A 97,642-nucleotide genomic window follows, 5' to 3' on the forward strand; every position below is an offset into this window, starting at 1 on the left:
GCTGATGACCTGGAAGAGCGGACGCGTCACCATCCTGGACCTTCCTGCTCTCGAAGAAGTCGGGCTGTTCAACCCGAACTACCTTCATCTCGATCGCGAGGGCCAGCAGTTCGACGCCCCCGGCACGTAGCCGAGGTGGAACATACCTCATGTATCCGGTCGTTACCGGGATTGCAGGTCGCCGAGACCGAAGGAGTACGGCGTGAGTGTTGAGCATCGCCAAGGCCGGACCTGGCCTCAGGACGGCGGCGAGACTGGAGCGCTGATCCGGGCACGGGATTGGTCGGCTGAGCCACTCGGCGCTCCGGCCTCGTGGCCGAGTGCCCTTCGGACCACCGTCGACCTGGTCCTGCGCACGCCGGTTCCGATGGTCCTGGGCTGGGGGCCTCGTGGCTTCCTTGTTGGCAACGACGCTGCTGCCGCCTTGACCAGCACGAGGATGTCGGAGTTGGTCGGCACCCGGCTGGAGGAGGTCTGGCCGGAGCTGGCCGGGGATGCAGCTGATCCGCTCAGGGCGGCGCTTGCTGGCAGAGCCACTGAGTTGAGCGGTGTGGCGCTCGGGCCGACACGGGCCCGGCTCGACCTGACCTGCTCCCCGCTCGTCGACGAGAGTGACGAACCCGTCGGCATGCTGATGATCCTGCGCGACGCTAGCCCAGCCTCCGCGCGGACAACGGATCGGGACCGGGCCGGCGTGTCCGAGTTGAGGCGCCAGATCCGCAACACCCTTGGCGTCACCCGCGCGGTGGTAAGACGCAGCATCCAGACGAGCGACACGCTGGAGGAACTCGCCCTCCATCTCGATGGCCGCCTCGACGCGATCGCGCGCGTGCAGTCCATCTTCGGCGGCGAACCGGCGGTCGGTGCCGACGTGTCGTTGGTGGTGGCCGAGGAGCTGCTCGCCAATCGAATCCGCGAGGGCGAGCAGGTGACGCTGACCGGGCCGGACGTGCGCCTGCCGCAGCGGCTGGGCGAGCGACTGGGTCTGGCCATCCATGAGCTGGCCATCAACGCCTTCGAGCACGGCGCGCTCGCCCTGCCGGCCGGGCGGATCGCCATCAGCTGGCAGGTGGACGAAGCGACTCCGCGCCGGCTGGTTCTCACCTGGAAGGAAAGTGGCGGCTTGACCCTCGTGGGAGCGCCTCAGCGCACGGGCTTCGGCGCCGAACTGCTCCTGAAGACGCTGCCCTACGAACTCAAGGCCGAGGTCGCCTGGGAGGTTGAGCCGGGCGGTCTGCGCTGCGTGATCGCCCTGCCTCTTCCGCCACGCGACGCGCCTCAGGCGAGGAGCGCTTCGGCGACCTGACCAGCGACGACGGGCTTGCCGAAGAACCGCGCCCGCGCGTAGCGCTTCGGGATCGTCTCCTGGTCGTAGCCGGTGGCGAACACGAACGGGATCCCGCGGGCTTCCAGCGCGTCGGCAACGACGTAGGCCATCTCACCCTGCAGGTTGATGTCGAGCACGGCGCCGTCGAGGCGTGCCGATGCATCGATCAGGTCGAGAGCCTCCTCCACGCTCGGCACCGGGCCGACCACTTCGGCGCCGCGGCTCTCGAACACCTCCGTGAGCTCCTGAGCCAGGAAGTACTCGTCCTCGACCAGGAGCACGCGGTAGCCGGCTGATGGGTCCGTCGATGTCATGATGAAGGCCTTTCCCGTCTGGGCGGTCGGGTGAGCGGCAGGTCGAGAGAGCAGCGCACCCCATCCTCGCCCAGCTCGTAGTGCGTCCGGGCCTTGAGCGCGTAGGGCAGCGCCCGCTCGATCAGCTCCCGGCCATAGCCGCGTCGGGACGGCTCTGCCTTAACCTGAATTGGCGCGCGCCCGTGCTCGTTCCATTCCACGATCAGGCGCGGCTCCTCGCCATCCGGCTGATGCGTCGACCAGGTCACCTCCAGGCGGCCTTGCTCGGCCGCGAGAGCGCCGTACTTGCGGGCGTTGGTGGCGAGTTCGTGCAGCGCCAGCGCGAGGGTCTGCACGATCGAACTGCGCAGCCTGACGTCCGGTCCGTCGAGCCGGATGCGATCACCCATGGTGCTCCCGCCCAACGCATCGAGCGAGGTCCGAACCAACTCGCCGATGGTGATGCGCGGCTGCCCCGAGCGGGAGAGCAGAGCATTGACCCGCGCGAGCGCGTCCAGGCGTTGGCCGAACTGCTCCTTGAAGGAAGCCAGCGAGCCGCTCCGCTTCAGGGTCTCCTGGAGGAGGGATTTGACCACGCCGAGGAGGTTGCGGGTGCGGTGCTGCAGTTCGACGACCAGAATCTCCTGACGCTCCTGCAACTCCTTCAGCTGCTGCACGTCGGTCGTCGTGCCGAGCCACTCGACGATGCCGCCGCTTTCGTTGCGAACCGGCGCGGAGCGGGTGTGGTGCCAGAGGTACGCGCCGTCCGAAGCTCTCCGAACCCGGTACTCGACGCTGATCGATTCAGTCTGACCGGCCTGCCTCCAGGCCGCCATGGCGGCTTCACGGTCATCACGGTGGACAACCTCAAGCCAACCGAAGCCGAGGCTCGCCTCCAGGCTCTGGCCCGTGAAGGCCTGCCATTGCGGGCTCGACCAAGTCCAGTGGCCCATATCCCCCGACCGCCAGACGAGCTGCGGCATCCCTTCGGCAAGCGTGCGCAGCCTCTTTTCACTGTCAGCCAGGGCCTGCTGCATCCGCCGGGGCCCGGTGACGTCTTGACCGATCTTGATGAACTCGCGTGCCTGACTGTCCACATCGACCAGAGGCTGGGTGGAACCGTTGATGAAGATGCGTGTCCCGTCCTTTCGCAGATGTTCTCGGACGTTCGGAGCCACCCCCTCGCGGACTGCCGTTTCCAGCTCCTTCTGAGGCTGCCTGTTGGCGACGTCTTCCGGCACGAAGGTCAGCTCGACCGACCGGCCCAGGATCTCGGCTTCCGACCAGCCGTAAACAGCGGCAGCGCCGGCCGGCCATGAGGTGATGATGCCATCCCGATCGATGGTGAAGATCGCGTAGTCGCGCACGCTCTCCACCAGGAGCCGGAATCGCGCCTCGCTCTCGCGCAGCGCCCGCTCGTGCCGTTTGCGATCGGTGATGTCGAAGACGAGAGCGTGGAAACCGTCGACCTCGCCGGCTTCATTGCGATGCGGGACGTAGTTTTCCTCCGTCGTGCCCCAGAGCGTCGGGTCGGCAGCTCGCCAACCCTCGTCCTCGAAGCGGACCTGCTCACCAGCCAGCGCCCTCTCCATCCACGGTCGCAGGTTGGCGAAGATCTGGTCACCGGCGACCTCAGCGACGGTGCGGCCGAGGATCTCGTCCTTCGGCTTCCTGAAGAAGCGAACGAACTCCTCGTTGACCACGCGGTAGCGAAACTCGCGGTCGTAGAAGCCGATCATCGCCGGAACGTTGTCGGTGATGATCCGCAGTTCCTCCTCGCGCCGCCGCAGCGCCTCCTCGGCTGCTTTACGCTCGCTGATGTCGAGGTTGATGCCGGACCAGCGGCGGATCGATCCGTCGCTCCCCTTGAGGGGCACAGCGCGCACGTTGGTCCAGCTCCAGCCGCCACCTGCCTGTCTCAAACGGAACTCGGCATCGACGTTCCGACCCGCGGCGACGGCCGCTTGCCACTGCCGCTCGGCGAAGGCGCGATCGTCGGGATGGATCGCGTCCAGCCATCCATACCCCAGCCATTCCTCCAGCGTCTGGCCCGTATAGGCGCGCCAGCTCGGGCTGTCGGCCACGACCACCCCGTCGGCATCCGCGTCCCACACGGCTTGAGCCATGCCCTGCACCAGCCCGCGGAAGCGCTCCTCGCTCTCGTCTATCCGCGCCTGCGCGACCTGCGCCTGGAGGCGAAGCAGTTCCTGCTGCGCCGCCTTCCAGTCGGAGATGTCCTTCGTCGTCGTCGCCACTCCGTCCCCAAGCTTCACGACCGACTGGTAGAACCAGCCGTCGAACTGCTCATGCACGTAATGCCGCTCGTCCTGTTCCGGCCTGCCCGTCTCGGTCACTCGCTTGAAGGCGTCGAAGATACCTTCCACGACCACGCCCGGATTGCGCCGGAGCAGGCTTTCACCATTGACCTTGCCGTACCGGCTCTCCGAGGTGTGGTTGTTCAGCACCCAGCGGAAATCGATGATCTCCCCTTCTTCGTTGCGGATCGCCACAAACACCTGGATCATGTCTGTCGAGGCATCCATCGTCGCCTGAAGCAGGTCGCGGCTCTCGTGAAGCTCCGTTGTGCGCTCACGGACCTGATGTTCCAATTCAGCCCGGTGTTGCTCCTCGACCTGGCGCAGTCTTTGTTGTGCATCGTGTCGCGCGGTGACATCGGTGCCTGTACCGAACCACTCGACGATCTCGCCACCCGCGCCAAGGATCGGGACGGCCCGCGACAGGACCCAGCCGACCCCGCCGTTGGCAAGGCGAACACGGTGCTCCAACTCGAAGAGCGACGTTGTTCGGATCGCCTCGTCGATGGCCGCGAAGATCACCGGCCTGTCTTCGGGCAGGAGGTACATCTCGGCCCAGTGCTCAGCCGACTCGACCGTATCGGCCAACACGCTCCGGCCGGACAGCTCGTACATCTGCCGCCAGTCTGGGCTCATGCGATACAGCATAGTGGCGCCGGCTGTGACGAGCGCGCGGAATCTCTCCTCGCTTCGACGCAACGATGCCTCGATGCGGGAGCGCTCCATGGCCGCCCAGGTTCGCTCGGCGGCTTCCTCGACGAGGGCGATCTCGCCAGGGCTCCAGCGACGCGGACGAGACGAGACCGCCGCCATCGAGCAGAGCGGGCTCTTCTCCCCCCGCCGCACCGTCGAGGCCACCATGGCGCGCATGCCCAGAGCCCTGCTGCTGGCACGCTCGGCCTCCGACAGGCCGCGCCTCTCGAAATCGTCCTCGATCACGAACGTCTTGTCGAGCACCTGCTCGTAGGCGTCGGGAAAGTCCGACAGGCGAACCTTGGCTGGAAGGGGAGGGACGGTGTCGTTACCGACTTGATAGGGAAAGTCCGCCTCGTCGTCGGCCGGCCTGTAGTACGTGATGTAGCAGCGATCGAGCCGCAGATGGTCGAGGAGCATGGTGAGGGCGCTCTTCGCGATCGCATCCGCGTCCGGCTCCGCCCGCAGGGTGTCGGAGAACTTGAGCAGGAATGCCTGTCGCGTCTCGCTCTCGCGCAACACCATTTCCGCAGCGACGCTGGCCGTGATGTCCGCCGAGACCCCGACATGGCCGAGATAGCTGCCATCATCGTCGAAGAGCGGCCGCGCGAAGTTCTCGAACCAGCGCCACTGTCCGTCGTAGCGCCGGAGCCGAGTCCGGTCCCGCCATGCCCGGCGTTCATGCACCGCCGCCAGATACCCGGCGACGTAGTCCTCGACGTCGTCGGGGTGGATGAGCCTGTGCCAGCCCGCGCCGCGGATCGCGTCCGCCGGCTCGCCCGTGAAGTCGAGGAAATGCGCGTTGATGAAGAGGTTCTCGCCCTTCTCGTCGTTGCGCCAGATCAGGGCAGGGGCTGTGTCGGCGAACGCGCGGAACCGCGCCTCGCTGTGTCGAAGCGCCTCCTCCGCGTCCTTGCGCGCGGTCACGTCGCTTGCCGTGCCGAGCCACTCGCGGATGTCGCCCGCGCCGTCTAGCAGCGGCACGGCCCGTGACAATTTCCAGCCGAGGCTCCCGTCCGTGCGCCGGACGCGGTGCTCCAGCTCGAACATGGTTTTGGATCGGATCGCGTCCTGAATGGCCGCCGTCACCTGCGACCGGTCGGCCGGGTGAATGTAGGCTTTCAGCCACTCGGCGCCCAGGCTCGCCGTGTCGGCGAGGAAGCCCCGACCGTCGAGCTGCCGCATCTCGCTCCAGTCCGGGCTCATGCGGTAGATGACGTCGGAGCTTGCGGTCACGAAGGCGCGGAACCGTTCCTCGCTCTCATGAACGCGCTCCTCGGCGCGCTTGCGCGCGAGAATATCCTTGAACAAAACGCCGACCTGCCGCTGCTCGGGCGGCCCGATGCGGAATGCGTAGACGTCGTACCAGCGTCCGAGCGCCTCGGCACGATCCTCGAAGCGTTCCGGCTGTCCGGTGCGTGCGATCCGGCCGTATGTCTCAAACCAATGCGCCTCAAGATCGGGCGCCAGCGCCTTGATGGTTTTTCCGACCGCGTCCGTCAGGCCCGTCTGCTGCTCGAAGGCCGCGTTCACGGACAAGAATCGGTAGTCGACCGGATCTCCCGCATCATCGAACAGGACCTCGATGGTGCAGAAGCCTTCGTCGATGGCGTTGAAAATGTGGCGGTATCGAGCCTCGCTCGCCCGCAGCAGAGCCGCCGAGCGTGCACGCTCCCCGAGTTCGACCCCGGTCATATGGACGTAGGCGACTCCCCCGTCCGCCTCACGCACGGGCATGAGCAGGGCATCGAAGATCTCGGTCGCCTCTCCCTCGCCGCGTGTATCGAGCGGCTGCCCCGCGACCTGCACGGTCTCGCCCGCGAAGGCCCGCTCGTAGAAGGGAGCAACCGTCGCCCAGCCCTCCGGGAAGGTCTGCTGGAGCGGTCGCCCGAGGGCCGCAGGGTGATGGTCGCCGTAGAGCGCGGCGGCGGCATCGTTGTAGACGAGGATGCCGTCCCGACCGCACGACAGGGTCGAGACCAGCGGACAGGCGAGCACCTGCTCGACCATCAGCTTGAGACGGTCCGACCATGTGGCGATGGAGCCGAGCGGCGTGGCGGCCCAGTCGAACGTGCGGATGCGCTCGGCCATCTCACCGGCACCGTAAGGCCAGTCCGTCACCGCATCGTGCTCCTGTCGTGTTCAGCCATGACGGTCAGCGAAGCTACGAGCCTTGGCAGGACCCAAGCCCAGCCGCACCCGGCAGCGTCCCGGACCCATCGACCTTGCCGGCAGCCTCGTTCATGCAGACGCCAGCCATGCCATCGTACAGCGATTGAGCAACCAGTGGGCGATTCAGTCGACGACCCCTCTGACGACCTGTGCGTCCAGCCATGATCAACTTCGTTCGATGTTGATGTATGTTTATATCTGAGGGAAAATATTCAGGAAAGCTCGCGAAGCGGCCGGAGCTGGCCCAAGCAGCGGCCGTTGGCCCGATCGGAGCGGGGCTGAACCGGAATGGTTCATGGCGGAGAATTGTGCGGATCCCTGCTCCCCGTCGTCGGAGGGGGATCGCCGGCTGGGAAGCCGTTCGGCCGTCGCGCATGTCCAGGAGGCACTCCTCGAACCAATGCATGACCCATGCGTTTGCGATCGATCCCCTCCATACTGGCTTGGGGTATAATGAAGGATCAGGGAGGTCTTCCGGAGGTGACGTGTCAGCACGGGCCGCAGGCCGGAGAATTCATCGTTAGAGGCGATCGGTGTGCCGGTTCGGACAGTCGGCCCTGCGTTGGGTGCCCCATCCGCCCGACCGGACAAGCGGATTGCCGATGACGGTGCCAAATCCATTCCTGCTTCCGGGAAACGAGGCGGCGCTCCTCGCCCTCGTCGAGGCCGTGCGGGCGACCGGCTACGCCTTCACCACGGTGACGCCCGCCACGCACGAGATGGTGAATCGCCGATCCGGCAACGCCGAGGCACGCGACCTCCGCGACGTCCTCGGCTGGAGCCGGCCGTTCCGGCCGGATCTGCTGCCGGGACAGATCTTCGGCCTTATGCAGGAGTCCGGCGCAGCCGTACCCGACGGCGCGCTGTGGCGGCCGACGATCCGCCTGTCGAGCCTCGACGGCGAGCTGTTCCTGCACTCGGCCTTCCCGCCGCTCGCCGCCGACGCCGTGTTCTTCGGGCCCGATACCGTCCGGTTCATCCGGGCGGTGACGGCGCATCTGAGGACCCGCACAACACCCCCGCACCGCGTCGTCGATCTCGGTTGCGGTTCGGGCGCGGCCGGGATCGTGGTGGCCAAGCGGGCGCCCGCAGCCGAGGTCACGCTCGTCGACATCAACGAGGCGGCCCTGCGCGCGGCCGCCCTGAACGCCCGCGCGGCCGGAATCGCCTCGGTCGTGCCGCGGGCGAGCGACCTGCTCTCGGACGTCGCGGGCGAGTTCGACCTGATCGTCTCGAACCCTCCCTTCATGATCGACCCCGCCGGGCGCGCCTACCGGGACGGCGGCGGCGAGAACGGGTCGGGCCTGCCCCTAGCGGTGGTCAAAGCGGCGACGCGCCGGCTCGCGCCAGGCGGCGCGCTGGTCCTGTTTAGCGGAACCGCCATCGTCGCGGGCCGGGACGCCTTCCGCGAGGCGGCGGAACGCCTGTGCGCCGAGGCCGGTCTGGCTTGCGCCTACGACGAGGTCGATCCCGACGTCTATGGCGAGGAGCTCGCGGGCCCGGCCTACGCGGCGGCGGACCGTATCGCGCTCGCCGTGCTGACGGCGACGCGGCCGACGACCTGACGATGCGGAGCCTGACCATGCCCAAGACCACCGGGGCCACCGAGACCGCCGCCTTCCTGCGCGATGCCCGCGCCGGCCTGTCGGCGCAGGTCCGGTCCCTGCCGGGCAAGTACCTGTGGGACGTCGAGGGCTCGACGCTGTTCGACCGAATCTGCGGCACGCGCGACTACTACCCGACCGGCCGCGAGATGACGCTCTTGCCTCACGTTGCGGCGGAGGTCGCCGGCCTGATCGGGCCCGGTGCCACGGTCGTCGAGTACGGGAGCGGGGCGAGCCGCAAGATCCGCGTCCTCCTCGATGCGCTCGCGCAGCCCACCCGCTATGTCGCGCTCGACATCTCGTGGGACTTCCTCAAGGCTGCCATCGACCGGCTGAGCCTCGATTATCCCGGCGTCGAGATGATCTCGGTCCATGCCGACTATTCGCAGCCGATTGCGCTCCCGGTCGACCTCGCGGGCGGGCCGGTGCTCGGCTTCTTTCCCGGCACCAGCATCAGCAACTTCTCGCGCCCGCAGGCGGTCGCCTTCATGGAGCGCGCCAGGGTCACGCTCGGGACGGGCTGGTTCCTGATCGGCGTCGATCCGACCCGCGACCGCGACCGGTTGCTGCGGGCCTATGGCGGTGCCGACGGCCTGATGGCGGCGCTCCACCTGAACCTGCTCGCCCGGGCCAACCGTGAGCTCGGTGCCACCTTCAAGCTCGATGCTTTCCGGCACGAGGCGCGCGTCCTGCCCGAGCCGTTCCGGGTCGAGGCGCATCTGGTGGCGACCCGGGACACCGAATGCCACCTCGAGGGCGAGGTCCATCGCTTCGCGGCCGGCGAGAGCATCCACACCGACAATTCCTACAAATACGCGCCCGAGGCGTTTCGCGAGATCGCGCGTGAAAGCGGCTGGATCCCCGAGGCGGTGTGGCTGGACGAGCTCGGCGTGTTCAGCCTGCACCTGCTGCGCAGCTCCTGACGCTGCCGGTGCAAGTGGACCGGTGCAAGTGGACGCCGAACGCGGCGCATAAAGCTGATCTCAAGACCAGCGTCGGGAGACAGGACCCGCGTGAGGGAAGATAGACACGTATGAGGATGCATGTGCAAAGAACGTCGTTCGCCTTGATCGGGCGAGAACCGGCGTCGAGCGAGTGGTCGGATGCCGGGTCCGGCGCAGAATTGTCGCGCAACGATCCTTTACCCCACGGGCCGGCTCACCTGCCGCTGCCCCGAGACGACCGCCACCACCCGCAAGCCGAGGCCTTCAGGGCGTTCATCGACGAGGCGGGCTTCCCGTGCGTTGGGGCCAAGGCGGCCTTGTCCCGAGGCCAGATGCGCATCCTCGTCGCACGCAGCCTGACCTCGGCATGGGATGATATGCGGATCTACCCGGCCCTGCTCGCTTTCGCAGCGCGCTACCGGGCGAAGCCCCACCTGTTCCAGAGTTTCGCCGTCGTGTTCGAAGGGCCGGATGGCGGGGATCCGGGGCGGTTGAGCGAGGAGGCGTTCGAGCGCCACCTCTGGGAGCGCCTGCAATCGCTCGCCGACAAGGATGCCTGGCTCGGCCACCCGTGGGACGAGCGCGTGGCCGCCGATCCGGGCAATCCGCATTTCTCCGTGAGCTTCGCCGGTGAGGCCTTCTTCGTCGTCGGCCTGCATCCCGCGGCCAGCCGCCCAGCGCGGCGCTTCTCCTCGCCCGCCCTGGTGTTCAATCCCCGCCGGCAATTCGAGCAACTGCGCGAGGCCGGGCGCTACGAGAAGCTGCGCGCCGCGATCCTGAAACGGGACGTGGCGCTGGCAGGCTCGGTCAACCCGATGCTGGCGCGCCACGGCGAGGTCTCGGAGGCGCGCCAGTATAGCGGCCGGGCCGTCGAGGAGGGTTGGCGCTGCCCGTTCCAGCCGCCGGGACACGCCGAAGCGCCCCGAACCGACGCCCCTCAAGCAAGTATTCCCCAAGCAGGCCCTCAGAGCCGGAGACCATGATGTGCGCTGACGATCGCGCCCACGAGATCGCGCCGCGATCGGGCGTGGCCTTCACCCTCGACAAAGGCGACCGCCTGACCGTCATCGACCCGCGAGGCGAGCAGGTGGCGGATCTCCTCGCGTTCAACCGACACGACCTCGACGAGGTCGTCTCGTCCGGCCGCACCCTCGATTACGCGAGCCGGATCTATCTGACGACGGGAGATGCCCTCTACTCGAATCGCTCGAACGTGCTCCTGCGTATCGTCGAGGACACGGTGGGCCGGCACGACTTCCTGCTGACGCCCTGCTCGGCCGACACCTTCCGCATCATCTACGGCGACGCGCAACCGCATCGTGGCTGCTTCGGCAACCTCGCCGCAGCGCTGGCGCCGTTCGGGATCGCGCCCGACCGCATACCGGTGGCGTTCAACTGCTTCATGAACGTCGTCATCGATGGCGCGACGGGGACGCTCAGCGTCGAGCCGCCTCTCAGCCGAGCCGGCGACCACATCACCTTCGAGGCCGTGACAGACCTCGTCATCGGCCTGACCGCCTGCTCCGCCCTGCAGTCGAACAACGGCCGCTTCAAGCCGATCCACTATCGCGTCAATCCGTATACGACCGGTGGACAGAAATCTTAGATGTCGGCGGCCCACCAAGTGCTGCTAAATAGCGAGTCTCCGCATGAAGATCGGCCAGGGATATATTTTATGTGCGGAGCGTCGGGTCGATGGACACACAGATTTTTCCGTCAACTTTTTGCACGACCCACGCGGCAACGGCATCAATGCCCTCGAACACACGGTTCAGCGGCAAGTGGCGGCAGGGACCGTAGCCGCTTTCCAGATACCATTGATGCCATAACTCCGCTTCGCAGCGCTTGCGGGTCATTCTCAATAAAATGCAGATAATATTTTTATTGAGTACAACGACGCAGCCGTCTCGATCGAACGTGCCTAGCGGTCCAATATAAGTATGGTAAAGTGCAATATTTTTCCTCATTCAGATATTTTATTGTATCTTACAATGTCTCTCCATAACATAGATTGAATTGGAGAAGGTGCTATGGCTCCTTCGGGGCCACCGTCCGACCGCATTGCAAGCGGACGGTAGTCCAGTCCCATGATTTTGATGTACCTTCCTGACGAAGTGGCGTCTGCTACGCTGAAAAATGGTTCAGGGCCGCTGCTGGTTTGCGGAAGGTCCACGGCTCTACGGAGGAGCGCTCGGCCACCTGTCTCATGCCGCCCAGATCTGGCACAAAGTCGCTTTTGTCTCCTGCATCCCCGTGACGGGATCGAAGCCGTAGGTGGTGACGGTGTTGACGCTCTCGCCGAGGACGACCGGGTCGGTGTCGCGCGGGTAGTATCCCCGCATGTCCCGTCCCTGGTACCAGCCCGAATAGTGGAAGGGCATGAAGGCGACGCCCTTGGCGACCCGGTCGGTGACCAGCGCCTTCACCTTGGTTTTGGCGGCGTTCTCCGGGCCGTAGACCCAGACGAACTGGCCGTCCTTGATGCCGCGCTCCACGGCGTCCTGGGTGTTGACCTCGACGAACATGTCCTGCTGTAGTTCGGCGAGCCACGGGTTCGAGCGGGTCTCCTCGCCGCCGCCCTCGTACTCGACGATCCGGCCCGAGGTCAGAATGATCGGAAACGCCTGAGCGATGCCGCGCTCGACCGCCGCCTGCTGCACCGAGAAGCCGACATTGGGCATGCGGAACTGCCGCTCGTCCGGCCGGGTCGGGTACTTCGCGACGAGGTCGGGCCGGGGCGTATAGATCGGCTCGCGGTGGACCGGCACCGGGTCGGGCAGGTTCCAGGCATTCGCCCGCGCCTTGCCGTTGCCGTAATGCATGACCCCGTGGTCGAGGCAGACGCGCTGGATGCCGCCCGACAGGTCGGTCGACCAGTTCACCGCGTCCGGGTTGCTGCCGCCGATCCGTTGGATCGTGGCGAGCTCCTCCGCCGTCAGGTCTTTGTCCCAGCCGAGCTTGCGCATCACCGCCATGCTGAACTCGGGATACCCGTCGGTGAGGTCGGAGCCGAGCGAGAACGAGTCCTCGGCGAGCAGCGTCTGGCCGTTGCGCTCGGTGCCGAACCGGGCCCGGAAGGTGCCGCCGCCGTCCTTCACGTGGAGCGCCGTGTTGTACAGGATGGCGCTGCCGGGGTGCCGGATCTCGGGCTTGCCCCAGCACGGCCAGGGCAGGCCGTAATAGTCGCCGCCGACCTCGGGCACGTCCTTCGGCGCGCGCAGGGTGACGATGTCGAAGACGTGCTGGTTGCGGATATGGGCCTTCAGCCGTTCCGGGCTCTGGCCGCAATAACCGGTCGACCAGCCGCCGCGGTTGATCTCCCGCAGGATGTCCTCCGCCAGGGGAACGTTGTTCTCGACCTTGATGTTCTTGAACAGAGATTCCGCGAAGCCGAGCTTCTTCGCCAGAAGGTAGAAGAACTCGTAGTCGTTCTTCGACTCGAAGGCCGGCTTCACGATCTGCTCACCCCATTGCAGCGATCGGTTCGAGGCGGTGCGGCAGCCGTCCATCTCGAGCGAGGTGCATATCGGCATCAGGTAGGTGTTGTCGCGCCGGGCATTCAGGGCCGCGAAGGTGGTGGGGTGGGGATCGGCCACCACCAGGAGATCCAGCTTGTTGAGCCCGTCGAGGGCCTCGGGCAGGCGCGTGACGGTGTTGCCGCCGTGGCCTGAGATCATCATCGCGCGCAACCGGCTGCGCTGGTCGACTTGGGTTGCCGGCAGGTTCACGGCGTCGAACCACCGGGTCGAGGTGAGCCCCGGGGTCTCCATGTTCTCCTTGCGCGAGCGCGCCTTGCGGGACCCCGTGGCGGGCACCTCGTCGAAGTGCGACTGCAGCCAGTCGTACTCGACCTCCCAGACCCGGGCCCAGTGCTTCCAGCCGCCCTCGACGAGGCCGTAATAGAGCGGCAGGCTCGTCACATCGAGCCCCATATCGGTGGCGCCCTGGACGTTGGTGTGGCCGCGGAAGATGTTCGCGCCCGTCCCCGGCTTGCCGACATTGCCGGTGGCCAGGCACAGGATGCAGAAGGCCCGCACGTTGGCGGTCCCCACCGTGTGCTGGGTCGCGCCCATGCACCAGATCAGCGTGGCGGGCTTCTCCTTGGCGAAGAGCTCGGCGACGTGGCGCAGCTGTGCTCCCGGCACGCCGGAGACCCGCTCGACCTCGTCGGGCGTCCACTTCGCGACCTCCTTGCGCACATCCTCCATGCCGTAGACACGTTGGGCGATGAAGTCGCGGTCCTCCCAGCCGTTCTGGAAGATGTGCCACAGCATGCCCCAGATCACCGGAATGTCGGTGCCTGAACGGATCCGGACGTACTCGGTCGCATGCGCCGCCGTGCGGGTGAAGCGTGGGTCGATGACAATCAGGTTCGCGCGGTTGATCTCCTTGCCCGAGAGGATGTGCTGCATTGAGATCGGGTGCGCCTCGGCGGGGTTGCCTCCCATGACGATCATCGTCTTGGCGTTGCGGATGTCGTTGTAGGAATTGGTCTGGGCGCCGTAGCCCCAGGTGTTGGCGACGCCCGCTACTGTGGTCGAGTGGCAGATGCGCGCCTGATGGTCGACGTTGTTGGTACCCCAGAACGCCGCGAACTTGCGTAGGAGGTAAGCCGCCTCGTTGGTGTATTTGGCCGAGCCGAGCCAGTAGACCGAATCCGCGCCCGATTTGGCCCGGATGGCGAGGAGCTTGGTTCCGACCTCCTCGATCACCTGATCCCAGGAGATGCGCTGCCACTCGCCGTTCGCGAGCTTCATCGGGTATTTCAGCCGCCGCTCGCTGGTGACGAGCTCACGGATCGCCGCGCCCTTGGCGCAATGGGCGCCGCGATTGATCGGGCTTTCCCAGGACGGCTCCTGGCCGACCCAGACGCCGTGGACCACCTCCGCTGTAACAGTGCAGCCGACCGAGCAGTGGGTGCAGATGTTCTTTCGGATCACCGTCTCGGCAGGGTTCGCCGAGGAGCCAGCGGCCTCGGCCCGGCGCACCGCGCCGAACCTTAAAGCGCCGAGGCCCGCAAGGCCGCCAACGGTCAGGCCGGAACGGCGCAGAAAGCTGCGGCGGTCGAGGGCAGGCGTGCCGTCCTGCACTACGGCACTCGAACGCTCCGGCCCCGATCCTCCGGTCCGGCGGTCCCCTTGGGGGCTTGTTCGGCGTCGTACCAGCATGAGCCTGCTCCCGACGTATCGTTGACGCACATGCGAGGCGGGTCGCGACCGCTCCATCGGCGGCGCGCAGCGTTCGAACCGGACGGGCATGGCCGCACCAGCTTCTCAGATCGCGGAGGCAGCGCGTTCACGCGCGTTAAATCGAACTGGATTTCCCGCGGTGGATTGGGCGAGGGATCCGCCGTCACGGCAGCCAGCGCGTCGGCATCGCCCGCGCGCTTCTCAAGGCCGCGCCGATCCTCATCCTCGACGAGGCGACCTCGGCGCTCGACACCGAGACCGAGATGGCGATCCAAGCCGCGATCGTGCGGCTGATGCGCGACCATACGGTGATCGCGGTGGCGCACCGCCTCTCGACTCTCACCACCTTCGACCGCATCCTCGTCGTCAGCGAGGGACGGGTCGTCGAAGACGGCACCGTAGCCGATCTTCGCGCGGCGGACAGGCTGTTTTCCCGGATGTGGCAGCTCCAGGCGGAGGGGCTGTCGGCCGACGCGGTGGTGGATGCGGCGTGAGGCCGAGGCGACCACGCACGGCCTTCTCTCGCCCCTCGCCGCTACCGGCGGGCGTAGAGATAGGCCGCCACGTCGCGGGCCTGGGCTTCCGAGATTCCGGTGACCGGCATCGCGGTGCGCGGCGAGGCGGCTTTCGGGTCGACGATCCAGCGCACCAGGTTGTCGGGCGTGTTGGGAAGGACGCCGCCGAGATAGACGCGCTCGGCGAGCCCGCGCAGCGGCGGGCCGATCCGCCCACGGGGACCGGCGAGGTCCGGGATCTCGTGGCAGCCGGCGCAGCCATAGGCGATCATCGGGCCGGCGGCGCGGTCGGGCTCGCCCCCGGTGAGGCGCCGCGCCAGATCGGTGCGCTGCCGCGCCTGTGCCCCGCGATGGAGGACCCCGCCGCCCGCGGCCGTGAGGGCGGCAACCGCAGCGAGGAGCAGGATGGCTTTACGCCGCATGGGCTCGCCCCACCGTCCGGGAGCCTGAGCGCCGGATCCACAGGCCGGCCAGCGCCAGGGCCGCCGCGGCGTAGATGAGCCCCGCCGGCACCCACATCATGAGCCCGGCGAGCTGCTGGTCCTCCACAGGCGTGAGGCCCCACTCGGCCGCGGCAAGCGCTTGGCGCGGGTACCAGAGCCGCGGTGAGATCGTCAGCAGCACGCCGAGCAGGCCGGTGTGGAGGCTCGTCACGAATAGGGCGAGGAAGGCGACGCCGTAGCCGCGCCAGCGAGCAGGGCCGAGCAGCGCCCACCAGAATAACAGTGCCGAGACGAGGAAGCTCAGGTGCTGGAGCCAGTGGGCGAGGGCGCTCACCAGCACCCGGTCGTAGAGGCCCGGCATGTGCCAGGCCCACAACGCCGCGCCGTGCAGCAGCGTCGCGGCAAACGGCGTGCTGAGCGTCCGCCAGGCCGGGCTGAGGAGGGGCAGGTGGCCGATGCCCCCGACGAATCCGCGCCAGGCGGCCGGCAGTGCCCAGAGCATCGTGCTGCCCGGGCGAGCGAGGACGAGGAGTGGGGCGGCGACCGCCATGATGAGTTCGTGCTCGATCATGTGGGCGGTGAATAAACGCTCGCCGAGCCAGTGCAGGGGCGAGAGCAGCGCCAGGGCAAGCACCGTCCAGCCGCCCCAGAAGCAGGCAACCTGCCAGCGCCGCACCCCGCGCCCATGCCCTGCCCGCCGCCACAGCCGATGCGTGCCGGTGAGGAACAGGATGGCCGTGGCGTAGAGCGGGACGATCACCCGCAGGTCGGCGGTCCAGGCCGGCCCGGCGAGCAGCAACTCGCCGATGTCACCCCCGTGCGCGTGGGCCGCGGCCGGCCACAGCAGGAGGGGGAGAGCAGGGGTCAGGCGCCGTCTGCTCATCGCTCGCACCCGCTGAAGACGAGTCCCGCCGCTCCGTGGACCATTATGGCGAGGGCGAAGAGCAGCGCCAGCAGCACGCCCATCGCGGCGACGAGGCGGTGGGGACGCCCGCCGTCCGGCGCGTCTAGGGAGCCGGCCCGCTGGCCCGGGACAGTCGCCGCTTCGGGCGGCCGGCGATAGGAGCGCCACGACAGCAGGCCGCCGAACAGGCTGACCAGGATGAGCAGAGCTGCCAGAGCCGTGACGGCGGGCAGCCGGTGAGCGCAGTCCCACGAGACCAGGGCGTAGTTGCCTTGCGTGCTCGCCAGCCACGCGACTGGGCCGGCATAGAGTCCGGCGGAGGGCCATCCTCGGACGAGCAGGCGGCGCATCGTCGGCCCTCACCAGCGCGGGAGCCAGTAGACCGCCAGGTAGATCGGCAGCCAGGACAGCACGACGAAGTACCAGTAGAAGGCGTTGTCGCCGACATCGCTGAAGCGTTTGCCGGTCGCGTGGCGAGTGAACATCAGGGCGGCGAGCACCAGCGTGTCGCCGACATCCGTGACGAGGTGGGTGAGGTGCAGGGCGAGCAGCACCCAGGTGATCGAGCCGTAGGCGTTCTGGTCCCAGCTTACCCCGAGGCCGGTGAACTCATAGAGGCGCAAGGTCACGCTCGCGAGGCCGACGAGGGACATGACGATCAGGTCGCGCCGCACGCGGCCGAGATCCTGCCGACGGGCGTTCCGGTCGGCGACTCGGTTCGGCCACAGGCTGGCGAGGAGCAGCACGGTGTTGAGGGTCCCCGCCCAGTGGTCGGGCGGTGCCGGTGCGAGGGGCCAGGACGGGTTGAGCTGGAGGAGGTACAGGTAGGTGCCGAGCGCCAGCGCGAAGCCCATGCCCTCAATGGCGAAGAACCCGAGCGTGCCCCACCACATCGGGCTTTTCGCCCCGAAGCCGTAGGTCGGCAGCCTGGACAGGTCGTAGGCGTTGCGCTGCTCGTCGGCCCCGCTCGGTCGCGTTTCGGTGACGGGCGCGTTCATGCCTCGTCCTCCGGGGTCCCTTTCGGCCAGAACCAGCCGGTGAGCGCCGCCGCGATCGGGGGTAAGCCCCAGAGCACCGCGTGGGGCGTGAAGATCGAGCCGATGAAGGTCGCCCCGACCGCCAAAGCCGCGACGAGGGGCCAGATCGAGGGTTCCGGCGAGGCCTCGCGCAATTGCGGCTCGGCCTCCGCCACGCTGGTGACCACCAGTTCCCGGTAGGCGGCGCTGAGACCCGTCGCGACCGGCAGGCCGGCCCGTTCGGCCCAGAGCGGTTCGCGATGGGTAACGAGGGGAATGCGGTCGAAGTTCTGCGGAGCCGGCGGCGAGGCGGCCGCCCATTCGAGGGTGCCGGCACCCCAGGGGTTCGGGCCGGCGATGTCGCCCCGGCGCAGGCTCGCCGCGACGTTCCAGAAGAAGACGAGGAAACCGGAGAACAGCACCAGGGCGCCCGCGGTCGACAGCATCTGCAGGTCGCCCCAGCCCATTTCGGGCCCGTAGGTGTAGACCCGCCGCGGCATCCCCATCAGCCCGCTGATATGCATGGGGAAGAACGCGACGTTGAAGCCGACGAAGACGAGCCAGAAGTTCCATCGGCCGAGCCGCTCACTCATGAGCCGCCCGGTGAATTTCGGGAACCAATAGTAGATCGCCCCGAGCAACGGGAAGACGTTGCCACCGATCAGGACATAGTGGAAATGGGCCACTACGAAGTAGGTGTCGTGAACTTGCGTGTCGATCGGCACCGAGGCGAGCATGATGCCGGACAGGCCGCCGGCCACGAAGACGAAGAAGAAGCCGCAGACGAACAGCAGAGGCGTGCGCCAGACCGGCCGGCCGTCCCACAGGGTCGCGATCCAGCAGAAGATCTGCAAGCCGTTCGGGATTGCGATCAGCATGCTGGAGGCGGTGAAGAAGGCGGCGCCGAGCTGCGGCAGCCCGGTCGTGAACATGTGGTGGACCCACAGGCCGAAGGACAGGAACCCGGTGGCGATCAGCGACAGGACGAGGGCGAGGTAGCCGAAGATCTCGCGCCGGGCGAAGGTCGGAATGATCGCCGACACGAAGGCCGTGCCGGGCAGGAAGATGATGTAGACCTCCGGGTGGCCGAAGAACCAGAACAGGTGCTGGAACAGCAGCGCGTCGCCGCCCTCGGCCGGGTTGAACAGCTGGGTGCCGATGAGTCGATCGAGGATCAGGAAGGTCGAGGCGAGCATCACCGCCGGCAGGGCGAACACGATGATGAAGGAATTGACGAACAAAGCCCAGACGAAGAGCGGGATGCGGTCGAGGGTCATGCCCGGGGCGCGCTGCTTGAGCACCGTCACGATGATCTCGACGGCGACGGCGAGGCCGGAAAGCTCCGTGAAGGTGATCATCTGAGCCCAGACGTCGGCGCGCTTGCCGGGCGAATACTCCGGGCCGGAGAGCGGCACGTAGGCGAACCAGCCGACATCCGGCCCGATATTGAGCAGGAACGAGATCCAGAGAAACAGCCCACCCGAGAGGTAGACCCAGTACGAGAAGGCGTTGAGGCGCGGGAAGGCGATGTTGCGGGTGCCGACCATCAGCGGCACGAGGTAGACGGCCATGGCCTCTCCGATCGGCACACCGAACAGGAACATCATGGTCGAGCCGTGCATCGTGAAGAGCTGGTTGTAGGTGTCGGGCCCGACGAGGCCGTTCTCCGGCCGCGCCAGCTGCAGGCGCATCACGATCGCGGTGAGCCCGCCGAGGAACAGGAACAGGAACGCCGTTGCGATGTAGCGCCGGCCGATCACCTTGTGGTCGACGCTCGACAGCCGGGCGATCACGCCCCGCCCGGTGCCCCAGATCCGGGCGAGCCGTTCGCTCAGCGCGGGCCCGTCGAGATCCGTGTCACGCAAATCGCGGGGCAAGTCGCGGGGGAGGGGAGCCGCGTCGCTCATTCGAGCCCCGCGAGATAGGCCGAGATGGTGTTGAGCCGGTCGGGTTCGAGCGGGATCAGCGGCATGTTCACCCCCGGCTTGATCCCGTGCGGATCGACGATCCAGGCGGCGAGGCTGCCGCGGGTGAGCGGCAGGCTGCCGGCGGCGAGCGTGCGGCGCGAGGCGAGGTGGGTCAGTTCCGGGCCGTTGCGGCCGGCTGCCGCGGTACCGCGGACCTGGTGGCAGAGCGCGCAAGGGGCGGCGACGAAGGCCGCCTCGCCCGCCCGCGCCTCCTCGCTCGCCGGCTCGCGCCGGGGCGCCACCTGTCCGTCCCGCCAGCGGGCGAAGGCCGCCGGCTCGTCGGCGATCACCAGGAGGCTCATCCGGGCGTGCTGCATCCCGCAGAACTCGGCGCACTGGCCGCGATAGACGCCCGGCCGCTCGGCGGTGAAGCGGATCGCATTGCTGCGCCCCGGGATCAGGTCCTGCTTGCCCATCAGGCTCGGGACCCAGAACGAGTGGATCACGTCGGTCGAGTCGAGGCTGATCGCGACCGGTACGCCGACCGGCACGTGGATCTCGTTGGCGGTGGTGAAGACGCGGTCGGGCGCGGCATCCTCGTAGCGCACCTCCCACCACCATTGGTGCCCGAGGACGCGGATCGTGATCCCGGCTTGCTCCTCGCCGAACAGCCGCCGCTGGCCGGCATAGCTGAGGCCCGTCAGGACCAGGACGACGAGCCCGGTAACGATGGCGAGCCCGGTCACCAGGGCCACAGCCCGCCGCTCGTAGGCCGGATCGACGGCGAGCGGGTCGGCCCCCGCCGGCCGGCGCGGCCGCAGGCTGAGGGCCAGCGTCGCCATGACCGCGAGCCAGATCGCTCCCAGCACGGCAACGAAGACTACGAACAGCCACAGAAGCTCGCGTGCCTGCGGGCTGACCGGGTTCAGGGGCGACTGCACGAGGTTGCAGCTGGCGAGCGGCACCACCAGGATGACGACGAGGCCGCGCCGTGCGCTCATTGTGCCCTCTCTCCACCGGGTGGGACGAGGCCGCCGGCGACGGGCGGGCTCGGGTCGGTCCGGTTCTCGGCGGGGCGCGGATGCAGGGTATCGCTGCGGGCGGGTGCTGCGCTCGACGGGACGTTGCCGCTCATCGCGCGCACATAGGCGGCGAGTTCCCAGATCTGGTCGTCGGGAATGCGGCCACGGAACGAGGGCATCCCGTTCGGGCGCCCCTCGCGGATGGTCTGGACGATGTTCTCGATCGCGGCCCCGTAGATCCAGCGATCGTCGATCAGGGCCGGCCCCATGCCGCCGCCGCCCTGGCCGTGGCAGCCGTTGCAGTTGAACCAGACGAACAATTTCTTGCCCTGGCTCAGATGGTAGGCGTTGCCCTCGAACTGCGCGGCCTTGCCGCTGGTCGCGACGACCGGCCCCGCGCTGCCGGGCGACAGGCTGACGAGGGCGACCTCCTCGCGCGACTCCCCGCCGACCGGGCTCGGGCGGGCCTGTCGCTCCTCGCGCTGGCAGGCCGCCGGCAGCACGGCGAGGACCAGGGCGAGAGCGGTCCGGATCATGGCGCGGCGGCCTCCGCCGGGCGGTCGAGGCGCGGCACGGAATAGTCAGCGAGGATCGCATTGATCTCGGTCCGGTGCCGCTCCAGCGCAGCGCCGACCTCCCGGCGCAAGGGCTCGTCCTCGCGCCGCACGGCCATGGCGATGTCGAACACCATCGGCCCCTTGGGCCCGTCGAGGGCGGGACGGACCGGATCGACCCGCAAGCGCGGCGTCGCGCGGGCTGCGAAGTAGCCGGCCATCGGCCCCCAGGCCAGCGCGAGGTCGACTTCGCCGCGGGCCACCGCCTCGACGATCCGGGCGGGCGGGTTGGCTTGTGCGTAGTCGCCGGTGAGCAGGTAGCCGCGCACGGTATCGGTCAGCCCGCGCCGGGCCAGCGCCTGGGCGGGCGGCGTGCTCGCCGCGTCGAGCCCAGCGAGCTGCACGCCGACGGTCAGGCGGGCGAGGCTCGGATCGTCGAGGGAGGCGATGGTCGGGCCGTTGGGGCGCGAGACGACGACGTAGGTCGAGCGGTAATAGGGCCGCGTCGGGCGCAAGAGCTCGATCCCGACGGGCAGGCCCGCGACGAGATCGCAGCGCCCAGCCAGGATCGTGTGGCGCAGGAAGCCGCGCCTCTGCGCCCACCAAGTGTAGCTCACGGTGGCGCCGAGGTCGCGGGCGACGATCGCGACGATGCGGTTCTCGAAGCCCTCTCCGGCGCTGTTGGAAAACGGCAGGTTGTTGGGATCGGCGCAGACGCGCAGCTCGCGGGCGGACGCCGGAAGCGCCGTCGCGCAGGCCAGCGCCAACGCCAACGCCAACGTGGCTCTATGGAAGGGCCAAGGATTCCTAGGGAAGAGCAAAATCATAGAGCATGCCCCCCTTGGTGGTGACCTCCTTCAGGTCGCGCATCGCGTTGAGGAAACCGAGCGCCCCGGTGCCGTCGCGCGGGTCGAGATCGGCCGAGACGATGACACCGGGCCAGCCGCCGACCCCCGACAGGATCGCGACGTGCTGGCGCCCGTCGGGCGCCCGGTAGGTGGTGGGCTGGCCGATGATTCCCGACCCGGTCTTGAATTGCCACACCACCGCGCCGGTGCGGGCGTTCACGGCTTTGAACCAGCCGTCCATGGTGCCGTAGAAGGCGACATCGCCGGCGGTCACCAGGGTGCCGCTCCAGACCGGAAACTCTTCCTTGATCGACCAGGCGGCGCGCTCGCCCGCCACGTCCCAGGCGGTGTAGACGCCGCGATGCCCGCCCGGGCCCGCCTTCATTCGCGTCTCCGAGCCGAGATAGGGCGTGCCGGCGATGTAGTTCGCCTGGAGGTGCTCCTCGTCCATGCAGAGATTGGCGTGCGGCAGGTAGAGAAGGCCGGTGCGCGGCGAGTAGGCCGAGGGGCTCCAGTCCTTGGCGCCCGAGGCGTTCGGGCAGATGTCGCGCATCACCTTGCCCATTTCGGGCTTCTTCTCGGGGATATATTGCAGCCGGCCGGTCTTCAGGTCGACGCCGGTCGTGGTGGTGATCGGGTGGAAAGGCTTTGCCGCAAGCACCTCGCCGGTGGTGCGGTCGAGGATGTAGACGTGGCCGTTGCGCTCCGGCCGCACGAGCACCTTCCGGGGGGCACCGTTCCAGGTCATGTCGAGCAGGATCTGCTCGTTGATCCCGTCCCAGTCGTAGAGGTCGTGCGGGCTCCACTGGTAGAACCACCGCGCCGCGCCGGTGTCGGGATCACGGGCGAAGAGGCCGGAGGTCCACTTGTTGTCGCCCGGCCGCTGGTCGGCGTTCCACGGGCCTGGATTGCCGGTGCCGTGATAGAGCAGGTTGAGCTCGGGGTCGAAGGACAGCCACCCCCAGACGGTGCCCCCGCCCTGCTCCCAGGCGCCCGGCGGCCAGGTCTTCGTCCCGAGATCCGGCCCCTTGTCCGAGTCGTAGAACGGTCGGAAACCGGGCCCGATCAGCACGTCGGCATCGGGTCCGGTGTTGAAGGCCTTCCAGGCGACCTTGCCGGTCTGCTGGTCGAGGGCCTGGATCCAGCCGCGCACCCCGAACTCACCGCCGGCATTGCCGACGAAGACCTTGCCGCGGGCGACGAGCGGCGCCATCGTCATGGTCTCGCCGATGTTGATGTTGCCGATCTTGGTCTTCCAGGCCTCGCGCCCGGTCGCGGCCTCGACCGAGACGACGTTGCCGTCGAGCGTGTTGAAGAATAGGTGCCCGTCGGCATAGGCCGGGCCGCGGTTGACCACGTCGCAGCAGGCCACGCCCTGCGCGGCCGCCTCGGGCTTGGGGTTGTACTGCCACTTCAGGGCTGCGCCCGGCTTCGTCAGGTCGAGGGCGTAGAGGATGTTGGGATAGGGCGAGAGCACGTACATCGTGCCGTCGACGACCAGCGGCGAGGATTCCTGGCCACGGTTCACGCCGACCGAGAAGGTGAACGACACCCGGAGGTCCTTGGCCGTCTCCGGGGTGATCTCGGAGAGTTCGCTGTAGCGCGTGCTGGCGAAGTTCTTGGCCGGCATCGTCCACTGGCCGTCTTCGATGGGGGAGGCTGCGGCAGGGGGAACGGGATGCGCCGGCGGGCTCAACTCCTGCGCGCACGCGGAACTCAGGCATGCGAGGCCGAGGAGACAGACGGCCGAGGCGGCGATTCTTCCCACGACGTGTCCTGCCACGAAAACGTCTCGCTTCGTCTTGTTCGGGCGAGTAGACCGTGACGATGCGACGCTGCAGGCGAGCGCGCATTGCCCTGGATTAAAATTTGCGAATTGGCACAGCGGTCCACCTCTGCGACGACCAGCTCGGAAGTCCGGATCGATGGCCGCACGACGACCGGCCCCGTCCGGTCACCCGCTCAATGATGCCCGCCACCCCCATGCGGCATCGCCGGCTGCGGCTGCAACGGCACGCCCTTCTGCAACGGCATCTGCACCCCGCCCTCGATCGGCGCCATCATGTTGGTGTTCATGTGGTGCATGATCCACACCGACCCGCCGAACAGCAGGAAGACGATCAGCACGCCGAAGGCCAGCGCCATGATGTTGTTGGTGTTGTCCGGTCCGCTGGTGAGATGGAGGAAGAAGACGAGATGCACCCCCATCTGCGCGATGGCGAAGGTGAGGAGCGCGACGGGGATCGCCGGGGCCCACATGATCCTGGTCTGCGCCACCCAGAACGAGGCGGCGGTGAGCAGCAGCGCCAGCGCGAGCCCGATCACGTAGCTGCGCAAGCCCGTCCCGAATTCCTCGTGGGCGTATTCGTCGCCGGGGGCGATGTCGGCATGCGCGCGGTCGTCGGGGGCGCTTCCTTGGGTGTGGCTCATGCGGCGGACCCCATCAGGTAGACGACCGTGAAGACGGCGACCCAGACGATGTCGAGGGCGTGCCAGAACAGCGAGAAGCACATCACGCGGCGCAGGATGTCGGGCCGGAACCCCTTGGCGAAGACCTGCGCCATCATCGTGAGCAGCCAGAGCAGCCCGGCGGTGACGTGCAGGCCGTGGCAGCCGACGACGGTGAAGAAGGCCGACAGGAAGGCGCTGCGGCTCGGGCCGGCATCGCGGGCAATGAGGTCCGCGAACTCGCGCAGTTCCAGCGCCAGGAAGCCGGCGCCGAACAGGAAGGTCACCGCCATGGCGGCCTGGAAGACCAGGGGCCGGCGGGCGTTCAGCGCCAGCGTCGCGACTCCGCAGGCGAAGCTGGAGACGAGCAGCAGGACCGTCTCGATCGCCACGTTGGTAATGTCGAACAGTTCCGCGCCGGTCGGCCCCCCGGCGGTGCCGCCCCGCAGCACCGCGAAGGCCGCGAAGAACGCGGAAAACATCACGATGTCGCTGAGGAGGAAGATCCAGAAGCCGTAGGCGACGACGATGCGCTTCGGCGCCGGCCCGCCGATGCCCCGCCCAGGAGCGCGGGTCTCGCCCTCGCCGGCGGCGTGGTGGCCGACATGGTGAGGGTCGCGCCGGATCGGCACCACCCCCGCTCCCCCCGGGAGGCCCCCTGAGATGGCCGCGGAATCGCTCATGCGGCCTCCTTGCGGCGGGCCTGCTGCAGCGCCTCGAGGCGGCTCGCTCGGTTCTGGCGGTTGATGCGCGCGACCGCCTCGGCCGGGATCTCGTACTCGATCCGGTCGCGCCAGGCGAAGACCACGAAGGTGGCGAAGGCGCCCGCGAACCCGAGCGCGGCGAGCCACCAGATGTGCCAGATCATCGCGAAGCCCACGAGGGTGGCGAAGAAGGCGCAGACAAATCCGGTCGGGCTGTTCAACGGCATCTCGACCGGCTCGTAATCCGGCTCCTCGCGCAGGCGCGCCTGCTCGCGGGCGCGCTGCTTGATCGCCCAGTACGCCTCCTCGCCCTCGACGTGGGGCATGACCGCGAAGTTGAACGAGGGCGGCGGCGAGGCGGTCGCCCATTCGAGCGAGCGGCCGTCCCACGGATCGCCGGTGAGGTCGCGAAGCTCCTCACGGCGGCGGATGCTGACGACGAGCTGCACCACCTGGCAGACCACGCCGGCCATCATCACGATCACGCCGAGGCTCGCCGCCACGATCCACGGATACCATTCGGCGATGGAGAAATGCTGCATGCGCCGGGTCATGCCCATCAAGCCGACGACGTAGAGCGGCGTGAACACCCAGATGTAGCCGACCAGCGAGAACCAGAACGCCGCCTTGCCCCACCCCTCGTCGAGGGTGAAGCCGAAGGCCTTCGGGAACCAGTAGGTGTAGCCAGCAAAGGCCGCGAACACGACCGCGCTGACGATGACGTTGTGGAAGTGGGCGACGAGGAATAGCGAGTTGTGCAGCACGAAATCGGCCGGCGGGATCGCCAGCAGCACGCCCGTGGCGCCGCCGACCACGAAGGTGACGAGGAAGGCCACCGACCACAGCATCGGCGTGGTGAACCGCACGCGCCCCCCGTACATCGTGAACATCCAGTCGAAGATCTTCACCCCCGTCGGCACGGCGATGATCATCGAGGTGATGCCGAACACGCCGTTGACGTCGCCGCCCGGCCCCATGGTGAAGAAGTGGTGCAGCCAGACGGTGAAGGAGAGCAGGCAGATGGCGAGCGTCGCCCAGACCATCGAGCGGTAGGCGAAGAGCGGTTTTCCCGAGAAGGTCGAGATCACCTCCGAGAAGATGCCGTAGGCCGGGAGCGCCAGGATGTAGACCTCCGGATGCCCCCAGGCCCAGAACAGGGTCATGAACAGCATCGAGTTGCCGCCGGCCTCGTCGGTGAAGAAATGGAAGCCGAGGTAGCGGTCGAGGGTCAGCATCGCGAGGGTCGCGGTCAGGATCGGGAAGGCCGCGATGATGAGAAGATTCGAGGCGAGCGCGGTCCAGCAGAACATCGGCATGCGCAGGTAACTCATGCCCGGTGCCCGCATCTTGAGGATGGTGGTGACGAGATTGACCCCCGACATCAGCGTGCCGACACCGGAAATCTGGATCGCCCAGAGATAGTAATCGACACCGACGCCCGGCGAGTAGGTGGCTTCCGAGAGCGGCGGGGCCGGCCACCAGCCGGTGCGGGCGAACTCGCCCACCACCAGTGAGACGTTGACGAGGAGCGCGCCGGTCGCGGTGAGCCAGAAGCTGACCGAGTTAAGGGTCGGGAAGGCGACGTCGCGCACGCCGAGCTGCAGAGGCACGACGAAGTTCATCAGCCCGATCATGAACGGCATCGCGCCGAAGAAGATCATGATCGTGCCGTGGGCGGAAAAGATCTGATCGTAGTGTTCCGGCGGCAGGTAGCCCGGCGCGTTGTAGGCGAGCGCCTGGTGCGAACGCATCAGGATCGCGTCGGAGAAGCCGCGGATCAGCATGACGAGCCCGAGCAGCACGTACATCACGCCGATGCGCTTGTGATCGACGCTCGTGATCCACTCGCGCCAGAGATACGGCAGCCAGCCGGCGACTGCGACCCAGGCGATGATTCCGAGGAGGACCAGACCCACCAGGGCGGCGGCGACGAGGGGGATCGGCTGGTCGAAGGGTATCGCCGACCAGGTCAGCTTGCCGAGCATGCTCACGAGCCCCCTTTGGGTTTCACGTTCGGAGGTGCGCCGTTCTCGGCGCCCTGCGTGGGGCCGGGGCCCTTGGGGATGGTCTGGTCGACGATGCGGCGGAAGAGATCGGGCTCGACGCTGCCGAAGGTGCGGGGTGCGTCGGCGATGCTCTGCTTCGCGAGTTCGGTGTAGGAGGCGGTGTCGAGGACCGGGCTCACCTTGGCGCCCTGCACCCAGTCGATGAAGGCGCCGTCCGACACGGCCCGGACCGGGAAGTGCATATCGGAGAATCCGTCGCCGCTGAAATGCGTCGAGAGGCCGTGCAACGTGCCTTCCTGATCCGCCATCAGGTTGAGCTGCGAGGTCATGCCTCGCATCGTGTAGATCATGCTGCCGAGCCGCGGCACGAAGAACGAGTTCCAGACGCTGCTGGACGTCAGGATGAACTGCACCGGCGTGCCGGCGGGCACGACGACTTCATTCACGGAGGCGACCTGCTGCTCGGGGTAGAGAAACAGCCACTTCCAGTCGAGTGAGACGACCTGCACCCGCAAGGTCTTCTTGTCGGAATCGAGCGGCACCGCCGGATCGAGCCGGTGCGCACCAATCCACGCGATGCCGCCGAGGAATACAATGGTGAGGAAGGGCACCGACCAGACGACGAGTTCGATCTTGCCGGAGAACGCCCAGTCCGGCCGGTAATGCGCCTTCGTGTTCGAGGCCCGGAACCACCAGGCGAAGAACAGAGTGACGACCATCGTCGGCAGGATGATCGCCAGCATGATGAGCGTGGCGACGACCAGGATGTTGGCCTCGTCGGCACCGACTGGGCCCTTGGCGTTGAGCAGGCTCATCTGACAGCTGGACAGGGCGAGGCCAGCGGCGATCACCGCGCCCAGGCGTGCCAGCCTTCTTGCTGTTTGCAACACAGTTCGGGAAAAGAAGAGGCACCGGAAATCTCCTCTCCCCGACAGTGTCTGGGATTGCTCGGGATCTGCAAGCGATGGGCGAAGTCGGGCAAGCCAGACTTCTCGCCCGTATGGGGAGGAGAAACCTGCACCGTGTTTAGTATCCGGACAGCGCGGGACCCTTCGGCGCGGTGGAGCAGCCTCGCCCGTCATCGCGGCGACGCAGCGACGCGCATGGGCCAAGATTTTATGAGATCGTCTCGCGGCTGGCTGCGTCGCATACGGCTCTCCAGCACGTTCGGCCGATCAATCGTCTGTCGATCGAACCATCCGGCAGCGTTGTGCCGTTGAAAGACCCTGTTCCGCACTGACTCATGTTAAAAGTGAACGGATATCCGCTCGAGCAATTGGACCATTCGCCGATGAAGATCTGAGACCTCGCCACCCTTGGTTTTGACCTATGTGGTTGTGCGACCCGTGCAAGCGCCGTCCTGTCAGGGCGTCCGGCGTGGCGACCGCGCCATCGTCAGGGCAAGGCCAATGCCGGCGGCAGCGAGTCCGATAGCCAAGAGAGGATTGCGGCGCGACGCGATGACCACCTGCTCGATCCCCGCCTCGACCGTACCCGCCGCGTTGGCGAGCCACGGCACCACCACCTGGTCCAGGACCAGCTTCGGCCTCGACGGGCCCGGGGGCTTCTTCAGCATGTAGTCGCGCTCGACGAGCATCGGCATCGCTCCGGGATGTTGTGTGTCCCATCCTGTAACACGATGGGCCCGGCCCTCCTCCATCATCCATCAACTTGCCTCAACGGAGCCGGTGCATGATGAAATCACGGGCGAAGCGCATCTCGCTCAAGCCGTATGTGGGCCCTGCGGGAGGCTGGGGCTCGGCCCGGTCGGTCGGCAACATCCTGGCCCGGGAGAATGTGCTGGCCAGCGGGTCCCTGCTGCTTACCCGGCACAACAAGGTCGACGGCTTCCAGTGCGTCGGCTGCGCCTGGGTGAAGCCGGCCCAGCCGCTGCCGTTCGAGTTCTGCGAGAACGGCGCCAAGACGGTGGCCTGGGAGATCACCAACCATCGCTGCGGGCCCGACTTCTTCGCTGAGCACACCGTGACCGACCTTCTCGACTGGGACGATTATCACCTGGAACAGCCCGGCCGGCTCACCCACCCTCTGCGCTACGACCTTGAGAGCGACCGGTACCGCCCGGTCTCGTGGGGCGCGGCCCTCGACGAGATTGCCCGGGAATTGCGGGCAAGCCGCGCGCGCGACCCGAAGCGGGCAGTGTTCTACTCGTCGGGCCGCTGCTCGAACGAGGCGAGCTACCTCTACGCGTTGTTCGCCCGGCTCTACGGCAACAACAACCTGCCGGATTCCTCCAACCTCTGCCACGAGACGACCTCGGTGGCGCTCCCTGAGAGCATCGGCCAGCCGGTCGGTAGCGTCTCGTTGGCCGATTGGGGACACACCGACTGCATCCTGTTCTTCGGCCAGAACCCTGGCAGCAACAGCCCGCGCATGCTCCACCCCCTGCAGGAGGCGAGCGAGCGGGGCGTGCCGATCATCACTTACAACCCCCTGCGCGAGCGGGGCCTCGAGCGCTTCACCAATCCCCAGTCGCCGACCGAGATCCTGACCGGGCACGAGACGCGGATCAGCTCGCAGTACCATCAGGTGAAGACCGGCGGCGACCTCGCGGCGCTCACCGGCATCTGCAAGGCAGTGCTGGAGCTGGGCGCCCTCGATCACGGCTTCATTGCGGAGCACACGCACGGCTTTACCGCTTTCGCCGAGTGGCTGCGGGGGCAGGATTGGGCCGAGTTGGAGCGACGCGCCGGCCTGCCGCGGATCGCCCTGGAGGCGACGGCCGCGGTCTATGCCCGGTCGCAGGCTACGATCGCCGTCTACGGGATGGGACTGACGCAGCACCGCGCCGGCGTCGACACGGTGCAGATGCTCGCCAACCTCCTCCTATTGCGGGGCAATATGGGCCGCAGCGGTGCCGGCATCTGCCCGGTGCGCGGGCATTCCAACGTCCAGGGCCAGCGCACCATGGGCGTCACCGAGAAGCCGGACCTCGTCCCCCTTGACCGGCTGAAGCGGCAATACGGCTTCGAACCGCCGCGGGAGGCGGGCTTCACCAGCGTGGAAGCCTGCGAGGCGATCCTGGCCGGCACCGTCGATTGCTTCATCGAGCTCGGCGGCAACTTCGTGCGCGCGGTTCCCGACCGCGGCCGGGTCGAGCCGGCCTGGCGGCGGCTGCGTCTCACCGTCAACGCCATCACCAAGCTCAACCGCACGGCGCTTGTCCCGGGGGAGATCAGTTACATCCTGCCGGTCCTCGGTCGGATCGAGACCGACCGCCAGGCGACTGGCATTCAGTCCCTGTCGATGGAGGACACGACCGGCTGCGCCCACGGCTCGCGCGGGATGCGCCGCCCTGCCTCGGCCCATCTCATCAGCGAGATCCGGCTCGTGGCGGAACTGGGCAAGCGCGTGCTGGAGCCGAACCCGCGGGTGCCGTGGGATGCGTGGTGCGACGATTACCGGCTGATCCGCGAGGCGATTAGCAAGACCTACCCGGAGACCTTCTTCGATTACGATAGGCGGATGTGGGAGCCCGGCGGCTTCCAGCGCCCGCTGCCGGCCTGCAAGCGCGAGTGGCACACCAAGACCGGCAAGGCCAACTTCATCACCCCGAACGGGCTCGACGAGGACCGCGACATGCCGGAGGACGGCCCCGACGTGCTACGAATGATGACGCTGCGCAGCAACGACCAGTTCAATACCACGGTGTTCGGCTACGACGACCGCTTCCGCGGCATCAAAGGCACCCGCGACGTGCTGCTGATGAACCGCCTCGACATCGATCGGCTCGGCCTCGCCGACGGCGCGATGGTGCGGATCGAGACGGTGGCCGACGACGGCGTCCGGCGCGAGCTTCCGGGGCTCAGGGTCGTGGATTACGACCTCCCAGTCGGCTGCGTCGGCGCCTACTACCCGGAGGCGAACGTGCTGCTGCCGCTCTGGCACTACGCCGTCGGCAGCATGACTCCGGCCGCTAAGTCGATCCCGGTGCGGGTGCATCGGATGGATGGCGACACCGCTCGTACCCGACACGGACGACCGCAGATGTCATTGCATCCGTAAAGGGCATAGACAATCCGATCCCCTGCCCCAAACGGCATCGATCAGGCCCTCACGACACCACTCGCTTCTTCCCGCCCACTCCGTCGGACGCCTCCACGGCGGTGTCGCTGAGATCGTCGGGGATGCCAGCCTGCCGAGCCCTCTGAGGTGATCCTGGACTCGCACAGCATCGTGTTCGGCTCGCAGGCGGGTATCCGTGGCACGGACGGCAAGAAGGTACGCTGCATCAAGCGCCACGTGCCGACGTGCTCGCGCGGCCTTGTCCTGGCCGCGGCGGTGACAGCGGCCAACGTTCACGACACGCAAGCGGCTGGCTGGCTCCTTGATGGTGCAGTCGAGGCGGGCAGGATGCCGGTGCTGGTGAAGGCGGACGGAATCTAAGCAGGCGTGCGTATGGACGGGGCGGCCGTCCAGCATAGTGTGGAGGTGCAGGGTTCCACCGCGTATGGTCCAACAGGCCCTCGAATGTAATCGGGTTTATGCGAGCCAATCGGGATCGAAGCGAGGCAGCGATATCTAAAGGTCCGCTATCAAGGTTTGAGCTGCCATCTCGATTTTCGAGCACGAAGGTCCGCAACTGGCGCGTAGCCGACCAAGGGGTATGCGAGATGCTGTATCTATACAGCCATTTACACGGGCAACCTGATTGGTTTTAGCCCTAAGAGCGTCGTAAGGCCGGGTGCGAAGGCGTCGTATCAGTTCTGCCAGCTCTCGGTCAGGGACCGGAACACCGCGAACACCTGCGTGCGCATCGGGTCCCTGGGGTTTAGGAGCTTCTCTTCGCGGTCGTTGGCGATCCAGAGCTTGCACACCTTTTCGCGCTTCTCCTCGACCGCGAGCGACAGCAGGGCCTCGGCATCCTTGCCCACCGGTGCCAAGTCGCCAGAGCGCGCACCCGCCCAGGCCCGCGCCCGGTTCGAGGCGACTTACAACGCCAGCGCCTCGGCGCCCTCCATCTCGGCATCGCTCAGGGATGGGCGGAGCCGCGGCGGATCCTCCGTCAAGTCCGCCGGGCCGAGGGGCCGCGATCGCGGCCCATTCTCGTCGGGGTCTGGGGCCGGAGGGAGGTCGGGGGTCGCGGTCTCCTCGTTAGCCCGCATCAAGGCCTCGGCGGCAGCCTCTTTCTCGCGGCGCTACGACGGGTCGGTGTTGGTCTCCCACAGGGTATCGATCCAGGTGGCATCGATGGTCCCGTCGAGCCGGACCGCGGCCGCGATGCGGCCGGTGGAGATTGCCTTGGGGACCGCCTTGTCGTCGACGCTGCAGTGGCGTGCGTAGGCGCGGCGGGACAGCCCAATTTCCAACTTCATGCCGGACCTCCGTCGGCGCCGCCTGCGTCATCCGCATACGATTAAGCGACGCATGGGGCACGGCCTCCCACACCAGGGCGCAGGCCGATAGGGCATCGATGCCCTGCGAGACGAGGGTGAGGATGGCGAGCGCGGGGCTGCGCCTGAGCCCCTGCCCACGAGCGAGCAGATCTTCCCGGCTTCCCACGCGGCTTGGATCCGCGAGGCGATGATGAGCAGGTCGGCGTTCACGTGGGCCTCCGTCAGTTCGGCAGCGAGCGGGCGAAGGCCTCGCGGCCGGCGACCACCGCCTCCACGAGCCGGCGCAGGGGCCTCAGGCTGCCACCGCGCCACCGGTCGGAGAGGAGGTCGAGTTCCTGGCCGTCGAGGTCGGGCAACCAGGCCTCAGCGAGCCCCCGCTCCCGGCGGAGATCCGCCAGGATCCTGCCGGCGACGAGGGGGAGATCCTCGCGGCGCGGCATCGGCCAGGCGATCGGGGGCGCGCGGTCGAGGAGCGGCCGGGACAGCCCCGCGAGATCGTTCGCCGTCAGGATGTAGGAGACCCCGCTGAGGTCGACCTCACATTCGAGGGCGGGATCGAAGATGCGACGGGCCGTAGAGGCGCGCTCAAGGAACGCGAGGAGAGTTTCGTCAAGTCTTCCGTGCCGTCTATCGTGGGTCCCCTTCTCGATCTCGTCGATGATGATGCCAGCACTCGCGGCCTGCGCGCGGAGCAAAGCTTGGAGAGACACGCCCAGACGCCACGAGCTCCACTGCCTAGACGTCCCCGAGAACGTTCCACCATCGGCGACGCCGGCGGCGGAGTACAGAGTCGAGGGCAGCCCGGCCGCCTCGAACGCGGCCCGCGCCCAGCTGGTCTTGCCGCTACCGGCGCCGCCGACGAGGATGCGGGGCGGGAGCGCCGCGAAGGGCGATCCGACGAGCGCGTTCGCGTATGCCTCGTTGACCTCCCGCGCCCATGGGAACGCCGCATTCATCGTTGCCGCAAAGGCGGCAGGATCGGGCGGCGGCGCGAGGGGCAGTGCCTTCTCGGCGAATGGCTCGGCCAGGGCCCGAGGGCTATCCCCTCGCTCGACCGTGTACTTCGACGGCTTGGGCAGGTGGTCTAGCTTCGGGATGACGCCGCGAGCCAGGGCCGGCTGGGCGGGCGGAGGAGGCTGAGGCGCAGGCTCGCTCGCCGCGGCCAGGTATTCCCCGAGCGAGGGCAGCTCCTCCAACCCCGGCAGGTCGTCGACCTCGGGCGCGGCTCCACCCTCCGCCCCCGCGCCGCCGCGCAGGATGGCGTCCTCGTCGCTGATCATCCGCTCGGCCTTGGCGATGACTGCGAATGACCTTGCGAAGGTAAGCGCATGCAAGTCGAATGCGGTCAACCTATCGAAGTTGGGGCGAGGAGCCGCGCCAACCTCGGCCCGCACTGACCCGGAACCCTCGATGTCCCCGGGGATTTGCCAGGGCCCGGGACGGCACCCTCCTCTCGACGCGTCGCGAGCCAACCCGGTCCACGCCGGCGCCAAAGGACAGCCCCATGACCGATGCCTCAGACCGGCGCCTGAAGATGCAGGACCCCCGCACCCAGTACCCGCAGCCGCCGTTCAAGCGACAGCCGCAGGAAGCGCCGGGCCTCGCCAAGGCCATGGACCCGAAGCCCGACCACGGCGAGGCCAGCTACAGGGGCCACGGGCGCCTCGCCGGCCGCAAGGCTCTCGTGACGGGCGCCGATTCCGGGATCGGGCGCGCCGCCGCCATCGCCTTCGCGCGCGAGGGCGCCGACGTGGCGCTCAGCTTCGTCGAGGAGGAGATGCCGGATGCGCAAGAGGTCGCCAAGCTGATCGAGGCCGAGGGCCGCAAGGCGGTGCTCCTGCCCGGCGACATCACCGACAAGGCCTTTTGCGAGACGCTCGTCCGGAAGGCCGTAACCGATCTCGGGGGCCTGGACATCCTGGTCAACAACGCCGGCAAGCAGACCAACCAGAAGGACATCGGCGACATCACGGACGAGCAGTTCGACCGGACGCTGAAGACCAACCTCTACGCCATGTTCTGGATCACCAAGGCGGCGCTCCCGCACATGCCGGCCGGCGCTTCCGTCATCAACACCGCCTCGGTCGTGGCCTACAACCCGCCCCAGATCCTGGTCGACTACGCGACCACGAAGGCCGGCATCGTGGCGTTCTCGAAGGCGCTGGCCAAGCAGCAGGTCGCGAGGGGCATCCGGGTGAACGCGGTGGCACCGGGCCCGTTCTGGACGGCGCTGCAACCCTCCGGCGGCCAGCCGCAGGAGAACGTCGAGAAGTTCGGCTCCGAGGTGCCGCTGGGCCGGCCCGGGCAGCCGGTGGAGCTCGCCCCGGTGTACGTGTTCCTGGCAAGCCAGGAGGCGAGCTACGTCACCGGCGAGGTCTATGGCGCCACCGGCGGCAACGGAACGGCGTAGCGCGCCCCACTGATGTGGCAGGGCGCCGGCGCGCCCTTACGCCCGTCCGATCCATCCGCGCCACGTGAAGGCGGCGAAGAAGAGTTCAACATCCCGGAAGCCGCCCGCCCTGAGCACGACGGCATCCGTTTCGGGCGCGAGGGTGTGCAGGTGGGCCTGCACGGCGCTCCGAGCTTTCGCCGCCTGCTCGCCGTCGACGCCGGACGCGACCGCATAGGCCTCGTACCGCGCGATCCATCGCGAGCGGCTGTCGTCCTGCGGGAAGCTTCCGTGCGCCGCAACGAACGGGGCGCCCGGCTTCAGGCGCCGGTGGATGGCTCGGACCGTGTCCTCGCGCGCCGCCGGGTCGAGGAAGTGCAGCGTGAGCAGGCAGGTCGCCGCGTCGAAGGGTCCGTCGGGCGCGTCGTCGATGTAGCCCTCGACGAGGGTGACCCGGTCCATCAACGACCCGAGTGTGCGCTCTGCCTGGCGGAGCATCTCCCGGGCGGGATCGACGCCGACGAACGTCCAGCCGGGATGCGCCTCGGCCAATGCCCGGAGTTCCAGTCCGCCTCCGGCCCCGAGCACCAGGACGCGCGCATCGGCCGGCGCGTGCTCAGCGAGCAGGATGCCGGTCATCCTATGCAGGGCCTCGAAGCCCGGTACGAAACGGGGTGGTCCGTCGGCATACCGTGCGGCGGCCGCCGGGTCCGAGAAGGCAGCCACGAAGTTGGTCGGTTCAGCGTGCGCGCTATGCGTCATCGGATGGGGCCTCCTGCCCGCACGGTCCGCGCTTGGCCAAGCGCGCGTGGAAATCGGCGCTGAGACGGGCCAGCGTGACGTCGCCCAGTCGCGAGAGCAGCAGGGCTTCGGCTTCCCGGAAGGCGTCTGCGAGCGCAGCGTTGACTGCCTGCTCGACGAGGCAGGTCGGCTCTTCGCTCCTATGCCCCATCGCGAACACCTCCGGGGAGCCGAGCGCGACGTAGACGTCGTGCAAGGTCAACCGGTCGAGGTCACAGGCGATGGTCCAGCCGCCGCCATGCCCCTTCCCGGAAGCCACGAGCCCCAGGTCGCGCAGGCCCGCCATCGTTCGGCGCACCACGACCGGGTTGGTCCCCATCATCATGGCCAACCGCTCGGACGTCACCGGGCCGTCGGCCTCGGCCATGTGGAGGAGGACGTGCAGCACGCCCGACAATCTGCCATCCCGTCTCATGGAACTTATGATGTTGCATGAGACGGGATTCTGTCAACCGGAGCCGAACCGGGATGCTCGGTCCGGCGCCAGCCGCCCTAGTTCGGGCCTGAGGGAGCAACCTGCACCACCCCGACTACGAGGCATCCGCCATGATCACGCTCTACACCTGGTCGACCCCGAACGGTCGCAAGATCCCGATCATGCTGGAGGAGTGCGATCTGCCGTACTCGGTCGTGCCGGTGAACATCGGCAAGGACGAGCAGTTCGCCCCCGAGTTCCTGAGGGTCTCGCCGAACAACAAGATCCCGGCCATCGTCGACGACGAAGCGGAGGGCGGTCCGCTCTCGGTGTTCGAGAGCGGCGCGATCCTCACCTATCTCGCCGAGAAGACCGGACGCTTCCTCGCGCCGTCGGGTCCCGCCCGTTACAAGGCCCTGGAGTGGCTTCACTGGCAGGTCGGCGGCTTGGGCCCGATGCTGGGCCAACTCGGCTTCTTCGCGGTGCGTTCGGACGAAAAGGCACCGCTGGCCATCAAGCGGTTCACCGAAGAGGCGGACCGGCTGCTACGGGTGATGGACAAGCGCCTCGGCGAGGGTCCCTACCTGGCGGGCCAGGACTACTCCATCGCCGACATGGCCTGCTACGCCTGGACGCTGGCGGCCACGTCGTTCCTTAAGGACCCGCTCGCCGGCACGCTTGGCTCGGTCCCGAACCTCCATGGCTGGTTGGAGCGGGTCGGCAAGCGTCCGGCGGTCAAACGCGGGATGGAGGTGCCGAAGACCTGACCCCCGGACCGGCGGGCGGCGGGGGCCATCGATGAGATGCGGGGCGGTACGGAACCGTCACGCATGGCCCTTCGCGGCCAGGAAGCCGGCGTAGTTGTTACCGGCGAAGGGCAGGTGGTCGCCCATCAGCCTGGCGTGCGCCTCGCCGGTGGTGGACTGCCAGTGGGCGAGGAGCTCGGCTCCGACGGCGACCCAGTTGATTGGCACGATGCCGGCCTGGACCATCCGGGTGATGGCCGCGTCCTCGACGAGCTTGCTCCAGGTGCCGGAGGCGTCGACGACCGCATAGACGTCGTAGCCCGCGTCCTTGGCCGACAGGGCCGCGAAGGCGACGCACACGTCCGTCGAGATGCCGGCGATCAGGAGCTTCTTTCGGCCGGTCGCCTTCACGGCTGCGGCTAAGTCGGCGTTGTCGAAAGCGTTGATCTCGCCAGGCCGATGCACGACGACCGCGTTCGGCAGGCCCTGCGCTACCACCGGCATGACCGGGCCGTTCGGGCCGTCCGAGGCGCTGGTCGTGATCACGGCCGGCAGGCCGTAGACCTGCGCGATGGTCACAAGCGCCTTCACGTTGTTCAGGAAGTCCGCGGGCGACTGGGTCTGCACGCCGTTGGCGAGCCCGGTCTGGTGGTCGACAAAGAGGACGGCGGCGTTCTCGGCGGTCAATCTCTCGTAGGACATGACGTTCTCATTCGGGTGGGGCGGCCCTACTCCGGAACCGCCTGACACCCCGAAGATGCCGTCCCACGTCCGGCGCCACTAGCCGTCATTCCAGGCACTCTGCGTCCCTAAATGCGGGACGCAGCGAAGGCGACCGCGCCCTCGGGCGGGCTCGCACGTCAACTGTTAGGTGGCTTGCCGGCTGAGGCGCTCGATCAGCAGGTCCGTCAGCGCCTGCACCTTGCGAGACGGGTGCTGCCCGGGCGGGCGCACGACGAACATGCCGATGGAGGGCAAGGCGTATCCCGGCATGACCGGCACCAGGGAGCCGGCTGCCACGTAGGGCTCCGCGATGACGTCGGGCAGCGCGGTGATGCCCGCGCCCGCGGCCGTCGCCTCCGCGATGGCCACCGCGCTGTCGGCCCGGAAGCGGCCCGTCGGGCGTACCGGGAACGATTCACCCCCGGCGCTGAACGTCCACGTCTCTGTGCCGATCATCACGGCCGGGTGTCCGGGCACGTCCTCCGGCGTTTCGGGCGCGCCGTGCGCGGCGACGTAGTCGGGGCTCGCGAACAGCCGAACCGAGAAGGACCCGATGCGGCGTGCGATGAGGTTCGAATCCGCCAGGTAGCCGACCCGGATGCCGCAGTCGAAGCCCTCCGTGACGAGGTCGACGTAGCGGTCGCTGTAGCGGCAGTTGATCTGCAGTTCAGGATGGCGGCGGGTGAGCTCCGCGATGGCCGGCGCGAAGTGCGTCGGGCCGAACGTGGAGGGCACGGCAACCCGCAGGAGGCCGCGGAGCGCGCCGCCGGGCGAGACCGCCTCCAAGGCCGCGTCCACCTCCGCGCAGATCCGTGCGGCGTGCTCCCGGAACGTCGTGCCCATTTCGGTCAGGGCCGCGCCGCGGGTGGTGCGGGCGAGGAGTTGGGTGCCGAGCTCGGCCTCCAGCCGCAGCAGCCGCCGGCTGACAATCGACTTCGCCATGTTGAGGCGGCGGGAGGCGGCCGAGACCCCGCCCGCGTCGGCGACCTCCACGAAGGTCCTCAGGTCATCGATGTCCATTCGCGTTCCGTTTCCCGGGACGGAGCTTGCCCGGATCGGACGATACCGTCCCCACCACGGCGACGCTATGTTCCGTGGCGAGGATGCACATCGAAGAAGGACGATAACCATGGACGTGAACAAGCTCAGACGCGGCGACCGCATGGTGACCCAGCGGAAACATCCTTGCCCAATGAGAGGCTGAGCCGGACCAGGCCGACCTTGTCGGTCGGATCCGGATCGTGATGCCGGGTACACGCCCAATGTCCCCGGGGTCGCTTACGTGCCCGTGCAGATGAGGTCCCGGCCTGACACGAGGTCGGCGTAATGAGCCATGACATGCTGATGTCGTGGCCGCCGCTTGTAGGTTAACTTCCTTATAATAAGCAGAATTCTGGGCCTGCATGCTCGATCGGCTGCAAGAGTCAACATCTTGAATCGCGCGAGTGCTACCAAATGTCCGAGCTGAGGTCTAAAGCAGACCCTCTTCTCACGGCCAAGCGGACTGGGGTTTGATCATCAGGTCGTCGCTTCACACTATAATAATACATATACCCCGATCTGTCTCAGGATAGCGCCAAATACAGGGGCGCCTTACCGCTCCTGGCGATCCCTGGTCTGCAGGGACTTCTCGACGATCTCGGCCACCCGCTGCGCCGTGGCGCCGGCGAGCTTCCCCCGAAGGGCGACGATGCGGTGAGCTGGCGTCCCCGGCGCCGAGACGACCAGGCGGCCATCGGCCGAGAGGGTGACCGTCGCGACGAGGTCCTCCTCCTGGACGGGCGGCTGCCCCTCCACCTCAGCTATCGAAGCGGCCAGGCGGGCGCGGTCGGCGCGCAGCTCCTCCAGCCTCGCTTCCTTTTCAGCGAGGGCCTGCCTCATCCGCCGTAGCGTTCCCTGCCGGACGTCCTCCCTCAGATCGCCCACGCGCTCCTCCATGGATGGAGGCATCCTCGCGCTGGCCGGGACCCGGAGCAAGCCCGCGCGGGTGCGGAGGTTAGGCCCGCGCGACGGCCGCCTCCACGATGCGCTCGACCGAACGGCTCACCATCCCCAGGGACCACCCAGCCCGGCGCCCGGTCAGAAGACACCCGAGCAGCAGCTGGACGCGGCCGACGCGGTCGCGCGGCGTGTCCCTGTCCGTCAAGGGGCGGAGGAGGTCCTCGTTTTCGGGCGGGAACGAGCGCCCCGCGAACCGGCCGACGAGGAACGCGACCTCCTCGTCCGTGGCGCGGGGCAGCGCCTCGCGGATGAGGGCCTCGGGAATGCTGAGCTCGATAACGCGCATGGAAGACTCCTGCCCGGCGCGGCGGCCGGTGCGATCGATGGGAGCCCTCAAGGGGATGCGGGAGGCTGACCGGCCGGAGCCGGTCCCCTATGCCAGGAGGATGCCCCCGCAGTCGGCGCGCCGCAAGGGCGGGGTCTGTCCGGTAAGCGGACACACCCGAGGGGAGGGGGCTCATCGCCGAGGCTTCTTCTCCGCCTTGGGCTTCCTCGGCCGGCCCGGCCCGCGCACGATAGGCTCGGGATCCGGCGTGGGATCGGGCGCCTCGACCGGCGGGGCCGCCCGCAGCATCCGCTCGACGATAGGGCGCTCGCGCTCGTAGGCTTCCAGCACGTGCCGGACCCACGCCGCCATTCCCTTGGCCTTCAGAGGGAAACGCTGGGCCCTGGCGTAGACCCTTCTGGTGATGTCTTCTATCCGCGCCTCCTCACTGTCCTTGCCCGAGCTGTGCGCCAGGATCGCGCTGCCGGCGCCACCGAGCTCCTCGTCCGCGAGGTAGGAGGAGAGCGTTCGGCGGGCGTCGTGCGGGATCCAGTGCCGCACGCCGACCAGCCTTAGCCAGTCCCGCTTGCGGACGGTGACGGCGCCCTTCTTGCCCTTCTTCGGTCGCCCCTGGAGGCGGTAGAGAAGCTGGTTGAGCCCGTCGCTCGTGACGTGCTTGCCGCTCGCCCGGCTGGGAAATATCCAGTTTGTGTCGCTCTCCCGCTCGAACCGGGCGAGGACCTCAAGCGCCTCGGGCGGGATCGGGAGGCCGTGTGGGCGGCCTGCGCTCGTGCCGCCCTTCATCTCCTCGCCGGTCCAGGTCCAGGCGCACCAGCCGGGGTGGTCGGGCACGGGGATGATGCCATCCCGCCGGGTGCCGCCAAGCGCGCCGGTTCGCTGCGCAGTAAGGACGACAGCCCACAGGGCCGCGATCGTCCCCGGTGTTGTCTCCTGGTCCGTGCCGCCGAGCGCCCGGCAGTGCTCAGCGACGAGGATCGTCCGGACGAGCTCCGTGACCGTCGGTGTGTGCTCGCGCGTTTCCGCCTTGTACCGGACCTTGGCGCGGTTGGACCACCACGGAACATCCTGTTCCGTCCAACCGCAGAGCCCGGAGTGATCGCTGTGACCCCAGTCGAGCGCCGCGCGGGCGTTCGCCATCGCCCGTGCAGCCGTGCTCGGAGCCTGGTTCCGCACCAGCGCGTCCCGCACGCGCTCGAAATCCGCGAGGGTGATGTCGCAGACCGGCGTCTCCGCGATCTCGGCGAACTCCGGCAGGCGGATGGCGCGCTCGTACTGGCTGTCCCAGCCCTCGCGAAGGGTCGGAAGGTGATGCTCAAGGAACAGGTCGACGAGGTCGCGCCATTCCCACGGCCCATCGCGCCGACGGTCCTCCTCGGTTCGCTCCGGCCGGCGAGGTTCGAACGGGGGGTAGGCGAGCTCGACCGCCTCCGGCAGGGCTGTGCCCTCGCCGAGGGATCGCTCGAAGATCTCGGCGTCGAACTTCGGGTCGAACCCGGCGGCGAAGTCCAGGCGCGCGCGGGCCGCGGCGATCCGCGCGGCCTGCAGGTCCATCACGTCGGTGCCTCCGAGCCGGATCGTCCCCCGGCGGTGGCGCAGGTACCAGGTTCCGCTGGCCTTCGTGACACGCAGCGTCAGGCCGGTCGCGTCCTTGGCCGTGTCAGCGAACTCGATGCCCCGGCCCGGGACCCGTCCCTCGTCGATCAGCCGCATCGCCCGCGCCACGGCATCGGCCGTGAGATGGACGCGCTCGCGCTCGTAGCCGCCTCGCTCCTTCGCCTTCGCCACCGTGCCCTCCGCATGGGATACAACGGGGATACAACACGCCCCCGGGGGCCGCGGCAACGCAGCGTACTGCGCAGAGGCGCAAGAAATTCGTTTAATATGAGGGAGTTGGTTGGGGTGGTTAACAGGTTTCGCGGGTGCCCGAAAACCCGCCTCTAAAGCTTCCCAAGCTGAATGTCGTCGGTTCGATCCCGATCGCCCGCTCCATCAACTCCTTGGAACTGAACGCCTTTTTGTGGGCTGAGTAGCCCTGGTGTTCCTCATGTTCCCCATGGCGTTCCCCGCCGTTCCCCCGCTTCGTTCAAGGTCTGTTCCGCTCCTCGGGAGTGACGCCTTCGACGACCATCCGGCCGGTGAGGGACGTCGAAGGCATCAGCCCCGATGGTTTCGCCATCCGGCCAATCCCCGCGAGGGGTGGCGCGGCATCACCTGCACGGATCCGGCGAGATGAGGAGGCCTCCACGACGGCATCGCTCCCCGTGATCAGGAGATCGCGCTCTTTCGCCATCCCTGACGGTTCCGAAGGCGTGTACGCTCCTCCGATCCACCCTTGAGGTCGGAGGGCACCATGAACGCGATCACGCGACGTCGCTTCGCCGCATGCAGCGCGGGCCTGATCTCGGCCGTTAGTCTGCCACGCATGGCCGTGGGCGCGGCCGGGCAAGCCGTTTCTCTGAGCGATGGCACTGTGGTGCCCGCCTTGGGGCAGGGATCAGCGCGCCTCGGCCAGGGACGGCATCCCCTCGCTGACGAGGAGCAGGCGATGAGCACCGGTCTCTCGCTCGGCATGACGCTCATCGATACCGCTGAGATCTACGGCGACGGAAGAGCGGAACAGCTGATTGGGCGTGTGATCAAGGGGCGGCGCGATAGCGTCTTCCTTGTCTCGAAAGTGTGGCCCTCGCACGCGACCCGAGCAGGTATCCAGAGCGCTTGCTCGGCCAGCCTCGCTCGCCTCGGCACCAACTATCTCGACTTGTATCTGCTGCATTGGCCTGACCGCGTGAAGGATCTGGCAGAAGTCGTCGGCACCTTCGAGCAATTGCGGGCTGGCGGTCACATCCGGCGATGGGGCGTATCAAACTTTGGGGTTGCCGAACTGGATCGACTGTTCCGCATCCCTGCTGGCGAACAATGCGCGACCAACCAAGTGCCCTACAGCTTGGCCGACCGGAAGGTCGAGCGCGAGGTTCTGCCGTGGTGCGTGCAACGCCGCATGCCGATCATGGCCTATTCGCCGCTCGGCGGCGAAGGCTCGAGTGTCTTGCGGAACCCGACTGTCCAACGCATCGCCGCGTCTCGGGGTGGAAGCTCGGCAGCCGTGGCTCTGACGTGGGCGATGCGCTCCGGAAACGTGATCGCAATCCCTGAGTCCGGCTCGGTCGCCCACGTGCGCGAGAATGCAGCGGCTTTGACCTTGAAGCTGGAACAAAACGAGTTGCGGCAATTGGATCAGGCCTTCCCAACGTAGCGTATCGTCGGAGCCTGGCTTCTGCGAGGAACCTGGAGACGATTGAACGAACAGAATCTGGCGAACCTCCGGCCGCATGCGGTATTCCTATCTCTGGAACTGAGATGCCAAGGTGCTCGCCTGCAATCTCGGGTAGATGTCTTCGCACGTTCGAAGGTCAGCTATGCGCCACCTGCGGACCCCCGAACATGGCGCCTGAAATGTCCGCTTTTGTCCCATAAGCTGCGACTGAACGAAATAGCAAAACCGAAAGACGACAAAATTGTAATGTCATCGCCGACGCTGTCCAGTCTCTTTTACCATGTGTAACAAGCATCCAAATCGGCAAGGCGGAAGATCCCCTTGTGATTGCCCTGCCCTTTGAAGAGTCAGCATCCATGCTCATACGCAACGGTTAGCTCGACCCAGATCTCTGTCTACTTCGACAGAATCAGTGTATCGATGACCTAAGTGCTGAGGGAGCGTACTGTGATGTCCAATTTGGTATCGCAGAGCAGTATTTGGCAGGCCCGGGTTTTCCGGTACGCTTGTAGACCAGCGCGACTGTCGTGCGTCGCAAGCTATGCGTACCGTAAGCCAACGGATCCAAGTCAATCAAGGCGACCCAACGGTCGAACATCCTAGGCAACGGCAAAGTCGAAGTGGACCGCGATCTCCTGATCGAGCCCGGCAGCTTGATCGGCCTCCACCTCGATCTCGATGCCGTCCTCTCCCGCCGCGAGCCTGATCTCCGCGTCCTGATCGACATCGGCAGCTTGGCGCACGAGCAGGCTGAGGCTCACGTCGTAGAGGTCATCGAGGCTGTCCTCCACATCAAGGCTGATAAATACATGCTGCGCAACCTCGACATCCTGGACTATGGCGGCCTCGCTCGCACCGTCCCCGTCATCGTTCACAAGCACGCTGGTGTTTTGATCGATCCGGACGCAGTCGACCGCCGTCATGTCCACGTACAGGGTGCCGTCTTGCTCGATGAGTGCGATGGATACAGAGATATCCTGGTCTACTAAGAGACCCTGGTTCACCTTGACGTCGTACTCGCCGTCCGCACCGACGAATACGGTCACCGCAAAATCCTGGTCGAGCGCGATGTCCTGGTCGAGGGCGATGCGTGTGACGACCTTCCCATCCCAGCCTGTCACGTCGACGCGGGCGGCCTGCCGGATGGAGAAGTCCATGTCGGCATCCACCGCGAGATCCGCCGAGCCCGGGACGGCGTCTCCGGTGGTGTCGATGCCGATGTCGGCGTCCTGATCGACCGCGGCGTCCTGCACGATGGCGACGTCAGTGGAGCCACTGCCGATCCCGAGCGACAGAGCGACGGTCTGGCCGATGCTGACCTCTTGCCAGACGAACGCGTCTGGACGGTCCCCGGGCGTGGGATCCGCGCCGGCCCAGTCAAAACCGTCCGTATGGCCCTCCCCGGATCCCTCAATGTTATCCCCTTCAGATCCGCCGCGGCGTGGGCCGCCGGCTTCTCCCCCGTCCCGCTCAGCGGACCCCGCGCGGTCGGGAGAGCGGTCGTCGCCGCCTGCCTTCTCGGTCGTGGTGGTGAGGGCCTTGCGGACGGTGAATGCCTCCACGACTGCCGGCCCCCGTGCTCCTGCTGCGTCGGCTTCCTCCATGGCTACCGGCGGCGGGTCCGAGGAGGCAGCGTCAGGCTCAGGCGCCTGTGGCAGCCCCGTTCCCCCCATCGCATCCTCAAGTCGCGCTAGGGGCCCGTGATTGGCCTGGGGAGGCGGAGCGGACATTGCCTGAATGGTTGAGTCTGGTGTCCAATCGATCGTCTGAGCAACCGGGGCGGGCGCCTCCGGCAGGATAGGCAGAAGATCGCGGATACCCCGGTCGGGCGCGTTCATCGAGACCCCTCGCGACAGTGATGCCTCGGCAGTTTCGCCCCTCGCGGCGGCACGATCCATGCGCCCGAAGGGATGATGCCCGGCCGCTATTCCAGGGCAGGCAGATACTTGGCAACACTCGCGAAACAATTTAACCAAAAATAACCTTAGTTAATGAAAGTTCGGTCCTAAATGAGCCTACTTTTGCTTGCGGCACAGGCCGAATGAAAGGGGCCGCAAGAGTGGGATACTCCAAACGGGGGATATCCGTTCCCGGTCAATTGTCATCATGCCATGCTGGCTTTAGCTCATCCGAAAGAGGCGGCAGCCGTGATCCGAACCGTGTCGGGCTCACCTGCCCCGACAGGTCAATCGTTTTAAAGTGACGTGATCTGCCCCAGCGCCGGTGGAAATTCAGACTCTTAACCGGCAAATGTGTTCGGAGCGATCAGCACCGGGGGGGTTGCATGCAGTCAGCGCGATCTCAGAAGGACACATCGTCCTACATTCAGGACAGAGGCCTATTCCTCGTCATCGATGAGCACGCCTTTTCGCGGGGATGCACCGCGGAGGTTCTCAGGAATGCCTTTCCGGATATCGAGGTGCTGGGCCTTCGGCGTGCCGGCGAGGTCGACAGGGCCCTCGTTCCCCGCGTCATATTCGTAGCGCTCCGATGGGACAGCCACCCGTCCAAGGGACTGGCGCTCGGGCAAGTTCTCGGCGAGGTGGAGGCCCTTTTTGCGCGTACGCCCAAGGTACTAATCACTCAGCTCGACGATGAGAGCAATGTTCAAGCCGCTATCAGACACGGCATAGATGGGGTCATCCCGAGTGCAGCTTCGATCGAAATCGGCATCGCCGCCGTACGACTAATCCTGGCGGGGGGCACCTACTATCCACGCCCGATGGAGCCCGCCATGCGGTTACGGGCAGACACGGCTCCCCTGAAGGTCGTCCCCGAGCCCGTGATCCCGGGGCACGCGGCCTTGCAGCCCCAGCCTGAGATCTCCGAGGGCGACCAGGTGCATTTCACGCCGCGGGAGATTCAGGTGTTGGGCGTCCTTCAGCGCGGGCGCTCCAACAAGCGGATCGCCAATGACCTGAATCTCTCCGAGAACACGGTGAAGATCTACGTCCGGCACATCATGCGCAAGTTGAAGGCCAGCAATCGCACGCAGGCGGCGATCATGGGGCAGCGTCTGTTGCCGGACCTCGCGGTGTCAGCGGGGGATGTCCGAGTCTCCACCGCGAGGATCGTGAGGGAGGAGACGAATGTCAGGCGCCTCCCGCTGCCGCGCCGTTGACCCGAGCACCGCCTCTGCGGTTTCGGGGCGGGCATAGAGCCGGCCCGAGCCGTGGCCGAGGCCGCCGACGGTGATGAACTTCCAGCCGAAGGCCCAGCCCCGCTCGGCCGCGGCTTGGCGCGCGGCCTCGAAGGTGCGGACGGCGCGCTCGCGCCGGGTCTGGCCTTGACGCTCCGCCCCGGGAGTCCTGAGCAAGCCGGTTCGCCCAACATCGCGCTCGGCCGCGATGATCACCAGAGGCGCCGCCAGGTAGCGCTGCAAGGCCGCCTCCCCACCCGGAGGATCGGGGATCCCGCCAAGGCCGTAGGGAAAGCGCACGGTCAGATCGGGGGTGACGTGACTGCCGGGATTGGCCACCACGATCCGGCTCGCTCCGTTCGGCTCCAATGCCGCGAAGCGGCTGAGGAACTGCGCCCCTGCGGAGTGTCCCAGGAGCACGTAGGGCATCCCGGGGCGTCCCGCCTCGCGGCGCAGGTGATTGACGAGGGCGAGGACCAGCGCTCCGGTGGTGGCATCGGGGAGGCGGAGGCGGAACCGGCGCCGACCCGCTGTCTCGATCACATCACCGACGCCGCCGAACTGATAGGCCCAGCGGCCGAAATGCTCCGCATCGAACAGCGGCGCCACGAGGAGGGCGCAGCCGGCCTCCGCGATGGGCACCGCGTTATCGCGCGCGAGCATCGGGTTCTGGTCCGAGCCGTGAAAGACGACGATGAGGCGCTCGATGTCTCGGCAATCGGGGCGGTAGACCGCGATCCGCAGGACTCGACCGGCGACCGCAACCTCCCGGTCCGACCGGCCCGAAGGCAACGGCTCCGCAGCAGCAGGGCGGGGCGATGCGGTGGCGAGCGCCAGGACGACGGCGACGGCTGTCCGCGACATGCTGAGCAGATTTCGCAGAAGCGGCCGACAGTTTTGCAATAAAAATCCTAAATAAAACAACAACCGAAGCGGACGAAGCGTTGGCATGCCAACGCAAGTCTGCTTAGTTGTCGCGAAAGGACCGGTTGAGGCTGTCGAGGATCGGCGCGAGCATGTAAGTTGCAATCGTGAATTCCCCCGTCTTAATCAGGACCTCCACCGGCATGCCCGGGACAATTTCGACATCCTTGAGCTCCCGCAACTTGTCCTCGTCGAAGACGATGGTCGCGGCGTAGTAGGGCTGTTCGGTGCGCTTGTCGACGAGCCGGTCGGCCGAGACATAGGTGAGGGTTCCTTGCACGGGCGGCACCCGGCGCAGCTTGTAGGCCGTCAGTCGCACCCGGGCGGGCAGGCCGGGGCGCACGAGGTCGATATCCTCGGGGCGGACCTGGGCCCGCACGATGAGGCGGTCCTGCTGCGGCACGAGCTCCATCAGCGGTTCGCCGGCGGTGACCACCCCGCCCGGGGTATGGACTCGCCGGCCCGTGATGATGCCCGCTTCCGGCGAACGCACCTCGATCCGGGAGAGCACGTCGGAGGCGGCCTGCAGGCGCTCGTCGAGCTGGTTGATCAACGCCTGGGTCTCGCGCAGGCTCTGCGCGATCTCCGCCTGCTCGTCGCTGCGGAGCTTGAGGATCTGGGCCTCCGACTCGCCCATGGCCTGCTCGGCGCGCGAGATCTGCGCCAGCGCCTCGCCCCGGCGTCCGAGGATCTCCGCCTCCTCCCGTTCCAGTTGCATCAGCTTGGGCCGGGTCATGAACCCCTTGGCCACCAGCGGGGCGATGGCGGCGTTCTCCTGCCGCACGATGTCGAGGCGCTTGACCGCGGCGGCCTCCTGGTGGCGCAGCCCTTCGATCTCCCGTTCGGTCTGGGCCTTGCGCTGCCGGATCACCTCGATCCGGGAGGCGGTGAGCTTGCGACGGCTGTCGAATATTTTCGTCTGGCCGGCCATCACCTCGGCCGCGGCGGGCTCCTCCCTGGCCGCGAGGATCACCGAGCGTGGGAAGGTGATCGCCGGCCGCTCGTCCCGCTCGGCGAGCAGGCGCGCCTCGCGGGCCTTCGCCTCGAGGAGTTGGCCCTGCAACGCCGCCAGCGTGGTCCGCGCCTTGGTGTCGTCGAGGCGCACGAGCACCTGCCCGGCCGCGACCGCGTCGCCGTCGCGCACCAGGATCTGGCCGACGATGCCGCCCTCGAAATGCTGGATCGTCTTGCGGTTGGTTTCGGCCTCAATGGCGCCGCCCGCGATGGCGGCGCTCTCCAGGGGCGCTTTCACCGACCAGACACCGAACCCCACGATGAAGACGCTGACGACGAGGAAGGCGGCGAGGGCCGGCCAGCGCAACCGCTCGACTGGAGACTTGCTGGTCTGCGGGGCCACGTCGCGCAGGTCGTAGGCGAGGACGGGCTGAAGCTTCATCAGGTGATCCTCGATCAGGCGATGCTCAGTGGCGGCATGTCGGCGCGGGGCAGCCTGGGCTCGTCGGCCGGAGTGGCTTCCTGGTTCCCGGTGCTCTTGACGGTGATCACGTCCGGCTTGCGCACCGGGATCGCTGTGCGCCCGTCCTTGATGCGGGCGACCACGTCCCGCCGGGCGCCGAAGGCGTTGACGCAGCCGTTATCGAGCACCAGCACCTTGTCGGCGACGCTGAGAATGCCGAGCCGCTGGGCAATCACGATCACCGTAGTGCCGCGGGTGCGCAAGGTCCCAATGGCCTCGCGCAGGGCCATCTCGCCCTCCGGATCCAAGGCGGCGTTGGGCTCGTCGAGCACCACGAGGCTCGGGTCGCCAAAGAACGCCCTCGCCAGCCCCAGTCGCTGCTTCTGCCCACCCGACAGGCGAGCTCCGTCCTCGCCGATGTCGGTGTCGTAGCCTTGAGGCAGCCGCATGATCGTCTCGTGGAGGCCCACCAGGGCGGCGGCGGCGATCACGTCCTTCGAATCGGCCTCTCCCAGGCGAGCGATGTTCTCGCACACGGTGCCGGCGAAGAGTTCGACGTCCTGGGGCAGGTAGCCCAGGTGCCTGTGGCCGCCCGAGGACAGCCAGATGCCGATATCAGCGCCGTCGAGGCGGACGTGCCCGCCATTGGGCCGGATTGTGCCGGCGATGAGGCGCCCGAGCGTGGACTTGCCGGCACCGGACGGACCGACCACCCCAAGGACCTCCCCGGGCTCGACCGTGATGGTCACCCGGCGCAGCGTCGCGGTGTCGCTTCCGCGGGGAATGTAGCTCACTTGCTCGACCGAGAGCGCTCCTTTGGGCTTGGGCAGCGACATGCCCTTGGGTCGGGCGGGCACGGCGGCGAGGATTTTCTGCAGTCTCCCATAGCCGAGCCGGACCGTGGTCACGGCCTTCCAGGTCCCGATGGCACTCTCGACCGGGCCGAGCGCGCGACCGAGCAGCATCGAGGCGGGGAAGATCGCCCCTGCGCTGAGATCGCTGCTGATCACCAACCAAGCGGCGGCGGCCAGCACCGAGACTTGGGTAAGAAGGCGGACGAAGCGGGCGCAGGCCTGGATGATCGAGGCGCGGCGCCCGGCGCGGTCCTGTGCGATCTTGGCTTCGTCGTGGTCGTTGTGGAGCGCGCGGGCGACGCCCGGAAGCATGCCCATGGCGCTGATCGCCTCCGCGTTGCGCAGCATCGCCTCTAGGCGGTGCTGGCTGGCGATGGTGGTCGCGGAGGCACGCGCGAACGGCTTGCGCGTCACCAACTCGTTGATCAGGGCGAACAGGAAAAGGACGAGCGATCCGACGAGGCCGATGAGGCCGAGGAGCGGGTGCACCAGCACCATGGCGAGGATGAAGATTGGGGTCCAGGGAAGGTCAAACAGGGCGGTGACGGAATTGCCGGAGAAGAAGCTGCGGACGTTACCCAGGTCGCGCCAGGCCTGCGACGCGGCGGTGGGATCGCCCCGCATGGCCGCGGCCACCGTCCCGGTCATCACCGCCGGCTGCAGGCGCTCCTCCAGCCAGTCCCCGATGCACGCCAGCATCTCGCGGCGCAAGACCTCCAGCACCGCGTGCACCGCCAGGGCGACCACTACGATGAGCGTCAGGTGTATCAGGGTGTCGAGGCTGCGGCTCGACAGGACGTGCTCGTAGACCTGCAGCAGGTATAGCGGCACGGTCAGGGCCATCAGGTTGACGAAGAAACTCAAGCAGAACACCAGGGCGAGGGATGGGCGGCATGCCTGGAATGCCGTCTCGACCTCGGTTCTCGGGCGGGAGGCTGTCCGCAGCAGCGACATCGCGGGGGCTCTAGGCTGGTCGTTCGGGCGGAGGTTCAGGCGGAGGGGAGGGCCAGCCGGCCCTCCCGGAGCGCGCGGGCGCTCAGTTGATGTCGATGTCGACCGTGCCGGTCTGGTCAGTATCGGCGCTCTGGTCGATGGTCACGTCGACGTCGGCGTCCTCGGAGTCGTCGATGTCGACGTCCGTGTCCGTGTCCTGGTCGGTATCCGTGTCCTGCTCGATATCGCTGTCGACGTCGGCGTCGTCGGAGTCATCGACCTCCACCATCGAGACGGCGTCCTGGTCGTTGTCCACCGTCTGGTCGGTGTCGAGGTCCACGTCGGCGTCGTCGGAGTCGGTAATGTCGACGTCGTTGTCGATTTCCTGCTCGATATCGTTGTCCTGATCGTGGTCGACATCCACGTCGGCGTCGTCGGAGTCGTCGATGTCGACGCTGCTGCCGGAGAACTGGTCCGTATCGGCATCCTGATCATCGTCGATGTCCACGTCGGCATCGTCGGAGTCGGTGATGTCGACGGTGGTGTCGTCGTCCTGGTCGACCTCGGACTCCTGGTCCACGTCCGTATCCACGTCGGCGTCGTCGGAATCCGTGACCAGCACGTTCGAATTGTCGGTCTGGTTGGTGTCGTCGTTCTGTTCGAGGTCGAACAGGACGCGGGCATTGTCCGAAGCCATAGGATGATCTCCCCTTTTCCCGTTCAGGGCACCGGGGCCCGGGCGACCCCGGCGTTCTCGGAGGTCCGGCTGCCCGGACTTCGCCTCCGATGGTGTCACCATGGCTCGGGGACGGAGAACAGCAAAAGATACGACTTAGCATGTACCCGTCAGGGTATCATCCACCTGGATTAGCGTATTATAAGAATTATTTCTCCACAACGGACAGTCATCGTATCCTTGATCCGCAAAGAAAAGGGTCGCCGGGAAGCCGGCGACCCTGGAGCTTGGGGCGTGGGTGTGGTCAGGCGACGATGAATACGTCCACGTTGACGCCGACATCAGCGTCGATCTCCGACACGGCATCGATGTCCGCGCCGTCGTCGGAGAGGTCCACCTCCAGGCTGTCATCCATGTCGGAGGCGATGAGCTTGTCGATGGCGATCCCGATGGATGCGCCGTCGAGGTCGTCGTCGAGGTCGACCCGGACGTCCGACTCGTCGGTCACACGGGTGTCCTGATCGATCTCGGCCTCAACGTCGTCCTCGCTGCCGTCCGCCTCGACGTCGATTTCGATGTCGGACTCGTCCTCCACGTCCGTGTCGATCTCGATTTCGACCTCCGCGCGCAGGACGCCATCGTCGTCCTCCAGGTCCGCGAACACGTCCGTACGCTGCTCGATGTCGAGGTGGTGCTCGATGAATGCCTCCACTCCCGTTCCTCCGTCCTCGACTTCGTCGGCGTCCACATCCGCGCGCTGGTCGGCCTCGCCCCTCTGTGAAGTCCGAATACGCACGTCGACGACAACCGAGTGAACTGCCGCTTCCACGTTTACCGAGGACAGGTCATCGGTTGCGCTGTCCTGATTGAGGCTGAACTTGTGGTCGCCATCGTCGTCAACCTGCGATCTCTGGTTGATGTCCTCGCGTTGTTCGATCCGTGCGTCAACTTCGTCTTCTTCGCCGGCCGCATCGACTTCTATGGCGCTTTCCTGGTAGGCCTCAGCGTCCTGATCCACACGAAATCGGTTCGCCATGATGCTGCCTCCCTGCTGCATGCGCCACGCACGTTGCCGGTGGGTCATTCCGGCAACGGGACAGAGAACCAAGGCCGAACCTTCAGTGATAGTCGCCAAGGTGGGTGAGGGTCTGCGCCCGAAGGGATGCATCCGGATTGGGACGGCGCCCGCCTGGCCTGAAACTTAAGATGACCGCAAATCGGAGGCGCGCGCGGATCAATCGGTTCAATCAATTTGTGTCATGCCATACCTCTTTATGGTGTTTCATGCTCGCCGAATTCATGTTGCTCTTGATCATTGGTCGACTGTTCGTGATCGAGCCGTTCAGGCCGCGAAGGTCGTTGTAAGTATTGTCTCCAGAGGCGGCCGCGTCCTCCGTGCTCGCCATTTTCGTCCCCCCGCCGCCAAGATACTCGTTAAGCGGCTCGCACACGCTTCAAGAAACAAGGTCCGCACTTCCATTCTTCGAGAGTTGGTGTCTCGCGAAGCCGTGGTGCGGTGCGAGTTCATGTCAGGGAGCTGCGTGAACCTGAGCGCGTGTCCCTGTTTCATCCGGGTCGCCGACTTCCGCTTCGAGCGCGTGCACGATGTGCTTGGCCAGGAGATCAGCGGTCCGTGGCAAGGAGCCGGGGGCGCGATACAGGACGACCTCGGTCGCCGGCAGGGCAGGAAGGCCGTGCGTGCCAGACACTCGGACCGGGCCGGACTGGATCATTCCCTTGGCAGCACCGTCACACCCAGTCCGAGGACTGCATTTCGGGAAGACGTCCATGCACGACCTCGTCGCGAGCTTGATCTCAATGGCGCTCATTCAACCGCTTGAGATAGAGATGATGCAAACGTTGCGAGCGTGGCACGCGCCGGCCCGGTGTTGCGGCTGCCACGGCTTGCCTGCGCACAGCAGAGCCGAGGCTTGCTGTGCAAACGCTCACAAAACCGTGGTGGACAATTTCCTAATCGCTGCGGCTCTGGACCAGGTTAGCATTACAGTTGCATGGGCCTCTTGATGTGAGCTTGGCGGGCGGCGGCTTGGTGAGCACGCCGCCAGGCTGAACAAGCGATGACGAGAGCCGGTTCAATGCGCCGTTGCGCGAGCCGCGTCGCGACTCGCCGGATCTCCTGGAGCGACCAGGGCACGGGCGAGCTTGGCCCTTCGCTCGGTTTTTGGGGGCGGGCCGTTGGCCCGCTGGCGCATCCGCGCCAGCACTGCGAACGCCAGCATCACCAAGCTGAATGTCGTCGGTTCGATCCCGATCGCCCGCTCCACTAAATCTTTGGAGCTAAACACGTTTTGACAGGCCGAGCGGTCCCGGTGTTCCCATGTTCCCCATGGCGTTCCCCACCGTTCCTCTGTTTCGTTCAGGATCTGTTCCGCTCTTCGGGGCTGAGCCTTTGATGATCATCCGGCCGGTGAGCGTCGCGGCGAGCATCAGCCACGGCCGTCTCGCCCTCCGGCCGATTAGCACGAGGGGTAGGCGCGGCGCATGGGCACGAATCCGGCGAGATGAGGATGCCCCCCATGACGGCATCGCTCTCCGTGATCAGGAGGTTCGCGTGCTGTCGCCATATCCCTCGATTCTGCAGGCGTGTACGCTCCTCCGATCCACCATTGAAGTCGGTGAGCGCCATGAGCGATGACGCGATGTCGCTTCGCCGCCTGAAGCGCGGGCCTGATCTCGGCCGCGGGTCTGCCGCGCATGGCCGTGAGCGGATGTTGCCCGTCCGCTTGTAGATCAACGCCACCTTCGTCCTGAGCAGGCTGTGGGTGTCGTAGGCCGACGGGTCGAGGCCGATCAACGCCACCCAGCTGTCGACCAGTCGGTTGGGGCGTTGGCCACCCCGCACCGGCTCGCAAGGGGTGCAACCGGTTCGACGATGTAGTCCCGCACGCAATCTCCGCCGATTACGTTACGGAAGCAGCGGTCACTAATTATCAGAGAAGCATAGAAATTCAATCACATCGGGGCAACGGCCTTTCGGGACCCGAGGCTGCATCTTGCCCGCCGCAGAGCGCTGGCCCGTGCTGGCTTTCGCGTTCTGGCAGCTGGCCTCGACGCCGCATTCGGAGGTCATGGTAAGTCGCACGCCCTGGACTGCGACTTTTCTGACTTCCAAACGTTGGTGCGCATCGACCGGCACGTGACTGGCTGCCGGCCCCTTAAACGCGCGCCATGGGAGGCCATCATGAAAGCCACACTTCTGATTGCAGCTCTCCTCATGTCTCCTTCCGCGTTGACCCTGTCAGCCCAGGCGCAGGGTACTGTCCGTGGCGCTGAACGCGGGGCCGAAGATGGAAGCCGGGCGGCTGGACCGGTTGGCGGCGTTGTCGGCGGAGCTGTTGGTGCGGCAACCGGCACTGTCGGCGGCGTGCTCGGCGTTGATCCGGAGCCGCGCAGAGAGCGGATGGAGCGACGTGAGGAGCGCACGACGACCACGCGTGAGCGGCGCCAGCACTAATACTTTCCTCTTGCTTTCTCCCCGGCAGCTGACGCGGCCGGGCTGCTCCCCCCGTCGAAGCTTGCGCACCAGCCAAGCCAAGTGTGAGCTGCCGTTCGTCCAATAAGCGCCATCGTTGAACGGCAACCCTTCCCGAGGTTCGAAGCGGCGGTTGCTTGGCTTGACGCGCTCGAGGTGGGGCTGGCGAGGGACACCGTGTGAGCGTTGCGCCTTCGCGCCGAATCACCCGGGCTGACGGTCAGTTCGAGACGAGGGTTCGCGCGGCCGCGACGCCCGGGCGGCCGACCTCCTGCCAGTTCGCTATCGGCTGACGAGCAGGGCGAGGATGGCTACGGCAATCAATCCGAGGCCCAATCCCCCGGCACCCGCGATCGCCATCCGCACCGATAAGATGGTCGCGGCTACTCTCGGTGTCCCCGCCCGGAGGTGAAGCGGAAGATGAGTCCGGTTCATGAAGCGCCCCTGTCGGGCCGAGGCCGTCGCGCGGATGCGAGCCGCGGGGACAATGTCTGCCCGTTTCGATGGTGAGGCAACCAGGAAGCTGCGTAGTCGGCGCTATCACGGCGTCTGAGCCGCCGCCGCAGAAGCGGCAGGACCGGCCTCACTTCAGTCCGCAGCCCCCCTCCTGGCCTCACAGCTCGCGAGGGTGCTCCCGCTGACGTGCTTGACGCCAGAGGTACACGTGGCGAGGAACGTCAAGAAACCGTGTTAAGGCATCTAATGTCCGGAAAATCTTCGCAGCTAGACATTCTCGACATGCACTGCGCACGACCGTTTCGGATCACTCTAATCCGTTCGCATTGGGTTCGACCACTGGCGCGGACAAGACAACCACCGACCCGAGGTTCACCCGCTTGGTCGCCTGCGGTTCGGCTGCTTCGCTCAGCTCCACTTCATCCACCGAGAGAGGCAAGTCGATCGTGAAGCACGTGCCTCCACCCCCTTTGCTCGACAGCGTGATCTGACCCTGCAGGGTCGAAGCAACAAGGTTGAAGACGATGTGCAGCCCAAGGCCCGTGCTGCCTTTGTCGCGCCGCGTAGTGAAGAAAGGGTCGAATACCTTGCTCAGGTGCTCCGACGGGATGCCGATGCCGTCGTCGGCGATGATGATGCGCAGTCGATCCTCGCCCGAACGAGACGCCGCGACGTCGAGTACGCCCGATCGACCGTCGGGATAACCATGCACGATAGCGTTGAGCGCCAGATTGCTTATCACCTGCGCCAGCGCGCCGGGATGGGAGTCGAGTATGATCCTGTCCTCACAGCGGATCCGCATCGTGTGGCCCTTGCGCCGCACGAGCGGCCCGAGCGTGCTCATCAGCTCCTCAAGCCAGCCGTGCAGCTCGAAGGTGCGCCGCTCCTCACTGGCTTGGTCGACTGCGACCTGCTTGAAGCTGTTCACGAGGTCGGCTGCCCGCGTGAGATTGGAGAACAGCAGCCGCATCCCCTCGCTCAGCCGCGCAAGACCCTGCGTGAGGTCCGACCGGCGCAGTTGGCCTGATTCAACGGCGCCCTGGAGATGCCTCAGATCGCCCTCGGCGGCGGTCGACGTGGTGAGCGCCAAGCCGATCGGCGTGTTGATCTCGTGAGCCACACCCGCCACGAGCTGACCAAGGGCCGCCAGCTTCTCGGCTTGCACGAGATGGGCCTGGGCCTCGCGCAACTCGGACAGGGCCGTCTGCGATCGCTCCTTCTCCCGCCGAAGTGCCTCCTCCGTCTGGAATTGGCGCCGAGCTCGCACCTCTCGCGCGCCGACAGCGTAGAGCGAGAGCGCGTATGCCATGCCAATCTCGAAGTTGTTCACGAAGCGCATGCCCGCCCGCTCATGCACCGCGAAGGATTCGCATACGGCGAAACAGAGCCAGGTCAGGCCGCAGAACGCAGCGAGCGAGGACAAGCGCAGCGGCAACAGCGTCGAGACGAACAGGATGACGACGATCATGCCCGCAGCGGCATGGTCGAAGCCGGGTCCCAGCCGCAGGTAGATCAAGCTGAGCACGCAACCGGGCACGACGCAGTAGCTGAGGTAGATCTGCTCGGCCCAGCGCCGCGCGGCAGGCCAGCGCAGCGCCGCGGTTGCAGGCAAGAGTACGGCGAGCGCGACGGCGAGGCGAAGGAACAGGGTCTCAGTCCAGTGCGCCGGGTCGATGATCCAGTCCCAGACGGCGAAGGCGCAGTAGACGCAGGCGCCGAGGATCATCGCAGCCTGCGTGCGGGGTAGGTCGTCGAGGGTGAAGCGCGTCACGAAAGCACGCTCGTCGACGGGATCTTCGAACCGCAGGCCGAGCCTGCTCAGGAGTTTGCGCATTAGGAGGAAGGAGAGCAGTGGGGCATCCCTCCTACGCGCTGCAGCTTCGGGATGCACGCCGTTCGAACATCCGCCCTGCGCCACTTTCGGACCTTCATATAGCGCCATCGGAATGTCAGCTCGTCATCTACCTGCGGACCTTCGCGGTCGGCGCTCTCTCACCTGGAGCGCTGACCAATCCACGTGCGGCGGGCATGTGGAACCGGCCCACGGCGAGTCGTGCCCCATGCTGCATCGTTGGAGCACTGGCCAGTATCAGGTGCGATGGCTCAGACGATCAGTGTCGCCCCGAAGTGTTGGTGCCCTGCATGCGCCTCAGAACTGCTGTCTGACCAGGGCGAAAACGTTCGGCATCATCGGCCAGCCCGAGTGGAAATAAGGCAGGGCAGGCAAGTGCGGTCGATCACCCGTCGAGTATGGCGCATTCGCATTGCCGTATGCACCCGATCGCATGATTAAGCCTCGCGCTTCGAAAGATGCGGACGAGCATGAGATGTTGTTGGGGACGGCATCCGCAACGCGAGATCGGCGGCGGGCGGTCGTCTCAGGTCCTGCGCTCGTCGAGGAGCAGGCGCATCGCGTCGAGCGCCACCCCGTAGCCACTCGGACCGAGGCCCGCGATGACGGCCGTGGCGGCCCGCGAGACGAGTGAGCGGTGGTAGATCTCCTCGCGTCGGTGGATGTTCGAGATGTGCAATTCGATCTTCGGGCCATCGAACATCTTGAGCGAGTCGAGCAACGCGATCGAGGTGAAGCTGTAGCCGGCCGGGTTGATGATGATCCCGGCGGCGCGCTTGCGGGCCTCGTGCACGCTCTCGATGAGCACGCCTTCAAGGTTGGTCTGGCGGAACTCGATGGCGAGACCCTGCGTCGCGGCCCGCGCGCGGGAGGCCGCCTCGATCTCGGCGAGCGTGGTTTGCCCGTAAATCGCCGGCTCACGCTCGCCGAGCAGGTTGAGGTTCGGCCCGTTCAGGACGAAGATGATCGGCTCGTTCATGATGACTCCCTCCCCCGCAGCGTCCCCGCGGGTCAGTGATGTGCCAGGATCTCGCCGAGGAAGGTGCGCGCCCGCGGGTGCTGCGGGCTGCGGAAGAAGGCCTCGGGGGCGGCCTCCTCCAGGATCGCGCCGTCGGCCATGAAGATCACCCGGTCGGCGACCTGGCGGGCGAAACCCATCTCGTGGGTGACGCACACCATCGTCATGCCGTCGCGGGCGAGCCCGATCATGGTGTCGAGCACCTCCTTGACCATCTCCGGGTCGAGGGCCGAGGTCGGCTCGTCGAACAGCATGACCTTGGGCTCCATGCAGAGCGCCCGGGCGATCGCGACGCGCTGCTGCTGGCCGCCCGAGAGCTGCGCCGGGTACTTGCCCGCCTGCTCGCCGATGCGGACCCGCTCCAGGTAGCGGCGCGCGATCGCCTCGGCCTCGGCCTTCTTCGTGCCGCGCACCCGCATCGGCGCCAGCGTACAGTTCTCCAGCACCGTCATGTGCGGGAACAGGTTGAAGCTCTGGAAAACCATGCCGACCTCGCGACGCACCGCGTCGACGGCCCGCGCCGAATCGTCGAGGGCGATGCCGTCGACCACGATCCGCCCCTTCTGGATCGTCTCGAGGTGGTTGATGCAGCGGATCAGCGTCGACTTGCCCGATCCGGAGGGTCCGCACAGGACGATCTTCTCGCCCCGGCGGACCTCCAGGGTCACGCCTTTGAGGGCGTGGAAGTCACCGTACCACTTGTCCACGCCGTGCATCGCAATGAGGGGGCCAGTCGCCGGGTTCGGTGACACGATCATCTCCTGGCGCTCAGCTGGCAGTGAATGAGACGCCCTCGATGCGCTCGGGCATCGGCGGCTGCTCGGCCTTCATCCACTTGTCGGTGATCTTCCTCAGCTCGCCGTTCGCCTTGATCTTGTCGATGAAGTCGTTGATGAACGCATTCATCTCCTTCTCGCCGAGCCGCGTGCAGGCACCGTTATAGATGCTCGTGAAGGTCAGCTTCTGCTCGAACACGCCGGGTTTCGCCTCGTCGAGGCGGCGGATGTAGAAGATGTTGCCGCCGACCGCCTGCGCCTGGCCGGAGACCACGGCCTGGATCGAGGCGGCGTCGCCGTCGAGCCGCAGGATGTTGGTGCCGGGCGGGGCGTTGCGCGTCACCTCGGTGTCCTGGGCCGCGCCACGGGCCACCGCGATGGTGAGCTTGCCCATGTCGGCGTTCGTCTTCACTGCGACGGTCTTGGGCGCGAGCAGCACGATCTGGTTGGCGACGTAGGGCTTGGAGAACTGCACCGCCTTGGCGCGGTCGGGGAACATCGCCATCGTAGCGAAGAGCACGTCGCAGCGGCCCGAGGTCAGGGCCGGGATGCGGTTCGCCACTTCGAGCGGCATGAACTGGACCGCCACGCCGAGTTCCTTGCCGAAGAGCTCGCCGATATCGGCATCGATGCCCTCCTGCTTGCCCGCGCTGCTGACATAGCCCCAGGGCGGGTTGTCGCCCTGGATGCCGATGATGACGCGGCCCCGCTTCTTGATCTGGTCGGGCGTGACGGCGAGCGCCCGGCCGGTCATCAGCGCCGGCAGGGCGAGCGCGGCGCCCGCTCCCGCGACGAGGCTGCGACGGCTGATGCTGTGGCGTTCCATGATGTCCTCCCCCTTCTTGGTGTTCGAGATCCCGGCTCAGCGCGTCGGCGCTGCGAGGCGCCGCTCCATCCAGGAGCCGTAGAGCGACAAGGGCCAGCAGAGCGCGAAGTACATCGCCCCGACGATGCCGAAGACGAGCAGCGGCTTGAAGATCTGGTTCGACACCATGTTGCCGGCCCGCGCGAGCTCGGTGAAGCCGACGATCGAGGCGAGGGACGTGCCCTTGATGAGCTGGACCAGGAACCCGATCGTGGCCGGCAGCGAGACCCGCAGCGCCTGGGGCAGGATCACGTCCCGCATGCGCGAGACGTAGCCGAGGCTGAGCGCCCGGGCCGCCTCCATCTGCCCGCGCGGCACGGCCTCGATCCCGCCGCGCCAGATGTCACCCAGATAGGCGCTGGCATGCAGCGTGAAGCCCAGAGCCACCGCCTCCCAGGGGGCGAGATCGAGCCCGACGAGGACGAGGCCGAAATAGACCACGAAGAGCTGCATCAGCAGCGGCGTGCCCTGGAACACGCTGACATAGGCCGCGGTCGCGCGCTCCAGCATCGGCCGCCCCGAGGTGCGGGCGAGCGCCACGGCGAGGCCGACGACACCGCCGCCGATGAATCCGATCGCCGAGAGCGCGATCGTCCACTTCATGCCCTCGAGCAGGAACAGAAATTCGGGCCAGCCCATCGTCGCGCCCTACTTGACCGGGTAGCTGAAGTACCGACGTGAGACGAGCCCGAAGGCACGCATCATCAGCCAGGACATCAGGAAGTACAGGACCGTGATCGTGCCGTAGACCTCGAAGCTGCGAAAACTCTCGTTCTCGATCAGCTTGGCGACCGAGGTCAGCTCGTAGGCGGCGATCGCCGAGGCGATGCTGGTGGTCAGCGTCAGCATGACGAACTGGCCGGTCAGCGAGGGGTAGACGGCCCTGAGCGCCGGTCGCAGGACGATGAAGCGGAAGACGTCGCGCTTGTGCAGCCCGAGGGCGAAGCCGGCCTCGACTTGGCCCTTGTGGATCGACTGCACGCCGCCGCGGATGATCTCGATCGCGTAGGCGCCGCCGTTCAGCCCGAGCGCGATGATCGCGGTCGGCGTCGGCGCCAGGCGGATGCCGATCAGCGGCAGGGCGAAGAACACGAAGTAGATCTGGACTAGGAACGGCGTGTTCCGGATCAGCTCGACGAAGGCGATCACGGCCCAGCGCAGCGGGCGCAGGGGCGACTCGCGCAGCACGACGCCGACGACGCCGATCACCAGGGCGATCACCATCCCCGAGACCGCGAGGACCAGCGTGCCGGCACAGCCCTTCAGGAGATCGGGCAGGCCCGTAACGACCGGCCCGAAATCGAGCGTGTAATTCACGTGGTCGCTTCCCCCGGTGCGGCGCGCCCGGTGGGCCTCGCCGCGTCCTGGAGCATCCTGGCTGCTTCCAGCCGGCGCTCCCATGATCAAAGGATTACGGTATCATCCAACGATAAGCAATCCCTCATACGTTGCGCGGCGCGTCCCGTGGTGCCAAAGAGGTCGTCATGGCTGCTCCCTCAGACAACGCTGCCGGGATTGCCGGCGCACCCGGCGGCGAGACGGTCGGCGACGTCGTCCACGCCCGGATCCGGTCCGACATCCTGTTCGGCCAGCTCGCGCCGGGCGAGCGGCTGCGGCTCGACGAGGCGAGCCGGCGCTACGGCGTCAGCATCGGCACGATGCGCGAGCTCCTGAACCGCCTCGCCTCCGAGGGGCTTGTCGTGGCGGAGGCGCAGCGCGGCTTCGAGGTCGCGCCGGCCTCGGCGACCGAGTTCCGGGAGATCGCGGCCCTGCGCCTGCTCCTCGAGGGGCACGCGCTCGCCCTCTCCTTCGCGGCGGGCGACCTCGACTGGGAGGCCCGGGTCGTCGCCGCCCACCACAAGCTCGCGGTCACCGAGCACCGCATGCTCGCGAAGACCGACGCCGATCCGACCCTGGTCCGGCAATGCGACCGCGCCTTCCACCAGGCACTGACCTCGGCCTGCGGCTCGCGCGTGCTGATGGAGACCATCAGTTCCATCCACGACCGCTACCTGCGCTACCTGTCGCTCGCGGCCATCTTCCGCGGCGACCGGTCGATCCAGGAGCACGCCGACCTGCTCGCCTGCGCGCTGGCCCGCGACGCCGGGCGGGCGGCCCGGATCCTGAAGGTCCACATCGACAGCTGCCTGGACTACGCCCTGGCCGACGGGCCGCCGGCCTGGGCGTCCGGACCCGCCGTGCCTGACCAGGCACCCCCGGCACGGGATGTAGCCCCGCGCATGAAATCCGTCCGGACAACGCGACGCCGTTGATCGCCGCGGACGCAGCCGTCGATCAGGTCTCGAAACGGGCGGGACGGGCGCTCGCGACGTCCGGCGCCGGACTCTCCGAGGAGTCGGGCCGAGACGGGCAAGGGCAACGATGTCCGCCGTCTCGCTCCGGCGATGTCAGGCCATGTTGCCCCAGGTGCCGCGATCATCCGGCTTGAGCAGCGGCGACGCGCTCCCGATGAGCGCGAGTTCGTTCGCCATTTTCAGCAGGTTGGGGCCGAGTCGAAGCATCCGTTCCTCGGTGAAGCGGGAGGATGGACCGGCGACGATCAGGGCACCCGCCGCAGGCTCGCCCTTCCGCCTGATCACCGCGGCCATCGAGTTCATGCCGGGAGCGTACATGTTCTGGATCAGGCTGAAGCCCCGCTTCCGATGCCCCTGCAGCATCGCGAGGAGTGCCTCCACGGTGACCGGCGCGTTCGGCCCGTAGCTCGAAGGATCGCCCAAGCCTTGGCGAACCACGATTTCGGTCGCCTGTTGGTCGCTCAGGGTTGCGAGCCATGCGTGGCCCGCCGCGCTGCATGAGAGTCTCAAGTCGATCCCCATATCGGGATCGTAGAGCAGGCCGACTTTCGCTCCCACCGCTTTCGCGACCAAAGTCAGCCTGGTGCCATCGAGGATGGCGAGACGAACGAGCTCCTCGGTTTCTCTGGCCAGCCTGTTCATGACCGGCTGCGCGATGTCGATGATGCCGGACTTGCTCAGGAAGCTCATGCCCATCGACGAGAGCTTCGTGGTGAGCGCGTAATCCCCGCGCTGAAGCGGGCGCACGTACCCGTATTTCACCAGCTCGTTCAGGGTGCGATGGCACCCGCTGCGGATCTGGTTGAGCTCGGTCGCGATCGACACGAGCGGCGCGCCGTGCGGACGGGCTGCCAAGTACTCCAAGATGGCCAGCGCCTTCTCCATCGATCCACTCATCTCGGCAACCCGTCGAAACAGCTTTCAAAATTTGAAAGATAGTCAAAAAAACTTGCTGCGTCGATCCGCGGCCCGTACCAAACGACGGCTCAGATCGCGGGCAGCGACAGCTCGACATGGGAGGACGACGACGATGGCGACGAGCTTCATTCGGCGCAGAGATGTGCTGACCGCGATCGCGACCGTGCCGCTGGTTGCCGTACCGTTCATCCGCCGCGCTGCGGCAGCGGAGTTCAGCCTCAAGATCGCGCACCCGCTGGCCGTGGCGCATCCGACGAATACCCGCCTGCTCGAGGCCGCCGACAAGATCAACAAGGACACCGACGGGCGGGTCGAGCTGCGGATCTTCCCCAACGGCCAGCTGGGTGGCGAGGCGGACACGCTCAGCCAGCTCCGATCCGGCGCGGTCGAGGGTTACGTCATCGGCGGTCTCGTCGTGTCGACGGTCGTGCCCGCGGCGGCCCTGGACGGAACCGGGTTCGCCTTCAGCGATGCATCCAAGGTCTGGCCGGCCATGGACGGCAAGCTCGGCGCTCATATCCGTGATGCTTTCGCGAAGAGCAATCTGTACGCCACTCGCACGTCCTGGGATCTCGGCTTTCGGGAGATCACCACATCGGTGAAGCCCATCAGGACGGTCTCGGACCTGGCCGGCCTGAAGATCCGCGTACCCAGCGCGGCCGCCTACACGAGCCTGTTCAGGGCGCTCGATGCCGCGCCGACCAGCGTGCAGTTCACCGACGTTTATCCGGCCTTGCAAACCAGGATCGTCGATGCGCAGGAGAACCCGCTCAGCCTGATCGTGACCTCTCGCTTTCATGAGGTCCAGAAATTCTGCTCCTTGACCAATCACATCTGGCAAGGCAACTGGGTCCTGTTCAACGGTCGCGCCTGGAAGGGCATCCCGGAAAAACTTCAGGCCATCGTCGAGGATCGGCTGAACGAGGCAGGGCGGGCGCAGCGCAGCGATCTCGCCGGCCTGGAACAGAGCTACCGCGACACCATGATCAAGAGCGGAATCGTCTTCAACGACGTCGATGCCGACTCGTTTCGAGCGAAACTCAAATCTGCCGGCTACTACACCGACATGCGTCGCAAGTTCGGCGACCAGGCCTTCGACATTCTGGCAGAAGCGACTGGCACGTCTCTCGGGTGAGTCGCCGTATCGTCCATGGACGCCCTGCCGGTGCGGAACTCATGCCGCCGAGAAGGGGCGGGCTGCTGAGTGCATCATGCGGCGCAGCCGTCCGGTCTCACGTGAAGCCAAGAGGTCATCATGTCTCTATTGGGCCGGGCAGCGGTCGCGATGTGGTGGAGCATCGAGCCGGAGATGCGCGCGGAGTTCGGCGACTGGCACTCTCACGAGCACTTTCCCGAACGGCTGAACATTCCCGGCTTCCTGCGCGGGTCGCGCTGGGCGAGCACGCTCGACACCAGCGGTTACTTCGTTCTCTACGAACTCGATGCCTACGAGACGCTCACATCGACCGGGTATCTGGACCGGCTCAACGCGCCGACCCCGTGGTCCACGAAGATGATGCCCCATCACCTGGGAATGGTGCGCAGCCAGTGCCGTGTCGAGGCGAGCTTCGGGGGCGGCCTGGCGAACGCTCTCGCGACGGTACGGCTGTCGCCGGACGATCGGCACAGATCGGCCTTGCGAGAGCGCATCGTCGGCACCCTCGCGGAGATCGCTCCCAAGCCGGGCCTGACCGGCGCGCATCTCCTGATCACGCAGACCCCGCCGACGAGCGCACCGACGAGAGAGCAGGAAATTCGCGGTGCCGACGGCACGGCCGACTGGGTCGTGCTCCTCTCGGGCTACGATTCCCGCATCGTACAGGATACCGTGCAGCAACTCGCGACCGATACGCTCGATGGCGCGTGTGATGGCAGTGACATCATCGTCGGGCGATACGAATTATCGTTCTGCATGACTGCCGCGGATGTTGCGCGATCATAGGCCGGCTCGCGTGACGACCACAGGGCGACGGATGCCGAGGGCTCCGCAAGCGAACCGAGCGCCCGTGGATCACTGGGTGCATCAGCGCTCGGTCGCGAGTTCGGGCGAGAGACGATTGATGACACCGTAGTTCACCGCGGTCCAGAATTCCGACATGTCAGGATCGGCGAACTCGATCTCCGCCGCCTCGATGGCAGCGTGGTCGGCGCTGACGAGGTAGTCCTCGACGTCGTTCAGCGAGGCGAAGGACAGGACCGAGATGCCGTCGATCTTCGAGCCCTCCGGGTCCTCCTGCGTCGAGCCGAACGGGTGCAGCTGGGCGTAGCGCCGGACGTAATCCGCCGTCGCCGCCTTCCTGGCCACGAAGTCGGCATGCTCCTTGAGCCAGCGCGCCTGAAACGCCTCGCGCGAGAGCCCCGCCCGGCGGCGGTGGATCTTCACCAGGCTGACCGGGTCACGATGCCGCGCGCTCGGGATGACGATGTATTCGCGTGCGACCTCGCGCGTGACCATCCGGAACGCGGTGTGCTCGTCCGCGATGATACGTTGTGCGTACTGCTCCTGCCCGAGCACCGCCTCGACGTCTTCCTCGGAGCCGTAGGCGATGTAGGCGAACCCGTCCCAGCCCGGGCGCCGGTAGGCCGGGACGCGGGCGGCCGGGTCGGCCACCAGCTTGCCGTCCGCATCGACCATGGCCCGGTAGGGCGGCCTGAACGCCGATGAGGCCCCCGAGGCGATCCGGTGCACTTGGTCGTAGCGCAACACCTTGTCGTTCCGGGCGCCCGGTTCCTCGTAGGCGAATTTCGGCCCATGCACCTTGCGCCAGTACTCGTCCCAATGCTCGAAGGCACGGTTCCTGTCCGACTCCAGGGCAATTGCGCCCGGGTGCCGGTCCGGATGGGCGACCTCGTGGCCCGCGCGGTCGACGCCGGAATCGGCGTCGTGCGGGCGCTCGTTCTCGGGCGTCGCATCGCTGCGCGAGACGAAGGTCGGCGTCACGATCAGAGGCTTGGTGGTCGAGCCGACGACCCGCCCGTGCGGCGGGCGCTGCAGCAGGTCCGAGCCGGCGAGGTCGGGTGCGACGGTCTGGTTGGTCATGCGAGCTCCTTCGAGGGGGACGAGGGCTTCGACGGGATGGGTTCACGGGATGACGCGTGAGGCCCTGAGGCGTTCGAACAGGTCGAAGAAGGAATCGTCGGTCGCCTGGTAGTCGAGGAAGCCGAGGCGGCGGCTCTTTCCCATATCAGTCACCACCTCGATGGGCCGGCCGAGGTCCGCGTCCGTGTGCCAGGCCGAGGCGAGGCGGCCGAGATCGGGTTCGACCAGCCCGTGCCGAGCCGCGATCTCGGCCCAGAGCGGAGCATCGTCGGCCATCTGCGCCTGCAGCGGCCGGACCGTGCCGTCGAAAGGCGCGGGCTCCAGGCCGAACCAAACCGCGATGCGGCCCCACATCCAGCTCCAGCGAAACACGTCGCCGTTGACGATATTGAACGCCTCGTTGCGTGCGGCCGGCGTCGTGGCGGCCCAGGCGAGATGGCAGGCGAGCTGCCGGGCATCCGTTATGTCGGTCAGCCCGTTCCACTGCGCGGGGGAGCCGGGGAAGCGGAACGGGCGGCCGGTCTCGCGGCAGAGCGTGGCGTAGACCGCGAGCGTCACGCCCATGTTCATGGCGTTGCCGAGAGCGTAGCCGATGACGGTGTGCGGCCGGTGCACGCTCCAGCTAAAGCCGTCCCGCCCCGCGGCAGCGAAGACCTCGTCCTCCTGGGCGTAGTAGAAGTTCTCGATAGGCAGCCGTCCCTGCTCCTCCCGGAACGGGGTCTCGGGCAAATTACCCTTGCCGTAGGCCTCGAACGGCCCGAGGTAGTGCTTCAGGCCGGTAACCAGCGCGACGTGGCGCACGCTGCCTGCCAGCCGCAAGCCGTCGAGGAGGTTGCGGACCATCGCGGCATTGACCCGGATGTTCTCGGCCTCGGTCTCCTGGCGCAGCCAGGTGGTGATGAAGACGTGCGTCGGCGCCCGTGCGGCGAGCGCCTGCCGCAGGCTCCCGGCGTCGAGCAGGTCGGCCGCGACGGGCTCGACCCCGGCAAGGTCGGCAGGCGGACGCCGCGCGAGGCCTTGCACCGTCCAACCTCCTTTGACGAGGTGCCGGGCCAGGTTGTTGCCGACGATGCCGCTCACGCCGGCGATCAGTGCCGTTCCGTTCATGATACTCTCCGAACTGGTTCGCTCGGAGCTAGCCACGCTCAAAGCCCGCCGCTAGACGGCACCGTTTGGGATCATAGGCACCATGAGGTAACCACCATGAAGCCGGGCAGCGCGGACGAGGACTGGCGCGAGGATTGTGCGCCACGACGGGTGCTGGAGCTGTTCGCGACCAAGTGGACGAGCATGGTCCTGCACACGCTGCATGCGCGCCACGGTGGTCGGGCGCGGACGGGCATGCTCCACCGGAGCCTGCCCGGCATCTCCAAGAAGATGCTCACCCAGACCCTGCGCGAGATGGAGAGCAGCGGTCTCCTGACCCGGCACGTGGCCGGCACGGTTCCGCCGGCGGTCGAGTACCGCCTCACTGCGCTTGGGACCCGCTTCGTCGAGCCGGTCGAGCTTCTCTACGCTTGGGGTCGAGCGAACGCGGACGCGCTCGACGGCCTCGAAGCCCGGCCGACGTCCCGCCGACAGGCCTGACGGCATGTCCGACGGGCGTCCATCTAGAGCCGGCCCAGGATGTCTGACATCGGCTTTGAGACCTGCAGCAGACCTTGGAAAGCATGATGTCGGGAATCCGCTAAGGGTCAGCAGCGTGGATTGCACGAACACAGTCGGAACGTCCGAGTAGGAATGGAAGCCGCTCCTGGAGCAGCCAGGTTGATTGAATTCAGACCGCAAATCTTGCAAGATTGAGCCGGGCCCGGCGGACAACCAAGCCAGTATTCGCGCGAGGCGATATCCCGCTCTGCTCCCGACGCTTCGGCCATAACGCTCGTCGCACTTCATCTAGTTCGTGCTCCTGAGGACGGTCGCGACTTCTGCCTGTGGGTGGTGGTCCGCCACCCGCGGCGGTGTTGACCGTTCGCCGTATCCTGCTCGCGTTTGTGCCTGGCTTGCCGGCCCTAGCCTCGACGTACGGTTGGCTGCGGCTTGTGTGCTCCGCGAGCAGAGACGGAGCGGGTGAACTGTCGTTACGTCTATTCCCCTCGTCACAATGGATGAGCTATAAACAGTGCTAAATAGAGGTATGGATCACATGATCCTGCTCGTGATGCACATAGAAACCGGGTCCGATCCCCGGGGCTTGTGGCGGCTCCGAACAGTCCACCGTCTCGTCGGCCTATCCAGAGAGGTCGGGGTGTCTGGCGTAGTCATCATGAGAAGGTCCGAAGGGACCGAGATGCTGGCAAATGACCAGCGCGTCACCCCCGAGTTCCCCGATAGGCTGGGGGTGGCCGCCGCCGTATCGACCTCTCCGGTCGAGTGAACGAGCACGTAACAGGGCAACACGTACGGCCTGTCCTGACCGCAAGGTGTGCTGCATGGCGGCGTCTCTTGGTCGAAACAGCGCCACCCTACCCGTCACGCCCTCTTCGTCACCCTCGCCCCGAGCGCTCCACCGCGCCGACCAAAATGGCCAAAGTTGAGCTTAGCCGCTACCGGAGGCGACTGGCAGGCCCTTGCTACCGGTGAGGCCGTTCACCCAGCGCCGGCCGTTGAGCACGATGCCTGTCCGGGCCTCGCCCTCCGGGATCGGCTCCCACTTCACCCACCACGTCCTTCTGCCGCATGACGGCATCGAACTGGATCGCGGTCGCGAGTGCCAGGGACTCGCGACCCATCTCGATCGCCTTCGGGATGAAGGCTTCGACGTGCTCCCGGTCGAGGGTGACGCGCCGCCGGACCGGCTGCGGGAAACGAACCTCGGCCAGGAGGTCGCGCACCCGGGCGCAGCCGTCGAGTTCAGCGGCAACGCCGTAGGCGAACAGCTCGCGCAGCTTCTTCATGATGCCCCAGGCGCGCCGGACGCGCTCCGGCTGACCGGGTGCCTTGGGCTTCTTCGCTGCGTCGTACCGGCGCCAGAAGTCGGCGAGCGTCAGAGACGGCACCAGGCGGTCGCCGAAGGCCTTCTCGATCAGCGTGAGGACATGCGCATCCTTCTCCCGAGTCCCGAGCGGTCCGATCTTGCAGAATGTTGGAAGGCAGCGCTCGCGCCTCGTGACGGTGCATAGGTCCGGCGAAAGCATGCCGGCGCCCTCGATCCCGGTTCGCCGCAAACCATGCGGCCCGATCGAAGATCGAGAACAAGGCGCGATGGCAGCGCAAATCGGACGCTGCTCCGGGCGCCGCTTTCGGAACTTCGGCCGGGACGTCGAGAGGCTCGCTCGCCATCGGGGTCCGGGCCTCCCGTCGTCGCGCCGCTGGGAGCGAGGACGGGAGCCGAGGGATCCGGAGATCGTCGTCCTCACGGTCGACCGGACGGGCCTTGGCGAAGTGGATCACTGGCCCGCGAGCACATTCAATCGGGTGAGGAACGTATAGCTCGCCTCCGCGGTCATGATCGCGGCGAAGATTAGGATCGCGATCGGCGGGGCCAGGATCGCGTAGATCAGGGCCAGCCGCTCCCAGGCGAGATGCATGAACACCGCCATGATCAGTCCCGCCTTGACGATCATGAACAGCAGGATCAGCGACCAGCGCAGGATGCCCTGGAGGTGAAAATAGTCGACGAGGTAGGAGCAAGCACTCAGCACGAACAGCCAGCCCCAGACGAGCAGGTAGAGCCGAATCGAGTGGCCGTGGTCGGTCCCTTGGCTCGCGACGGGGTGCATGCCGTCCTCCTACCAGAGATAGAACAGAGCAAAGATAAAAACCCAGACGAGATCGACGAAATGCCAGTAGAGACCCGCAATCTCGACGTTTTCGTATCCTCCGCGCTGGCTGGTGAAGAAACCGCGCCGTCCCACGTCGAAATCGCCCCGCCAGACCTTGCGGGCGACGATGGCCAGGACGATGACCCCGATGGTGACGTGGGTCCCGTGGAAGCCGGTGATCATGAAGAAGGTCGAGCCGAACTGGTGCGCCCCCCAGGAATTCGTCCAGGGCCGGACGCCCTCGCGGATCAGCTTCGTCCACTCGAAGGCCTGCATGCCGACGAAGGTCGCGCCCAGGACAGCGGTCGCGAGCATCAGCAGCGCCGTGGCGCGGCGGTTCCGCTTGTAGCCTTGAGCGACCGCCATGGCCATCGTGCCGCTGCTTGAGATGAGAACGAAGGTCATGATCGCGATCAGGATCAGGGGCAGCTCGGTGCCCCCGATCTCCAGGGCGAAGACCTCGCTGGCGTTCGGCCAGGGCACCGTCGTCGACATGCGCACGGTCATGTAGCCGATCAGGAAGCAGCCGAACACGAAGGTGTCGCTGAGCAGGAAGATCCACATCATGGCCTTGCGCCACGAGGCCCCCGCGAAGGCCTGGCGGTCGGCCGCCCATTCGCCGGAGAAGCGCCGCCATCGGCTCGGCGGACCATCGACGGTGGGGAGAGGGGGCAGAACGGTCTCTGTCATGATGCGTCGTCCCGAGGGAGTCAGGCCGGCGGCCGGCACAGGACATCGATCAGACCCGACCACGGCGTCCGGAACAGGATGCCGAAGGCCACGAGCCAGATCACCAGCAGGGCATCCCAGTAGAGGGTGCATAGCCCGATGCTCCGGACGAGGCCTGCGGGCGACCCCGTCCGCGCCGCGCCGCAGGCGATCCGCGCGAGGGCCGCGAGCCCGCCCGCGAGGTGCAAGCCATGCAGCAGCGTGATCAGGACGAAGAAGGAGCCGGCCGCATCGACCGTACGGCCGGCGCCCGCCTCCCAGATCAACCGCCAGGCGAGGCCCTGCCCACCGAGGAAGACGAGGCTCGCCGCCGCGGCGGCAAGCAGGTTCGCGCGCGCGTCCTCGTCCGCTCCTCGGTGCGCCGCCCGCTCGGCCCGATGGAGCAGCAAGCTCGCCAGCCCGAGAAAGCCGGTCGTGAGCCAGAGGAGGCGCGGGTCGAGAGGCAGCCCGGCGCTGCCCGGCGGCACGCGCATGCCGTAGGCCGCGACGAGCAGCGCGAAGAGCAAGCCGACCACCGCCAGAAACGCCCCGAGGCCCAGCCTCGCCGCCGACTCGCTTCCCCCGGCCGCCGGCCGGCTGAGCAGAGGACCCGCGCTCAGCCAGGGCTTGGCGGCGAGGTGCTGCCGGGCGAGCCAGCGCCCCGAAACGGCGCCGAGGCCCGCGAGGTAGACGAGGACGAGGCTCACGACGCGGCCCCCGCGGCATGGGCGGGCTGGTTCTGGGGCACGAAGTCCTCCGCCGCCCCCGGCACGCTGTAATCGTAGGGCCAGCGATAGACGACGGGCAGGCGGGCGCCCCAATTGCCGTGCCGCGGCGGCGTGTCGGGCGTTTGCCATTCCAGAGTGGTGGCGTGCCACGGATTGCCGCCGGCCGGCACGCCGTGGCGGAGGCTGCGGATCAGGTTCGCCACGAACACCACTTGGGCCGCGCCGACCACGAAGGCCACCACGCTGATGAAGGCATTGAGGGACGCGGCCGATGCCGGGATGAAGCCGAGCCCCGTGGTCTCGAAGTATCGCCGCGGAACGCCGAGCAGTCCGAGATAGTGCATCGGAAAGAAGATCAGGTAGGCGCCCAGGAACGTCACCCAGAAGTGCAACAGGCCGAGCCGCTCGTCGAGCATCCGGCCGGTCACCTTGGGGTACCAGTGATAGATCCCGCCGAAGATCACGAGGATTGGGGCGACCCCCATGACCATGTGGAAATGGGCGACGACGAACAGCGTGTCCGACAAGGGCACGTCGACCACCACGTTGCCGAGGAACAGGCCGGTCAGGCCGCCGTTCAGGAAGGTGACGATGAAGGCGATCGCGAACAGCATCGGGACCGTCAGGTGGATGTCCCCGCGCCAGAGCGTCAACACCCAATTGTAGACCTTGATAGCGGTCGGCACTGCGATGATCAAGGTCGTTGTCGCAAAGAAGAAGCCAAAATAAGGGTTCATCCCGCTCACGTACATATGGTGTGCCCAGACCACGAAGCTGAGCCCGCCAATGGCGATGATGGCCCAAACCATCATGCGATAACCAAAGATATTCTTGCGCGCGTGGGTGCTGATCAGATCGGAGACGATGCCGAATGCGGGAAGCGCGACGATGTAGACCTCTGGATGGCCGAAGAACCAGAACAGGTGCTGGAACAGGATCGGCGTGCCGCCGCCGTAGTGCAGGCGCTGGCCGGCCTCGATGATCATCGGCATGAAGAAGCTCGTGCCGAGCAGCCGATCGAGGAGCATCATGACGGCCCCGACGAACAGGGCCGGAAAGGCGAGCAGCGCCAGGACCGTCGCGGTGAAGATGCCCCAGATCGTCAGCGGCATGCGCATCAGCGTCATGCCGGGCGCGCGCGCCTGCAGCACGGTCACCACGTAGTTCACGCCCCCCATGGTGAAGCCGATGATGAACAGGATGAGCGAGGCGAGCATCAGCACGATGCCCCATTCCTGGCCCGGGGTGCCCGAGAGGATGGCCTGCGGCGGATAGAGGGTCCAGCCGGCCCCGGTCGGCCCGCCCGGCGCGAAGAAGCTCGCCACCAGCACCAGCACGGCGAGCAGATAGATCCAGTAGCTCAGCATGTTCACGTAGGGGAACACCATGTCCCGCGCGCCGATCATCAGCGGGATGAGGTAATTGCCGAAGCCGCCGAGGAACACGGCGGTGAGGAGATAGACCACCATGATCATCCCGTGCATGGTGATGATCTGATAGTATTCGGCCGGTCCGAGGAACGGAAATAGGCCCGGAAATCCGAGCTGGAGCCGGATCAGCCAGGACAGGACGAGCGCGACGAGGCCGATCGCCAGCGCGGTGCCGGAGTACTGGATGGCGATGACCTTGGCATCCTGGCTGAAGACGTAGCGGGTCAGCCAGCTATGCGGATGGTAGAGCTCGGCCTCGTCCGGCTCCGAACCGGGGAGGGGGCCGGCGGCCCCGATCGGCGTATCGACCATCGCACCGTCCTCTCAGCGGCCGTCGGCGACGCGACGAGGGGCAGCGTCGCGGGGCGCCCGCTCCGGGCGGGCGGCGAAGTTCGAGAACGTCTTCTGCTGGTCGAGCCAGGATCGGTACTGGGGCTCCGGCTCGACGACGACGCGGCCCCGCATCGCGTAGTGGTTGGTGCCGCACACCTCGTTGCAGATCGCCTCGAAAGTGCCGGTCCTGGTCGGCGTGAACCAGAAGTAGGTCACCATCCCGGGGATGATGTCCATCTTGGCCCGGAACTCGGGAACGTAGAAGTTGTGCACCACGTCGAAGGAGCGCAGCAGGGCCTTCACGGGCCGCGCGAGGGGCAGGTGCAGGTCGTCGCCGTCGACGATGACGTCGTCCTTGCCGGCCGGGTCGTGCGGATCGAGACCGAGCGGGTTCTCGTCGCTGACGAACTGGGTTGCGGCGGCCCCGAGGCGCCCGTCGGCGCCCGGCAGGCGGTAGCTCCAGCGCCATTGCTGGGCGACGATCTCGACCTCCGCGGCATCGGCCGGAACCCGTACGAACTGCGCCCAGACGGCGAGGCCCGGCGCCAGCATCGCGGCGACGCCGATTGCGGTGATCGCCGTAAGCCAGCCCTCCAGCCGTCGACTCTCCGGCTCGTAGGAGGCCTTCTGCCCAGGACGGTGCCGGAAGCGGGCGACGCAGTAGGCGACGAACAGCACCAGGATCGTGAAGACTGCGCCGGTGATCCAGAACGTGATGATCAGCGTCGTGTCGATGTAGCCCCAGTTCGACGCGATCGGGGTCCACCACCACGGGCTCAGGACATGGAAGGCAATCGAGCCGAGAGCGATCAGCACGAGGACGAGCGCCATCTGTCGTCTCCTGCGCGCAGGGGTAAGACGAAATCGGCGTCAGGGCGCGACCGCCCGCCGATAGAGATGCCAGGTCGCGTGGCCGAGGATCGGCAGCACGAGCGCGAGGCCGACGAAGAGCGGCACCATGCCGAGCACCAGGAGACCCGCGACGACGAGCCCCCAGGTCACCATCGTGCGCGGGTTCTCGCGGAGCAGCGCCGTCGACGTTTCGATCGCCGTCCCGGCATCGACGCCGCGGTCGATGATCAGCGGGAAGGACACGGCGCTCACCGCGAGCGCGATCAGCGAGAAGGCCGCGCCCACGAGGTTGCCGATCACGATCAGCATCCATCCGCGCGGCGTGGTCAGCACCACCTCGGCGAAGGTAAAGACGGAGCCATACGTTTCCGACCCGAACAGCGCCCGGTACAGTCCCATGGCGGTGATGATCCAGGCGACGAGGATCAGCATCAGGACGAATCCGACCGCGAGGATCGACCCGGCGTTATGGCCGGTCAGCGGGGCGAAGGGACGGGTTTCGGCTACGGGAAGGCCTAGTTCCCGCCGCCGGCTCAACTCGTAGAGGCCGATCGCCGCGAACGGGCCGATCAGCGCGAAACCGGATGCCAGCGGGAAGAGGATCGGGAGGAGGTCGCTCTCGAAGGTTGCCGCCGCGATGATGACGCCGGCGACCGGGTAGATCGCGATCAAGAACAGCACGTGCGTCGGCAGGACCATGAAGTCCTCGACCCCCTTCAGCAAGGCGGTCTTGAGGTCGGAGACCTCGATCCGTCGTAGGTTCGGTCGCGTCACTACCGAGCGTGCGGACGCAGCATGGGGTATTGCCATCGCGCATCCTCCGAAAGGGAAGACTCGACACGCGATTTCGCCTGATTTCAGGCTTAACCGTCGAGCTTTCGAGCGTGGCTAATGGATGAATACCACTTTTCACCATTCCTGTCGCGCGGATTTTACGATGATTCTCGATCGATCACGTATCCGGTTTCAGCCCTCGTTTCAGAACGCGCTGCGAGCGTGGGCGTTGGATGAGCGAGGAGTGTCGTGGGCGTTAGAGAGTATCTGGCCTACCCCGGATCACCGATGTCGATGCCCGCCGCCCGCGCCAAACCCTGCCATATGCAATCTGCCTGAGCGACGCCGCATGGACTGTGCTCTCGCCGCCGGCTGCGGCGACGGTGTCCTTGTGGACGTCGAGGGCGGCGCAGCGGGGGTGGAGAACCTCCATCACGATCTCCTTGCCGTCAGGCCGCCGGCGCAGGCTCCCGGTCCGAAGACCGGCCCGTGACGCAAGCGAGAGGACTGAAGAGGAGCCCGGATCCAACCGATACGCGGGGTCTGGCACGCCAAAGACGAACCGATCTCTCCGCCGACGGCGCATCCACCATGCCACATGGTTCATCCGCAAGGGACGGCGAAGCCGGTGACGAACTGATGCAAACGGTCGAAACACAACGACCTTTGGTTCCGGTCTCGAGTTTTCGCCAAACCCAAGATCCCTGGACTTAAGCCCAAGGTCCCTGACTTCCGAACCTTGTGTCGAAAATTCGAGATGGGTCAACGGCCTCGTCGATCTCGGGCTTGCCCGAGATCGACGTTGATGCGTCGGCATCTTAGGCCGTCGGCATGAATTCGGTCCCGGGTGGCAGGCCGCCGCCCGGTTCGTCATCCGCCCGGCGTGGGCGCGCGGTCCGGGAATCCGAGGCGCGACCAGCACGGGCGTCGCACTCCGCGCCTAAGCCGCCGCCTCGCCGCTCGCGTCCTGCATGGAGGCGAGCGGCGCCTCCAGGCGGCAGGTGAGGCCGGCCGGGGCGTAGGTCAGCCTGACCTCGCCCCCGACCTCTGCCGCGAAGCTGCGCTCGATCAGGCGAGAGCCGAAGCCGCGGCGGACCGGTTGCGCCAGGATCGGCGGCCCGCCCTGCTCGGACCAGGTGAGGCAGAAGCGTGGGGTGTCGCCCTCATGAACCACGTGCCAGCGCAGATCGACGCTGCCCGCCTCGTTCGAGAGGCCCCCGTACTTGGCCGCGTTGGTCGCGAGTTCGTGGAGGGCCAGCGCCAGTGCGAGAGCCGGCTTGGCGGCCAGGCGTACGTCCGGGCCGCTGGACCGGATGCGGGACGCCGCCGCCCCGCGATGCGCCGCCAGAGCGCCGTCGACGACCTGCGCGATGGGCGCGTCGGTCCAGCTCGCCTGCGTCAGGATGTCGTGTGCCCGCCCCAGCGAGATCAGGCGCGCGACGAACGCCTCGCGGGCCGCCTCGATGTCGGCGGCGCTGCGGAACGTCTGGACGGCGATGGCCTGAACCATGGCCAGCGTGTTCTTGACCCGGTGCTGCAGCTCACCGGTGAGCAGGCGTTGATGCTCCTCGGCCCGCTTGCGCTCGCTGATGTCGAACATGGCGCCGATCATCCGGGTCGCCCGTCCCTGTGCGTCGCGAATGACGGAACCGCGGTCGAGGATGTCGGCGTAGGAGCCGTCCGCCCGCCGGAAGCGGTACTCGTCGCTCCAGACGGTGCCCGTCCCGTCGATGACGACGTGGATCGACGCGTCGATGCGGGCGCGGTCGTCGGGATGGATGTGGTCGATCCACCAGTCGCCGGTCGGCTCGACCATCGCCGACGCGTAGCCGTAGGCCGCCGTCAGCGCCTCGTTCCAGAGCACGTGGTTGGTGGCGAGGTTCCAGTCCCAGATCGCGTCGTTGGTGGCGCGCGCGGCGAGGCGGTAGCGCTCCTCGGTCTCGCGCAGGGCCTGCTCGGCGCGCCGGCTCTCGGTCACCTCGCGGGCGAAGCCGATGAGGCGGACCGGCCGGCCGTCCTCGAACAGGGTCCGGCCCTTCGCCGACACCCAGCGCTCGACCCCGTCCTCGGGCGCCATCGTGCGGTAGGTGATGTCGTAGATGCCCGCACCCGCGGGGTCGACGGCGTCGGCCACCGCCCGGTCCGCGCGCTCGCGGTCGTCCGGGTGCAGGCGGGCGAGGTAGACGTCGAGGTTCACCGGGGCGTCCGGACCGAGGCCGAAGAAGGCGCGAGTGCGCGCGTCCCACTTCAATTCGTCCGAGACGAGGTCGTAGTCGAACACGCCGGTCCCGGTCGCCTCGACGGCCAGATTCAGCTGCTCCTGCGCGCTCCGGAGCGCGATCTCGGCCTCGCGCCGGTCGTGGATGTCGCTGTTGCTGCCGAGCCAGCCGACCACCGTGCCGCCGGCGTCCCGGAGCGGCTCGGCCCGGATCAGGAACCACCGGTAGGCGCCGTCGTGGCGCCGCAGCCGCGCCTCGGTGTCGTAGACGGTCTCCTGCCGGCGCGCCGTCTCCCAGGCCAGCACGAGGGCCGGGAGGTCGTCCGGATGGATCGGCGCGTCCCATCCCATCGGCAGCGCCTGCTCGGGCGTCTGGCCGGTATAGGCGTACCACCGGTCGTTCAGGTAGCTGAGGCTTCCGTCGGGATTGCCGAACCAGATGATGGCCGGGGCCAGCGTGGTGAGCGCCGCGAAGCGCGCCTCGGCGACCTTGCGCTCGTGGATGTCGAGCGTGGTGCCGATCCAGCTGCGCAGGGTCCCGTCATGATCGCGCACCGGATGGGCGCGCGACAGGAACCAGCGGTACTGCCCGTCGGCCCGGCGCAGCGGGAACTCGACCTCGTAGGGCTGCCCCGTCGATGCGGCCGCAAGCCAGGTCCGGCGCGTCGCCTCGCGGTGGTCGGGATGGATCACGCTCATCCAGCTCGCCTCGCCGGTCTCCCCGGCGGGCAGGCCCGTGTAGTCGTACCAATAGGCGTTGCAGTAGGTGACCTCGCCCGCAGCACTCCCGAACCAGACCACCTGCGGGCTCACCTCGACGAGGGAGCGGTAGCGCATCTCGCTCGCCTCCAGGGCCGCACTGGCGTCCCGCTCGCCCGTGCGGTCGCGCAGGATCTTGAGGAACCCGACCAGGGACCCGTCCTCCGCCCGCAGCGGCATCATCTCGCCCGACGCCCAGAAGCGCGCCCCGTCCCGGCGCAGGTGCCAGCGTTCGTCCGGGGCGCTGCCGTGCTCCGCCGCCAGGGACATCTCGGTCCGGGGCCGCCCGGCGGCGCGGTCTTCGAGCGTGAAGAAGGCGTCGATCGGGCGGCCCAGCATCTCCGCCTCCGGCCAGCCCAGGATGCGCTCGGCGCCCGTGTTCCAGCGCGTGACGCACCCGGCTGGATCGGTGGCGACGATGGCGTAGTCCGTGGCGCTGTCGAGGATGCGCTCGTGCAGGAGCCGTTGCTCGGCCTGCTCGCGCAGCGCGCGGCGCAGTTCCATCTGCGCCATGGCCTGGCGGGCGAGCCGCATCAATCCCCGGCGTTGCCGCTCGGTGATCTCGTGCGGCTTCGTGTCGAGGACGCAGACCGTGCCGATCGGGTGGCCCTCGGCGGTCTTCAGGAGGGCGCCGGCATAGAAGCGCAGGCCGGGCTCGCCATGGACGAGCGGGTTGCCGTCGAAGCGCGGGTCGCGCGTCGCATCGGGGATGGCGAGAAAATCTTCCTGGAGGAGGGCCTGCCGGCAGAAGGAGCTCTCGAGCGGCGTCTCGCGCACGCCCAAGCCCACCTCGGCCTTGAAGAACTGGCGCCCGTCGCCGATCAGGTTCACCACCGCGATGGGAACGTCGTAGAGCTCGGCCGCGGCCTCCGCGATCTCGTCGAAATCCTGCTCGCGTGGAGTGTCGAGCAGGCGATAGGCGTCGAGGGCGCGAAGCCGGGCGGCCTCGCTGTCGCTGGTGCAGGCGCGGTCCATGGCAAAGGTAGGCGTGGGAGACGGATCCGGTTCCACCAGAAGCGGATTCCCGTGGCCGGAACAAGGCCGATCCCGGTGCGCGCTCGCGCCTCGTCCGGCCCCGCTGCGACCTCGACCCTCGCACCGTCCTGGATCTCATCGCCGCATGCGGGGCAACCGCCCGCCGGTGAACCTCGTTACGGTTGGAGTGTGCCCGACAGGATCGTGGGACGTGCGGTCGCGCGTCCATGGAAGAGGTGATGTATCCATCATGCCCGCCAGGCTCCGTCCACGCTTGATCCAGACCGCTGGCGCGGGTGGCGAGGGCATTCTCGTGCCCATGATGGCCGGCGGCCCCGGATGTGCCGGCTGCCTCCCGCGTGGCTGACGCATTTCCCTTCCTCCCGGCCGGAGGATTGACCGGTGCGGAGATCCGCGCCCGCGACTGGTCGGCAACGCCGCTCGGGCCGCCGCAGGCCTGGCCGCCGGCCTTGCGCAACGCGCTATCGCTGATGCTCGCCTGCCCGACGGCGATGTTTCTCGCCTGGGGGCCGGACCTGATCTGCTTCTACAACGACGCCTACCGGCCGATGCTCGGCTACCGCCTGGAGAGCGCCTTGGGGAGGCCCTTCCGCGAGGTCTGGGCGAGCATCTGGGGCGAGATCGGGCCGCTCGTGGAGACCACCCTGGCCGGGACGAGCCAGACGCTGACCGACGTCATGCTCGACCTCTCGCGCGAGGGCGTGCCCGAGCGGGGCTGGTGGTCCTTCACCTACTCGCCCGTGCTGGACGATGATGGCCGGATCAATGGCCTGTTCTGCGTGACCAGCGAGACGACCGACCGGGTGCTCGGCGAGTCCGCCCTGCGCGAGAGCGAGGACCACTTCCGGCACACGGTCGAGCTCAACCCGCAGGTGCCCTGGACCTGCGACCCGGACGGGAACATCACGTCCTACTCGAACCGGTGGCTGGAACTCACGGGACAGGTCGCCGGCGAGCCGGACGGCGCCGGCTGGGCCAAGGCCCTGCACCCGGACGATCTGCCGACAACGATGACCGCCTTCTCGGCCTCGCTGTCCTCAGGTGATCCGGTGGATGTGGATTACCGCATCCGCCTCGCGCGCACGGGCGAGTACCGTTGGATGCGGGCCCGGGCCCGGCCCCGCCGCGACGAGAGTGGCGAGATCGTGCGGTGGTACGGGGTCGTGGAGGATGTCCACGATCGCAAGCTCGCCGAAGATGCGCTTCGCGAGATGAACGAGACGCTGGAGCGTCGCGCCGAGGCGGCTCTGGCTCAGCGCAAGCTCTGGGCCGACGTGTTCGAGACGACCGACGCCCTCGTCGCCGCGCTGGACCATGGCTACCGCTTCCTCGCCGTGAACCGGGCCTATGCCGACGAGTTCGCCGCCATCTACGGCGTCCGGCCCCGGATCGGCGACACTCTCCTCGATCTGTTGGAAGCCCACCCCGAGCATCTCGCCGCCGCGCGGGCGGCCTGGTCCCGCGCCCTCTCCGGCGAGGAGTTCACGCTGGTCGAGGAATTCGGCGACCCTAGCCTCCGGCGGCCGCTCTACGAGTTGCGGTTCACCCCGCTCAAGGACGCGACGGGACGACGGATCGGCGCCTTCCAGTACGGTCGGGACGTGACCGAGCGGCGGCACAATCAGGAGCGGCTCGCCCGCGCCGAGGAGGCATTGCGCCATGCCCAGAAGTTGGAGGCGGTCGGACAGCTGACGGGCGGCGTCGCGCACGACTTCAACAACCTGCTCACCATCATCCGCTCGTCGGTGGAGTTCCTGCGCCGCCCGAACCTGCCCGAGGAGCGCCGCACCCGCTATCTCGAAGCCGTGGCAGACACGGTCGACCGCGCCGCCAAGCTGACGAGCCAGCTTCTCGCCTTCGCCCGGCGCCAGCCGCTGCAGCCCGAGGTGTTCGACGCCGGCGCGCGCATCGGCGGCATCGCCCAGATGCTGAACGCGGTGACGGGCGCACGCATCCGGATCGCCACCGAGGTTCCGGATGCTCCCTGCCACGTGCGAGTCGACCCCAGCCAGTTCGAGACCGCCCTGGTCAACCTGGCGGTGAACGCTCGCGACGCCATGGACGGCGAGGGCACGCTCTCGCTCCTTCTGTCCCGCCGGGAGGCGCTGCCCTCGATCCGCGGGCATGCCGGGGCCGGCGGCGCCTTCGTGGCCGTCTCGGTCATCGACGAGGGGGCGGGCATCCTGCCCGAGTTGCTGACGCGGATCTTCGAGCCCTTCTTCACCACCAAGGAGGTCGGCAAGGGAACGGGGTTGGGCCTGAGCCAGGTCATCGGCTTCGCCAAGCAATCCGGCGGCGATGTCGACGTGGCAAGCGAGGTGGGCCGGGGCACGACCTTCACGCTGTACCTGCCCCTCGTCGATCCGCCCGGCTGTGACGAGGAGACCCGGGACGCCGACGTCGAGGAGGATGGGGGTGGCCGGCCGCTCTGCGTCCTGGTCGTGGAGGATAACCTCGATGTCGGCCGCTTCTGCACGCAGCTCCTGGAGGATCTCGGACACTCGACCGTGTGGGCGCACAATGCCGAGGCCGCGCTCGCGGAGATGGAGCGGATACCGTTCCGCTTCGACGCGGTCTTCTCGGACGTGGTGATGCCCGGGATGGGCGGCGTGGAACTCGCCCGCAGGCTGCGGTCGCAGCACCCGAGCCTGCCGGTGATCCTGACGACCGGATACAGCGACGTGCTCGCCCGGGACGACGCGCACGGTTTCGACTTGGTGCGCAAGCCCTATTCGGCCGCTCAGGTCGCGCGAGCGTTGCGTTCCGTCCTGAACAGACAGAAGCGCAGGTGACGGCGTAGGGGCGGTGCTGGCGAGAGACTGTGCCGAGTTCTGCGAGAGCCTGTTCGACGGGATGGGTCGGTGGATCTCGCGCGCATGGTGACCCCGCCATCGTCATTCCGGTTTCCGCGGCCCGGCCATGGAATGATGACGGCGGGTTTGGATGTGCGCTGACGAGTCGATCCGGCTCTTGCAAGGAGATGATGCCGGGCAAGGCCTTCGGTCGCCTGCCGGAAGCGTCCGCGGCTCGAAGTCCACGACGTGAGCGTCGTTGCAGATGATCCGGGTACCGTTCGGGCGGATTCGCGTTCGAGCCATCTTGAGGGGCACGAGCCCGTGCCCCAGTTGGCATGACACATCGACATCGCGTTCACGAAGAGGCGTTCGATCCAGCGCCGATGCATGCCCGTGACCGAGCCTCGTCGTAGCCCGGCGGAAATTCCATGGTCCATACCGGCGACGACCCCGCATTCGTCGCGCTCTCCATCGTCATCGCGGTATTCGCATCCTGCGCCGCGCCCGACCTCGGCGCCCGCGTCCGGCGTCGGGATGCCGGGCCGCGCTGGGTCCGGGGAGCCGGCGCGGCAGTCGCCATGGGCGGCGGCATCTGGTCGATGCACTTCACCGGCATGCTGGCCTTCGAGACGGGAACCTCCGGGTCTGGGGAGCGCTATGGGACGGCGATTTTTCCGGCGAACCACCGCATGCCCGATGGTTGTCCCGCGTGAGCTTTCAAGCCGAAGCCATCATGCCGTGTCCTGTCGGATCAAGCGCCGCCTTGTTGGCGGGCTTTAACATGTCGAGCGACTGTGATCTTTTCAAGCTTGGCCTTTGTTGTGCTGATGCAGGGTGGGATATCGGTTATATTGCTTGATTTTGTATCATGACCGACATGAATTGCAGGCTTGTGACGGATTATCAAAGGAAGTAAATCATTAAAGATATTTTCCTGCTTTATGGTCGTTGCGGTCCGGTTCCGGACGACCCTGCGAGGATGGCTCGCGGCTTGTTGGGGAGGTGTCGATGTACCGGCATATTCTCGTTCCGACCGATGGAACGCCATTGTCCGCGGCGGCCGTCAAGAAGGCCATGTCGCTCGCCAGGAGTGTCGGGGCGAAGGTGACCGCGCTCACGGTCGTCCACCGGCTCCCGGTCCTTGGACTGGGCGGATCGTACGCGTACATGGACGAGTTCTGGCGCGATGCCCATGGCGAGGCCGATCGCAGGCTCGGCGAGGCCGAGGAGGAGGCCAAGCGCGACGGTGTCTCGTGCGACGTCGTCAAGGTCGAGGACCGGCAACCCTACGAGGCCATCATCGAGGCGGCCGAGGCACGCGGCTGCGATCTCATCGTCATGGCCTCACACGGCCGTCGTGGCCTGTCCGCCCTCGTCATCGGCAGCGAGACCCTGAAGGTTCTCACGTATTCCAAGCTTCCGGTTCTGGTCTATCGCTGACCCTCGACGATGATCTCATCGGAACCGCCGCAGCGCACCTTGTCACGGATGGCATGGTGGGCTGCGGCGTCACGGGGCCGAGCTTCCGGGCCGCGCGACCGGCGAGGGTTGCATGATTCCGACGGCCCAAGATGCAGCTTCCTCGATCGGCGATCGCGCGCGTCTCGCCATGCCGAATGACGGGAGCAAGGGCGACGGGGTTCGCGCACGCGGGATTCAGGAAAGGCCGACCCGGAGCACCGTCCCCTGCTCCAGGGTCACGAAGGAGGCCCTCACACCGATCTCCATGCTCTCACCGGTCAGCAGCGTCGCCTCCACGCGCTCGGGCGTGATCTTGATCGCCACGGTGCGATCCCTCCAGCGCGTCCGAAACGACAGGGACTGCCATTGCGGCGGCAGGCGCGGGTCGATTTCCAGTCGCTCGCCGGCCAGATTCAGGCCGCCGAAGCCGCGGACCACCGCCTGCCACAATCCGCCGAGTCCGGCGATGCGCACGCCCCCCGCGCTGTTCGGGTCGGGGTCGAGGTCGAGCGACGCCGTCTCGTGCATGTAGCGCAAGGCCATCTCGGCGTGACCCAGGCGCGCCGCGACGAGCGCGTGCATGGCCGCGCTGAGCGAACTGCCATGCGCGCAGCGCGGCTCGTAGTGGCGGAAGTTGGTCTTGGCCGATGAGCCCGGGAATTCCCCGGGCAGGAGCGCGATGAGCGCCACCACGTCCGCCTGCTTGACCACCTGCGAACCCTGCGTCCGCTCGCGGCCGATGACGACGTCGATCGGCAGCGCGTGATCGGCGTAGTCCGCCACGTCGAGCAGGGCGAGGTCGTGGAATCCAGCGAACTGCTCGTAGAGCCCCGATGCGGGGTCGCGCCCGTCGACGATCCGCCCGACCGCCTCCCGCCACTCCGCGAGCTCGTCGTCGTCGAGGGCGAGCGAGGTCCGGAGCGCGGCCGCGGCGTCGGGCCAGCGCGCCTGCAACAGCGCGACGACCTCCAGGCCGCGGGCGATGGTCCAGCGGGCCATCACGTTGGTGAAGGCGTTGTCGTCGACGTCCTCGTGATACTCGTCCGGCCCGATCACGTGCCGGATGTGCCGTCGTCCATCGGCCTCGACCACGGCGCGGGAGACCCAGAACCGGGCCGTCTCGAGCAGGATCTCGGCGCCGGCCTGCCGCAGGAAGGTGTCGTCGCCCGTGGCACGCCAGTAGTGCCAGACCGCGTAGGCGACGTCGGCGCTGATGTGATGCTCCATCTTGCCGGTCAGGATCTCGATGGGCGTGCCGTTCGGACCCAGCACCGATTCGGGCGTGGTCTCGGCACCGGTATCGGCCGATTCCCACGGGTAGAGCGCGCCGCGGCAGCCCATGCGCGCGGCCTTCTCCCGCGCACCCGGGAGGGTATGGAAGCGGTACATCAGCAGCGCCCGCGCGGCTTCCGGCCAGACCGCAGTGTAGAACGGCAGGAGGTAGATCTCGGTATCCCAGAAGACGTGGCCGAAATAGGCGTCGCCCGTGAGGCCGCGCGCGCCGATCGAGACCCGCTCGTCGTCCGGGTTGGCGGCGCTCGTCAGATGGTAGACGGCAAAGCGCAGCGCCCGCTGCAATTCGTCGTCGCCCTCGATGACGACATCGTTCATCGTCCAACGCTCCGCCCACGCGGCCTCGTGCGCCGCCAGCACGGCGCGCCAGCCGAGCGACGTGCTCCGCTCCAAGGCCGCCGCGGCGCGCGGCGCGGGGTCGTCCTCCGGCCGGTCGGCCCGCGTCACCGCGACCAGGCGGGCGAAGACCGCCGCCTGCCCGGTCACCGAGCGCCAGCGCCAGATCCAGCGCAGCGGGAACGGCCGTTCGGCCTCGGCGACGTCGCCGCCGCGCGAGAGCGTGGCGGCGCCCGCCATGCCGACGGCCTTGCCGGTGCCCTCGGTGCGCCAGGCGGCGAGGTCGCGCTCCAGCCGCATCGGCTCCATGCCGAGGCCGGCGAGGCCGAAGCTTGCCTCCAGCCTCACCTCGACACCGTCGCGATCGAGCGCGAAGCGCAGGACCTGCAATCCGGTGGCCCGATCGGCCTGCGAGAGCAGACGGAGCTCCTGGCCGGTGAAGGTCACGCCGCCGGGCATTCGGTGCATCCAGTCGGACAGGAGCAGGCCGCGCCGCAGGTCGAGCGTGCGCGTCCCGTACAGCATCTCGCCGTCGCGTGCGGCCAGCGGCTCGCCGTCGAGGAGGAGGCGCACCCGCGACCAGTCCGCGACCGGCACCAGGGCGGGCACCGGCGGCTCGGTGTTGGGCATGTCGAACAGGCCGGCGACGTAGCAGCGCGGCCAGGAGGCCCAGCGGATGTAGCCGAGCCAGCTCGCCCAGGTCGGCCCCCGGCTCACCGAGCGGGCGGCCCGCATGCCGAGGAACCCGTTTCCGAACGCGAAGCGGGATTCGACGGCGCTCTCCGTCATCACGCTGTAGCCCTCATGCGTGAGGATCCAGTGGAGATCCTGCGTCGGTTGCAGCTCCTTACACATGGATGCTCTCCGAGACGGCGCTGGCCCGCAGAAGGCCGCTGCCCAGCGCAGCCAGATCGAGCTGGTCGAGCGAGGTCACGACGAGATCGGCACCCGCCGCCCGCAGCAGCGCCGCGTCGTCGAGTCGGGCGACGCCTAAGGACGCCATTCCTCCCGCATGCGCGGCCTCGATCCCGGCCGGGGCATCCTCGACGACGACGCACTGATCCGGCGGCACGCCGACCGCATCGGCGGCGAGCAGGAAGAGGGTCGGGTCGGGCTTGCCGCGCGGCACGTCGCGCCCGCTCAGGTCGGCATCGAACAGCGACAGCAGCGTGCCACCGTCCGGAAGGTTCACGCGGGCCAGCATCGCATCCGCGTTCTTCGATGAGGAGGCGAGCGCCAAGCGCAGTCCCGCCTGCTTCATCGCGACCGCGAGGCGGATCGCGTCCGGGAAGGCGACGAAACGGCCCTCTGCGATCAGCTGGTCGATCAGGGCCTGCTTTCTCTCGGCGTAGGCCGCGGCGTGGGCGGTCGCCCCCGCGCCGCCGAGATGCTCCAGCACGGCCCACGCACCTTCCTGGCGCGGCTTGCCGGCCACGTGGCTCTGGTAGAAGGCCGTGGTGAGGCCGGCCGGGTCGGCGAACCCGGCGAGCGCCTCGCGCCACGCCCGCTCGTGCGGTGAGTCCACCAGCACGCCGTCCACATCGAAGATCGCTGCGCGCAGAACCCGAGTCATGGCCGTCGACGCGCCGGGCGCGTCCCTCCCGAAGGCAGGCATCCGGGCGGCTCTGCCGGAAGACCTGCTCAGACTTCGAATCCGGCGCGATCCGGTCTCGATGGATCCTGCGGCGGCAAGAGTTCCGTCTCGCGAGTGCCGTCTCGTGGTCTCGCGCCTTGCCGGCCAGATGTTGCCGCCGGTCGCGTGTGCCGATCGCAGTTGCGCCGTGCAGCTCTGCTCGGCTTCTATTTCTTTCATCATTCACCGGGCCGGTGAAAGATTCGGAGAATGACGCCCGTGGACTGTTCGACTGATCTTTGCGGATCTCAAATCCTCCTCGTCATTCCGGGCTCCGCTGCGCGGCCCCGGAATGACGAGGAGGGTGTCAACACTGTCGGTCGGCTCAAGCAGGCTCTGGGTCTTGTTTGGTCGCAGATTTTTGTCGCAAAACCGGCGACCACTTTTGCGAAATCGGCTTAGAGGTTGTCGCCCTCCGTCGAAGTGCCGGCGCGGGCGACCGCGTTCCGGCCCCAGGTCCAGCCCGCCACCTCGGGCATGTCGTCCCCGTGGCGGCTGATGTATTCCTTGTGGTCGATCAGCTTGTCCCAGATCGCCTGCTTCGCGTAGGCGGCCCGCGTCGCGAGGCCCGGCACGCGGTCGATCACGTCGCTGACGAGGTGGAAGCGGTCGAGATCGTTCATCACGCACATGTCGAACGGCGTGCTGGTGGTGCCCTCTTCCTTGTAGCCCCGCACGTGGAAGTTGGCGTGGCCCTTGCGCCGGTAGGTCAGGCGGTGGATGAGCCAGGGATAGCCGTGGAAGGCGAAGATCACCGGCTTGTCCGTGGTGAACAGGGCATCGAAGTCGCGGTCCGGCAAGCCGTGCGGATGCTCCGTGTCGGGCTGGAGCTTCATCAGGTTGACGACGTTGATGACGCGCACCTTCACGTCCGGCGCGTGCCGGCGCAGGAGGTCGACCGCCGCGAGGGTTTCGAGCGTCGGCACGTCGCCGCAGCAGGCCATCACCACGTCGGGCTCGCCGCCGCGGTCGTTGCTGGCCCAGTCCCAGATGCCGAGCCCCGCCGTGCAGTGCTTCACCGCCTGATCCATGGTCAGCCACTGGGGGGCGGGCTGCTTGCCCGCGATGACGACGTTCACGTAGTTGCGGCTGCGCAGGCAATGGTCGGTCACGGACAGGAGGCAGTTGGCGTCCGGCGGCAGGTAGACCCGGACGACCTCCGCCTTCTTGTTCACGACGTGATCGATGAAGCCGGGATCCTGATGGCTGAACCCGTTATGGTCCTGGCGCCAGACGTGGCTCGACAGCAGGTAGTTCAGCGAACCGATCGGGCGCCGCCAGGGAATGTGATTGCAGACCTTCAGCCATTTGGCGTGCTGGTTGAACATCGAGTCGATGATGTGGATGAACGCCTCGTAGCATGAGAAGAAGCCGTGGCGGCCGGTGAGCAGGTAGCCCTCCAGCCAGCCCTGGCACTGATGCTCGCTCAGCATCTCCATCACCCGGCCGTCGGGGGCGAGGTGGTCGTCCCAAGGGAACGTCTCGGCGACCCAGGCGCGGTTGGTCACCTCGAGCGCGTCCTGCCAGCGGTTCGAGTTGTTCTCGTCGGGGCTGAACAGCCGGAAGTTCCGCGCCTCGGCGTTGAGCGCCATGACGTCGCGCAGGAACAGGCCCATCTGGCGGGTCGATTCCGCCGTGACGGCGCCGGGCGCCGTCACCTCGACCGCGTAATCGCGAAAATCCGGCAGCCGCAGGTCGCGGAGCACCGAGCCGCCATTCGTATGCGGGTTGGCGCTCATGCGGCGTTCGCCCTGCGGGGCGATCTCGGCGAGTTCGGGCCGCAGCCGCCCGGCCTCGTCGAACAGCTCGTCCGGCCGGTAGGAGCGCATCCACTCCTCGAGGATGCGCACGTGGGCCGCGTTGTCGTGCATCGCGCCCATCGGCACCTGGTGCGAGCGCCAGTAATCCTCGGTGCGCTTGCCGTCGACCTCCTTGGGGCAGGTCCAGCCCTTCGGGGTCCGCAGGACGATCATCGGCCAGCGCGGCCGCTCCGTGAACCCGTTCCGGCGCGCATCGGTCCGGATGCGCTGGATGTCGGCGAGCACCGTGTCGAGCGTGGAGGCCATCAGCCGGTGCATCGCGGCCGGGTCGTCGCCCTCGACGAAGTGGGGCGTGTAGCCGTAGCCGCGGAAGAGGCTGTCGAGTTCCTCGTGGCTGATCCGGGCCAGCACCGTGGGGTTGGCGATCTTGTAGCCGTTGAGGTGCAGGATCGGCAGCACCGTCCCGTCGGTTATCGGGTTGAGGAACTTGTTCGAGTGCCAGCTCGTCGCCAGCGGCCCGGTCTCGGCCTCGCCGTCGCCGACCACGCAGGCGACGATCTGATCGGGATTGTCGAAGGCCGCCCCGTAGGCGTGGGAGAGCGCGTAGCCCAGCTCGCCACCCTCGTGCATCGAGCCCGGCGTCTCCGGGGCGACATGGCTCGGCACGCCGCCCGGGAACGAGAACTGCTTGAACAAGCGCTTCATGCCCGCTTCGTCGCGGGAGATGTTCGGGTAGACCTCGCTGTAGGTGCCCTCGAGATAGGCATTGGCGATCAGCCCCGGCCCGCCGTGACCGGGGCCGGTGATGTAGATCATGCTCAGGTCGTGCCGGCGGATCAGCCGGTTCAGATGCACGTAGATGAAGTTCAGCCCCGGCGTGGTCCCCCAGTGGCCGAGCAGGCGCGGCTTGATGTGCTCCTTGCTCAGGCGCTCCTTCAGCAAGGGATTGTCGTAGAGGTAGATCTGTCCGACCGACAGGTAGTTGGCGGCGCGCCAATAGGCGTCCATCAGGCTGAGCTCGGTCGCCGACGCGGCCTCCTTCCGGGAATCCCCTTCCGGCGACCGACCCTCGTGCGCCCGGTCGGACCATCCGCCGGACGGGGCCGCCTTGTGTTCGGCGGTCTTGTGCTCGGCTGTCTTGCGTTCGGCCGTCCTGGCTTCGACGCGGCGCGCCTGCGCGCCGAGGCGCTGAGGGTTTCGGTGAGCGGTCATCGCTTTCGTCTCCGACCGGTGCGACGCGCCGTGGAACGACGCGCCAGCCCATCCCCATCGACGCGGCGCTGTCGCCGCGCCCGGTCAAGCGGGGGCGCGACGGAACCCGTCGCGCCGCAGCGTCGCTCAGTAGGCGCGGCACGTTCCGGTATACGAATCGTAGTAGGCGTAGGGTCCGCAGCCGCCATAGGTCGAGCCGTAATAGCCGGCCGCCGCGGCCCCGGCCGCGAGGCCGACCCCCGCCGCAGCCACCCCGTAGCCGGGGCGGTACCCGTATCCGCCGTAACGATATCCGTAGCCGTAACGGCCGTATCGCCCGTATCCCGCTCCGGGCCGGCCGGCTATCGGGCGCGCCGCGCCCCAGCCCGGTCGTCCGATACCGCCGCGGTAGCCGGCGCCGCGGTACCCGCCAAAGCCGCCGCCCCGGAATCCACCGCCGCGGAATCCGGCCCCGTGGAACCCGCCGCCGCCGCGAAATCCACCGCCGCCGCCGCCGCGGAAGCCGCGGGCCTCCGCCGCAACGCTCGTCAGTATCAGGGCGGCCATAGCCGTCATGCAGAGCATCGAATGCTTCATGGGTATGCCTCCTGTCGCAAGATGTCCTATTGCGCCGGGCAGCACCCGGCGAGACGGTCGTGCCGGAACCGGCGAGACTCGGAATCGAAGACTCGCCGACGGAGTGCCTTCGCCATCATGTTCGGAACTGGTCACGCCGCTTGATCGAAGAGGACACGCAGCAACGAGATCGAGTCTTGTGCGCCGCAGTATCAATATATCGGGTTCGCGGCTTGCTTGATCGGGCGCGTTCGTTGCCTAACAGGCTGTGATCCTGTCACTTTGCTGCGGTATAGGACGAGAGATCGCCGGCTCCGCAGCTGAAAGGACGATCGACTCCGCGCCATGCCAGATGTCCAGTTCCTGGCCGTCGAGCAGAGTGTAGGTGGCGGTGGCACGATCGATGTCGATCCGGATTCTTCGACCGCGGACCTCCAGAGTAAAGCGCAGCCGCGACCATGCATCAGGCAGACAGGGATTGAAGGTGATGCGTCCCTGCGTATCGCGGAGACCGGCGAACCCGTAGATCAGCGCCAACCACGTGCCGCCGATCGCCGCGATATGCGCCCCGTGCATCATGTTTCCGCCGATATCGGACATGTCCATCGCCAAGGCGAAATTGAAGTAGTGGAGTGCCTTCTCCCTCAATCCGATCTCGTTCGAGACGATGCTCTGAATGCAGACGGACAACGAGGAGTCGTGGGTTGTCAAAGGATCGTAGTATTCGAAATTCCGTCGCTTGGCCTCCGGCGTGAACTGATCGTTCAGCAGGAACATGGCCATGACCGTGTCGGCCTGCTTGATCACCTGCGACCGGTAGAGGTTGAGCGGATGGTAGTGCAGAAGAAGCGGGTAATGATCCTCCGGCGTGCCGGCAAAATCCCATTCCTCCAGTTCGAGGAAGCCGTCGTCCTGCGGATGCACCTGTCGCCGCTCGTCGTAGGGGAGGTACATGCGCTCGGCGGCCGTCTCCCAGGCATCGGGCTCATCCGGCGCAAGGCCAGTGCGCCGCGTGAGGCTCTCGAAGCAGTCGGGGTGCTCGCGCGCCAGACGCCGGACCGTCCGGGCCGCGTATCGCATGTTTTCCCGCGCCATCAGGTTCGTGAAGCAATTGTTGTTGACGATCGCCGTATACTCGTCCGGCCCCGTCACGCCGTTGATGCAGAAGGAGCCGCCGAGACGGTCCGAGAAGAAGCCGAGATCGCACCACAGGCGTGCCGTCTCGACCAGGATCTCGGCGCCGTAGAGCCGCAGAAACTCCTCGTCGCCGCTGATCTCGACGTACTTGCGAAGCGCGTAGGCGATGTCGGCGTTGATGTGGTACTGGGCCGTCCCGGCGGCATAATAGGCGGATGCTTCCTCGCCGTTGATCGTCCGCCAGGGGAAGGTGGCCCCGCGATGTCCGAGTTCGCGCGCGCGGGCCCGCGCCTTCTCCAGCATGTCGTAGCGGTATTTGAGCAGGCTGCGCGCGATTCGCGGGTTCGTGTAGACCAGGAACGGCAGGACGTAGATCTCCGTGTCCCAGAAATAGTGACCCTCGTAGGTCCGCCCGGTCAGGCCGCGGGCCGGGATGCCGTGCCCCTCCGCCCGCTCGGAGGCCTGCATCAGCTGGAACAGGTTCCAGCGGATCGCCTGCTGCGTCCGCGGGCTCGCGCCTTCCACCATCACGTCGGCCCGTGCCCAGAAGCGCTCGACGTCCTGCCGATGCTGCGCGACGATCGATGCGAAGCCGGTCTCGACGGCACGGTCGAGCGTCCAGCCCGTCAAGGCGTGGATCTGCTCGGGCGTCGCGGCATCCGAGTAGTGGTAGCTCAAGTACTTGTGAATGCGGATCGTCTGACCGGCCGTGAGACGGCCCCTGACGACGACCGTGGCGAGGTCGTCGTCGCATGCGGCGTGCGGGGTGAAGGAGCCGTCGGCCGCGACGACATGGTCCATGCCGCAGCCGAGCACCAACCCCGAACTCCGGGTCCGGTAGCTCAGCACCGCGCGCAGAGCCTCGGATCGCGTCCCGGCCGGATGCAGGACCCGTCCGACGAAGCCCTCCGCCAGGCGGGGGTCCGCCGTGTCGGTCAGGAGCGGCTGTTCGTTCCGGAGTTCGGAGGAGATCGCCACCTCCGCCTCGGCATCCTCCGCCGTCAGCTCGTACGCGATCGCCGCGAGGTGGCGGTGTGACAGCGATACGAGGCGGAGCGTGCGCAGGCGCAGGCGCTTGCCCGCCGGGGTCAGCCAGCGCACGTCGCGACTCAGGATTCCGCTCCTGAAATCGAGGGTTCGCCGGAACGACAGGATCTCCGCCTCCGGCACGACGAACGGCTCGTCATCGACGTAGAGCTTCAGGACCGTCCCGTTGGGGCAGTTGAGGATGCTCTGGCCCACCGTGGGAAAGCCGTAGGCGTGCTCGCCGTAGGCGATCGGCCGGTGCTCGTAGAAGCCGTTGAGATAGGTCCCGGCTTCGCGGACGGGTAGGCCCTCTTCGACGACCCCGCGCAGACCGAGGTAGCCGTTCGACAGGGCAAACATCGTCTCCGCCTGCCCGGTGAGTTCCCGCGCCAGCTTGGCATCGTAGCGGATCGCCTCGAGCGCCCAAGGATTTGCGGGAAAGATGTCTTCGGGCGGAATCAGGCGAGGGCGCAGCATGGTTGTCCCTCCGAGCGCCTTCAGGCGCGGCCGTCTTGCCTGGTTCCGGGATCGATGCTTCTGCCTCGATTGTAGCCGCATCGACGTGTCGGACTTGACTGATCGGGACAGCTGAACAGCGGATCCTTGCTGCCGGCCCGGGTGAGCAGGTAGCCGTTCTCGGACGCGCGGCAGGTGTCGTCGCACCTCGCGTCGAGATCGGCCCCGGCATCCTGCGCTTCGGTAATCGCCCCGGCCCGCGCATCCATGGTCCAGATGTGGTCGGGAATGCCGGCGGTCCTGGCGACCTTCCGCCACTCGCGCTGAAAGGCGTCGCCGGCATAGGGCCGGCCCTGCCGCTCATCGACGACCAGCGGACGGAGCCGATCGACGCCGCGCCTCGGAGGCCCGAGGCCGAGGCGCGGCAACCGGAGCGGTCCCCTAATGCTGGCTCTGTCCGACGGCCAGGATCGTGACACCCAGGGCGACGACCCCGATACCGACCAGCAGGGTCGTATTGAGAGGCTCTCCATACAGCCAGGCCCCGCCGAGCGCGGCGCCCACCATCCCGACGCCGGCCCAGATCGCGTAGACGACGCCGATCGGCAGCATGTGCATGCTGGTCGACATCAGCCACAGGGCCGTGCCGTAGCCGAGGGCGACGATCACGGTCGGAATCGGTCGCGTGAGACCATCCGCGGCCTTGAGGGCGAGGGTCGCCGTCACCTCGGCGCTGATCGCGAGGCCGAGGATGAGGAATGCGTTCATGACAACCGATACTTCCCAGCCAAGAGGGGACGCCCGGCCAGGGCGTCCGCCCGCAGAGGTTCTCCCGCGCAAGTCGTGAACGTTTTCGGCGCGGCAGGCCGGCACCGGATGCCCGGTCCACAGTTTTCGGCCGGCGCCCCGGAGGCCAGGCATCGATGGCACGTCGGTCCGCCGCCGGTCGGTCCCGCCTCGCGTCAAGACAATCTTCAGGGTCGGGAGCGACATCACTTCAGCATGTCCGCGTCGCCCGCCATGCCCGAGCCTTCGATCCGCAAGAGCCCCGCCCGCCGGTGGATCACGCACACCGCGATCGGCGCCGTGCTGGCGGCGGGCGGCGCCTGGGCCGCCACCAGGATGATCGGCGTTCCCGATCCCGTCACCCTCGCGGCTTTGGCGGTCGTCGAGCCGTCGGCGGTCAGCACGTGGTTCCCGAGCCGCGCCGTGCCGGCTCCGAGCCAGGCCCGTGCCCTGCCGGTCACGCCGCGCCCGATCCTCGACCGCGTCGAGTGGAAAGGGCAGGGGGTGCCGCTCGCCACGATGCTGGCGGCGACGCACACCAACGCCTTCCTGGTGGTGCAGGACGGCGTGCTGATCCACGAGTGGTATCGTCCCGGGACCGGACCGGCGACGCTGTTCCCGTCATGGTCGGTGGCGAAGTCCGTCGTCTCGCTTCTGGCCGGGACGGCCATGGCGCGTGGCAAGCTCGCCGAGACCGACCGGGTCTCGGACCTCCTGCCCGAGCTGCGTTCGGCGGCGGTCTTCGGGAAGATCACCGTGCGCGACCTCCTCGACATGGCGAGCGGGCTCGCCGTTCCGGAGAACTACGATCCGCTCCATCCGCTCACGGGCACGGCCGGGATGTACCTGACCCGGGACGTCGCGGCCTTCGTGAAGGATCACGCGCAACTCGCGTTCAAGCCGGGCAGCAAGGGCCGCTACCGCAGCATCGACACCGAGGTGCTCGGCCTGATCCTGGCCCGGGTCGAGGGCAAGCCCCTGGCGGATCTGCTCTCGGACCGGATCTGGAAGCCGATGGGCGCCGAGGCTGGCGCGACCTGGAACCTCGACCGGCCCGGCGGCCTCGAGAAGGCGTTCTGCTGCATCAACGCGACGGCGCGGGACTTCGCCCGCTTCGGGCTCCTCGTGGCCGATCAGGGGCGCGCCGGCGGCACGAGGATCATCCCCGCCCGCTGGATCGAGCGGATCGGGACGCCGGCCCGCCGCGCCGTGGATGGCTGGCACTATTCCGCCCAGTGGTGGCACGCGCCCGGTGGGGATGACGGCGACATCTCGGCGATCGGCGTCTACGGGCAGTACGTCTACGTCAATCGCCAGACGGGCACGGTCATCGTGAAGCTCAGCGATCACGGTGCCGAGCAGGACGAGACCGACACCCTTGCGGTGATGCAGGCCATCGCGGCCGATCTCGAAGCCGGGCGCCCTTGAGCCGATCGCGGCACCGGGGGCGGGGGCCGCCCGAGCGCCGTCCCGCCTCGAGGACGGCACCCGGGACGGCGGGAGCCTTTCCCTCCGTCCCTCACGCCTCGGTCGGTCCCGTGCTCGGCGCGGGCCGGCGCCGCACGAGCCGGTAGAGATCGGTCATCGGCCCGCCCTGCAGGTTGCGGACGAAGCGGCGCCCGACCCCCTTCCAGGCGATGCCGGGCACCGGCGAGACGGGATCCAGAAGCGCGCTCAGGGCGCGGCTGTAGTCCAGGACCAGGCCCGGCGTCCACGTCATCCCGGCGGCACCGTTCCGCAGCAGCGCCGCGGCCCAGTATTCCGGCGTGGTGAGCGCCCTGGCGAGGCGCCGCCAGGGCGTCCCGGTGCGCGCGAAGGCCCCCTCCGCCGCCGCATCGAGCGCGCTGGCCACCGTGGTCGAGCAATTGCGGCTGATAAAGTTGTACGTGGCGTCGCGGCGATAGGCGTCCCAGAACGCCCGGAGCCCGGCGGCGTCGATGCCGTTGAGCGTGACGGTGACCGTGGCATCGCACCAATCCGCGGCCTCCTCGGCGTAGGAGGGAAGGAACCGTCCCGGCACGTCGTTCTCCGGGCCGGCCCGCAAGCTGGAGCGCAGGTTCGCGGTCGAACGGTCGAGTTCCACGGCGGGATAGTGGCTGATGTAGAGGTCCGTGCCCTGCGCGAGGGCGGCATGCCCGGTGGAGATGGTCCCGCGCGCGTTCACGGCGGCGATGTAGCGTCGGATCAGCCGCTGCCGGGCCGGCGTCGTGGCATGCCCGGTCGGGGTCCAGACGTAGACGGTCAGGCTGTCGGATTCCGGTGAGGCGGTCGCCGGGACCGGCCCCGTCGCCGGATGCGCCGTGGCCATCCGCTTCGCGCGCCGGCCGGCCAGCGCGAACCGCGCGCCGTTGAGGATCAGGAACATGCCCAGGCAGTATCCCAGCGTGCCGGCGTACCAGGTCGGCCAGGGCTGCAGGTGGAAGAGGCCGAACGCGACGCCCAGGCCCCCGAGGGCGACCGAACTCCGCCACCCGGAGAACTTGAGCAGGCTCGCGATGACGATCCGGGCAGCGCCGTCGACCAGGAAGGCCGTGCCGAAGATCATCGCGAGCAGGAAGGTGCTGTGGCGCGTGGCCGCCACGATCAGGACGGCCAGCACCAGCAGCGCCCCGCCCTTGAGGAGGCGCAGCCTGCGCGCGGCGCCGAGGGCGGTCACCCCGGCGACGAGCGACGCCGCGCCCTCCGCCAGGAGCAGGAGGCCGAACCAGCGGTCCGGGATGTGGACCGCCCCGTCGAGGGAGTCGATCACGATCAGGACGCCGAGCGCCGCGGAGACGAGGCCCGCGACGAGGAACAGAGGCGCGCGCCGGCCCACCTCGGCCCTGCCGACGAGCAGCAGCCAGAGGGACGTGTTCCGCGCGCCGCCGCTCATCCCGCGGGGCGTGGAGACGGCCCTTCCGGAGAGGGGAGGGCCCGGCAGGGACGGCGGCGATTCGGACATGACCGGGCGTCTTCGATCGGAGGCGGAGCGGTGCGCACGATTCACCACTTGCGTGATGACTTTGTTAACGGAATCCGCTCGTTCCCCTGCGGCAGAACTCCGGGGAGGGGACCGCTGCGGGAATCCGCCTGCATAATCCGGTGATCGCGACAATTGTCGCGGTCGGGTACGGCTCTCGTTGGTGCGCCGACGGGATGCTGGCGCGGTGTGAGGAACGAGGCATCCCGGCCCATGGCACCGCCATCCACCGACATCGGCAGCCGCCGCGCGCGGGGTGGCGGCCTCTCGCCCCTCCGCGGGCCGGCCCCCGAGGGCGATCTCGATGATCGGACCGCGATCGGGCTCGATCCCCTGCCTCCTTGCCGCTGATCGCCATCGAAGTGGAACCACCCATGTCGGAATTCGCCGGACCCGGCCCGCAGCATCCGAACCGGATCATTTTCGTGACCACCGTGGTCGTCGCTGTCTCGACCTGGCTCGTGACCGGAAACGTCCTCTACTTCATGCTGGCTCTCGTCGGCTGCGCCGCCTTGCTTTGCGCGGGCTACGCGCTGATCAGGCGCCGTCTCGGCTGGAAGCCGCTCGACGCCGATTACCTGTTCCATCTCATCGGCGTGCTGCATCCCTGAGCCGTTCGGCTCCGGCCCTCGGCTCTGATCTTCCGCCCCCGTGCGACTGCCGTCGCGTCGCGCAACACGGCACCCGGGCTGTCGGCTTCCAATGCCGATAGCGGTTCTATAAAGACAAGAAAAACGAGTCGAAGAGTTTTTGCATTGCTATAAGATACATGCTTTCTGATGTTTTGCAGCGAACAACGTCATGATTTTGCACATGCCGGCATCCGGATCCGAGCGCCGCGACGCGCAGGTTTAAGCATTTATTAACCATATTGTTGGAATTCGAGCACGCGAGTTTCGCGAGCGTGTCCAGCTGCCGCACAGCCACGCGTTCGCCCCCCGCCTCGTCCGCTCGGTGCAAGATCGGCTCGTCCGGACGACGTCCCCCACGCCAAGGAACGTCCCCGATGTCGCCCGCCCACGCCTCGCCCGCTGCGAACCGACCCGGCACGATGCGGCGCCGGCGCGCCCTCTCGCTCCTGACCGGTGTCAGCGGCGTGGCGCTGACGATGGGCACGGGGCTGTCGGACGCGGCTGCGGCGGAGCGGCCGGTTCCGGTCGTGGTGCGCGGCGAGAACGGCCAAAAGGCCGACGATTTCTTGATCAACCTCAACGGATGGCTCGGCCACGACGGCACGCCGGGCAAGGATGGCGGCAGTCTCAGCCTGATCGACCTCGACCCGCGGGCCGCGGCGGCGAATCCCGCCGCGTCGATCGCGGCCGGCTCGGTCGGCGGGACGGGCGGCGCCGGGTACGAGCGGGGATGGAACTGGCGTGCCGGGAGCGTCGGCGGGCGCGGCGGCTCGGTCTTCGTGACGCTGGCCGAGACCGTGACGGGAGCGGGCGACCAGCCGGCACAGCTGCCCCGGTTCTGGGTCTATTCCCGCGGCGGCACCGGCGGCGACGGGCAGATGACGCCGGGCGGCGGCGGCGATGCCGGATCCGCCGGCCTGATCCTGTCGTCGCGGGTATCCACGCAGGGCACCGCGTTCCAGGGCGTCCGCGTCACCTCCGCCGGCGGCGATGCCGGCCACGGAGGCCGCAGCGACACCGACGAGTTGGAGCGCCGGCGCGGCGGCCTCGGCGGCGAGGCCTCGCTGCGGCTGACGCGGACCGGGGAGGTCGAGACCGGCGGCGACCGGGCGACCGGTCTGGTCGTCGAGTCCCTCGGGGGCGCGGGCTCGCGCAAGGGGAACGACGCCTATAACGGCCACTACGCCACGCCGGGCGGGCCCGGGGGCAGGGTCAGCCTGGACAATGCCGGCCGGATCGCCACCCGCGGCGACTTCGCCCTCGGGGCGCTGGTCCAGAGCGTCGGCGGCAATGGCGGCATCCAGGACACGACGGGCGGCGGCTATCCGGGCGCAAGGGGCGGGAATGGCGGTTCCGTCGACGTGTCCAACGACGGCAGCGTGAGCACGACCGGCGCCTACAGGCCTCGGGAGCGCGGCGCAGTCGGGCGGCGGGCCGGGCGGGAAAGGGCGGCGGCAAGGCCTTCGGCAC

General features: G+C 67.5%; 81 protein-coding genes and 6 pseudogenes (1 of these 87 only partly in view). 25 read left to right on the top strand and 62 right to left on the bottom strand.

What is annotated here, in order from left to right:
• Together VQ03_RS04390 and VQ03_RS04395 are read left to right on the top strand one after the other, a co-directional pair.
• On the top strand, nucleotides 1-130 hold the 3' portion of the coding sequence (locus tag VQ03_RS04390; RefSeq protein WP_048449640.1) for a Crp/Fnr family transcriptional regulator. Its footprint begins 611 nt before the window's first position; the window shows 130 of its 741 coding nt (coding positions 612-741); its start codon lies off the left edge, out of view; the stop codon is at nucleotides 128-130.
• A gap of 237 nt (nucleotides 131-367) precedes the next feature.
• The gene (locus VQ03_RS04395; protein WP_053078402.1) at nucleotides 368-1,306 is read left to right on the top strand and encodes an HWE histidine kinase domain-containing protein; all 939 of its coding nucleotides are present in this window, start codon (nucleotides 368-370) and stop codon (nucleotides 1,304-1,306) included.
• Here the strand turns inward: VQ03_RS04395 and VQ03_RS04400 are convergent.
• Together VQ03_RS04400 and VQ03_RS34250 are read right to left on the bottom strand one after the other, a co-directional pair.
• Nucleotides 1,279-1,641, bottom strand: a complete 363-nt coding sequence (locus tag VQ03_RS04400) for a response regulator (RefSeq protein WP_048449641.1) — start codon at nucleotides 1,639-1,641, stop codon at nucleotides 1,279-1,281. The genes VQ03_RS04395 and VQ03_RS04400 overlap by 28 nt on opposite strands.
• Complete coding sequence (locus tag VQ03_RS34250) at nucleotides 1,638-6,719, bottom strand: PAS domain S-box protein (protein WP_157063953.1); 5,082 nt, start codon at nucleotides 6,717-6,719, stop codon at nucleotides 1,638-1,640. The genes VQ03_RS04400 and VQ03_RS34250 overlap by 4 nt, the downstream gene beginning before the upstream one ends.
• A 683-nt stretch (nucleotides 6,720-7,402) precedes the next feature.
• On the opposite strand from VQ03_RS34250, the gene VQ03_RS04410 reads away from it, so the two are divergent.
• The 4 genes from VQ03_RS04410 to VQ03_RS04425 all read left to right on the top strand — a co-directional run bounded on the left by VQ03_RS04410 (nucleotide 7,403) and on the right by VQ03_RS04425 (nucleotide 10,954).
• Nucleotides 7,403-8,365 carry a methyltransferase gene (locus VQ03_RS04410; protein WP_048449642.1) on the top strand — a complete coding sequence of 321 codons (963 nt, stop codon included), beginning with the start codon at nucleotides 7,403-7,405 and terminating at the stop codon, nucleotides 8,363-8,365.
• A gap of 17 nt (nucleotides 8,366-8,382) precedes the next feature.
• Complete coding sequence (egtD, locus tag VQ03_RS04415) at nucleotides 8,383-9,327, top strand: L-histidine N(alpha)-methyltransferase (protein WP_157063954.1); 945 nt, start codon at nucleotides 8,383-8,385, stop codon at nucleotides 9,325-9,327.
• Nucleotides 9,328-9,566: 239 nt separating this feature from the next.
• Nucleotides 9,567-10,331 carry a guanitoxin biosynthesis heme-dependent pre-guanitoxin N-hydroxylase GntA gene (gntA, locus tag VQ03_RS04420; protein WP_048449720.1) on the top strand — a complete coding sequence of 255 codons (765 nt, stop codon included), beginning with the start codon at nucleotides 9,567-9,569 and terminating at the stop codon, nucleotides 10,329-10,331.
• Complete coding sequence (locus VQ03_RS04425) at nucleotides 10,331-10,954, top strand: DUF1989 domain-containing protein (RefSeq protein WP_048449644.1); 624 nt, start codon at nucleotides 10,331-10,333, stop codon at nucleotides 10,952-10,954. The genes gntA and VQ03_RS04425 overlap by 1 nt, the downstream gene beginning before the upstream one ends.
• Before the next feature lie 67 nt (nucleotides 10,955-11,021).
• On the opposite strand, the gene VQ03_RS32705 is transcribed toward VQ03_RS04425, so the two are convergent.
• Together VQ03_RS32705 and VQ03_RS04430 are read right to left on the bottom strand one after the other, a co-directional pair.
• The gene (locus VQ03_RS32705) at nucleotides 11,022-11,204 is read right to left on the bottom strand and encodes a hypothetical protein (protein ID WP_157063955.1); all 183 of its coding nucleotides are present in this window, start codon (nucleotides 11,202-11,204) and stop codon (nucleotides 11,022-11,024) included.
• A 348-nt stretch (nucleotides 11,205-11,552) separates the two neighbouring features.
• Nucleotides 11,553-14,516, bottom strand: coding sequence for a formate dehydrogenase subunit alpha (locus VQ03_RS04430; RefSeq protein WP_048449645.1), 2,964 nt, complete (start codon nucleotides 14,514-14,516; stop codon nucleotides 11,553-11,555).
• Nucleotides 14,517-14,800: 284 nt separating this feature from the next.
• On the opposite strand from VQ03_RS04430, the gene VQ03_RS04435 reads away from it, so the two are divergent.
• Nucleotides 14,801-15,031 (top strand): hypothetical protein, encoded by a 231-nt coding sequence (locus VQ03_RS04435; protein WP_048449646.1) that lies wholly within the window; start codon nucleotides 14,801-14,803, stop codon nucleotides 15,029-15,031.
• A 41-nt stretch (nucleotides 15,032-15,072) separates the two neighbouring features.
• On the opposite strand, the gene VQ03_RS04440 is transcribed toward VQ03_RS04435, so the two are convergent.
• The 14 genes from VQ03_RS04440 to VQ03_RS04505 all read right to left on the bottom strand — a co-directional run bounded on the left by VQ03_RS04440 (nucleotide 15,073) and on the right by VQ03_RS04505 (nucleotide 28,501).
• On the bottom strand, nucleotides 15,073-15,474 hold the full coding sequence (locus VQ03_RS04440) for a c-type cytochrome (RefSeq protein ID WP_048449647.1): 402 nt from the start codon (nucleotides 15,472-15,474) through the stop codon (nucleotides 15,073-15,075).
• On the bottom strand, nucleotides 15,464-16,378 hold the full coding sequence (locus VQ03_RS04445; RefSeq protein WP_048449648.1) for a cytochrome c oxidase assembly protein: 915 nt from the start codon (nucleotides 16,376-16,378) through the stop codon (nucleotides 15,464-15,466). Before VQ03_RS04445 ends, VQ03_RS04440 begins: the two co-directional genes overlap by 11 nt.
• Nucleotides 16,375-16,749 (bottom strand): hypothetical protein, encoded by a 375-nt coding sequence (locus VQ03_RS04450; RefSeq protein WP_048449649.1) that lies wholly within the window; start codon nucleotides 16,747-16,749, stop codon nucleotides 16,375-16,377. Before VQ03_RS04450 ends, VQ03_RS04445 begins: the two co-directional genes overlap by 4 nt.
• Before the next feature lie 9 nt (nucleotides 16,750-16,758).
• Nucleotides 16,759-17,397 (bottom strand): cytochrome c oxidase subunit 3, encoded by a 639-nt coding sequence (locus VQ03_RS04455; protein WP_048449650.1) that lies wholly within the window; start codon nucleotides 17,395-17,397, stop codon nucleotides 16,759-16,761.
• On the bottom strand, nucleotides 17,394-19,322 hold the full coding sequence (ctaD, locus tag VQ03_RS04460; protein ID WP_048449651.1) for a cytochrome c oxidase subunit I: 1,929 nt from the start codon (nucleotides 19,320-19,322) through the stop codon (nucleotides 17,394-17,396). Before ctaD ends, VQ03_RS04455 begins: the two co-directional genes overlap by 4 nt.
• The gene (gene coxB / locus VQ03_RS04465; RefSeq protein WP_048449652.1) at nucleotides 19,319-20,323 is read right to left on the bottom strand and encodes a cytochrome c oxidase subunit II; all 1,005 of its coding nucleotides are present in this window, start codon (nucleotides 20,321-20,323) and stop codon (nucleotides 19,319-19,321) included. The genes ctaD and coxB overlap by 4 nt, the downstream gene beginning before the upstream one ends.
• Entirely contained in the window at nucleotides 20,320-20,880 is a 561-nt protein-coding gene (locus VQ03_RS04470; protein ID WP_048449653.1) for a c-type cytochrome, read from the bottom strand. The genes coxB and VQ03_RS04470 overlap by 4 nt, the downstream gene beginning before the upstream one ends.
• On the bottom strand, nucleotides 20,877-21,725 hold the full coding sequence (locus tag VQ03_RS04475; protein ID WP_048449654.1) for a quinoprotein dehydrogenase-associated putative ABC transporter substrate-binding protein: 849 nt from the start codon (nucleotides 21,723-21,725) through the stop codon (nucleotides 20,877-20,879). The genes VQ03_RS04470 and VQ03_RS04475 overlap by 4 nt, the downstream gene beginning before the upstream one ends.
• On the bottom strand, nucleotides 21,706-23,466 hold the full coding sequence (locus VQ03_RS04480) for a methanol/ethanol family PQQ-dependent dehydrogenase (protein WP_048449721.1): 1,761 nt from the start codon (nucleotides 23,464-23,466) through the stop codon (nucleotides 21,706-21,708). Before VQ03_RS04480 ends, VQ03_RS04475 begins: the two co-directional genes overlap by 20 nt.
• A gap of 242 nt (nucleotides 23,467-23,708) precedes the next feature.
• Nucleotides 23,709-24,176 carry a cytochrome o ubiquinol oxidase subunit IV gene (cyoD, locus tag VQ03_RS04485; RefSeq protein ID WP_048449655.1) on the bottom strand — a complete coding sequence of 156 codons (468 nt, stop codon included), beginning with the start codon at nucleotides 24,174-24,176 and terminating at the stop codon, nucleotides 23,709-23,711.
• Nucleotides 24,173-24,877, bottom strand: a complete 705-nt coding sequence (gene cyoC, locus VQ03_RS04490; protein WP_083467771.1) for a cytochrome o ubiquinol oxidase subunit III — start codon at nucleotides 24,875-24,877, stop codon at nucleotides 24,173-24,175. The genes cyoD and cyoC overlap by 4 nt, the downstream gene beginning before the upstream one ends.
• Nucleotides 24,874-26,883, bottom strand: coding sequence for a cbb3-type cytochrome c oxidase subunit I (locus tag VQ03_RS04495; RefSeq protein ID WP_048449657.1), 2,010 nt, complete (start codon nucleotides 26,881-26,883; stop codon nucleotides 24,874-24,876). The genes cyoC and VQ03_RS04495 overlap by 4 nt, the downstream gene beginning before the upstream one ends.
• Before the next feature lie 2 nt (nucleotides 26,884-26,885).
• On the bottom strand, nucleotides 26,886-27,986 hold the full coding sequence (gene cyoA / locus VQ03_RS04500) for a ubiquinol oxidase subunit II (RefSeq protein ID WP_083467776.1): 1,101 nt from the start codon (nucleotides 27,984-27,986) through the stop codon (nucleotides 26,886-26,888).
• A gap of 281 nt (nucleotides 27,987-28,267) precedes the next feature.
• Complete coding sequence (locus VQ03_RS04505; protein ID WP_157063956.1) at nucleotides 28,268-28,501, bottom strand: hypothetical protein; 234 nt, start codon at nucleotides 28,499-28,501, stop codon at nucleotides 28,268-28,270.
• 95 nt (nucleotides 28,502-28,596) lie between these two features.
• Between VQ03_RS04505 and VQ03_RS04510 the strand changes: the two genes are divergently transcribed.
• Together VQ03_RS04510 and VQ03_RS04515 are read left to right on the top strand one after the other, a co-directional pair.
• Nucleotides 28,597-30,927 (top strand): FdhF/YdeP family oxidoreductase, encoded by a 2,331-nt coding sequence (locus VQ03_RS04510; protein WP_048449660.1) that lies wholly within the window; start codon nucleotides 28,597-28,599, stop codon nucleotides 30,925-30,927.
• Nucleotides 30,928-31,041: 114 nt separating this feature from the next.
• A pseudogene (locus VQ03_RS04515) lies at nucleotides 31,042-31,368 on the top strand (transposase); the annotation flags it as partial.
• A 254-nt stretch (nucleotides 31,369-31,622) separates the two neighbouring features.
• On the opposite strand, the gene VQ03_RS32710 reads toward VQ03_RS04515, so the two are convergent.
• The 3 genes from VQ03_RS32710 to VQ03_RS04520 all read right to left on the bottom strand — a co-directional run bounded on the left by VQ03_RS32710 (nucleotide 31,623) and on the right by VQ03_RS04520 (nucleotide 33,607).
• Nucleotides 31,623-31,796: a hypothetical protein gene (locus VQ03_RS32710; RefSeq protein WP_157063957.1), complete on the bottom strand. Its 174-nt coding sequence runs from the start codon at nucleotides 31,794-31,796 to the stop codon at nucleotides 31,623-31,625.
• Nucleotides 31,797-32,060: 264 nt separating this feature from the next.
• Complete coding sequence (locus tag VQ03_RS34465; RefSeq protein WP_245291963.1) at nucleotides 32,061-32,237, bottom strand: hypothetical protein; 177 nt, start codon at nucleotides 32,235-32,237, stop codon at nucleotides 32,061-32,063.
• 242 nt (nucleotides 32,238-32,479) lie between these two features.
• Nucleotides 32,480-33,607 carry an AAA family ATPase gene (locus VQ03_RS04520; protein ID WP_053078405.1) on the bottom strand — a complete coding sequence of 376 codons (1,128 nt, stop codon included), beginning with the start codon at nucleotides 33,605-33,607 and terminating at the stop codon, nucleotides 32,480-32,482.
• 155 nt (nucleotides 33,608-33,762) lie between these two features.
• Between VQ03_RS04520 and VQ03_RS04525 the strand changes: the two genes are divergently transcribed.
• Complete coding sequence (locus VQ03_RS04525; protein WP_048449662.1) at nucleotides 33,763-34,668, top strand: SDR family oxidoreductase; 906 nt, start codon at nucleotides 33,763-33,765, stop codon at nucleotides 34,666-34,668.
• 36 nt (nucleotides 34,669-34,704) lie between these two features.
• Here the strand turns inward: VQ03_RS04525 and VQ03_RS04530 are convergent, their stop codons facing one another.
• Together VQ03_RS04530 and VQ03_RS04535 are read right to left on the bottom strand one after the other, a co-directional pair.
• Nucleotides 34,705-35,409 (bottom strand): class I SAM-dependent methyltransferase, encoded by a 705-nt coding sequence (locus tag VQ03_RS04530; protein ID WP_048449663.1) that lies wholly within the window; start codon nucleotides 35,407-35,409, stop codon nucleotides 34,705-34,707.
• Nucleotides 35,399-35,863, bottom strand: coding sequence for an Rrf2 family transcriptional regulator (locus tag VQ03_RS04535; protein ID WP_048449664.1), 465 nt, complete (start codon nucleotides 35,861-35,863; stop codon nucleotides 35,399-35,401). The genes VQ03_RS04530 and VQ03_RS04535 overlap by 11 nt, the downstream gene beginning before the upstream one ends.
• Before the next feature lie 131 nt (nucleotides 35,864-35,994).
• Here VQ03_RS04535 and VQ03_RS04540 point away from each other — a divergent pair, with 131 nt between their 5' ends.
• Nucleotides 35,995-36,630, top strand: a complete 636-nt coding sequence (locus tag VQ03_RS04540; protein WP_048449665.1) for a glutathione S-transferase family protein — start codon at nucleotides 35,995-35,997, stop codon at nucleotides 36,628-36,630.
• 57 nt (nucleotides 36,631-36,687) lie between these two features.
• On the opposite strand, the gene VQ03_RS04545 is transcribed toward VQ03_RS04540, so the two are convergent.
• The 5 genes from VQ03_RS04545 to VQ03_RS04565 all read right to left on the bottom strand — a co-directional run bounded on the left by VQ03_RS04545 (nucleotide 36,688) and on the right by VQ03_RS04565 (nucleotide 41,404).
• Nucleotides 36,688-37,296, bottom strand: coding sequence for an isochorismatase family protein (locus VQ03_RS04545; RefSeq protein ID WP_245291964.1), 609 nt, complete (start codon nucleotides 37,294-37,296; stop codon nucleotides 36,688-36,690).
• Nucleotides 37,297-37,476: 180 nt separating this feature from the next.
• Entirely contained in the window at nucleotides 37,477-38,352 is an 876-nt protein-coding gene (locus VQ03_RS04550; RefSeq protein WP_048449667.1) for a LysR family transcriptional regulator, read from the bottom strand.
• A 573-nt stretch (nucleotides 38,353-38,925) separates the two neighbouring features.
• Nucleotides 38,926-39,270, bottom strand: coding sequence for a hypothetical protein (locus tag VQ03_RS04555; RefSeq protein WP_048449668.1), 345 nt, complete (start codon nucleotides 39,268-39,270; stop codon nucleotides 38,926-38,928).
• 58 nt (nucleotides 39,271-39,328) lie between these two features.
• Nucleotides 39,329-39,619, bottom strand: a complete 291-nt coding sequence (locus VQ03_RS04560) for a hypothetical protein (RefSeq protein ID WP_048449669.1) — start codon at nucleotides 39,617-39,619, stop codon at nucleotides 39,329-39,331.
• A gap of 171 nt (nucleotides 39,620-39,790) precedes the next feature.
• A complete protein-coding gene (locus VQ03_RS04565; RefSeq protein ID WP_053078406.1) occupies nucleotides 39,791-41,404 on the bottom strand; it encodes an integrase arm-type DNA-binding domain-containing protein in 1,614 nt (537 codons plus the stop codon).
• A gap of 565 nt (nucleotides 41,405-41,969) precedes the next feature.
• Here VQ03_RS04565 and VQ03_RS04570 point away from each other — a divergent pair.
• Nucleotides 41,970-42,872 (top strand): aldo/keto reductase, encoded by a 903-nt coding sequence (locus VQ03_RS04570; protein WP_157063958.1) that lies wholly within the window; start codon nucleotides 41,970-41,972, stop codon nucleotides 42,870-42,872.
• A gap of 446 nt (nucleotides 42,873-43,318) precedes the next feature.
• Here the strand turns inward: VQ03_RS04570 and VQ03_RS35235 are convergent.
• Together VQ03_RS35235 and VQ03_RS04575 are read right to left on the bottom strand one after the other, a co-directional pair.
• Nucleotides 43,319-43,494, bottom strand: a pseudogene (locus VQ03_RS35235) (integrase); the annotation flags it as partial.
• Nucleotides 43,493-44,497 (bottom strand): hypothetical protein, encoded by a 1,005-nt coding sequence (locus VQ03_RS04575; RefSeq protein ID WP_157063959.1) that lies wholly within the window; start codon nucleotides 44,495-44,497, stop codon nucleotides 43,493-43,495. The pseudogene VQ03_RS35235 and the gene VQ03_RS04575, both read right to left, overlap by 2 nt.
• Before the next feature lie 680 nt (nucleotides 44,498-45,177).
• Here VQ03_RS04575 and VQ03_RS30870 point away from each other — a divergent pair.
• Nucleotides 45,178-46,014, top strand: coding sequence for a response regulator transcription factor (locus tag VQ03_RS30870; protein ID WP_053078407.1), 837 nt, complete (start codon nucleotides 45,178-45,180; stop codon nucleotides 46,012-46,014).
• Here VQ03_RS30870 and VQ03_RS32720 read toward each other — a convergent pair.
• The 7 genes and pseudogenes from VQ03_RS32720 to VQ03_RS34470 form a co-directional block, all read right to left on the bottom strand.
• Nucleotides 45,931-46,983, bottom strand: a complete 1,053-nt coding sequence (locus tag VQ03_RS32720) for an alpha/beta fold hydrolase (protein WP_157063960.1) — start codon at nucleotides 46,981-46,983, stop codon at nucleotides 45,931-45,933. The two genes, VQ03_RS30870 and VQ03_RS32720, sit on opposite strands and share 84 nt — an antisense overlap.
• Before the next feature lie 16 nt (nucleotides 46,984-46,999).
• Nucleotides 47,000-48,352, bottom strand: coding sequence for an HlyD family type I secretion periplasmic adaptor subunit (locus VQ03_RS04590; protein WP_048449672.1), 1,353 nt, complete (start codon nucleotides 48,350-48,352; stop codon nucleotides 47,000-47,002).
• Nucleotides 48,353-48,366: 14 nt separating this feature from the next.
• Nucleotides 48,367-50,181, bottom strand: a complete 1,815-nt coding sequence (locus VQ03_RS04595) for a type I secretion system permease/ATPase (protein ID WP_053078408.1) — start codon at nucleotides 50,179-50,181, stop codon at nucleotides 48,367-48,369.
• A gap of 82 nt (nucleotides 50,182-50,263) precedes the next feature.
• Entirely contained in the window at nucleotides 50,264-50,857 is a 594-nt protein-coding gene (locus VQ03_RS32725) for a hypothetical protein (protein ID WP_048449673.1), read from the bottom strand.
• A gap of 283 nt (nucleotides 50,858-51,140) precedes the next feature.
• Nucleotides 51,141-51,872 carry a hypothetical protein gene (locus VQ03_RS04605; protein ID WP_157063961.1) on the bottom strand — a complete coding sequence of 244 codons (732 nt, stop codon included), beginning with the start codon at nucleotides 51,870-51,872 and terminating at the stop codon, nucleotides 51,141-51,143.
• Between the two features lie 1,057 nt (nucleotides 51,873-52,929).
• Nucleotides 52,930-53,085, bottom strand: a pseudogene (locus VQ03_RS31570) (IS701 family transposase); the annotation flags it as partial.
• Nucleotides 53,086-53,558: 473 nt separating this feature from the next.
• Nucleotides 53,559-53,678: pseudogene (locus VQ03_RS34470) on the bottom strand (integrase); the annotation flags it as partial.
• A 360-nt stretch (nucleotides 53,679-54,038) separates the two neighbouring features.
• Between VQ03_RS34470 and VQ03_RS34475 the strand changes: the two are divergent.
• Nucleotides 54,039-54,311, top strand: coding sequence for a hypothetical protein (locus tag VQ03_RS34475; protein WP_083467773.1), 273 nt, complete (start codon nucleotides 54,039-54,041; stop codon nucleotides 54,309-54,311).
• A gap of 781 nt (nucleotides 54,312-55,092) precedes the next feature.
• On the opposite strand, the gene VQ03_RS04615 is transcribed toward VQ03_RS34475, so the two are convergent.
• From VQ03_RS04615 to VQ03_RS04640, 6 genes are all read right to left on the bottom strand, one after another.
• Nucleotides 55,093-56,619, bottom strand: coding sequence for a sensor histidine kinase (locus VQ03_RS04615; RefSeq protein WP_048449676.1), 1,527 nt, complete (start codon nucleotides 56,617-56,619; stop codon nucleotides 55,093-55,095).
• A 544-nt stretch (nucleotides 56,620-57,163) separates the two neighbouring features.
• Complete coding sequence (locus tag VQ03_RS04620; RefSeq protein WP_048449677.1) at nucleotides 57,164-57,616, bottom strand: type II 3-dehydroquinate dehydratase; 453 nt, start codon at nucleotides 57,614-57,616, stop codon at nucleotides 57,164-57,166.
• A 32-nt stretch (nucleotides 57,617-57,648) separates the two neighbouring features.
• Nucleotides 57,649-58,371, bottom strand: coding sequence for an amino acid ABC transporter ATP-binding protein (locus VQ03_RS04625; RefSeq protein ID WP_048449678.1), 723 nt, complete (start codon nucleotides 58,369-58,371; stop codon nucleotides 57,649-57,651).
• Between the two features lie 52 nt (nucleotides 58,372-58,423).
• Nucleotides 58,424-59,257 (bottom strand): transporter substrate-binding domain-containing protein, encoded by an 834-nt coding sequence (locus VQ03_RS04630; RefSeq protein ID WP_048449679.1) that lies wholly within the window; start codon nucleotides 59,255-59,257, stop codon nucleotides 58,424-58,426.
• A 36-nt stretch (nucleotides 59,258-59,293) separates the two neighbouring features.
• Nucleotides 59,294-59,935: an amino acid ABC transporter permease gene (locus tag VQ03_RS04635; RefSeq protein WP_048449680.1), complete on the bottom strand. Its 642-nt coding sequence runs from the start codon at nucleotides 59,933-59,935 to the stop codon at nucleotides 59,294-59,296.
• Between the two features lie 9 nt (nucleotides 59,936-59,944).
• Entirely contained in the window at nucleotides 59,945-60,613 is a 669-nt protein-coding gene (locus VQ03_RS04640) for an amino acid ABC transporter permease (RefSeq protein WP_048449681.1), read from the bottom strand.
• 167 nt (nucleotides 60,614-60,780) lie between these two features.
• Here VQ03_RS04640 and VQ03_RS04645 point away from each other — a divergent pair, with 167 nt between their 5' ends.
• On the top strand, nucleotides 60,781-61,569 hold the full coding sequence (locus VQ03_RS04645; RefSeq protein WP_048449682.1) for a GntR family transcriptional regulator: 789 nt from the start codon (nucleotides 60,781-60,783) through the stop codon (nucleotides 61,567-61,569).
• Between the two features lie 135 nt (nucleotides 61,570-61,704).
• Here the strand turns inward: VQ03_RS04645 and VQ03_RS04650 are convergent, their stop codons facing one another.
• Nucleotides 61,705-62,496, bottom strand: coding sequence for an IclR family transcriptional regulator (locus VQ03_RS04650; protein ID WP_245291965.1), 792 nt, complete (start codon nucleotides 62,494-62,496; stop codon nucleotides 61,705-61,707).
• A gap of 145 nt (nucleotides 62,497-62,641) precedes the next feature.
• Here VQ03_RS04650 and VQ03_RS04655 point away from each other — a divergent pair, with 145 nt between their 5' ends.
• Both VQ03_RS04655 and VQ03_RS04660 read left to right on the top strand, forming a co-directional pair.
• Nucleotides 62,642-63,664: a TRAP transporter substrate-binding protein gene (locus VQ03_RS04655; RefSeq protein WP_048449684.1), complete on the top strand. Its 1,023-nt coding sequence runs from the start codon at nucleotides 62,642-62,644 to the stop codon at nucleotides 63,662-63,664.
• Between the two features lie 120 nt (nucleotides 63,665-63,784).
• Nucleotides 63,785-64,471 carry a hypothetical protein gene (locus tag VQ03_RS04660; protein WP_048449685.1) on the top strand — a complete coding sequence of 229 codons (687 nt, stop codon included), beginning with the start codon at nucleotides 63,785-63,787 and terminating at the stop codon, nucleotides 64,469-64,471.
• Between the two features lie 81 nt (nucleotides 64,472-64,552).
• On the opposite strand, the gene VQ03_RS04665 is transcribed toward VQ03_RS04660, so the two are convergent.
• Both VQ03_RS04665 and VQ03_RS04670 read right to left on the bottom strand, forming a co-directional pair.
• Nucleotides 64,553-65,569 (bottom strand): EthD domain-containing protein, encoded by a 1,017-nt coding sequence (locus VQ03_RS04665; protein ID WP_053078409.1) that lies wholly within the window; start codon nucleotides 65,567-65,569, stop codon nucleotides 64,553-64,555.
• A 42-nt stretch (nucleotides 65,570-65,611) separates the two neighbouring features.
• Nucleotides 65,612-66,676: an SDR family oxidoreductase gene (locus VQ03_RS04670; protein ID WP_048449686.1), complete on the bottom strand. Its 1,065-nt coding sequence runs from the start codon at nucleotides 66,674-66,676 to the stop codon at nucleotides 65,612-65,614.
• A 96-nt stretch (nucleotides 66,677-66,772) separates the two neighbouring features.
• Between VQ03_RS04670 and VQ03_RS04675 the strand changes: the two genes are divergently transcribed.
• On the top strand, nucleotides 66,773-67,156 hold the full coding sequence (locus VQ03_RS04675; protein ID WP_048449687.1) for a winged helix-turn-helix transcriptional regulator: 384 nt from the start codon (nucleotides 66,773-66,775) through the stop codon (nucleotides 67,154-67,156).
• A 559-nt stretch (nucleotides 67,157-67,715) separates the two neighbouring features.
• Complete coding sequence (locus tag VQ03_RS04680) at nucleotides 67,716-67,946, top strand: hypothetical protein (RefSeq protein ID WP_157063962.1); 231 nt, start codon at nucleotides 67,716-67,718, stop codon at nucleotides 67,944-67,946.
• Nucleotides 67,947-68,142: 196 nt separating this feature from the next.
• Here VQ03_RS04680 and VQ03_RS04685 read toward each other — a convergent pair whose 3' ends face one another.
• The 8 genes from VQ03_RS04685 to VQ03_RS04720 all read right to left on the bottom strand — a co-directional run bounded on the left by VQ03_RS04685 (nucleotide 68,143) and on the right by VQ03_RS04720 (nucleotide 78,110).
• Nucleotides 68,143-68,706 (bottom strand): hypothetical protein, encoded by a 564-nt coding sequence (locus VQ03_RS04685; RefSeq protein ID WP_053078410.1) that lies wholly within the window; start codon nucleotides 68,704-68,706, stop codon nucleotides 68,143-68,145.
• Nucleotides 68,707-68,958: 252 nt separating this feature from the next.
• A complete protein-coding gene (locus tag VQ03_RS04690; RefSeq protein ID WP_048449689.1) occupies nucleotides 68,959-69,291 on the bottom strand; it encodes a cytochrome C oxidase subunit IV family protein in 333 nt (110 codons plus the stop codon).
• Between the two features lie 9 nt (nucleotides 69,292-69,300).
• Nucleotides 69,301-70,023, bottom strand: a complete 723-nt coding sequence (locus VQ03_RS04695) for a heme-copper oxidase subunit III family protein (RefSeq protein ID WP_048449728.1) — start codon at nucleotides 70,021-70,023, stop codon at nucleotides 69,301-69,303.
• A gap of 20 nt (nucleotides 70,024-70,043) precedes the next feature.
• Nucleotides 70,044-70,748: a cytochrome c oxidase subunit 3 family protein gene (locus tag VQ03_RS04700; RefSeq protein WP_048449690.1), complete on the bottom strand. Its 705-nt coding sequence runs from the start codon at nucleotides 70,746-70,748 to the stop codon at nucleotides 70,044-70,046.
• Complete coding sequence (locus VQ03_RS04705) at nucleotides 70,745-72,511, bottom strand: cytochrome c oxidase subunit I (protein WP_048449691.1); 1,767 nt, start codon at nucleotides 72,509-72,511, stop codon at nucleotides 70,745-70,747. Before VQ03_RS04705 ends, VQ03_RS04700 begins: the two co-directional genes overlap by 4 nt.
• Before the next feature lie 12 nt (nucleotides 72,512-72,523).
• Nucleotides 72,524-73,363, bottom strand: coding sequence for a cytochrome c oxidase subunit II (locus VQ03_RS04710; RefSeq protein WP_048449692.1), 840 nt, complete (start codon nucleotides 73,361-73,363; stop codon nucleotides 72,524-72,526).
• A gap of 39 nt (nucleotides 73,364-73,402) precedes the next feature.
• A complete protein-coding gene (locus VQ03_RS04715; RefSeq protein WP_048449693.1) occupies nucleotides 73,403-74,194 on the bottom strand; it encodes a DUF2189 domain-containing protein in 792 nt (263 codons plus the stop codon).
• Nucleotides 74,195-75,098: 904 nt separating this feature from the next.
• Nucleotides 75,099-78,110, bottom strand: a complete 3,012-nt coding sequence (locus VQ03_RS04720; RefSeq protein ID WP_048449694.1) for a PAS domain-containing protein — start codon at nucleotides 78,108-78,110, stop codon at nucleotides 75,099-75,101.
• Between the two features lie 359 nt (nucleotides 78,111-78,469).
• On the opposite strand from VQ03_RS04720, the gene VQ03_RS04725 reads away from it, so the two are divergent.
• From VQ03_RS04725 to VQ03_RS04735, 3 genes are all read left to right on the top strand, one after another.
• The gene (locus VQ03_RS04725; protein ID WP_048449695.1) at nucleotides 78,470-80,923 is read left to right on the top strand and encodes a PAS domain-containing hybrid sensor histidine kinase/response regulator; all 2,454 of its coding nucleotides are present in this window, start codon (nucleotides 78,470-78,472) and stop codon (nucleotides 80,921-80,923) included.
• A gap of 431 nt (nucleotides 80,924-81,354) precedes the next feature.
• On the top strand, nucleotides 81,355-81,639 hold the full coding sequence (locus VQ03_RS04730; RefSeq protein WP_048449696.1) for an MHYT domain-containing protein: 285 nt from the start codon (nucleotides 81,355-81,357) through the stop codon (nucleotides 81,637-81,639).
• A gap of 295 nt (nucleotides 81,640-81,934) precedes the next feature.
• The gene (locus VQ03_RS04735; protein ID WP_048449697.1) at nucleotides 81,935-82,366 is read left to right on the top strand and encodes a universal stress protein; all 432 of its coding nucleotides are present in this window, start codon (nucleotides 81,935-81,937) and stop codon (nucleotides 82,364-82,366) included.
• A 216-nt stretch (nucleotides 82,367-82,582) separates the two neighbouring features.
• Here VQ03_RS04735 and VQ03_RS04740 read toward each other — a convergent pair whose 3' ends face one another.
• The 7 genes and pseudogenes from VQ03_RS04740 to VQ03_RS04770 all read right to left on the bottom strand — a co-directional run bounded on the left by VQ03_RS04740 (nucleotide 82,583) and on the right by VQ03_RS04770 (nucleotide 92,563).
• On the bottom strand, nucleotides 82,583-84,871 hold the full coding sequence (locus tag VQ03_RS04740) for a glycoside hydrolase family 65 protein (RefSeq protein ID WP_048449698.1): 2,289 nt from the start codon (nucleotides 84,869-84,871) through the stop codon (nucleotides 82,583-82,585).
• Nucleotides 84,864-85,631: an HAD family hydrolase gene (locus VQ03_RS04745; protein ID WP_245291966.1), complete on the bottom strand. Its 768-nt coding sequence runs from the start codon at nucleotides 85,629-85,631 to the stop codon at nucleotides 84,864-84,866. Before VQ03_RS04745 ends, VQ03_RS04740 begins: the two co-directional genes overlap by 8 nt.
• 416 nt (nucleotides 85,632-86,047) lie before the next feature.
• Nucleotides 86,048-88,450 (bottom strand): annotated as a pseudogene (locus tag VQ03_RS04750) (phosphoketolase family protein); the annotation flags it as partial.
• A gap of 297 nt (nucleotides 88,451-88,747) precedes the next feature.
• The gene (locus tag VQ03_RS04755; protein ID WP_048449700.1) at nucleotides 88,748-89,197 is read right to left on the bottom strand and encodes a hypothetical protein; all 450 of its coding nucleotides are present in this window, start codon (nucleotides 89,195-89,197) and stop codon (nucleotides 88,748-88,750) included.
• A 237-nt stretch (nucleotides 89,198-89,434) separates the two neighbouring features.
• Nucleotides 89,435-91,816 carry a glycoside hydrolase family 65 protein gene (locus tag VQ03_RS04760; RefSeq protein ID WP_048449701.1) on the bottom strand — a complete coding sequence of 794 codons (2,382 nt, stop codon included), beginning with the start codon at nucleotides 91,814-91,816 and terminating at the stop codon, nucleotides 89,435-89,437.
• 20 nt (nucleotides 91,817-91,836) lie between these two features.
• The gene (locus tag VQ03_RS34480; protein ID WP_048449702.1) at nucleotides 91,837-92,223 is read right to left on the bottom strand and encodes a hypothetical protein; all 387 of its coding nucleotides are present in this window, start codon (nucleotides 92,221-92,223) and stop codon (nucleotides 91,837-91,839) included.
• A gap of 13 nt (nucleotides 92,224-92,236) precedes the next feature.
• Nucleotides 92,237-92,563, bottom strand: coding sequence for a DMT family transporter (locus tag VQ03_RS04770; RefSeq protein WP_048449703.1), 327 nt, complete (start codon nucleotides 92,561-92,563; stop codon nucleotides 92,237-92,239).
• Nucleotides 92,564-92,797: 234 nt separating this feature from the next.
• On the opposite strand from VQ03_RS04770, the gene VQ03_RS04775 reads away from it, so the two are divergent.
• Nucleotides 92,798-94,009 carry a serine hydrolase domain-containing protein gene (locus VQ03_RS04775; protein WP_048449704.1) on the top strand — a complete coding sequence of 404 codons (1,212 nt, stop codon included), beginning with the start codon at nucleotides 92,798-92,800 and terminating at the stop codon, nucleotides 94,007-94,009.
• Between the two features lie 91 nt (nucleotides 94,010-94,100).
• Here VQ03_RS04775 and VQ03_RS04780 read toward each other — a convergent pair whose 3' ends face one another.
• A complete protein-coding gene (locus VQ03_RS04780; protein WP_048449705.1) occupies nucleotides 94,101-95,522 on the bottom strand; it encodes a lipoprotein N-acyltransferase Lnb domain-containing protein in 1,422 nt (473 codons plus the stop codon).
• Nucleotides 95,523-95,881: 359 nt separating this feature from the next.
• On the opposite strand from VQ03_RS04780, the gene VQ03_RS04785 reads away from it, so the two are divergent.
• Together VQ03_RS04785 and VQ03_RS04790 are read left to right on the top strand one after the other, a co-directional pair.
• Entirely contained in the window at nucleotides 95,882-96,151 is a 270-nt protein-coding gene (locus VQ03_RS04785) for a hypothetical protein (protein ID WP_245291967.1), read from the top strand.
• Between the two features lie 395 nt (nucleotides 96,152-96,546).
• Nucleotides 96,547-97,642 (top strand): annotated as a pseudogene (locus tag VQ03_RS04790) (hypothetical protein); the annotation flags it as partial.

The sequence above is a fragment of the Methylobacterium tarhaniae genome (assembly GCF_001043955.1).
In the GTDB taxonomy this organism is placed as follows: domain Bacteria; phylum Pseudomonadota; class Alphaproteobacteria; order Rhizobiales; family Beijerinckiaceae; genus Methylobacterium; species Methylobacterium tarhaniae.

What these genes read in the sequence shown, in the direction of transcription:
- VQ03_RS04395 (WP_053078402.1), top strand. Translation starts at nt 368, where the DNA reads ATGGTCCTGGGCTGGGGGCCTCGTGGCTTCCTTGTTGGCAACGACGCT.
- VQ03_RS04400 (WP_048449641.1), bottom strand. Translation starts at nt 1,641, where the DNA reads ATGACATCGACGGACCCATCAGCCGGCTACCGCGTGCTCCTGGTCGAG.
- VQ03_RS34250 (WP_157063953.1), bottom strand. Translation starts at nt 6,719, where the DNA reads ATGGCCGAGCGCATCCGCACGTTCGACTGGGCCGCCACGCCGCTCGGC.
- VQ03_RS04410 (WP_048449642.1), top strand. Translation starts at nt 7,403, where the DNA reads ATGACGGTGCCAAATCCATTCCTGCTTCCGGGAAACGAGGCGGCGCTC.
- egtD (WP_157063954.1), top strand. Translation starts at nt 8,383, where the DNA reads ATGCCCAAGACCACCGGGGCCACCGAGACCGCCGCCTTCCTGCGCGAT.
- VQ03_RS04425 (WP_048449644.1), top strand. Translation starts at nt 10,331, where the DNA reads ATGTGCGCTGACGATCGCGCCCACGAGATCGCGCCGCGATCGGGCGTG.
- VQ03_RS32705 (WP_157063955.1), bottom strand. Translation starts at nt 11,204, where the DNA reads ATGACCCGCAAGCGCTGCGAAGCGGAGTTATGGCATCAATGGTATCTG.
- VQ03_RS04430 (WP_048449645.1), bottom strand. Translation starts at nt 14,516, where the DNA reads ATGCTGGTACGACGCCGAACAAGCCCCCAAGGGGACCGCCGGACCGGA.
- VQ03_RS04435 (WP_048449646.1), top strand. Translation starts at nt 14,801, where the DNA reads ATGGCGATCCAAGCCGCGATCGTGCGGCTGATGCGCGACCATACGGTG.
- VQ03_RS04440 (WP_048449647.1), bottom strand. Translation starts at nt 15,474, where the DNA reads ATGCGGCGTAAAGCCATCCTGCTCCTCGCTGCGGTTGCCGCCCTCACG.
- VQ03_RS04445 (WP_048449648.1), bottom strand. Translation starts at nt 16,378, where the DNA reads ATGAGCAGACGGCGCCTGACCCCTGCTCTCCCCCTCCTGCTGTGGCCG.
- VQ03_RS04450 (WP_048449649.1), bottom strand. Translation starts at nt 16,749, where the DNA reads ATGCGCCGCCTGCTCGTCCGAGGATGGCCCTCCGCCGGACTCTATGCC.
- VQ03_RS04455 (WP_048449650.1), bottom strand. Translation starts at nt 17,397, where the DNA reads ATGAACGCGCCCGTCACCGAAACGCGACCGAGCGGGGCCGACGAGCAG.
- ctaD (WP_048449651.1), bottom strand. Translation starts at nt 19,322, where the DNA reads ATGAGCGACGCGGCTCCCCTCCCCCGCGACTTGCCCCGCGATTTGCGT.
- coxB (WP_048449652.1), bottom strand. Translation starts at nt 20,323, where the DNA reads ATGAGCGCACGGCGCGGCCTCGTCGTCATCCTGGTGGTGCCGCTCGCC.
- VQ03_RS04470 (WP_048449653.1), bottom strand. Translation starts at nt 20,880, where the DNA reads ATGATCCGGACCGCTCTCGCCCTGGTCCTCGCCGTGCTGCCGGCGGCC.
- VQ03_RS04475 (WP_048449654.1), bottom strand. Translation starts at nt 21,725, where the DNA reads ATGATTTTGCTCTTCCCTAGGAATCCTTGGCCCTTCCATAGAGCCACG.
- cyoD (WP_048449655.1), bottom strand. Translation starts at nt 24,176, where the DNA reads ATGAGCCACACCCAAGGAAGCGCCCCCGACGACCGCGCGCATGCCGAC.
- cyoC (WP_083467771.1), bottom strand. Translation starts at nt 24,877, where the DNA reads ATGAGCGATTCCGCGGCCATCTCAGGGGGCCTCCCGGGGGGAGCGGGG.
- VQ03_RS04495 (WP_048449657.1), bottom strand. Translation starts at nt 26,883, where the DNA reads ATGCTCGGCAAGCTGACCTGGTCGGCGATACCCTTCGACCAGCCGATC.
- cyoA (WP_083467776.1), bottom strand. Translation starts at nt 27,986, where the DNA reads ATGACGGGCGAGGCTGCTCCACCGCGCCGAAGGGTCCCGCGCTGTCCG.
- VQ03_RS04505 (WP_157063956.1), bottom strand. Translation starts at nt 28,501, where the DNA reads ATGCTCGTCGAGCGCGACTACATGCTGAAGAAGCCCCCGGGCCCGTCG.
- VQ03_RS04510 (WP_048449660.1), top strand. Translation starts at nt 28,597, where the DNA reads ATGATGAAATCACGGGCGAAGCGCATCTCGCTCAAGCCGTATGTGGGC.
- VQ03_RS34465 (WP_245291963.1), bottom strand. Translation starts at nt 32,237, where the DNA reads ATGAAGTTGGAAATTGGGCTGTCCCGCCGCGCCTACGCACGCCACTGC.
- VQ03_RS04525 (WP_048449662.1), top strand. Translation starts at nt 33,763, where the DNA reads ATGACCGATGCCTCAGACCGGCGCCTGAAGATGCAGGACCCCCGCACC.
- VQ03_RS04530 (WP_048449663.1), bottom strand. Translation starts at nt 35,409, where the DNA reads ATGACGCATAGCGCGCACGCTGAACCGACCAACTTCGTGGCTGCCTTC.
- VQ03_RS04535 (WP_048449664.1), bottom strand. Translation starts at nt 35,863, where the DNA reads ATGAGACGGGATGGCAGATTGTCGGGCGTGCTGCACGTCCTCCTCCAC.
- VQ03_RS04540 (WP_048449665.1), top strand. Translation starts at nt 35,995, where the DNA reads ATGATCACGCTCTACACCTGGTCGACCCCGAACGGTCGCAAGATCCCG.
- VQ03_RS04550 (WP_048449667.1), bottom strand. Translation starts at nt 38,352, where the DNA reads ATGGACATCGATGACCTGAGGACCTTCGTGGAGGTCGCCGACGCGGGC.
- VQ03_RS04555 (WP_048449668.1), bottom strand. Translation starts at nt 39,270, where the DNA reads ATGGAGGAGCGCGTGGGCGATCTGAGGGAGGACGTCCGGCAGGGAACG.
- VQ03_RS04560 (WP_048449669.1), bottom strand. Translation starts at nt 39,619, where the DNA reads ATGCGCGTTATCGAGCTCAGCATTCCCGAGGCCCTCATCCGCGAGGCG.
- VQ03_RS04570 (WP_157063958.1), top strand. Translation starts at nt 41,970, where the DNA reads ATGAACGCGATCACGCGACGTCGCTTCGCCGCATGCAGCGCGGGCCTG.
- VQ03_RS04575 (WP_157063959.1), bottom strand. Translation starts at nt 44,497, where the DNA reads ATGGAGGAAGCCGACGCAGCAGGAGCACGGGGGCCGGCAGTCGTGGAG.
- VQ03_RS30870 (WP_053078407.1), top strand. Translation starts at nt 45,178, where the DNA reads ATGCAGTCAGCGCGATCTCAGAAGGACACATCGTCCTACATTCAGGAC.
- VQ03_RS32720 (WP_157063960.1), bottom strand. Translation starts at nt 46,983, where the DNA reads ATGCCAACGCTTCGTCCGCTTCGGTTGTTGTTTTATTTAGGATTTTTA.
- VQ03_RS04590 (WP_048449672.1), bottom strand. Translation starts at nt 48,352, where the DNA reads ATGAAGCTTCAGCCCGTCCTCGCCTACGACCTGCGCGACGTGGCCCCG.
- VQ03_RS04595 (WP_053078408.1), bottom strand. Translation starts at nt 50,181, where the DNA reads ATGTCGCTGCTGCGGACAGCCTCCCGCCCGAGAACCGAGGTCGAGACG.
- VQ03_RS32725 (WP_048449673.1), bottom strand. Translation starts at nt 50,857, where the DNA reads ATGGCTTCGGACAATGCCCGCGTCCTGTTCGACCTCGAACAGAACGAC.
- VQ03_RS04605 (WP_157063961.1), bottom strand. Translation starts at nt 51,872, where the DNA reads ATGGCGAACCGATTTCGTGTGGATCAGGACGCTGAGGCCTACCAGGAA.
- VQ03_RS34475 (WP_083467773.1), top strand. Translation starts at nt 54,039, where the DNA reads ATGAAAGCCACACTTCTGATTGCAGCTCTCCTCATGTCTCCTTCCGCG.
- VQ03_RS04615 (WP_048449676.1), bottom strand. Translation starts at nt 56,619, where the DNA reads ATGCGCAAACTCCTGAGCAGGCTCGGCCTGCGGTTCGAAGATCCCGTC.
- VQ03_RS04620 (WP_048449677.1), bottom strand. Translation starts at nt 57,616, where the DNA reads ATGAACGAGCCGATCATCTTCGTCCTGAACGGGCCGAACCTCAACCTG.
- VQ03_RS04625 (WP_048449678.1), bottom strand. Translation starts at nt 58,371, where the DNA reads ATGCACGGCGTGGACAAGTGGTACGGTGACTTCCACGCCCTCAAAGGC.
- VQ03_RS04630 (WP_048449679.1), bottom strand. Translation starts at nt 59,257, where the DNA reads ATGGAACGCCACAGCATCAGCCGTCGCAGCCTCGTCGCGGGAGCGGGC.
- VQ03_RS04635 (WP_048449680.1), bottom strand. Translation starts at nt 59,935, where the DNA reads ATGGGCTGGCCCGAATTTCTGTTCCTGCTCGAGGGCATGAAGTGGACG.
- VQ03_RS04645 (WP_048449682.1), top strand. Translation starts at nt 60,781, where the DNA reads ATGGCTGCTCCCTCAGACAACGCTGCCGGGATTGCCGGCGCACCCGGC.
- VQ03_RS04650 (WP_245291965.1), bottom strand. Translation starts at nt 62,496, where the DNA reads ATGGAGAAGGCGCTGGCCATCTTGGAGTACTTGGCAGCCCGTCCGCAC.
- VQ03_RS04655 (WP_048449684.1), top strand. Translation starts at nt 62,642, where the DNA reads ATGGCGACGAGCTTCATTCGGCGCAGAGATGTGCTGACCGCGATCGCG.
- VQ03_RS04660 (WP_048449685.1), top strand. Translation starts at nt 63,785, where the DNA reads ATGTCTCTATTGGGCCGGGCAGCGGTCGCGATGTGGTGGAGCATCGAG.
- VQ03_RS04665 (WP_053078409.1), bottom strand. Translation starts at nt 65,569, where the DNA reads ATGACCAACCAGACCGTCGCACCCGACCTCGCCGGCTCGGACCTGCTG.
- VQ03_RS04670 (WP_048449686.1), bottom strand. Translation starts at nt 66,676, where the DNA reads ATGAACGGAACGGCACTGATCGCCGGCGTGAGCGGCATCGTCGGCAAC.
- VQ03_RS04675 (WP_048449687.1), top strand. Translation starts at nt 66,773, where the DNA reads ATGAAGCCGGGCAGCGCGGACGAGGACTGGCGCGAGGATTGTGCGCCA.
- VQ03_RS04680 (WP_157063962.1), top strand. Translation starts at nt 67,716, where the DNA reads ATGATCCTGCTCGTGATGCACATAGAAACCGGGTCCGATCCCCGGGGC.
- VQ03_RS04685 (WP_053078410.1), bottom strand. Translation starts at nt 68,706, where the DNA reads ATGCTTTCGCCGGACCTATGCACCGTCACGAGGCGCGAGCGCTGCCTT.
- VQ03_RS04690 (WP_048449689.1), bottom strand. Translation starts at nt 69,291, where the DNA reads ATGCACCCCGTCGCGAGCCAAGGGACCGACCACGGCCACTCGATTCGG.
- VQ03_RS04695 (WP_048449728.1), bottom strand. Translation starts at nt 70,023, where the DNA reads ATGACAGAGACCGTTCTGCCCCCTCTCCCCACCGTCGATGGTCCGCCG.
- VQ03_RS04705 (WP_048449691.1), bottom strand. Translation starts at nt 72,511, where the DNA reads ATGGTCGATACGCCGATCGGGGCCGCCGGCCCCCTCCCCGGTTCGGAG.
- VQ03_RS04710 (WP_048449692.1), bottom strand. Translation starts at nt 73,363, where the DNA reads ATGGCGCTCGTCCTCGTGCTGATCGCTCTCGGCTCGATTGCCTTCCAT.
- VQ03_RS04715 (WP_048449693.1), bottom strand. Translation starts at nt 74,194, where the DNA reads ATGGCAATACCCCATGCTGCGTCCGCACGCTCGGTAGTGACGCGACCG.
- VQ03_RS04720 (WP_048449694.1), bottom strand. Translation starts at nt 78,110, where the DNA reads ATGGACCGCGCCTGCACCAGCGACAGCGAGGCCGCCCGGCTTCGCGCC.
- VQ03_RS04730 (WP_048449696.1), top strand. Translation starts at nt 81,355, where the DNA reads ATGGTCCATACCGGCGACGACCCCGCATTCGTCGCGCTCTCCATCGTC.
- VQ03_RS04735 (WP_048449697.1), top strand. Translation starts at nt 81,935, where the DNA reads ATGTACCGGCATATTCTCGTTCCGACCGATGGAACGCCATTGTCCGCG.
- VQ03_RS04740 (WP_048449698.1), bottom strand. Translation starts at nt 84,871, where the DNA reads ATGTGTAAGGAGCTGCAACCGACGCAGGATCTCCACTGGATCCTCACG.
- VQ03_RS04745 (WP_245291966.1), bottom strand. Translation starts at nt 85,631, where the DNA reads ATGCCTGCCTTCGGGAGGGACGCGCCCGGCGCGTCGACGGCCATGACT.
- VQ03_RS04755 (WP_048449700.1), bottom strand. Translation starts at nt 89,197, where the DNA reads ATGAAGCATTCGATGCTCTGCATGACGGCTATGGCCGCCCTGATACTG.
- VQ03_RS04760 (WP_048449701.1), bottom strand. Translation starts at nt 91,816, where the DNA reads ATGCTGCGCCCTCGCCTGATTCCGCCCGAAGACATCTTTCCCGCAAAT.
- VQ03_RS04770 (WP_048449703.1), bottom strand. Translation starts at nt 92,563, where the DNA reads ATGAACGCATTCCTCATCCTCGGCCTCGCGATCAGCGCCGAGGTGACG.
- VQ03_RS04775 (WP_048449704.1), top strand. Translation starts at nt 92,798, where the DNA reads ATGTCCGCGTCGCCCGCCATGCCCGAGCCTTCGATCCGCAAGAGCCCC.
- VQ03_RS04780 (WP_048449705.1), bottom strand. Translation starts at nt 95,522, where the DNA reads ATGTCCGAATCGCCGCCGTCCCTGCCGGGCCCTCCCCTCTCCGGAAGG.